This window comes from Pantoea sp. SM3, from assembly GCF_000963995.1.
Classification (GTDB): Bacteria; Pseudomonadota; Gammaproteobacteria; order Enterobacterales; family Enterobacteriaceae; genus Pantoea; species Pantoea rwandensis_B.
On record NZ_JZRD01000013.1, the window covers coordinates 57,672 to 173,014 of the forward strand.

Consider the following 115,343-nt stretch of genomic DNA (forward strand, 5'->3'; position numbering starts at 1 on the left):
GGCTTTGAGCTCATTGGGGAACGTAAGGGGATCGTCGTTGACCTCGGCTCTCAGGCGCGAGGCCGCTGCCAGTGCCGCACGATAACGCGCCGCACTTTCACCGACGCTGGATTGCGAGCGCGTGGGATCCAGACGCGCCACTACCTGCCCCGCCTTCACCCGATCACCTTCGTGCACATACAGCTCGGTGAGGATCCCACCTTCTAAGGATTGCAGCACCTGGTCACGCGAACTCGGGATCACTTTACCCGTGCCGGTTGAGACTTCATCCAGCGTGCCGAACCAGGCCCACACCAGCGATATCAGGATCAACGCGGCACTGATGGTGATCAGCCTGACCGCTCCGGTGTAGTGGGTCTCGGATTTCAGCTCCCCCAACAGGTCGTCAGAGGAATCGACTTCTGCCGCGGTGACCAGCCGCAGTTTGCCGGGAAGTTGCTTCATCATGGGCGAACCTCCGATGGATTACCGCCGGCACGCGGTGGCGGCAACGCATTCTCTTTCGGGCTGTCCATCACCAGTTGCCCATCTTTCAGCACCAGCACGCGATCCACCAGCGCAAGGATCGCCGCACGGTGCGTCGCCACGATCAGCGTGCGGCCATTCAGCCACGCGCCCAGACGTTCGATGAACTCCTTCTCGGTATGATCATCCAGCGCCGCCGTAGGTTCATCCAGCAGGATAATGTTGGGATCGCGCAACAGCATGCGAGCCAGTAGCACTGACTGGCGCTGACCGCCCGATAAGCCTATCCCGCCTTCCATCACCGGATGATCGAGACCGAGTGGCAAACGACGAATGAAATCCGCCCCACCGCTGACCGTTAATGCACCGAAGATGGCATCGTCAGTCGCGTGGGCCGCGCCCATGGTGAGGTTTTCACGCAGTGTGCCGTGGAACAGGCGTGCGTTTTGCGTCATCAAACCCACGTTGCGCCGCACATCCGAGACATCAATATGTGGCAAGCTGAGGTTATCCAGACGCAGCTCACCGCCCACCAGATCCATGCCGCCGATCATCGCCTGCAACAAGGTGGATTTGCCCGAACCGTTGCGACCCAGCACGGCAATACGTTCACCCGGTTTGATGGTCAGGCTTTTGATGCGCAGCGCGATGGTGAGGGAATCGGTGTAATAGCGGAACATCGCATCATTGAACTGATAATGGCCAAACAGCACCGGACAATGGATGCGCGTCTCGTCTTTACTGTTCTCCACCGGCAGATTCATCAATGCATCCAGACTGCCTTTGGCGGCTTTCACCTGCTGCCAGCGAGCCAGCACACCACACAACGTCGCCATGGGGGCAATCATGCGCGAAGAGAGCAGCGAAGCCGCAACAATCGCACCGGTGGTGATATCGCCGTTGATCACCATCGGCGCACCGACCACGATCACGCTGGCATACACCAACCCCTGCACCGTGACACCCCAGCTGATCAGCGAATGCATCACTTTGCGCATCTCCACACCGGATTGCGCCGTAATGCGAATGTAGCTGTTCCACTGTTGCAGGAAACGATCTTCCGCCTGCATCAACTTGATGTCCTCCAGCCCCTGCACACTCTCCACCAGCACGGCATTACGCAGCGTCGATTCCTTCAGGTTTTGCTGCGCCAGCTTTGACAACTTCTTCTGGCTGAGAATGCCGGGCAGCACCATCAGGATCACCGAAATCGGCGCAATCCACGCCAGCTGTGGCGCAATGATCGCCATCACCAGCATAAACAGCAGGAAGAACGGCATATCAACAATGGCGGAAACGGTGGTTGAGGTCACCATTTCGCGGATCGATTCCAGCTCGCGCAGCTGCGAAATAAAAGTACCGGTGGAACGCGGCACCGCACTATTACGCAGCCGCAGCGCATGACCAAACACGCGATCCGAAACACGCATATCGGCACGTTTACCTAGCAGGTCAGTGACATGATCGCGCCCGACACGCAGGACGTAGGTGAACACCACGGAGATAATCACCCCGATATAGAGGACATACAGCGTGGGATAAGATTGCGCCGGAATCACGCGGTCATACACCTGCATCGAGAAGATAATGCCAACCATCGCCAGCAGGTTGAGCAGGAAGGATCCCAGCATCACGTGGCCATAAGGCCGCAGGTCGTGCAGCACCAGACGCCGCAGCCAATCTGGCTTGACCGTTGCCAGATAGCGATCGACGCGGCTGTCTTTGGCGGCGGTGACCGGACGTAATGCGGCGGCAAAACGAATCTCCGGCAGCAGCGTTTCCAGCGCAACGGGTGCCGGTTGCTCATCTCCCGAAAAGTGCACACGCACTTCATCTTCACCATCGAAGTTGGTGATGACACCGACCTGCCCGTCGGCCAGTTCTACCGCCAGTGGCAAACGCCAGCTGGTGATTTCCCACTTGTTCTCTTCGTACAGTTGGAGCGATAACCCCGCCTGGCGCGCTAAATGGCGCAGCGCTTTGTCGCGCGTCTGTTTACCCTGCCATTCGGCGGCGGCCATGATCATGCCCGGAGAACAGGGCAAACGATAATGGGTGGCGATCTGGATGATCGCCGTCGCCCATCCATTTAACGGAACGTGCCCGTCGGCACCACTGCTGGTATCACCGTTCGGGGCATCGGGAATTTGTAACTGGGTCATGGCTGGATCTCCACATTCTGGATCCGCTGATTATTCAACGCGAACGCCGATCGGATATGCCCGGTGCTGTATAAGCAATCGAGTTGCAACGATCGTAATTGACTGATGGTTTGCTGCAGGGTGAAACGGGTCTGGAACACTTCCTGCTCGGCGTTAAGCACGTCCAGCAGCGGACGGGTGCCGAGTTGCAAATACTGATCCTGATAGAGCTGCTGGGTTTTCTCACCCAGCGTCTGTTGCCGCCCCATAATCGCCAGACTTTGCGACAAGCTAAGGGCTGCACTTTGCGATTCACTGAGTTGCTGCCGTGCTTTCAAGCGCGCGGAATTGACGGCCGCGTTGGCGGCTTGCAAGGCGTTGGCAGCGGCGTCACGCGCGGCAGTGATCCCGCCTCCCTGATAGATCGGCATCTCCACTTTGACGAAGGCCTGATACTGAGTGCGATCGAGCGTTTCGCTGCCGGAGTAATGATTGTTGAGGTAGTGCGTCACCTGGGGTTCCAGCGAAATCGTTGGCAGGTTCTGCGCGTTAGCATTATCCAGTTTTGCCTGTGCCTGATTGGCCTGTGCCCATGCCGACAGCACCGCCGGGTTGAGTTTGTCATCCGCTTTACCCACCGAGCAGGAGCGTGTCAGGTTCACCGGAAAATCTTCATTCACTTTCTTCACCAGCGGCCAACCGAGGTAGGTCGCCAGCGTGGCACGCCAACGATCGAGGTTGGCCTGATACTGAATCAGCGTGGTGCGTGCACCTTCAATACGTGCATCCGTTTGCGTGGCATCGGAGAGCGAAGCCGCGCCTTCATCATTTCGCTGACGGGCCAGATCGCCAATTTTGCTTAGTGCATCGAGCTGCTGCTGGGCAATCTTCACCAGTTGCTGATAGCCCTGCACTTCCACCAGCGCGGAAGCCGTGTCATGTGCCACCGTATCAATACTCACCAGCACGTTGGCTTGTTCCATCGCCACGCCGGCTTCAGCGGATCGCACCGAGCTGCTGACTTTGCCAAAGTCATATAACATCTGCGAAACCGATAACACAAACGATGGGCTGAACCCCTTCTCGGTATAGGCATTGCTATAGCCGTTGTTCATCCCGCCACTGATCTGCGGATAATATTTGGCTTTCGCCACATCCACCTGGTTGGCCTGTTCCAGCATTTTGCCCACCGCCTGCGCGATATCTGGATGCCACTGAATGGCACGCTGTACGGCCTGGTTGATGGTGAGCGAATCCGGGACGTGAGCCAATGCGGGTTCGGCCACTTCACCGGTTAATGACGGCAGATCCTGCTGCTGTTGCGCCAGGCCTGCGGAGGTGATTCGGCTGGCCGAGGTGAGCGCATCACTGGCAGCCATGATTTGTGAACAATGAAATAAAGCGATGCCCGCACAGAAGACGCTGAGCTTAGAGTAACGGCGAGTTGGAGCGCCTGATTGCATCAAATCCATCGATAATCCACCAGTCAGTAAAAGGAAAGGGGCTCATCCATGAGCCCTTACTGCATCCTTGCTAAGCGCGGCCCCTTATGCCGTGTGAGTCTGGTGCGGTTGCTGCAGTAATTCCTCCAGTGAAACGTTGACGCCTTCCAGCGTAATCAACTGGGTACTGCTGTAACCCGTACCGGTACCGTCACGGTCAATTGAGAGCACGGTATTGCCATCTGAAGTATGATCCACTTTCACGAAATCATTAATATTACTTGTGGAATCATTCCAGCCAATTAGCAAGTTACTGATGTCAACTTTGTCGCCTTGCGCAACATTGAAGTCGGTCCAGGTATCGTGACCGTTCCCTCCCGTTGAGTCGGCACTCGCCAACAGGTGATACACCAGGGTATCGGCACCCGCACCGGTGGTGATGGTGTCGTTATACGCACCGCCGGTAATAGTGTCAGCCCCCGCCGTTCCTGTGATGGTCGGATGCAGATCGATGGTGAAGGAGTGCGTGGTGATGGTGCCATCGCTTGCTGCCAGCGTGTAGCTGAACACCTCTTTATGCAGCAGGCTTTGTCCATCAACCCCTGCATTAAGCGTATAGGTGTAGCTACCGTTGGCTGCAATACTCAGCACACCATAGTCCCCGGCAATTGACGTGGTACCCACGCTGTGAACCGTTGTGACATCACCGTTTTCATTAGTGATACTCAAGGTTCCGGTATGCGTCGTCGAGTCACCGTAGATACTGCCGCTGGCATCGTGATCACCAGTTGAAGTGGTTTCCGCCAGCAGGCTGTTCACGGTGAGCGACGTCGCCGCACCGTTATGCAACGTGACCGTCAGGGAAGCAGAGGTAACTGCACCACTGGAATCCCTCACCGAATAAGTGAAGGTGTCGGTGGTTGGCAAGGTACTGACGTCCAGCCCCGCCTTCAGCACGTAGGTGTAGTTACCGTGCGAATCGATGGTCAGCGTACCGTAGGTGGTATTGATCACGGTGTTGCCACTCGCGGCGACGGCACTGCCCGACACCGTAGTCACCGCAGTACCGGTTGGTACCGTACCCGCGACTGAACTGGTGTCGTTTGTCAGCAGGTTACCTGTCACCGTTGAAGACACGGTGACCGCATCCAGCGTGGTATCCGTCACCGTGGTGATCGTCGTGGTTGGCAGCACGGCAATACCGCCACTCGAACCAATCACCACCGCATAGGTACCCGCGCCGAGTCCGCTATAGCTAACGTTGGCACCGGTCTGCGTTCCCAGCGACAGTAGCCCAGTCGACAGATAGTTCGACGTCACGCTCTTCAGCGTCCAGGAACCATCTGAGTTCTGCTGGTAGAGGTAGAGTGAGTAAGTCGATATCAGCGAAATGCCACCGACCGAACCGTGCAGCACCACCGAACGCGTATCACCCGTACCCACACTAAAGGTATAAGCGTTACCGCTAGACAGCACACCTACGCCCAGCAGCGTGCCAAGGTTCACCGTGGCCAGAGCCGTATGGGAGACGCTGGTGGTGCCGTTATTCACCGTTTGCGTGGTTGTGCTGTAGTCCACCTCATTGGTGTCGTTGGCGGCCACGATACGAATCACCCCGGTCAACGAGGCGGATGGTGAGACGTTGCCCGCACGGTCAGTCTGGATAACGGACAGTGAAGCACCGGTGGTTTGTGCGGTGCTGAGGGTCACCGACCAGGTGCCCGCCGCGCCGACTGTCGTGGTACCGAGCGAGTTACCGTTGGCATCACGCACCGTCACCGTATCGCCCACTTCACCACTACCGGTTACGGTGGTACCCGCCGAGTTAATCGCCAGGTTGGTCACCGCTACTGGTGCCACATTATCGATGTTCACCGTGGCTGTAGTGTTGCCGGCACTGACGTTACCCGCCGCATCCGTGACGGTGGTGCTCAACGGATGCGCACCGTTCGCCAGAACCGCAGTGGTGTAGGTCCATGCACCGGAACTGCCTACGGTGAGGGAGCCGAGAACGGTCGCGCCATCATAGATGGTGACAATCGCACCCACTTCCGCCGTGCCACTCAAGGTTGGCGTGCTGTCTTTGGTGTAGGCGCCATTGGCCAGCGTCACCGGCGTGGTGCCGGTATCGTCGGTAATGGTCAGCGTACTTGCCGTTGGAGCTACGGTGTCCACACGCAGCGTGGTCGAGGCCGTTGGACTGGTGTTACCTGCCGCATCGGTCTGCGATACGTTGATGGTGTGCGTACCGTTGCTCAAGGTGGTGGAGATAAAGCTCCAGGTGCCGTTACTGCCCACCGTAGTCGTGCCGAGCAGCGTAGTGCCATCATAAATATTGACGCGTGCACCGACTTCACCGTTACCGGTCAAGAGTGGCGTGCTGTCATTGGTGGCACCATTGTTCGGAATCGTCACCGCTGTACTGCCGTTGTTGTTCGCTGCAACCAGACTGGTTACTGCCGCTGGAGCCACGCTATCGACAATCACCGTGGCTGACGTGGTGCCGCTGACATTGCCTGCTGGATCCGTCACGGTGACATTGATCGGGTGGCTACCCTGCGTCAATACCGTCGTGGTGTAGGTCCATGCGCCACTGCTGCCCACCGTCAACGTGCCCAGCAGCGTCGTGCCGTCGTAGATCGACACTTTGCTGCCCACTTCCGCCGTACCGCTCAGGGTTGGCGTGGTGTCATTGGTGTAACCGCCGTTTGCCACCGTGGTGTTGGTGATGTCGTTGGTAATCACCAGGGTTGATGCCGCTGGAGCCACGGTATCCACGGTAATGGAGACCGTTGCGGAAGCTGCACTGGTGTTACCCGCTGCATCGGTCACCGTGACGCTCAACGGGTGGGTACCGTTACTCAACGTGGCCGTGGTGAAGGTCCATGCACCGTTGGTCCCGGCAGTCACAGAACCCAGCACCGTTGTGCCGTCATAGATGGTGACAATGGCATTCGCTTCTGCGGTACCGCTCAAGGTCGGCGTCGCATCGTCGGTAACGGCGCCATTGGCCAACGGTCCCTGGCTCGCACCAACATCATCGTTGATCACCAGGTTGGTGACCGCATTCGGTGCCACAGTGTCGATGGTCATCACGGTTGATGCATTCGGGCTAACGTTGCCCGCCGCATCTGTCTGGGTGACATTCAACGTATGGCTGCCGTTGCTCAACGTGGTGGAGATGAAGCTCCAGGTGCCGTTGCTGGCGACGGTGGTGGTGCCCAGCAAGATTGTACCGTCATAGATACTGACCTTAGCCCCGACCTCACCCGTACCGCTCAACAGCGGCGTGCTGTCATTGGTGACTCCGTTATTCGGAATCGTCACCGCCGTGCTGCCATTGTTATTGGCCGCCACCAGGGTAACCGCTGCCGGAGGCGTGGTGTCGATAACCACGGTGGCGTTGGTTCTGCCACTGACGTTACCGGCTGCATCCGTGACCGACACGCTGATGGTGTGCGAGCCTTGCGTCAAGGTCGAGGTTGTGAAGGTCCACGCTCCCGAACTGTTGGCGATAGCAGTACCCAGCGTCGTTGTACCGTCATAGATAGTCACACGACCACCGGCTTCCGCCGTACCACTCAGCGTTGGCGTAGTGTCGTTGGTGGAACCCCCGCTGGCGACCGTGGTGTTGGTGACATCGTTGGTGATCACCAGCGTTGCGGTATTTGGCGCCACGGTATCCACGGTGATGGTGACCGGTGTTGAGGATGGGCTGACGTTACCCGCCGCATCTTTCACCGTCACGCTCAGTGGGTGGCTACCATTACTCAATACCGGGCTGACAAAGCTCCACGCGCCGGTACCGCTGGCGGTAGTGGAACCCAGCACGGTCGTGCCGTCATACACCGTGACAATCGCGTTCGCCTCAGCCGTACCGGTAAGGGTTGGCGTGTTGTCGTTGGTAGAACCGCCGGTTGGCACCACTGTGCTGGTGTTATCGTTGGTGACCACCAGGTTGGTGACGGTGTTAGGCACCACCGTATCCACGATGAAGTTGGTGGAAGCGGCAGGACTGACGTTACCCGCAGCATCGGTCGCGGTCGCGGTGATGGTGTGCGCACCTTCAGTCAGGGTAGTTGAGGTCCAACTCCACGCGCCCGTACTGCTGGCCGTCACAGAACCGATCTGCACACCGCCGTCGAAGATTTTGACGACGCTGTTCGCTTCCGCGGTGCCGCTAAATGCAGGCGTGTTGTCGTTGGTGCTGGTCCCTGCGCCAATCGCTACTGCGGTACTGCCGTTGTTATTGGCCGCCACCAGAGTGATGGTCGGAATTACGGTATCGATATTCACCGTCGCACTGGTGGTCGCGCTGATGTTACCTGCCGCATCCGTCGACGTGACGCTGATCGGGTGTGAACCCTGGCTCAGAGCCGCAGTGGTATAGGTCCAGTTTCCAGAAGCACCGACAGTGATGGAGGTAAGCAGCGTGCTGCCATCGTAAATCCTGACGATGCTGCCCACTTCCGCCGTACCGCTCAGGGTTGGCGTGCTGTCGTTAGTCGATCCACCGTTTGGCACCGTAGTATTGGTGTTGTCGTTAGTGATGACCAGCGTCGAAGCATTCGGCGCCACGGTATCGACAATCACGGAAACCGGGGTCGATGCCGGACTGATGTTACCCGCTGCGTCTTTCACTGTGACACTCAGCGGATGTGTCCCGTTGCTCAATGCCGGGCTGACGAAGCTCCATGCGCCGGTGCCGCTGGCCGTTGTGGAGCCCAATACCGTCGTGCCGTCATACACCGTGACAATCGCATTCGCCTCAGCCGTACCGGTAAGGGTTGGCGTGTTGTCATTGGTTGAACCGCCGTTTGGCACCGTGGTGCTGGTGACATCGTTGGTAACCACCAGGTTAGTGACCGTGGCAGGCACGGCGGTATCCACCGTGAAGGTGATGGACGCATTCGGACTGATGTTGCCCGCCGCATCGGTCGCCGTCACGTTGATGGTGTGGCTACCGTCACCCAGCGTGGTGGATGTCAGACTCCAGGCACCGTTGCTGCCTGCGATAACAGAACCGAGCAGGGTTCCGCCATCGTAGACTCTCACCACACTACCCGCTTCCGCCGTACCGCTGATGGCTGGCGTGTTGTCGTTGGTGCTGCTGCCTGCGAGAATCGCCACCGGCGTACTGCCGTTGTTGTTCGCCGCTGCCAGGCTAGCTACCGCCGCCGGAGGTGTGGTATCGATCACCACCACAGAAGAGGTGGTACCACTGACGTTACCTGCCGCATCGGTCACCGTGACGTTCAGCGTATGAGAGCCCTGCGCCAGTGCCGTTGAGGTGAAGGTCCATGCGCCGGTGCCGCTGGCAATCGCCGTGCCCAGCAAGTTAGTGCCATCGTAAATCGAGACGCGACCGTTGGCTTCCGCCACACCGCTCAGTGTTGGCGTGGTGTCGTTGGTCGAGCCACCGTTGGGGACGACGGCCGTGGTGTTATCGTTGGTGACCACCAGTGACGTCGTTGCCGGCGCCACGGTATCCACCACCACAGTGAAGTTAGTGGGCGTACTGGTGTTGCCCGCCGCATCACGCACGGTGACACTCAGTGGATGCGATCCTTCACTCAGTGCTGCAGTGGTGAAGGTCCAGGTGCCACCGCTTCCGACGACGACCGAGCCGAGCACGGTGGTGCCCTCAGAAATCACCACAATGTTGCCCGCCGTCGCGGAACCGCTCAGGGTTGGCGTGTTGTCATCGGTAGATGCACCACTCGTCAACGGACCCTGTGAGGAGCCCACGTTGTCGTTCACCACCAGGCCTGTCACCGGATTCGGCGCGCCTGTCACCACGGTAAAGGTAATCGAGGCATTCGAGCTGGTGTTGCCCGCCGCATCGGTCGCCGTCACGTTGATGGTGTGTGCGCCATCAGCCAGCTGCGTTGAGGTGTAACTCCACGCACCGGTGGTGGCGTTCGCCGTCACCGAACCCAGCAGAATTGTGCCGTCATAAATTTTGACGACGCTGCCTGCTTCTGCTGTACCACTTAGCGCCGGGGTGTTGTCGTTGGTGCTGCTGCCTGCGGCAATCGCCACTGGCGTACTGCCGTTGTTGTTGGCGGCAGCCAGGCTGGAGACGGCTGCTGGTGCGACGTTATCGACAATCACAGTGGCGGATGTGGTGCCGCTGACGTTGCCCGCGGCGTCCGTGACAGTGACACTGAGCGAGTGATTACCCTGCGCCAATACCGCCGTGGTGTAGGTCCATGCACCATTGCTGCCCGCGATGACAGTGCCCAACAGATTCGCACCATCGTAGACGGACACACGGCTTCCCGCTTCCGCCACACCACTCAGCGTTGGTGTGGTGTCATTGGTATAACCGCCATTGGCCACCGTGGTGTTGCTGACGTCATTAGTGACCACCAGCGTACTCGCATTAGGCGCAATGCTATCAATGGTGAAGCTCACGGTAGAAGAACGCGGTCCAACGTTACCGGCAGCATCGGTGACTGTGACGCTTAAAGTGTGCGCGCCCTGGCTCAGGGTAGGCGAAATAAAGCTCCACGCACCCGTTGCACTGGCTGTCGTCGAACCCACTACGGTGTTGCCGTCATAGATGGTGACAATGCCGTTTGCTTCCGTGTTACCGGTGAGCAGCGGTGTGCTGTCATTGGTGATGCCGTTATTGGCAATGGCAACCGGTGCACCGCCATTGTTATTGGCAGCCGCCAGATCGGTCACGGCTACTGGTGCAACAGTGTCGATGGTGAAGGTGATGGTTGCAGAGGTGTCTCCCGGGTTACCCAACGAATCAACGGTAGTCACATATATCGCGTGAGCACCATCTACCAGCGTCGGATTGAAGCTCCACTGGCCACTTGCGCCAACTGTGAGGCTTCCCAGCACGGTATTGTTAATATCGTGGATGGTAATGACATCACCCGGATCCGCAGAACCTGTCAGCACCGGCGTACCGTCTTTGGTATTCGCACCATCAATCAGCGTCACAGGTGAACTGCCGCTGTCATCTGTGATCACCAACGTACTGGTGGTGGTCGGTAAGTCTGCTGCAATAGTCAGCGTAAATGCCGGGGTACTGGCAGCACTGACGTTGCCAGCCTGATCCGTCACCGTGAAAGTGAAACTATGGCTACCGTTTGACAACACTGCCGATGGCGTGAAGGTCCATGTGCCACCTGTTGCCGTCGCGGTTCCCAAGAGCGTCGTACCATCGTAGATAGATACCGTGCTTCCGGCTTCCGCTGAGCCACCGAAGGTTGGCGTATTATCATCGGTGGTTTGGCCAGACGTCAGGTTACCGGTGCTGCCACCTGCATCATCACTCACCACCAGGGCACTCACTGTAGTCGGAATACCCGTATCAATATTGACGCCAATCGCTGCAGTTTGAGCGCTAGTGGTGCCTGCAGCATTGGTGACTGACACCGCATAATTGTGGAGACCGTCAGTTTGCGTGCCCGTTTCATAGCGCCAGACACCGTTGCTCGCTACCGTAGTTGTGCCTACTTGCACGCCATCCACAAAGATGTTGATGGTGGTGCCTACGACACCAGTGCCGCGCAGCACTGGCGTGTTGTCATTGGAGTAGCCATTGTTAGCGACTTCGACAGGCGTGGTATTGGCGTTGTTATAAATCGCAAACGTCAATACTTGCGCTGGTGTCGAGGTATCCACAGTCAGCGTTGCAGAAGCATTGGAGCTGACGTTACCTGCCGGGTCAGTGACATTGATGGTTAGCGAATGCGTCGCATCGGTCAGTGTTGTGGTCGCCACACTCCAGTTGCCATTGGTATCTGCCACTGCAGTACCCAGCACGGTGGTACCCTCATAAACCGTTACGGTTGATCCCGCTTCCGCCTTACCGCTGAGCAGTGGTGTACTGTCATTGGTGGTGCCGCCATTGGCAATGGTAGTCGGGGTGCCACCGCTGTTGTTTTGCAGCAGCAGATCGCTAACCGGCTGCGGCGGTGTGGCATCAATGCGAACGACAGTCGGCGCCGAAGTACTCACGTTACCCACTTCATCGGTCACGGTGACAGTGAGCGTATGCGAACCGTCGGTCAGCGTCGGTGAAGTAAAGGTCCAGGTACCGCCACTGGTCGCCGTGGTTGAGCCGATGACCGTGGTGCCATCATAAATGGTCACCAGACTGTTCGCCTCGGCGCTACCACTCAGTGAAGGCGTGTTGTCATTGGCTAATCCGTTGTTGTCCACGACCGTAGAGGTGATGTCGTTGGTCACCAACAGCGTTGGGGTTGCTGGTGGAGTGGCGTCAACGGTGAAGTCAACGGTGTTCGCGGCCTGACTGGTGTTACCTGCGGCATCCGTTGCCGTCACGCGCAGCGTATAGGTGCCGTCATCCAGTGCTGGCACGCTGAAGCTCCATTGACCATTACTCCCCACCGCCGTACTGCCCAACACCGTGGTGCCATCATAGATGCGGATAATGCTACCCGCTTCACCACTACCGCTGAGAAACGGCGAACTGTCGTTGGTGGTGCTGCCATTTGCAATCGCCACCGGCATCGTTCCGTTGTCATTGCTGGCAGTAATCGCACTTGGTGCCGCAGGAGGTGTGGCATCAATCACCGCACTAATGGTGGTGGTACCGCTCACGTTACCAGCTGCATCAGATGCACTGACACTGAAGGTATGAGAACCGTCCGCCAGCGCAGTGGGTGGCGTAAAGCTCCATGTGCCACCGGCAATAACGGTTGTGGATCCCAATACCCCACTGGCATCAGAGATGGTGATGATGCTGCCCACCTCCCCGTTGCCGCTCAGCACTGGCGTGCTGTCGTTGGTCAAACCGCCGTTTGGAATGTTAATCGCACCATCAATGTTGTTGGTCAGCACCAGGTTGGTTACCGATGGCGGTGCCACGGTATCAATGGTGACGTTCACGACGTCGCTGATCGGGCTGGTATTGCCGGCCGCATCCTGCACCACCACGCTCAGATTATGGGTACCATCTGTCAATGTTGGTGAGTAACTCCAGTCACCACTGCCATCCGCGATAACCGTACCGAGAACGGTATTGCCATCAGAGATAATAATGGTGCTGTTGGCTTCCGCTGTACCGCGCAGAACCGGTGTACTGTCATTGGTCGTGCTGCCGCTCGTAACAGGCACTTCTGTGCCGCTGTTGTTATTGGCGAGCGTCAGACCTTGCGCTGCATCCGGTGCTTCACTGTCCACGGTAAAGGTCAGGGTTGGGGAATTAGCACTGGTATTACCTGCCGCATCCGTCACCGTCACACTCAGATTGTGTTCACCTTGGCCCAGGGTGTCGGTGGTGAAACTCCAGTTACCACTGCTGCCTACCAACACCGAGCCGATTTCGCCAGCACCGTCATAAATCCTGACGATACTGCCAGCCTCGGCACTGCCGGTTAGTTGTGGCGTGGTGTCGTTGGTAAAGCCGTCTGCTGCAATCGGCACCAACGTGCTGCCTTCGTTATTGTTGACGGTCACGCCTTGCGCCACATCCGGCGCTTCAGTGTCAATATTGATCGTGACCACAGCAGAAGCCGGGCTGACGTTGCCCGCTGAATCAGTCACCGTAATGGTCAGTGGATGCGCACCATCATTCAGCGTATCCGCTGTGAAGCTCCACACGCCCTGCGCATTGGTGGTGACGCTACCAATCGCCGTATTGCCATCATAAATGGTCACCAGGCTGTTAGCCGTAGCGGTACCACTCAACACTGGCGTGTTGTCGTTGGTATAGCCGTTGTTCGCTACTGTCTCCGTTGGCAAGACATCGTTATTGGTGACCACAAAATCTGGCGTAGACGGAACAGAAGTATCCACCGTTATCGTCACCGCATTACCCGCAGCACTGACGTTGCCCGCCGTATCGGTGGCGGTGGCAGTCAGCGTGTGAGCGCCGTCGGTCAGGGTCTGAGTCGTGAAGTTCCAGGTACCGCCGGTGCCAGCCTGAGTCGAACCGATCAGGGTGGTGCCATCGTAAACTTTGATGATACTGCCCGCTTCCGCCGTGCCGCTCAGGGATGGTGTATTGTCGTTGGTCACTCCGGTTAGCGTATTGCCACTGTCATCTTTCGCCACCAAATCACTGATAGCGTCAGGTGCGATGGTATCTACGCTGAAAGTGATGCCAGCAGAAGGTGCACTGCTGTTGCCTGCGGTGTCTGTTGCGGTAGCCGTCAGAGTATGGCTGCCCTGGCCCAGTGCTGTAGTCGGCTCGAAGCGCCAGATGCCGTTGGTACCGACAATCGCCGTCCCCAGAACCGTACTGCCATCACGAATGGTCACGGTAGCGCCAATTTCGCCCGTTCCGCGAATAACAGGTGTGGAGTCATTGGTGGTGCTGCCCGCAGTGATCACCACGGCAGTACCGGCGTTGTTATTGCTGAGGCTGGTCACCACCGGAGTCGCTGGTGGTGTGCTGTCCACGGTAAAGCCAATCGCCGCTGATGGTGCACTGACGTTGCCCGCAGCATCGGTAACGGTGGTGGTAATACTGTGCACCCCCTCGCCCAATGCCAATGTGGGTGTAAAGGTCCAGGTGCCGCCAGTGCCCACCACTACAGTGCCCAGCACATTACTGCCATCAAGGATGGTGACAGTCGTGCCTACTTCAGCGGTTCCGCTCAGTACTGGCGTATTGTCATTGGTGACACTTCCCGCGGTGATGGGTACAGCAGTGCCGCTGCTGTCATTACTTAACTGCACGGCACCGGCGGTGTTAGGTGCCTGGGTATCGACAGTAAAGGTGATCGCCGTAGAAGGTGCACTGCTGTTGCCTGCTGCATCTGTCACGGTTGCGGTGAGACTGTGCGAACCCTGACTGAGCACAGGTGAAGTGAAGCTCCAGGCGCCACCCACTGCGACCTGCACACTGCCGAGCACGGTATCGCCATCACGCACGGTGATGATGGTACCCGCCTCCGCTGTTCCGCTCAGTACCGGCGTGGTGTCATTGGTAGCGCCACCTGATGTGATCGGAATCGCACCACCGCCGTTGTCATTGTTCAGTACCACTGCATTGGCCGAATCAGGCGCAACGGTATCCACGCTGAATTCAAATGCAGGTGATTCAGGACCGGCGTTGCCGGTTGAATCGGTGACGATGGTAGTCAGACTGTGTGTGCCCTCAGCCAATGCGGCCGCTGGCGTAAAGCTCCAGTTACCATCGCTGCCAACAATCGCGGTACCAATCGTGGCGCCATTGTCTTTCACTGTGACGATACTGCCTGCTTCAGCGGTACCGCTGAGTACTGGTGTAGCGTCGTTAGTGGCACTGCCTGCGGTAATAGGCACCGCCACACCCGTTGAATCATTACTGAGTTGCAGATCGCCGACTTCCCCCGGAGAGGTGCTATCGACAATGACAATCACCTCAGAGGTTGGCGCACTGCTGTTTCCTGCCGGGTCAGTGACCACGGTGGTCAGACTGTGGCTGCCCTCCTCCAGCGGCGTTGTGGGTGTGAAGCTCCAGGTACCACCGCTGCCGACCACGACAGAGCCAAGCACGGTGGTCCCTTCGGAGATGGTAACCGTACTGCCGACTTCAGCAGTTCCGCTCAGGGTTGGCGTGGTATCGCTGGTGGATCCGCCTGTGGCAATTGGCGTGCCGTCGTCGGTGGTGAACTGCAGCCCTCCTGCCGCTGCAGGTGCTTGTGTATCCACGGTGAAGGTGATGGCTGGTGAAGCCTCGCTCACGTTACCTGCCGGGCTGGTCACCGTCGTGGTCAGACTGTGATCGCCCTGGCTCAGCGCTGGCGTAGTGAAGCTCCAGGTCCCGCCAGCGCCTACAACCACAGTGCCCAGAACCGTGGTGCCATCCAGCACGGTAACAGTGCTGCCAACATCGGCTGAACCGGTTAACACCGGTGTGGTGTCATTGGTCGCGCCATTGGTAATCGGTACCGCCGTACCGCTGGTGTCATTGTTCAGCACCAGCCCACTAGCAGGTTCAGGCTGCGTGGTGTCCACGTTAAAGGTAATCGGTGTGGTTTCCGGACCGGTGTTGCCGGCCGGATCCGTCACGGTGGTCGTCAGGCTATGCGAACCCGTCTCCAGCGGCGTCGTTGGGGTGAAACTCCAGCTACCATTGCTGCCAACGGTGGCCGAACCAATCACCGTGCCGTTGTCAGAAACATTCACCGTGCTGCCCGGTTCAGCGGTACCACTCAGGACTGGAGTGGTGTCATTGGTGGTGCCATCTGCGGCAATAGGTACTGGCGTGCCGCTACTGTCATTGTTGAGCTGCAGACCACTCGCTTCTGCAGGCGCTGTGGTATCGACCGTGATGACGATTGGCGAAGATGGCGCACTGGTATTGCCTGCCGGGCTGGTGGTGGTCGCAGTAATACTGTGACTGCCTTCACCTAACGGCGTCGTTGGCGTAAAGCTCCAGGTGCCACCACTGCCCACCACCACGCTACCCAGCACGGTGCCACCATCAGAGACAGTGATCGTGCTGCCTGCCGCTGCCGATCCACTCAGAACTGGCGTGACATCATTGGTCGCCGCACCAGAGGTAATCGGTACAGGGGTGCCGCTCTCATCATTGCTCAACGCCACATTACCCGGTGCAGCAGGGATAGTGGTATCCACGGTGACTGAGATGGGTGCGCTTGCCGCGCCGGTATTGCCCGCAGGGTCCGTCACGGTCGTGGTCAGACTATGGCTGCCATCGCTCAACGGGGACGATGGCGTAAAGCTCCAGTTGCCGTCATTACCCACCGTGGTCGAGCCAATCACGGTACCGTTATCAGACACGTTAACCGTGCTGCCAGGTTCGGCACGACCACTCAGCACCGGCGTGGTGTCATTGGTGGTGCCGCCAGTGATCGGTACGGCGGTGCCGCTGGAATCATTGCTCAGCAGCACACCGGATGCTGCAGCGGGCGCGGTGGTGTCTACTGTTACAATGACGGGCGTACTAGCCGGTCCGGTATTACCCGCTGGATCGGTGACGGTTGTGGTCAGGCTATGGTTGCCATCGCCCAGCGGCGTGGTGGGGGTATAGCTCCAGGTGCCATCGCCTCCGGTCGTGGCGGTGCCCAATACCGCGCCGCCATCAGAAACGGTTACCGTACTGCCCGGTTCTGCGGTGCCGTTCAGGGTTGGCGTGTTGTCATTAGTGCTGCCGCCAGAAGTAATTGGCGTGCCACCCTCGTTAGTGAGTTGGACATTGCCAGCCGCTGCCGGAGGCTGAGTATCCACGGTCACTGTCACTGGCGTTGAGGACGGACTGGTGTTGCCCGCTGGATCCGTCACCGTTGACGTCAGACTATGGTTGCCGTCGCTTAGAGGCGGAGTGGTGTATGTCCAGGTGCCATCGCCACCGACTGTGGTGGTACCAATTACCGTGGTGCCATCGGAAATGGTTACGGTACTGCCAGGCTCTCCACCACTGCCGGTGAGGGTTGGCGTATTGGTGTTAGTGCTGCTGCCTGAAGGGATCGGATCGCCATCCCCATTCGTCAGTCCAACATTGGTTGGTGCCGTCGGAACAGTGGTGTCGATAGTAACATTAATGGTAGGGGTATCTGCCACCGCGCCGGTTGTTGGATTTGTCGCTTGAGCGTGGAAGGCGTATGTGCCGTCAATTAAAGCAGATGGCGTAAAGCTCCACTGCCCATTGCTGCCTGCCGTCACCGAGCCCAACACGGTCGTGCCGTTGAAGATAGTGATCAGGTCGCCCGCGCCCGCCAAACCGCTTAACACCGGCGTGGTGTCATGAGTGCTGGAGTTATCCGTCAACTGAACAATGGTGCTGCCGCTATCATCCGACACGACGATCAGATCGTTGGTTGCAGGCACGCCCGCATCAATGTTGACCGTAAAGGCCGGTGAAGCTGGGCTGACGTTGCCTGCAGCATCGGTCACCGTGGTAGTGAAGTTATGCTGGCCGTTAGTCAGCGGTGATGCTGGCGTGAAGGTCCAGCTACCATTGCTGCCTACTGCAGCCGACCCCAGCAGAGTGGTGCCATCGTAAACTTTTACGATGCTGCCCGCTTCCGCAGTGCCACTCAAGGTTGGTGTGCTGTCATCGGTGGTTGCCCCCGATGTCAGTGGCCCCGTGCTACTACCCACATCATCGGTCACCACCAGGCCACTGACAGTTGCGGGTGCAGTGGTATCTACACTGAAGGAGATCGGCGTGGTTGCCGGGCTGACGTTACCTGCCGCATCCGTCACGGTGGTGGTCAGACTGTGATTGCCTTCACCCAGTGCCGGGGTAGTGAAAGTCCAGGTGCCGTTACTGCCGACCGTCACCGTACCCAGAACGGTGCTGCCGTCACGAACCGTGACAACGCTACCCGCCTCTGCGCTACCGCTCAGCACGGGAGTCGGATCATTGGTGACGCTACCTACGGTGATAGGGACGGCGGTGCTGCCTGCATCGTTAATCAGCTGCAATCCGCTGGCGGCATCCGGTGCAATGGTGTCGACCGTGATATTGAGTGTGGCAGTTGGCGTTACGTTACCTGCCGCATCGGTAATGGTGCCATGCAGCGCGTGCGCACCATTCGACAGCGTGCCAACTCTGAATAACCATTGGCCATTGCTACCCGCCGTTGTGCTACCGAGCAGCGTACCTCCATCATACAAAGTGATGATATTTCCCGGACTCGCCACACCAATCAGCACCGGTGTAGGGTCATTGGTACTGGCACCATTGGTCAACGGTTCGACGGTATTCCCATTGTCATCAATACCCTGCAGTGAAGTGGTCGCTGCTGGCAATCCGGCTTCGATATTCACCGTAAACGGCGGGCTGGTTGGCCCCACGTTACCGGCTGCGTCTGTGGCGGTGATGGTGAAAGTGTGGCTGCCATTACTCAGTGCTGGGGTGGTGAAGGTCCAGGTGCCGTCCGTATTCACGGTCACATTGCCCAGCAAAGTGGTGCCATCATAAATACTTAACAGCGCGTTTGGTTCGCCCGTGCCACTCAGCGTTGGCGTATTGTCATCAGTGACATCTCCTGATGCCAATGCACCCTGTGAGTCGCCAACATTATCGGTGACCACTAAACCGCTTACTGCGGCAGGCGGTGTGGTGTCTACGGTTAACGTAACGGGTGTCGATGCTGGACCAGTGTTACCCGCCGCATCGGTGACCGTCGTGGTCAGGCTATGGCTACCGTCACTCAGAGCTGGCGAGGTGAAGCTCCAGCTGCCATTAGCCCCCACTGTCGCCGTACCCAGCACATTGCTACCATCACTTACTGTGACGATGCTTCCCGGTTCTGCCGTGCCGCTGAGTACGGGGGTATTGTCGCTGGTCGTGCCGCCTGCAGCGATTGGCGTAACAACACTTCCGTTGTTGTTACTGAGTTGCAGATCGCCTGCCACTGCGGGCGCAACGGTATCGATGGTGATGTTGATGGTAACGGAATTGGTGGGGTTTCCGGTGCTATCGGTCGCCACGGCATGGAAGGCATAAGTTCCATCCGCCAGCGAAGCCGGGGTGAAGCTCCATTGTCCATCTGAACCCGCCGTGGTGCTGCCCAGCAGTGTAGTGCCGTTGTAAAGCGTGATGATGTCCCCGGCCGCCGCCAGGCCGCTCAGGACTGGTGTTTTATCATGCGTGCTGGAGCCATTTGGCAGAACTTTCAGCGTGCTACCGCTATCGTCGGTGACTTGCAGCGTACTGGTGGTTGGTGGCACTCCCGCAGCAACAGTGATGCCAAATCCGGTGGTTGCCTGGCTGACATTTCCCGCCGCATCAGTCACCGTGGTGCTTAACGTATGGCTGCCATTGCTCAGAACTGGCGTGGTGAAACTCCAGCTGCCACTGCTGCCGACTGCAACACTTCCCAACAGCGTCGTGCCATCGTAAATTTTTACGATACTGTTCGCTTCGGCGTTACCGCTAAGAGTCGGCGTATTGTCGTCAGTCGTTGCTCCGGTCGTGAGCGGCCCGGTGCTGGCGCCGACATCGTCAGTGACGACCAGATTACTGGCAGCCGCTGGCGCCTGGGTATCGACGGTGAAGGTGATAGGATCCGATGCTGCGCTGGTGTTACCTGCAGGATCGGTCACGGTGGTGGTAAGACTATGGCTACCCTCTGAGAGGGTTGGGGAGGTAAAGCTCCAGCTGCCGTTGCTGCCCACTGTGGTGGTGCCAAGTACGATCGTACCATCACGAACGGTAACGGTGCTGCCAGGTTCCGCTGTGCCGCTCAGCACTGGATGAGAGGTATTGGTTGCCCCCCCTGAAGCAATAGGCTGCACGGTACCACTGTCGTTATCACTCAACTGCAAGCCCGCTGCAGCACTCGGCACCACTGTATCGATGGTGATGACAATGATCGGCGTTTGCGTCACGCTGCCATCGCCATCGGTATCGGTGACAGAGGCATGGAAGCTGTAAGTGCCATCTGCAAGTGCAGCTGGCGTGAAGCTCCACTGTCCATCCGGGCCCGCCACCACACTGCCAATTTCTGTCGTGCCGTTGTAGAGGGTGATCAGTGCACCGGCAATGGCCAGCCCACTCAGCGTTGGCGTGCTGTCATGGGTGCTGGCGCCGTTAGCCAGCTGCACCAGAGTGTTGCCGGTGTCGTCGGTAATTTCCAGCGAGGTGGTGGCTGGAGGTAGCCCAGCCTGCACATTAAAATCAAACGCATCAGAAACCGAGCTGACATTGCCGGCAGCATCGATCTGCGTCACGGTCAGACTGTGTGGACCGTTGCTGAGAGCTGGCGTAGTGAAGCTCCAGGTGCTATCGCTACCGACCACCGCCGTGCCAATCAGAATGTTGTTGTCATAAACACTGATCACCGCGCCTACTTCACCATTTCCGCTCAGGGTTGGTGTGCTGTCATCCGTTGTTCCGCCGCTGGAAACCTGTGTTGCAGTACCGTCAGCATTTCCGCTTAAGGCCAGACCCGTGGCGCTGGCCGGTGCTTCGGTATCGACCTTGAAGGTAATAGTGGTCGCTGCGCTGGTGTTGCCCGCCGCGTCTGTTGAGGTGATGCTGAGGGTATGACTCCCCTGATCTAACGCGGGACTGGTGAAACTCCAGCTGCCGTTACTGCCTACGGTGACGCTGCCCAGAACGGTATCGCCATCGCGAATAGTGATAATACTCCCCACCTCGCCTCGGCCGCTCAGCACTGGTGTGGTGTCATTGGTTGCGCCGCCGTTCGTGATGGGAATCACCACCGAGCCGGCGTTATTCCCGACACTAAGATCACTCACCGCTTCTGGCGCAGTGGTATCCACGGTAAAGGTGATCGGATCGCTGGCGGCACTGGTATTGCCAGCCGCATCGGTCGCGGTGACGGTCAGGCTATGTGAACCGTCTGGCAACGTTGGGGAAGTGAAAGTCCAGGTGCCATTCGAGCCCACTACGGTGGAACCCAGCAGCGTTGTGCCATCATAAACGCGAATAATGGCCCCGACTTCGCCGTTGCCACTTAAGGTTGGAGTGTTGTCATCAGTGACTGATCCCGTGGTGATTGCGCCCTGATAGGGACCAACGTTATCACTGACCACCAGGTTGGTGACTACGGCTGGAGGAGTGGTATCGCCTCCACCATTGTTGCCGCCACCGTTATTACCGCCGCCGTTGTTACCACCGCCGTTATTACCACCACCGGTACTACCGTCACTGACTGCGGCATTACCGCTGCCACCGCCCGCCGAACCGGCAAACATCGCGCCCAAGCCTGCCAGAGCTGCACCACCGATACCGAAGGCCGCGATGGTGCCATCATTGGTGGTGTTCTCAGCCAACAGCCCTTCGGTGCTGTCGATGTTGACGTACTGGAACCCATCAGTGCCCGGATCTTCAACCCACCACAGCGCACCTTTGTCATCCTGCAGCACCAGGTCACTGTCGCCTGCTGCCGTATAAAAGTTATGAATAACAACTACTTCACCAGATTTTGTGGTGACGACTAAATCATTACCATTGCGTGTGAAAGACTTAATATCTGATTGATTAAGGTGAAGTTTAACTACGCTTGGCGCAGATAAATTGACCTGGCTGCCACTGACTTCAGAAGCAACTGTCCCACCTTTAGGAGTGATAGAGATATTATTCATGTTATCGAAATCCCGCGCAGTTATTAAATTCCATAAAAACGCCCGGTATCCGCAGAGACCGGCTTCAATGGCGAATAATCCAGATGACTATTCACTTCTTCTCTTGGTCGATTTCATAAAAACTCATGATGAAATCGCGCTGAGCCGAGTTAAGCCTCCATCCCGAGAGAGGGTTGGGTTTATTTTTCAGCGGAACAAAGGGGGAAATGTCTCTATTTTCTAGTGGGCGAGCACAAATCAAGTTGAATGCAACAAACCCATTGTGAGACATTTTATCTGCCCCCGACTGTCCTGGCCGAACCCATGCCAATTCAGGATTGCTTAATAAAATCATTCAGATAGACACTCTGCCAGTGATAGCCTTGCATACCGTAGACTGCTTTGTGCGCGAGCAGGTCGAGGTGTGATTGGCTTTCAACGCCCTCAACAATCACGCCTTTGCATAATTGGTTGAGGTGGCTAAGCAGCGTGTCAAAAATGAGACCGTCGCCAAATTGCCAAAAAAATTCTTTGTCAATCTTGACGATTTCAAATATTCCGCTATCAAGCATGGTCAGATTGGAATAACCCGGACCAAAGTCATCAAGCCATAAAGGGGCGTGTGTCACCTTCGCGACACCTTTTAATATCAGCAGGTCTGCGCTGTTAAAGCGCGCGGTAAAGAAGGCGGATATCTCTAAACGCAACAACGTCAGTTTCGCCAGTTTTTTTTGTATTTCAGCATCTTCGAAAATACCGGCGACGATATCTCTATCCACATTTACACTGACTATCTGATCAAACCCTTTCTGGTATAGCTGAATAATTTTTCCGATCTGGTGGAGGAATAACTGCCATTTCTCGTCAGCAGGAAGCCGACTGAAGAACCCTTCGTCCCTGCAAGGGTTACGCTTATTATTAATATCTGCATCATCTGAGAATCGTGTAAGCAACTCCCATGCAATCAACTCCCCGGTGATGTCGTGAACCGGTTCTAACAAAAAAATGTATTCGGGTTGATTGCTCATTTCACGGTCCCTTCTGCAACTAACTGATACTCCTGAATTGTCAGGATTACTCATGTGAGAGGTAAGGGAAACATCGATAAAACTTAACACCTTAACTGAAGCCTAACGCACACCTTACAGTTTGAAAAATAGATTTTAGTAAATGCCGACCTCAGCTTTAATCGTTTAAAACTATCAATTTCGTGAGTGAATTTCTTTTAATTTCAGATAACGATCAGATAATTCCTAGAAAAATTTAACTTACCGCTAACCTTGACAGATCTAAAAAAATATAAACAATTGATTTTAAATCATAAAAATTAAGTCAACAATTGTGGTAGTTTATTTTTGTCCTAAAATGCAGTTTTTTCTTCTGGAATTAATTAGCTCCAAAAGATTCCAATAAACTCAATTTCTAACCGGTACTATTCAACTCTTAATGTTTAAATTTTGATTATACATTGCAAGAAAAACATAACAGTCAGGCTACCTAATCCTTACGAAATCAGTAGTTAATGGAAGGGTATTAAGACGCGCGACACTGTGTGCTTTTGGCTTAATGAATGAAAATAAAGGAGATAGAAAAGACGTATTTAAAGCGCGAGTTTAAAACGCAAGGTTAAGATTCTTTGAAGATGATCTTCATCACATTTTAAATAAATAAAGAAGGAATAAGAAAATAGAATGGCAGGGGAATGAAACGGGCCCTGACCAGGGCCCGCTAAGCGCATTAACGATTACTCATCTTCGAGATAAGTGTATCCATACAGACCGCTTTCAAACTCTTCGAGGAACTGCGCGCGCAGGTCTTCGTCGATATCATGCTGCCGGGTAACCTGATCGCGGAACAGCGTCATCAAATCGTTCGGGTTCAGCTGCACGTATTGCAGCATGTCCGCCACGGTATCGCCTTCATCTGACAACTGCACTTCTACACTGCCATCCGGGAAGGCAAACACGTCAACCGCTTCGGTATCACCAAACAGGTTGTGCATATTGCCGAGGATTTCCTGATACGCGCCCACCATAAAGAAGCCCAGCATCGGCGGATTATCAATGTCGTACTCTGGCATCGGCATGGTAGTCGCAATACCGTCGCCATCCACGTAGTGATCGATGGTGCCGTCGGAGTCACAGGTGATGTCGAGCAACACCGCACGACGCTGAGGGATCTTGTTCAGCCCTTCCAGCGGCAGCACCGGGAACAGCTGATCGATACCCCATGCATCCGGCATTGACTGGAACAGCGAGAAGTTGACGTAAATCTTATCCGCCATGCGCTCCTGCAATTCATCAATGATTGGACGGTGCGCGCGGTTGCTTGGGTCCAGATGCTGCTGGATATAGTGACAAATGCTCAAATAGAGCTGCTCTGCCCAGGCGCGCTGACCGAGATCATAGGTGCCGGAAGAGTAGCCAGTATGGATATCGAACAAATCCATCTGGCTATCGTGCAGCCATTCACGCAGCGAACGACGGACGTTCGGCTCGTGCATCTCTTGCCAGGTATCCCACAGGCTCTGAATCGGACGCGGTGAATCCACATCCGGTGCCACTGGCGTACTGAATTCGTTGCGCTCAACCCCAATGATGTTGGAGACCAATACGGTGTGGTGCGCCGTCACCGCACGACCTGACTCCGTGATGACCGTTGGATGCTCCAGACCGTTCTCTTCACAGGCATCGCCAATCGCCCAAATCACGTTGTTGGCGTATTCGTTCAGGCCGTAGTTCACCGAACAATCAGACTGCGAACGCGTACCTTCATAATCGACGCCCAAACCGCCGCCGACATCGAAGCATTTGATGTTGACGCCGAGTTTCGCCAGCTCCACATAGAAGCGCGCCGATTCGCGCACGCCGGTGGCGATGTCGCGGATGTTCGACATCTGCGAACCGAGATGGAAATGCAGCAGTTGCAGGCTATCGAGACGACCGGCTTTGCGCATGATGTCCACCAGCTGCAATACCTGCGACGCCGCCAGACCAAATTTAGACTTCTCGCCACCGCTCGACTGCCATTTGCCGGAGCCTTGCGATGCCAGACGCGCACGAATCCCCAAACGCGGGATCACATTCAGGCGTTCCGCCTCTTCCAGCACCAGGCGAACCTCAGTCATCTTCTCGATGACCAGGTAAACTTTGTGACCGAGCTTCTCACCGATCAGCGCCAGGCGAATGTATTCACGGTCTTTGTAGCCGTTGCAGACGATCACGGAACGGGTTTTACCGGCGTGCGCCAGCACTGCCATCAGCTCCGCTTTCGAACCGGCTTCCAGACCCAGTGGTTCACCGGAGTTCACCAGCGACTCGATTACGCGCTTATGCTGGTTAACCTTGATTGGGTAAACCAGGAAGTAGTCACCTTTATAGCCGTAAGATTCGCGCGCACGTTTAAAGGCGGCGTTAATCGAACGCAGGCGATGCTGTAAAATCTGCGGGAAGCAGAACAGCGCAGGCAGACGCTGGCCATCGGCTTCACGCTCTTTGACCAGTTTCGCCAGGTCAACGCGCACTTCCGGCTGATCCGGATCCGGGCACACGCTGATGTGGCCCAGCTCGTTGACGTCATAATAGTTATTACCCCACCAGGCAATATTGTAGGTACGCAGCATTCTGCTTGCTTCCTGATCGTTCATCGCCACCTCCTGCATGGAGCGGAGTACACCCTGTTCGCCAGCTGACGAACCCTTGATATTCTTCATGTCGTCAGACATCGCGAACCTCAATTTTCCGTTGAAATATGAAACAGTTGCCGGGTCTTGCTGTTGTGAGTCCGGGTAAACATTTCCCCATCCTGCTGAGCTCCGATTATCGGGTTGCCGTGCACGTTGCTGACTCTAAGTGTAAAACACCACGCCGCAGTCAGTAAAAAACGGGCCAAAAGCCAACGCTTGTACCGCGTAAGACGAGTGAAACACAGTGACAGAAATGAGGGAATAGCTTAGCCGGCGCTCGTGTCGGGATAATTACCGCAACGCGCAAAACTTCGACGAGAGAAAAGAATAAAACTGGATTGGGATAGGATTGCCAGCGCGCACATAGAGCGCAGTGAACCGGGAAGAAGAGAAGTGTGGTTCATTACTTTTATCACCTCCAACGCCTGCAAACAGCAAACGAGAAACGGCCTGGGTGAAAATCAGAGAACAGCTCTGACGGCGCGACGCACGGTGGCGTCATCCTTTTGTACTGTGGTCGACAGCAGCGGCGTTTTATACAGTCTGCAGGGTGAAAAAGCAAAATCTTTGTCTGGATTCTGTGGAAGGTGTCAGGAATTTCTTCCATCTGCCCACTTGCGTAAACGTGCGGAATCCGAAAAAGCACTGGAAAAGTGCTCACTGTGTGACCTAGAATAGCCGTCCAGATGGTTTTCCATCTAAACTGGTTAACATCCAGGCGGTGTCGGCGAATGCGCCCATACTCCCTACTGCTCGCGGCTTTGCCTGAAGGGGCGTCGAGTTGGCCTGGTCCACTTACGCTATGCAGTCGAATTCAAACCATTTGTAAGGTAAAGAACAGAATGGCTAAACACCTATTTACATCTGAGTCCGTATCAGAAGGACATCCTGATAAAATCGCTGACCAAATTTCCGATGCCGTGTTAGATGCGATCCTCGAACAGGATCCTAAAGCACGCGTGGCCTGCGAAACTTACGTTAAAACCGGTATGGTGCTGGTTGGCGGTGAAATCACCACCAGCGCATGGGTTGATATCGAAGAGATCACCCGTAATACCGTACGTGAAATCGGCTATGTCCATTCCGATATGGGCTTCGATGCAAACTCTTGCGCCGTACTGAGCGCGATTGGCAAGCAGTCTCCTGATATCAACCAGGGCGTTGACCGTAGCGATCCGCTGGAACAGGGCGCAGGCGACCAGGGCCTGATGTTTGGCTATGCCACCAACGAAACAGACGTGCTGATGCCCGCTCCGGTGACCTATGCGCACCGTCTGGTGCAGCGTCAGGCTGAAGTGCGTAAAAGCGGTACACTGCCGTGGTTGCGTCCGGATGCGAAAAGCCAGATCACTTTCCAGTACGATGGCGGCAAAATTGTCGGTATCGATGCGGTTGTACTGTCAACTCAGCACGCTGAAGAAATTTCGACAGCCGATCTGCGTGAAGCGGTGATGGAAGAGATCATCAAGCCGGTACTGCCTGCTGAGTGGGTGAATGCCAGCACCAAATACCACATCAACCCAACCGGTCGCTTTGTGATCGGCGGCCCAATGGGCGACTGCGGTCTGACGGGTCGTAAAATCATCGTTGATACCTACGGCGGTATGGCGCGTCACGGTGGTGGTGCGTTCTCTGGTAAAGACCCGTCTAAAGTTGACCGTTCTGCTGCCTACGCAGCGCGCTATGTCGCGAAAAACATCGTCGCGGCAGGTCTGGCTGACCGTTGCGAAATTCAGGTTTCTTACGCGATTGGCGTGGCTGAGCCAACCTCCATCATGGTGGAAACTTTCGGTACTGAGAAGGTCCCTACCGAACAGCTGACCCTGCTGGTACGTGAGTTCTTCGACCTGCGTCCTTACGGCCTGATTCAGATGATGGACCTGCTGAAACCTATCTACAAAGAGACCGCGGCTTACGGTCACTTTGGTCGCGAACACTTCCCGTGGGAGCAGACGGATAAAGCTGCTCAACTGCGTGAGGCTGCGGGCCTGTAATTTAGCCCGCTTAAGCGAAAAACAAGCCGCTTAAATAGTAATGCCAGTCAGTTAAGTCTGACTGGCATTTTTTTGTTGCTGTCTTCCCAACAGACTCACCATCCAAACTTTCGAGCTAACGTCATTTGTCCGTTTAAAAATGTGACCCGGTGATGGTTCTTCGTACGGACAGGGCCACTCTTTCAGCTAATCCTTAACTGCCCGCAATTGTGCCCGTGGCGACCTTTTATGTTGTTTCTATTTATTACACAATCCCACACTAATAACATGGAAAATGCAAAGGGAGTTGGATATGGCATCACCACCTGGCATTGCCCCCAGCGGCGCAATTCAGATCTTACAAAACAATATGAGAGAAGCACGCAGTCGCGGCTATGGATGCAACATGGCATTGCCGCAAACGTATTACTGGTTCTACCAAAAAGTTCGCAGGCGTGGACCATGGGATTACAAACAATTTGATCCGTACTGGGCCGCATTTGGTAACTTTAACTTTGGTGCGACGGGTACTGCAGCGGGTATTCCAGCTGAGATTTTACTCATGGGAGCCGGATGGGCGCAGTCTCGTGCCGGAACTTCACGTCCTGAATGGGGAAACTGGCGAGGTGGCCCGCCTTATGGTGATGACCCCGAAGACCAACGTGCTATCCGGGAGGGCATCGATTATGCGCGCCAGAACGGTTATTAATGGTATCCACTGGCTACTCACGATCATGCTATTGGCTTTCGTTTGGTTTACTTATCAACCAGATCCCCGCGCGAATGATTCACTTCAGAGTGTGCGGCAGGTCAGTGCGGAACTATGGCTTTACACTACGCAAAACAATGATGGTGGGGCAACAGTGCCAACTGTTTTCCGTTATTACTTTCATAATACAGGCGGCGCCGATGTGAAGGCGCTAAACGCAGAATTCCCATTCCTGACAGGGGGTGGAACAATATCCTCTGTTGCGGTAGATGGCGACAGGATACATGTTGATTACAGCGGTAAGGTATACGGCATGGAAAACAAATCCGGCCCGTACTCCCTGAGTTATTCAATTAATTAACCCCGTCGTTCTCTGTATAGGGTCCGCTTATTGCGTCATGCCAGCCAGTTAAACCTGACTGGCATTTTTTTAACTGCCCGTGCTGTCGACTCATCAAAACTGCAATGGTTTGCCCAACACTCCCTCATGAGTGGGGCTCTTCATGTCTTCTGATACCTCGCCCGTTAACCAGCCAGCACATTTTTCCCCGCCGTCTACACTTCATTTTCTCTGTTTACAACAAAGTGTTAACGATTACATTTTGAAAACCTTTTGTAATCTGTCATTTAGAGAATTTTCAGCGTAGTTATTCGCATTAAAATGCGTTATTTTCAGCGTCGTCTGATAGCCGATATTTAGAGAGATGTCAGAAACTTAAAGGGTGCTATACCTTACTGGTTACGTAACTACTTCAGGCGGAAAATGCTGGATTGCAGGGTTTCAGTGTGTGTAACCGATTACACTGATGTGATCATCCTCACTTTTTTCCGTCGGCAGGTTTCATAACATTGATAAAAACAATGATAGATAAACTTCGGAGGCATTATGCCTGGTAATACTCATAAGAGCAGAACGTCGAACAAGATGATGACCTTGTTTGTCTGCTTCTTAGCGGCTCTGGCCGGCCTGCTATTTGGTCTGGATATCGGCGTTATCGCTGGTGCCCTGCCCTTCATCGCCAAAGATTTCAACGTGACTGCACATGAGCAAGAGTGGATTGTCAGCTCAATGATGTTCGGTGCGGCTGTCGGTGCGATTGGTAGCGGCTGGATGTCTTCACATCTCGGCCGTAAAAAGAGCCTGATGGCGGGTGCGATTCTGTTCGTGATCGGTTCACTGTGGTCAGCCATGGCGGTTAGCCCGGACATGCTGATTGCTGCACGTGTGGTGCTCGGCCTGGCCGTGGGTGTCGCGTCTTACACTGCTCCTCTGTATCTTTCTGAAATCGCACCGGAAAAGATTCGTGGCAGCATGATTTCTCTGTATCAGTTGATGATCACCATCGGTATCCTTGGCGCGTATCTGTCTGATACCGCTTTCAGTGACGCTGGCGCATGGCGCTGGATGCTGGGCATCATCACCATTCCGGCAGTGCTGCTGCTGGTGGGCGTATTCTTCCTGCCAAACAGCCCACGCTGGCTGGCGGCGAAAGGCGATTTCCGCAGTGCAGAACGCGTGCTGGCTCGTCTGCGTGATACCAGCGAACAAGCTAAACGTGAACTGGATGAGATTCGTGAAAGCCTGAAGATCAAACAGTCTGGCTGGCAGCTGTTCCAGAGCAACAGTAACTTCCGCCGTGCGGTGTTCCTGGGTGTGCTGTTGCAGGTGATGCAGCAGTTCACTGGTATGAACGTCATCATGTATTACGCGCCAAAAATCTTTGAGATTGCGGGCTTCGCTAATACCACTCAGCAGATGTGGGGCACCGTCATTGTCGGTCTGGTCAACGTACTGGCGACCTTTATTGCGATTGGCCTGGTGGATCGCTGGGGCCGTAAACCGACGCTGGTGCTGGGCTTCATCGTGATGGCTGCCGGTATGGGTATCCTCGGTACCATGCTGCACATCGGCATCAACTCTGCATCCGCACAGTACTTTGCTGTCGCCATGCTGCTGATGTTCATCGTTGGTTTTGCGATGTCTGCGGGTCCGTTGATCTGGGTACTGTGCTCAGAAATTCAGCCGCTGAAAGGCCGCGATTTTGGTATCACCGTGTCGACCGCAACCAACTGGATTGCCAACATGATCGTCGGTGCCACCTTCCTGACCATGCTCAACACACTGGGCAACGCGCCGACCTTCTGGGTGTACGCAGGTCTGAACGTGTTCTTTATCCTGCTGACCGTGGCGCTGATTCCCGAGACCAAAAACGTCTCGCTGGAACACATTGAGCGCAACCTGATGAAAGGCAAAAAACTGCGCGATATCGGCCAGCAATAAGGTCGATAAGCGATACGAAGGGCTGCCGATTGGCGGCCCTTTTTTTGTGCGTTTCGTCAGGTGCGCATTTGTGCGTACCAGGTTATCCTGCCCGGCATGAAAACACCTCGCCTTCCCATTGCCCTGCAACAAGCCGTGATGCGCTCGTTGCGTCACCATTTGCAGCTCGCCAATGAAAAGCTGGAGCGTCACTATGACGAGCCGAAGCTGGTGTATCAGCAGCGCGGTACCGCTGCCGGTACGGCCTGCCTGGAGAAATGGGAGATTCGCATTAACCCGGTGCTATTGCTGGAGAATCAGCAGGCCTTTGTGGATGAGGTGGTGCCGCACGAGCTGGCGCACCTGCTGGTATGGAAAACCTTTGGTCGCGTGCCGCCGCACGGCAAAGAGTGGAAGTGGATGATGGAGAGCGTGCTCGGCGTTCCCGCGCGTCGTACCCATCAGTTCGAAATCGCCTCGGTGCGCAGCAACACCTTCCCCTATCGCTGCCGCTGTCAGCAGCACCAGCTCACCGTGCGCCGTCACAACCGCGTGTTACGGGGTGAAAGTGAATACCGCTGCGTGCAATGCGGTACTCTGCTTCAACCTGGTGAATTTTCAGCAGGTTAATCCGTTTATCTGATATCCCATCCTGCGCCATTCTGCTACCCTGCCGCCTTTTTACGCATCAGGTAATTTTTGGAATATGTCTCGCAAAACGCTGTTGTTACTCTCCTTATTAGTTGCCCCCATTAGCGCCTTCAGCCTCAGCATTACCCACTACAATCAAAATAACTTCCAGCAGGCCAAAGTGGTCGCCGCGCAGATCAATGCCGATGCCCCGGCAGAATTTTACTGCGGCTGCAAAATCAGCTGGCACGGCAAGAAAGGCGTGCCCGATCTCAGTAGCTGCGGCTACAGCGTCCGTAAAAATACCAATCGCGCTGAACGTATTGAGTGGGAACATGTGATGCCGGCATGGGAGTTCGGCCATCAGCGCCAGTGCTGGCAAAACGGCGGTCGTAAAAACTGCAGTAAAGATGCCGATTATCGCCGCATTGAAAGCGACCTGCATAATCTGCAGCCAGCGATTGGTGAAGTGAATGGCGATCGCAATAATTTCCAGTACAGTCAGTGGAATGGCGGCGACGCGCAATATGGTCAGTGCGCAATGAAAGTCGATTTCAAGCAGAAGCTGGCGCAGCCACCCGAGCGTGCACGCGGCGCCATCGCCCGCACCTACTTCTACATGCGTGACCAGTATCAGCTGCGTCTGTCACGCCAGCAGACTCAGTTGTTTACCGCCTGGAACAAGCAATATCCGGTAAGCCAATGGGAGTGCGAACGCGACAACCGCATCGCGCAGGTGCAGGGAAATCACAATCCCTATGTACAACAGGCTTGCCAGCGCTAAAAGCGCTACCCTACACTAGCTTTTTTCCGATTGGGCCGTGTCCGATGACACGGCATAACGCTGGCAGGAACCGCATGCGCATACCTCGCATTTATCATCCCGAACCTCTTGAAGTTAACAGTGAAGTCTTCCTCGATGAAGATGCCGCTAACCACGTCGGGCGCGTGCTGCGCATGACCGCCGGTCAACAAATTGAGCTGTTTGATGGCAGTAATCTGACTTTTAACGCCGAAATCACCCAGGCTGATAAAAAGCGTGTAAAAGTAAGGGTCCTTGCCAGTCAGCCTGATGACCGTGAATCTCCGCTCCATCTCCATCTTGGGCAGGTGATGTCGCGCGGCGAAAAAATGGAATTCACCATCCAGAAATCGATCGAACTCGGCGTGAACGTGATTACACCCTTGTTTTCGGAGCGCTGCGGCGTAAAGCTGGATGCTGAAAGACTGGCGAAAAAGATTCAGCAATGGCAAAAAATTGCGATTGCCGCCTGCGAACAGTGCGGCCGTAATCGTGTGCCGGAAATCCGTGAAGCGATGACGCTGGAAGCCTGGTGTGCTGAGCAGGAGAGTGGTTTAAAGCTCAATCTGCATCCACGTGCCAGCCACAGTATTAACACCCTGCCACAGCCGGTTGAACGTGTTCGCCTGCTGATTGGTCCGGAAGGTGGTCTCTCAGCAGACGAAATTGCCATGACGGCGCAGCAGGGTTTCACCGATATTTTGTTAGGCCCACGCGTGCTGCGCACAGAAACCACTGCGCTCACGGCCATTACGGCACTTCAGGTGAGGTTTGGTGACCTCGGTTAAGGGATACTTTCGGGTTGTAAAACTACGCACGTGAAAAGCCGCAGCGCTGTCACGGAACGGGGCAAGAAAATCCCCCTTTGAGGAGAGAATAATGATTAAGCTTGGCATCGTTATGGACCCAATTTCGTCCATCAACATTAAAAAAGACACCAGCTTCGCCATGTTGCTGGAAGCACAGCGCCGTGGTTACGAAATTCATTACATGGAGATGGGCGATCTCTCCCTGCGCGGTGGCGTGACCTACGCCCGCACGCGCCTGCTGAGCGTGGAGCAAAACTACGACAAATGGTACGAGTTCGGCAGTGAGCAGGTCATCCCGCTGGCCGATCTCAACGTAGTGCTGATGCGTAAAGATCCGCCGTTCGATACCGAATTCATCTATGCCACCTACCTGCTGGAACGTGCAGAAGAGCAAGGCACATTGATCGTCAACAAACCGCAGAGCCTGCGTGACTGTAACGAGAAGCTTTACACCGCGTGGTTCGCCGACCTGACGCCAGATACGCTGGTGACCCGCAACAAAGAGCAGTTGCGTGCCTTCTGGCAGGAGCACGGTGATGTGATCCTGAAGCCGCTGGACGGTATGGGCGGTGCCTCGATCTTCCGCGTGAAGCAGGACGACCCGAACTTTGGCGTCATCACCGAAACCCTGACCAACCACGGCCAGAACTTCTGCATGGCGCAAAACTATCTGCCAGCGATTAAAGATGGCGATAAACGCGTGCTGGTGGTGGATGGTGAGCCGGTGCCTTACTGCCTGGCGCGTATCCCACAGGGTGGCGAAACCCGTGGTAACCTTGCAGCGGGTGGCCGCGGTGAAGCACGCCCGTTGAGTGATAGCGACTGGGAAATCGCCCGTCGCGTGGGTCCAACGCTGAAAGCTAAAGGGCTGATTTTTGTCGGTCTGGACATCATTGGTGATAAACTCACCGAAGTTAACGTAACCAGCCCAACCTGCGTGCGTGAAATCGAGGCTGCATTCCCGATCTCGATCACCGGCATGCTGATGGATGCCATTGAGAAACGCCTGGGCTGATGTCAACGGCGTGTAAGCGCCGTGAGAACCCAAAACCGACGTGGCTGCGGCCGCGCCGGTTATTTTTGGTATACGAGTGAGAATGAATTTACAGCACCATTTTTTGATTGCGATGCCGTCGCTGCAGGACCCGCTGTTCAAACGCTCGGTGGTGTATATCTGCGAGCACAATGAAGATGGCGCCATGGGCTTGATCGTGAATAAGCCGATGGAAAACCTGACGGTCGAAGGCATTCTGAAGAAACTTAAAATCAGCCCAACAGAACGTGACCCTGCCATTAAGCTGGACAAGCCGGTGTTCGCTGGCGGCCCGCTGGCGGAAGATCGCGGCTTTATCCTGCACTCGGCCCAGAAAATTTACTCTTCCAGTATCCGTATCTCTGATAACACCGTGATCACCACTTCACGGGATGTGCTGGAAGCGATCGGCACCGCAGAACAGCCTGATAACGTGCTGGTAGCGTTAGGTTACTGCGCATGGGAGAAAGATCAGCTGGAGAACGAGCTGTTGGAAAATGCCTGGCTGACCACCCCGGCGAACAGCAATATTCTGTTCCAGACGCCAATCGCCGAACGCTGGCGCGAAGCCGCGCGCAGCATGGGCATTGATATTCATAATATGACCAGCGACGCAGGGCACGCCTGATGGCCAGTGAAACTTTACTGGGCTTCGATTTCGGCACCAAAAGCATCGGCGTGGCTGTTGGCCAGCAGCTGACCGGCACCGCACGCGCTCTGACCGCGCTTAAAGCGCAAGACGGCACACCAGACTGGAAGCTGATTGAGAAGCTACTGAAAGAGTGGCAGCCTGATTACGTGGTGGTGGGCTTGCCGTTGAACATGGACGGCACCGAGCAGCCGTTAACCGATCGCGCCCGCAAGTTCGCCAATCGCATTCATGGCCGATTTGGCGTGCGCGTTGAGCTGCAGGACGAGCGGTTAAGCACCGTGGAAGCGCGCGCCGACCTGTTTGAACGCGGTGGCTTCCGTGCATTGCAGAAAGGTCAGGTCGATTCACAATCGGCGGTGATCATTCTGGAAGACTGGTTCGACACGCATTGAATAAAATCCAGGTGCGCATGAATGCGCACCTGGCAAATCAATCCCGCCCTTTTAATCGACTCACACACACTCAAATCAATCCCGCCTGTTGACGTGCCTGTTCGCTCTGCGCGAACGTCTGCATCCCTGCCTGCGCACCGGTTTGCAGCACGCCAGGCAATTGATGCATCTTGCCCTCGCGGATTAAATTGACCACCGCAGGCGTGGCCACCAGCACCTCGAACAAGCCAATCCGACCGCCATTTTTTGCCGGCACCAAACGCTGTGCCAGCACCGCTTTCAAACTGCCCGCCAGCTGGGTGCGCACCAGGTTTTTTTCCTCGGCAGGAAACACATCCACCAGCCGATCCACCGCTTGCGTGGCACCGCGCGTGTGCAACGTTGCCAGTACCAGATGCCCGGTCTCTGCCGCCGTCAGCGCCAGCCGAATGGTCTCGCTGTCCCGTAGCTCACCCAGCAGAATCACATCCGGGTCTTCGCGCAGCGCCGCTTTCAATCCTTGCTGGAATGACGCCGTGTGTGCGCCCACTTCCCGCTGCTGTATCAACGAGCGCTGGCTGTGATGCACAAACTCAATCGGATCTTCCAGCGTAATAATGTGGCGTGCCTGTTCGCGATTGAGGCTGTCCACCATCGCCGCCAGCGTGGTGGATTTACCGCTGCCGGTGGCACCCGTGATTAAGATCAGCCCCTCTTCCAGCTGCAACAATTGCTGTGCCACATCGGGCAGTTGCAACTGGTTGATGTTGGGTGCCTGGCTGGCAATCAAGCGCAGCGCCAGCGATAAACCGTGGCGCTGCATAAACAGGTTGGCACGCAAACGCACGCCGCTTTCCAGGGTGATGGCAAAATCAACGTGCCCGCTCGCTTCCAGCTCATCCTGCTGCACGCCGCTGAGCCACTGTTGCAAGAAGGTTTCCAGCCAGTCACCATCCAATGCGGTTTGATGTGGGATCGGCTCCAGCACGCCTTGCCGTCGCCAGTGCGGTAAATGTCCGCTGCAAAGGTGCAGATCGGCGGCGTTATGCTTTACACTAAGGGCCACAACTTCATCCAAATCCATTTAACTTCTCCTGACTATGACTTCCATTGAGCACAACCTACAGCAAGTGCGTGAGCGTATCGCCACTGCCGCTGCACGCTGCGGCCGCGCGCCAGAAGAAATTACTCTGCTTGCAGTGAGCAAAACCAAACCTGCGAGCGCAGTCGCAGAAGCGATTGCTGCGGGTCAGCAGGCATTCGGTGAAAATTACGTACAGGAAGGGGTTGAAAAAGTGGCTGAGCTGGCCGCACATCCTGATCTGCAGTGGCACTTTATCGGGCCGCTGCAATCCAATAAAAGCCGCCTGGTGGCGGAGAATTTTGCCTGGTGTCACACCGTGGATCGTGAACGCATCGCACAACGTCTGAACGATCAGCGTCCGGCAGCGTTACCACCGCTTAACGTGTTAATTCAGGTAAATATCAGTGACGAGAACAGCAAATCTGGCATCATGCTGGAGGCGATTCCGGCGCTGGCGGCGCAGATAGCCGCATTGCCACGTCTGCGCTTGCGCGGATTGATGGCGATCCCGGCGCCGGAGCCTGATTACGATCGACAGTTCGCGGTATGTCAGCAGATGGCTGACGCGTTTCGCGCCCTGCAACAGAATTACCCTGACGTCGATACGCTTTCTCTGGGAATGAGCGACGACATGGATGCGGCAATCGCCGCAGGCAGCACCATGGTGCGTATTGGCACCGCCGTATTTGGCGCGCGGGATTATGCGCGACCTTCACAACAATAATTGAGGAACCTCATGTTAACAATGACGTTTTTAGTCAAAACGCTGATCGACCTGTACGTGATGGTATTGCTGCTGCGCATCTGGATGCAGTGGTCACGCTGTGATTTCTATAACCCGCTGTCACAGTTTGTGGTGAAGATTACACAGCCGATTATCAAGCCGCTGCGTCGCGTGCTGCCAGCAATAGGCCCGATTGACACGGCCTCGCTGGTGTTGGCCTTTGTACTGACCACCCTAAAATACCCGGTGCTACTGTTAATTCAGGTTGGCGTGTTCTCCGTGGATCCCACCAATCTATTAGTCGGCCTGCTGTCACTGGTGAAATCCGCCGGTTATCTGGTGTTCTGGGTGATTATCATTCGTTCATTAATGAGCTGGATCAGCCAGGGACGTGGCCCGATTGATTACGTGTTGATTCAGCTGACTGAACCGCTGATGGCACCGATTCGCCGTATTCTGCCTGCCATGGGCGGCATCGATTTCTCTGCCATGATTGTGATTCTGGTGCTGTACGCGCTGAATTTCCTCGGCATGGACCTGTTCCCAGGTCTCTGGTATTTGCTGTAATTCGTTAATCTGGAACTGTTATGCAAAAAGTTGTACTCGCCACCGGTAATCCGGGCAAAGTTCGTGAACTGGCCGATTTGTTAGCGGCCTTCGGCCTCGATATCGTGGCACAAACCGAGCTGGGCGTTGAGTCAGCGGAAGAAACCGGCCTGACCTTTATTGAAAATGCCATTCTTAAGGCGCGCCATGCGGCGCAGATCACTGGCTTGCCAGCGATTGCCGATGACTCTGGTCTGGCGGTGGATGCGCTCGGCGGCGCGCCAGGTATCTACTCTGCGCGCTATGCCGGTGAAGACGCCAGCGATCAGCAAAATCTCGATAAGCTGCTGGTCGCGTTAGAAAATGTGCCGGAGGGGCAACGTCAGGCGCAGTTCCACTGTGTGCTGGTTTATGTGCGTCATGCTGAAGATCCGACACCGTTGGTGTTCCACGGCAGCTGGGCGGGTGAAATTACCCGTGCAGCCGCAGGTGAAGGCGGCTTTGGTTACGACCCGATTTTCTATGTTCCTGAACTGGGCAAAACCGCAGCAGAGCTGAGTAAAGATGAAAAGCGTGCTGTTTCTCACCGTGGCAAAGCATTGACGCTGTTACTGGATGCGATGCGCGATGCCTGAGTTACCTCCGTTAAGCCTGTACATCCACATTCCGTGGTGTGTACAGAAGTGCCCGTACTGTGATTTCAACTCTCACGCGTTAAAAGGCGAGGTGCCGCACATCGAGTATGTGCAGCACCTGCTCAGCGATCTTGAACAGGACCTGCCGCTTACCGCTGGCCGTGAAGTGCGCACCATCTTCATCGGCGGCGGCACACCGAGCCTGCTCAGCAGCAACGCCATGCAAATGTTGATGGATGGCGTGCGTGCGCGCCTGCCGCTGGCGGCCGATGCAGAGGTCACCATGGAAGCCAATCCGGGCACCGTGGAAGCGGCTCGCTTCAGCGGCTACCAGAAAGCCGGTATTAACCGTATTTCGATTGGCGTGCAGAGTTTTAGCCCGCAGAAGCTGGAGCGCTTAGGGCGCATTCACGGCCCTGATGAAGCGATACGTGCCGCCCATCTCGCCGCCGGTCTTGGCCTGCGCAGCTTTAACCTCGATCTGATGCACGGTTTGCCCGATCAGTCACTGGAAGAGGCACTGGACGATTTGCGTCAGGCGATTGCGCTGAATCCGCCGCACCTGTCGTGGTATCAGCTAACCATCGAACCGAATACGATGTTCAGCTCGCGTCCGCCGGTATTGCCGGATGACGATTCGCTGTGGGATATCTATGAGCAAGGCCATGAATTGCTAAGTGCCGCTGGTTATCAGCAGTACGAGACTTCAGCCTATGCCAAGCCGGGTTATCGCTGCGAACACAACCTCAACTACTGGCGCTTTGGTGATTACCTTGGCATCGGCTGTGGTGCCCACGGCAAACTGACGCAACCGGATGGCAGAATTGTGCGTACGGTGAAAACCCGTCATCCGCGCGGCTTTATGCAAGGTAAGTATCTCGACAAGCAGCACAACGTGGAGAACGATGACAAGCCGTTTGAGTTCTTTATGAACCGCTTCCGTCTGCTGGAAGCCGCACCGCGTGCAGATTTCAGCCGCTATACCGGGTTGGATGAGCAAGTGATCCGTGCGCAGATGGATGAAGCGATCAAAGCGGGTTACGTGGTGGAAACCACAGAGCAGTGGCAGATAACCGAGAAAGGGAAGTTGTTCCTGAATTCGCTGCTTGAACTGTTTATGTAGGCCAGAGCCAACACGCTCAAACCTAAGCACGAAGCTGCACTGAGCCGCCCCTATGTTGAGCCCCCCTTAGTGTTCAAAAAGGCTTAGCCGTCCCCCCTGACATTCAAGGCGGCGGCTAATTCAAAACGGCTTCGCAACCAGGCAATCAAAGCGGCTAAGCCGCCCGTGCACAGCGGCGCACCTGCTGAAGTGACCCCGTTCACGAAGACATTCGCTGTCCTCACGACGAGGCCATTTCGAAGGCCGCGACACAACTTACTTAACGTTCTGCACCAAACCTTTACGCTGTGCTTCCAGATCCGTCACGCGATTACACACCTCATGACCGAAATTCTGGAAGTCCTGTTCCTGCTTATTCCATTCCGCCTGAACCGCCTGCTGCAAACCGCCAAGGTTGCCCATAATCGCCTGCAGGGGATTGCTACCGCTCGCGGCCTGGCTGCTGCCCATCTCGTTCAGGCTGTCCTGCATAATGCCGCCCAGCGTGCTCTGCACCAGCTTTTCGCCATCGGCGCGCACCTGATCAATCGCCTGATGGTGGAAGGTCAAACCATCCGGGCGATGCTCAATGATACGGTTCATCTGCTGCTTTAGCTGTCCATCCAGTTTGGTCAGACGATTGCGCACGTTGCTGTTGGCACCGAGCTTTTCCACAATCACTTTATCCAGCGCTACGCGGCTGCGCTCCAGACGCGTTGATGCACCGTTATCAACCCACGGCAAATCACGGCGTAACGCATTCTGATAGTCGATGGCCTTCTGACGCGTGGCGTTATCCACGTTGGCTTTCTGCCCGTTAAAGGTCACATCGCCCTGCGGTGAGATTTCAAGATTACCGTTAGTGCCCACCACCTGCACACTCTGCGGTTTGATGATCACATCATCCTGAGGATTAACACTGCACTGATAATCAGCCTGGGCCTGTGATGCAGCAGCCAGCAGCAGTGCGGTAAGAAGCGCCTTACGAACCATGAAATCTCCCTAAAATGAAAAGCCGCCCACGCCTTGCTGTAAGAACAGGTCAGGCACAGGCGGCGCAGCGAATTGGAAAACGGTCAGCGCACAGCAACTGGCGCGCATCGGAGTACATAAGAATGACTCGCGATGCTCACCCCTTTCGGAGCCGCCCTGTGGGCGTTCAGATTGCTATCGCAATTTGTGCATGCACTGCCCGGCGCCCAAAGCGAAAGTAAGCTAGCCTGAAGCGATCTCTCAGGCTGGTAAAATAGTTAGTCCCACCAGACGTCAAAGAGTTCAGTCACCTGAACATCTGACAGCTCGCGTTTCTCCAGCCATTTACGCACCAGCTCACGGTGCTCATCAGTGCACTTACCGGTTTCCTGCAGGCAAACCAGGCCTTCCCACACCAGATAACCGCTGCCGTCATACGCCAGGCCATTCGGATCAATCACTTCAGTAATAAACTGATCCAGCGTGGCATCAATTTGCTCCTCGGTGGTGCCTTCGGCAAAACGCCAGGCAACAGAGAAACCTAACTCCTGAAACTCATCGATATGCAGTTTTTTACGTAAACGACGGCTACGCTGTACGGCCATTATTTAATCCTCTCAAACATCAGATCCCAAACGCCGTGGCCCAGTCGCTGCCCGCGCTGCTCAAATTTCGTTAACGGGCGCGTTTCCGGACGCGGCACGTAATCGTTAGCTTCTGACAGGTTTTTATACCCATCCACGCTGCTCATGATTTCCAGCATGTGCGTCGCGTAATCTTCCCAGTCGGTGGCCATATGGAACACGCCGCCCAGTTTCAGCTTACGCATCACCAGCTCAGCAAAGGGTACCTGCACAATGCGACGTTTATTGTGGCGCGCCTTATGCCATGGATCCGGGAAGAACAGTTGAACCATGCGCAGTGAATTATCCGGAATCATCTGCTGCAGCACTTCCACTGCGTCGTGACACATCACGCGCAGGTTTTCCACGCCAGCTTCTTTTGCCGAAGCCAGGCAAGCGCCCACGCCCGGCGCATGGACTTCAAGTCCAAGGAAGTTCTGATGGGGATTGTTTTGCGCCATAGTCACCAGTGAGGCGCCCATACCAAAACCGATTTCCAGCACCACTGGCGCTTCGCGACCAAACAGTGCAGCTAAATCCAGCGGCTCCTGCTGGAACTCGACGCCCATCTCCGGCCAGTAATTATCGAGCGCGAGCTGCTGTCCTTTCGTTAAGCGCCCCTGGCGGCGCACAAAACTGCGGATACGGCGTAATGGCCGCCCGTTCTCATCAAATTCCGGGGTGATGACGTCATTAATCATGTTGAAGCCTGCTGGTTAGCCTTTTCTGGGAAACGGGCATTATGCAAAGTTAGATAGCAGAAGCAAGCCTTTGCAATCTTCCGGTTTACACCCCGATGTCTCTGTGCTGGAATTCCTGCCTGATTGTAGAGCAAACACGGAATATTTCCTCAAATGATGCAAGCGCCGCAGTTCGCGCAACAGGTGCTGGAGTGGTATCAGCGCTTCGGCCGCAAAACCCTGCCGTGGCAGCAGGAGAAGACACCTTATAAAGTGTGGCTCTCTGAAGTGATGCTGCAGCAGACGCAAGTTGCCACCGTTATCCCTTACTTTGAACGCTTTATGGCGCGCTTCCCGACGATTGCCGATCTGGCCGCTGCACCGCTGGACGAAGTTTTGCATCTGTGGACCGGCCTCGGCTATTACGCCCGCGCGCGCAATTTGCATAAAGCGGCAAAGCAGGTAGTCGATAAACACGGTGGCGAGTTCCCGCGCAATTTCGATGACGTGGCCGCGCTGCCCGGCGTTGGGCGCTCCACGGCGGGTGCCGTGCTGTCCCTGTCGCTGGGCCTGCACTTCCCGATTCTGGATGGCAACGTCAAGCGCGTGCTGGCACGTTGTTATGCCGTCGGCGGTTGGCCGGGCAAAAAAGACGTTGAGAAACGTCTATGGCAGATCAGCGAAGAAGTGACGCCTGCCGAAGGCGTCAGCCAGTTTAATCAGGCGATGATGGATCTCGGTGCGTTAGTGTGCACTCGCTCACGTCCCAAGTGTGAGATTTGCCCGGTCAGCAACGGCTGCGTAGCGTATGCCAACAGCAGTTGGGCGGAGTATCCAGGTAAGAAGCCCAAAGTAACGATTCCCGAGCGCACCGGCTGGTTCCTGATGATACAGCACGGCGACGACGTGTTTCTGGAGCAACGTCCGCCAGTGGGATTATGGGGCGGCCTGTTCTGTTTCCCGCAGTTCACTAGTGAGCAAGCGCTAACTGACTGGCTGGCCGAACGCGGCATTCACGCTAAACCGCAGCAGCTAACGGCGTTTCGTCATACCTTCAGCCATTTCCACTTAGACATTGTGCCTATGTGGCTGGCGTGGCCTTCTGCCGGGTCGCTGATGGATGAAGCGAGCGGTCTCTGGTATAACTTAGCGCAACCACCGTCAGTGGGTTTGGCAGCGCCCGTTGAGCGTTTGCTGCACGAATTGCGCCATCCCCAGCAACTGACACTGCACACGCGCGTGATCCAAGAGGAAGAGTAATGAGCCGCACCATTTTTTGTACGTTTCTGCAACGCGACGCTGAAGGGCAGGATTTCCAGCTCTATCCAGGTGAGATCGGTAAACGCATCTACAATGATATTTCCAAAGAAGCCTGGCAGCAGTGGATGTCCAAGCAGACCATGTTGATCAACGAGAAAAAGCTCAACATGATGAATCCGGAAGATCGCAAAGTGCTGGAAAAGGAGATGATCAATTTCCTGTTCGAAGGCAAAGATGTGCACATCGAAGGTTTCACCCCGCCAGAAAAATAATCGTTCAGGGCCTTCCTTTGAGGCCCTCTTTTTCGAATCAGGCACGCATTTACAATGAATAAAAAACTGATAGCGCTGTTAGTGATTGCCCCACTTTTGGTTTCCTGCTCCGGACAAAAAAAATCGCAGTATCACGAAGAGTGGGTCAAGGACACCAACGGTTTCGACATCCTGATGGGGCAGTTCGCCGCCAACATTGAAAATATTTGGGGAATCAACGAGGTCCTGATCGCCGGACCGAAAGATTACGTCAAATATAGCGACAGCTATTACACCCGCAGTCACATCAACTTCGACAGCGGTAGCATCACCATTGAGACCATTGCCGGCACCGATCCGATGGCCAGCCTGCGTCAGGCGATCATCACCACGCTGCTGATTGGTGACGATCCCGGTAATGTCGATCTCTACTCCGATGCCAATGATATTCAGATCAGTAAAGAGCCGCTGCTTTACGGCCAGGTACTGGATAACACCGGACAGCCGATTCGCTGGCAGGGTCGCGCAGCCAGCTTTGCCGATTACCTGATCCAGAACAAACTGCAAAAACGCACTTCTGGCCTGCATGTCATCTGGTCGGTGACCATTCCGATGGTACCGAACCACCTCGACAAACGTGCGCATAAATATCTGCCGCTGGTGCGTAAATCGGCGGAACAGTACGGCGTAGATGCGTCGCTGATTCTGGCAATTATGCAGACCGAATCGAGCTTCAACCCCTATGCGGTCAGTAACTCCGATGCGCTGGGCTTGATGCAGGTGGTTCAGCATACCGCTGGCGTGGATGTGTTCCGTATGAAAGGCAAATGGGGCAAACCAAGCCGCAGCTATCTGCTCGACCCGGAGAATAATATTGATGCGGGTACGGCCTATCTGTCGCTGCTGCAGAAGAGTTATTTAGGCGGGATTCAGGATCCGGTGTCACGCCGTTACGCGGTGATCACCGCCTACAACGGCGGCGCGGGCAGCGTACTGCGCGTGTTCTCCAGCGATAAAGATCGTGCCTTCGCGAAGATTAACGGCATGTCGCCGAATGAAGTTTATCAAACGCTGACCACCAGCCATCCATCGGGCGAGTCACGCCGTTATCTGTATAAGGTGAATCAGGCACAGCGTAGTTATCATCGGTATTAATCGTCTCCGAATGAGATGACGTATCCGTTATTGCAGAGGCAGACAGAGAGATATTGATTGAATCTGACTGCCTCTTTTTTATTGCCATGGGCGATATAAAAGAGGCATCACTGCACATGAATGGTGTCTATTCGCGCACCATCATGTTCGCCACTAAGTGTTTCCGACCGCTGTCATCTTCCTCGGTGTAAACTCCTTGCAGCTCCGGCGAGAAGCCCGGCAGCAAGTTGATGCCCTCCTCCAGCGCGAGGAAGTAACGCTTCACCGCGCCACCCCACACTTCTCCCGGCACCACGCACAGTACGCCCGGTGGATAGGGCAGCGCACCTTCGGCAGCAATGCGCCCTTCAGCTTGCGCAATCGCTACCAGCTCCACCTCACCACGGATGTAAGCCTGATGCGCGTCCTGTGGATTCACTTCCACTTTCGGGAAACAGGCTTCGCGGAACATCGCTTTCTGCAGATCTTTCACATCATAGCTGACGTAGAGATCGTGCATTTCCTGGCACAGGCGGCGCAAGGTGTAGCCTTTGTAGCGTTCCATGTTTTTGCGATAAACGCTCGGCAGCACTTCAGCCAGCAGCGCATCCTCTTTCACATGGTGTTCAAACTGCTCGAGCATCGCCACCAGATGCGCCATCTTCTCCGGATTCTCCGCTGGCGTCAGCAGGAACAGGATGGAGTTGAGATCGCACTTCTCAGGCACAATGCCGTTCTCGCGCAGGTAGTTCGCCAGAATGGTCGCCGGAATACCGAAGCTGGTGTATTCGCCGCTGGCGGCATCAATGCCGGGCGTGGTCAGCAGCAGCTTGCAGGGATCAACCAGATATTGCTCGCTGGCATACCCCTCAAAGCCGTGCCATTTCTCGCCTGGCTCCAGGCTGAAGTAAGCCGGATCGGCGGCGATAACGTCAGTTTCCGCCGACTGCCATAGCTTGCCGTGCACCTTCTCCGGCAGGAACGGCTGAATCATCTCGCAGCGTTCCAGAATCGCTTTGCGCGCATCAATGCCGATGGTGACGCATTCGTGCCACATGCTGCGCCCGGCTTCACCTTTGTGCATACGTGCGTTGATATCCAGCGCGGCAAACAGCGGATAGAACGGGCTGGTTGAAGCATGCAGCATGAAAGCGTTGTTGAGACGCTTGTGCGGACAGAAGCGTTTCTGACCGCGGATGTGGTTGTCTTTTTTGTGAATCTGCGAGGTCTGCGAGAAGCCCGCCAGCTGTTTGTGCACCGACTGGGTGACAAAAATGCCGGGATCGTTCTCGTTCAGCTCCAGCGTCAGCGGCGAGCAGCCTTCCATCAGCGGGATAAATTGCTCGTAGCCCAGCCACGCAGAGTCAAACAGGATGTAATCACACAGATGGCCGATGCGATCCACCACCTGGCGCGCGTTGTAGACGGTGCCATCGTAGGTGCCGAGCTGGATGATTGCCAGGCGGAACGGGCGCTGATCTTTGGCACGATGCGGCGCGACTTTCTGCACCTGTTCGCGCAGGTAAGCTTCATCAAAGCAGTGCGCATCAATCCCGCCGATAAAGCCGAACGGGTTACGTGCCGCTTCCAGATACACCGGCGTCGCGCCCGCCTGAATCAGCGCGCCGTGATGGTTGGATTTATGGTTGTTGCGATCAAACAGCACCAGATCGCCGCGCGTTAACATGGCGTTAGTCACCACTTTGTTGGCGCTGGAGGTGCCGTTCAGCACGAAATAGGTTTTGTCGGCGTTGAAGACTTTCGCTGCGTACTTCTGCGCATCTTTCGCTGAACCTTCGTGGATCAGCAGGTCGCCCAACTTGACGTCGGCGTTGCACATGTCGGAACGAAACACGTTCTCGCCATAGAATTCATAGAACTGACGCCCGGCAGGATGCTTACGGAAGAACGCCCCGCCCTGGTGGCCCGGACAGGCGAAGGTGCTGTTCTGCATATCAACATAGCGCGTCAGGGTATCGAAGAACGGCGGCAGCAGGTCAGACTCATACGCCTGCGCGGCCTCCTCCAGCGCTTCCCACTCTTCCGGTGCACCGTTGATTTCACCGGTCACGCCCGGCAGCTTCAGCACTTCTTCATCGAACGCGTTGGCGACAAACACCGGCAGATTAAAGCCGGTCTGACGCAACAGCGTTAACACGCCACTGCGTGTATCCGCCAGTGAGACGACCACAGCCGCCACATCGGTAAAATCAGTATTGTCGAGTGTCACCACATCGCGCGCGGTGTTCAGGCTCAGGCTTGGCGCTACCGCAACGCTGGCAGCGATTTTCAATGGATTCATAACACAAATCCCCGTAATGAAGGATGAGTGGGTGCCAGTGGCACAGCAATGAGGAAAATTCCCCGGCGAATAACGTCTTCGGGCGGATCAACCGCCGCAACCGATAGACATCAGTAAAGTCAGATCGCGTCTGTCTTTAGTCATGTCCAACAGCATAGCGCGTTAAGCTGGCCTCACCGCATGGTGAGCGAGAAATGCGAACAACAGATGACGGAGGGACGCTTATCGTAAAGCGAACGGAGACAAGTGCAAAAGCGCATTGTACCGAGCATGGCGGCGTCCTCAGTGTGAATGGAATCGGTGGAAAACTGCGGCGCAATGATGGCATCTTTTTTTTGCTGGAACAACCCGTTGCAACGTGATTGATACGCATAAGCAACATTCAACAACCATTTGATTAATAAGTGAATATTAAATCAACGCTTGATAAAAACGCTTAAATATCCTTGTGTTATGCGAATTTATGCAAGGTGTGTCCGCCTTCGTGTTGCTCCCTGTTTCCAGAGGAGTAATATGACCCGCACTTTCCTCAATCAGCCGGAGGCTGCATGTTCAAGGCATTGGTCATTGAAAATGATGAACAGGGTTACCGCACATCTCTGCAGGATTTGACAGAGCAACAACTGCCCGATCAGGATGTCACCCTCGAAGTCAGTTACTCCACGCTCAACTATAAAGACGCGCTGGCCATCTGCAACAAAGGGCCGATTGTGCGCCAATTCCCGATGGTACCGGGCATCGATTTTGTCGGTCGGGTGATTAACAGCCGCCATCCGGATTGGCAGCAGGACGATGTTGCACTGCTCACCGGTTGGGGCGTAGGTGAGAAACATTGGGGCGGATTGGCACAAAAGGCCAGCGTTTCCGGTGACTGGCTGGTGAAAGTGCCTGCTGCGCTCAGCCCGTTGCAAACCATGGCCATCGGTACCGCCGGGTTCACCGCCATGCTGTGCGTATTGGCGCTGGAAAAACAGGGCATCACGCCACAGCAGGGGCCGGTGCTGGTAACGGGTGCCAGCGGCGGCGTGGGCAGTTTCAGCGTCAGTTTGCTGGCTCGTTTAGGTTATGACGTGGTGGCTTCCAGCGGCCGCGCCAGCGACAGCGACTACCTGATCAATACCCTCGGCGCCTCCTCGATTATCGATCGTGCTGAGTTGAGCGCGCCCGGCAAACCTCTGGCGAAAGAGCGCTGGGCTGCGGCGATTGATAGCGTCGGCAGCCATACCCTGGCCAATGTGCTGGCGGGCATCAAGCGCGATGGCGTGGTGGCTGCCTGCGGCATGGCGCAAGGTCTGGATCTGCCCACCAGCGTGGCACCGTTTATATTGCGCGGCGTGGTGTTAGCCGGTGTGGATAGCGTGATGTGCGCTAAGCCGTTGCGTGAGCAAGCGTGGCAGCGTCTGGCTGAACTGGTGGATGGCGCACTGCTGGAGCAGTTGACCAAAGTGATCCCACTGAGTGAAGCACGTGAAGGTGCTGAAGCCTTGCTGGCGGGCGAAGTCCGTGGCCGTCTGATTGTGGATTGCCGTTAAGAATGTATAGCGGTGCAATTTATTGCGCGTTTGTCAGCAGCATCATCGCTTCAGACATGCGCGATAGATCGCGCCGCTACGGATTTGAATCGGCTTTAAGCCCGCAGCTGAATTTGCGGCCTGCCCTGCTTTTGCGGCATCACCACGTGCAGCTCAGCCTGATACCAGTGCGTCAGCGTATTTTCCGTCATCACCTCTTGCGGTGAACCCTGCGCCACCAGCTTGCCCTGATGCAACAGCAGAATGCGATCGGACCACAGCGACGCCAGATTGAGATCGTGCAGTACGGTACAGACGCTAAAGCGGCCGTTACGCGTCAGCTTATGCAACAATCGTAAACTGTACTGCTGCCAATAGAGATCGAGTGCCGACGTCGGTTCATCAAGAAACAGCCAGCCGCGTGGACCGTCATCGTGCCATAACTGTGCCAGTACTCGCGCCAGCTGCACGCGCTGCTGTTCCCCGCCAGAAAGCGAACGATAATCGCGCTTTGCCAGTTCCAGACTGCCAGTAATCTGCATCACTTCCTCAATCACCGCTTTGGATTTGCTGGCAGGCCAGGGCGCACGGCCCATCGCCACCACTTCTTCAGCAGGCAGCGGGAAAGTCACGCTATTTTGCTGGCGCATCACCGCACGTCGTTGCGCCAGCGGTTCACGCGGCCAATCGCTTAACGGGCGATCGCCGAGCCAGCACTCACCCGCTTCGGGCGCCAGAAATCCAGTCAGCAGGCGCAACAGCGTGGATTTACCCGCGCCGTTGGGGCCGATCAAAGCGATCATTTCGCCTGGCTGTAAGGTGATAGAGACATCATCAATCAGCGCACGCGTGCCATGACTAAAGCGCAGGCCGCGAGCCTGCATTGAATCACTCATTCATCCCCCTTTTCTGGCGCAGAATCAGCCAGAGAAACCATGGACCACCGATCAGGCTGGTGATCAATCCCACCGGCATTTCCGCCGGGATGACCACCGTGCGCGCCAGTGTATCCGCCAGCAATAGCAAGATGGCTCCCGCCAGCGCCGAACCCGGCAACATCCAGCGATGATCGCTCCCGACACAGAAACGCATCACGTGCGGCACCACCAATCCGACAAACCCGATAATCCCGCTCACCGACACCGCCGTGCCCACCAGCAGCGCACTCAGTATCAGTAACTCACGCTGGGTGCGCTTCACATCAATCCCCATGTAATGCGCGTCTTCCTCACCGAGTTGCAGCAGATTAAGACGGCGCGCACGGGTCTGGATGGCAATCAGCGCAGGAAGAATCAGTACAGCACACACCACCAGACTCGGCCATTGTGCCGCGCTCAAACTGCCCATTCCCCACAGCGCCAGCTGGCGTAACTGCTGATCATTACTGAGCCAGGAGAGCACGCCCACCGCCGCACCGCACAAGGCGTTGATGGCGATACCGATCAGTAGCAAACGTGACAAATTCCCTAGCGCCAGCCGACTAAAACTAAAAATCAGCAGTGTAACGATCAGGCTGCCGATAAACGCTGCAATCGAAGGCAGCCACAGCGCCAGCAAAGGCGGCAAGCTGAGCGGAACGATAATAGAAAACGCGACGGCCAGCCCGGCCCCGCTGCTGATGCCGAGCAACCCCGGATCGGCCAGCGGATTGCGGAACAGGCCCTGCATCACCGCACCGGAAACCGCCAATGCCATACCGAGCAACACCGCCAGCAACACGCGCGGCAGGCGGATGTTCAGCCAGATTTGCCACGCCATATCGCTGAGAGGCGCATGGAACAGCGTGCGCATCGACAGCGGCATGGCGCCAAAATTGGCGGCCATCAGCATGCAAATCACCATGCTGATGCCCATCAATAGCAGCCAGCGCATCACGGCACTGTTAGTCATGTTTTACCGCTTCGGCGGCTTTACGCAGCTTCACGATGGTCTCCGGCGTATCAAGACCAAAGCCCAACATGGCCATCTCATCGACCACGAGCAAGGCGTGATGCTGGCCTGCAGGTGTTAACGCCAGACCCGGCAGCGACCAGATTTTCTCTTCGCCGCCCAGCGTGCGCAGGCCATCTTCACCTACCACCACCAGATCCGGCGCGGCAGCAACCACACCTTCCTGTGATAGCTGCTGATAATGCGGGATCGCCGCCATGGCGTTGACCAGACCGGCACTGCGGATTGCGGCATCAGCGCCCGTTTGGTTGCCTGCTGCCTGAGTGCGCATGCCACCGTGCGCCATTACAAACAGCACCTTCACCGGCAGCGGCTGCTGGGGAATCTGCGCGCGCTGCTTGTTCACTTTCTCAATCAGCGCCTTCGCTTCGGCATCACGATGCAGCGCTTTGCCGATAGTGGCGATCTTTTCCGGGATGGCGTCGAGGCTGGTTTTGCCGGTGACATCCACCACCTTCACCCCAGCGCTCTCAACCTGCTGCAACACCAGCGATGGTTTCGCCAGCTCGCTGGTCAATACCAGCGTGGGCTTCATGGCCAAAATGCCTTCGGCATTGAGCTGGCGCATATAGCCGATATCCGGCAGCTTGTTAGCCTGCGCCGGATGCTGGCTGGTGCTGTCGCGCGCCACCAGATCGGCCTGCGCATCCAGCGCATAAATGATTTGTGTCACATCACCGCCGATGGAGATCACCCGTTCAGCAGCAAATGCCGGCAGCGCCAGCGCGCCCAGCAGTAATAGGGTCAGACGTTTCATGCTGTCGCTCCCAGCGCGGTGACCTGCTCACGCCAGCGCGCCTGCTCTGGCGTCCCTTCGCTACGCTGACCATACAGTTGCGCGATCTGCGTGCCGTCGGCGGCAAACAGTTCGAGGCTGGTGACAAAGCCATCGCCACTCGGTTTCCGCGTTACCCAGCTCTCGGCGATGTGATCGACCATCAGGTGCAGCGTAAAGGTTGGGTTGAAGATGTTGACCCAGTTGTCCATCGGCATCAGTTTCTCCACCGCTCCGGTGAAGATCTGCGTGCAACCACGGTTGCCGATAAAGATCATGATTTCGTTGCCATCCTGCTGCGCCTGCTCCAGCAGTTGAGCCAGTGAATCGTTGCTGACCTGGCGTGCCAGATCGTCCGACACCGCGTGAAACGCTTGCTGGCGTGAAATATTGTGGCGCTTCAGTAGGCCAAAGAACTGATGCACATCGGTCATGGCGCGCCATTCGGCTTCCACTTTATCGGCATCAATGGCGCGGCTATGTTCTGGTGCGGCGGCAGGTTGTGGATCAAGTGCCGCAGCGGCTTCGACGGTGAATTCTGCGATCAGCGCATCCCAGGCCGCCATGTCGGTATTGTCGGTGGTGTAGATTTTCAGCACCGCATCCGCGTGGCGATCAAAAATCTGGATGCTTTGACGCTCACCGCGCGCGGTCTGCTCACGCAGGAAGAAGGCGCTGTGCCACTGTGCCGGGAACAGACGCTGATCGAGCGCGCGTGGGTTAAGGATCAGTCCGGCATGTTCGCCGAGGTGCAGGTTTTCATATTTGCCCACCTGCTCATGCACCGCATATTCGTTGCGGGTGATGCTTTTGGTTTCGCCGACGGCTGCCAGTGCCTTCAGCAACGCCGGGAAATCCGCTTTTAACGCTTGCGCATCCTGGTCGACGCGCGCTTCACACAGCTGCGCTTCGCCAATGCCCATCAGGGCCGCCAGATCGCGGGCATACTTCTTCGGATGTTCGCCTTTCAGCGCCAGGTAGTGATCGTAACGTGGGTTCATTGCACTTGCTCCATGAAAAGGCCCTGCGCGAACGCAGGGCGAAAATGTGATTAGAAGTCGACGTTCACACCGAGCTGGAAGGTGCGGCCTGGCTGAGTTGCCAGTGCGATATCGTTGCGATCCTGTGCGGTATCGCTGGTCATTTCGCGGCTGCTCAGGTAATCCCAATATTTACGATCTGTCAGGTTATACACGCCACCGCTCAGCTTGACGTTCTTCGCCACCTGCCAGTACGCCGTCAGATCGACCATCCCATAACCCGGCACGCGCGCGTAATCGGTGGTGGAATCGGTCAGTGCAGAACCGGTATTGGTATAGCTCTGGCGGTTGGTCGCCGTGGCCTTCTTGCCCTTCACGAAGGTTGCCGTCACCGCTGCACCATACTCGTTCTGTGGCGCATCCCAACCCAGCCCCAGCACCGCTTTCATTGGCGGTACGCTTTCCAGATCGACGTAACGGTCGCCGAGGTAGCTCGACTTCGATTTACCTTCGTTATAGCTAAAGGCAAAGCGTGCGCTCAGGCCCTGCACATCTTCATACCAGGTGCCGAAATTCACTTTTCCACTCAACTCTGCACCATAGATATAGGCTTTATCGCGGTTCTCTGCCTGATAAGTGGTGTAAATGTTGCTCGGAACGTTAGTGAATTTATCCGGGTTGCCGGAACGGGTGTAACGGTTATAGGCGATGAAGTTTTTGTAGGCGTTGTAGTAAACCGCCGTGTTCATCACCACGCCTTCGGTCGGCTGTCCTTTCAGACCCCATTCGAAGTTATTGCTGGTTTCAGTGTTCAGATCCGCGTTACCAATCAGCGCATATTGCGCTCTACCCGCATAGCTGGAACCCAGGTTCCATGAACCATACAACTGGCTGGCGTTCGGGAACTGCGCGCCGCGTTTGTATTGCAGATAAGTCATCAGGGTTGGCGTGAGCTCATACTGGAATGCCAGCGATGGCAGAACTTGCGTATCGCTGTTGCCAGAGCCGTACAGCGTGTCGACTCCTGATTCGGTCAGCACGGAGCTGCCGCTGGTCAGGCTGCTGAGGTTCTCGGGCTTGGTATTTTGGTACGCCACACGCACGCCCGGCACCACCGCAAAGTTGTGGCTATCCAGGTCGAAGTTGATCTTATCCTGCACAAAACCGCCAAGCGTATAGCTGCGGCTATCTGCTTCAGGCTGCATGATCACACTGAATGTGCTTGGTGTCGGTGACTGGCGGAATGGGCGTTCGGTTTTTTCCAGACGTCCATTCAAACCGGCAGTCAGCTCATGACGACCCAGCGTTTTAGCCAGACTGGTTTCAAAGCCGTAGCTGTCCGTGTTGTAGTCAGAGTAGACCGTCTCATAGGCTGTCGCGCTTGAAGGCATATAAGTATTGTCATGCGCTTCGGTGTGCTGCCAGTAGACACGTGAGGTCAGGCTGTCGATGAAATCGTTGTACGGCGTGTATTCGTCCGCCAGGCTCAGGCCGAAGCGACGAGTATCGCTCTGCTGTTGTGCCGTGCCGTAAACGGTATTGCCTGAAGTATCCCAGCTGTCGTAATGGGTGTGATTGGTTTTGTGATAGAAGTCGGCGGTACCGGTGATTTTGTGCGCATCATTCGGCTCCCACACCACGCTGCCCAGCAGTGCGTCAGAGTGCCAGTTGGCTGGATATGCCCCACGGCTCGCATCGTTGTTTTGCGTTTCCTGACCATCGCGGCGGCTATAGACAAAGATACCGCGCAGTTCCTCATCACCTGCTGCCGCAGTGATGCCGTTGTGCCAGCTGCGATTGGAAGAATCGAAGTCGCTCTGGTAGCCAAAATAGGTGGTTTTACCCGGATGTAAGTAGTCGTCTGGCGTCTTATTACGGAACGAGACCGCACCACCAATCGCGGTGTTGGGCTGAGAGACAGACGTCGCGCCTTTATCGATATCCACGCGACCAAACATATAAGGGTCGATGTAATCGCGGCCAATACCAAAGGTATCTAAACCGGCGCGGCTGACGTAGCTGCGTCCGGTGGCATCCGGCAGAGAAACGCCGTCAACGTTGATATCGACGCGGTTACTTTCCAGACCACGGATGTTGTAGCCAGTGTAACCCGCACGATCGAAGCCACTTTTACCCGCAGAAGAACCACCGCTGGCACCGGTTGCTGTTACGCCGGGTTCGTAGCGCATGATGGTACCGAAATCATTGCCGCCATCACGCTGCATATCGGCTGCGGTAATGGTGCTTTTACTACCGGCTTGTTTCTCCAGCTTCGGTGCAGTGACCGTCATGACCGATTCTGCAGTGGTGGATTTGTCAGAAGATAAAGCAAGTGTCGTGTTGTCGCTGGCCGCGTAGCTGCAAGCGGCGTGAATAGCGGAAGACAAAATGGCAACTCTAAACAGACGTTGCTGGGTCATTCCCTGAAAGAGTGAAGACATGCGCGAAATACCTGGTTAATTGTTAGTATTCGCTCACTGGATTGCCGCCAAAAAAACGCGATATGCGTTAATAAACCGTAAAATGTGTGGACTTATTTTATGTAATAAATAATTTCGTCAGGAATGTAATGCAATTGGTAATCATTATCAATAAACTTTACACTAAGATGTATCTTAGACCGCACATTTTGTTAACTTGTTTATAATCAATAATTAAGGAGAGGCTCCTGATGGCGCAAAAACCGGCTGTGACCATTTACTACTGCACTCAATGCAACTGGCTGCTGCGTTCGGCGTGGATGGCACAAGAACTGTTGCACACTTTTGCCGAAGATTTGAGCGCAGTAACGCTAAAACCCGGCACCGGCGGTGTGTTCGAAATCAGCATTGATGGCACGGTGATTTGGGAGCGTAAACAGGAAGGCGGATTCCCGGATGCAGCGGCGCTGAAACAGCGCGTGCGTGATTTCTGCTGGCCGGATCGCGAGTTAGGACATGTGGATAAGAAGAAGCCGGGCTAATCCCCGAGCGGATAGATGCGCACATTCGAATGGCAATGAACATTCCAGAACGGCGATTTATTGCGATCAATGGCTTAATTATCGGCCTGCTGTTTCAGCGGCTATGACGGGCGATTTTTCGCGATGACTAACGTAGCCATGTCAGAAAGTGAGATGGCTAATCGGCGCGGGAGGCATTTATTCTGCTGGCCAGGTACGATTAGCTATTCGCGATTTTCTCTGTCGCTTCGTTCAGTGCATTTATCACAATTTCCAGCGAATCAGGCGAAATATCTTCCTGCGATAAACGATGATTCAGCGTGTGGCGAATATGATGAATGGCCTGCTCGACTTCTGGAATACTGCGATTATTGACCAATATCGCCAGCGAAGTCAGACGCTCAATAATATTGGCAATATTCTCGCCGTTCTCAGCTAATAACGCGCGACCGCCATCATTGAGCGCATAAGCTTTACGCGACGCATGCGCATCCACCACGCGGATCGCATCCATCTCTTCGAGCAACGTGAGGTTAGGATAGATGATGCCAGGGCTGGGAGAGTATTCCCCTTTGGACAGCTCTTCCACTGACTTGATCAGCTCATAGCCATGCGCAGAACCGTTGGCGAGGAAGTGCATCATTAACAGGCGAATATCACTGGCATCCAGCATCCTTTCGCGGCGCTTTTTACGCGCACCTGCACAGATTGCACGTTGTGGATTATCGGACTGCCATGGAAAATCCCGCTGCTGTTTCATTGCCTTCCCTGAGGTCAATTAAGGGAGGTTGATAGTAGTCTGCCGCCTGGCAAAATTCAACACAGGCGGCAGCGGGCGCGGCGAAGTCAGTTATTTCTGATGCCAGTACGCCACCGCGCGCACGAAGTCGGTGTGGGCACCACGGCGTTGCGTGAAGTAGTCGCTCAGCAGTTTTACCGCCTCACCTTCACCCGTCAGCCAGATGAAATACTCTTCTGTTGGCAGTGAGATCTGATCCAGCTGCGCAATCAGCGGGCCGAGGTTATCCACCTGCATGCTGCCACTGCCGAGCCACGTCACCTGCACATTCGGCAGATCACCGAGGTAATCGCGCCCGGTGGTTTCATCGGCGTAGGCCAGCAGATGGATCTGCTGCGCCTGCATCTCAGCGTAACGACGCTTAAAGGCTGGCAGCCCAGTCTCATCGCACACGTAAATCTGGCAGGCATAATCCACGGGCACTACGCAGGAGCCACGCGGGCCGCCCATGGCGATCTGATCGCCTGGCTTCGCCTCATTCGCCCAGTTGCTGGCGACGCCGCCATCATGGATATAGAAATCGAGCGTCAGTGAATCGGTGCCGTTGAACGCCAGCGGGGTGTAATCGCGAGCTGCCGGGCGTACGCCGCCGGGCCAGACGATCCCCTCTTCGGTCATTTGCGGCAAAGCCAACGCGCTGCCCGCATTGTCCGGGAAGAAAACTTTAATGTGATCGTCGAATGACGGTGAATTAAAGCCCGCCAGATCGCTGCCGGTAAACTCAATGCGCCAGAATTCACCGGCAATTAAAGTTTTGCTCGCCACGGTGATATGACGGAAGCGTAATTCGTTGCGTACGCGCTTTGGTGCGCGATCGTTAATGTTTTTTTGCAAGTGTTCTCTCCAGGCAAAGGCGTGAATGAGTGTGCCCCTGCGATGACTTATCCTGAGTGGCAAGATGCCTCCCCTAAACTGAGATTACCGCAGCTTGAGAGTCGTTCACGCCAAACGTTATCGAAAATCATTCTCATCTGACGTTGGCTAGCATAGTTATGATATATCTTCGATGCAATGCCGAAAAATGCTATTGGGAAAAGTTGCAGAATTTTCGGCGTGGCTTGCACCGGTTGGAGCAGGGACTAACGCCAACTGAATTTCAGGAGAGAACCGCAGTTAAAGAGGATTGCGTTCGATGAGCGGGCAATGGCAGGCAACGATCGCGCCGCAACAAACGTGCGGCGTGTCATCGATAGTCATGGGGTAAAGCGCGGTAAAACGAGAGGGAAATCAGGCCTGATGATTGCCGCAGTTAACAAAGCTATTGTCATCCTGGCTGTGCTGCGGCAGCGGGTTATCGCCCAAAATTTCATGCTGCTGGCAGTGAGTCTGATGAGGATGCAGGCCGCCCGGCGGAGAGAAAGGCTCAGCCATCTGTGCACTTGCCAGCGAGGAAAACGCCACAAGCGCTGTCATGAGGAACAACGGTAAAAGTCGCATAATTTTTTCTTTTTCACTTTGACGGTCCAGAGCGGACCAGGAATGCAGGTGATTATCCAGCCTGATGTATGACGGCTGGTGTTTTACGCGGCCAATCAGGTTTCGATGAAGGATTTTACGCCAGTTACGGCGAATATTTTATAAAATCGTGCGGTTAGTCACAGTTAACCGCACGATTTATGCATTAGCAGGTGGAGACCGGGATATAGAACGTGCCCTGCAACAAATCAGGCGTACTGTATTTCAGATCCAGTTTAAGCAGATCTTTACCTGCCCGACGCGCCACGCCCAGTGCCGGCAAGTGGTTGTAGTAAATTTCTGCGGTAAATGCATTGATCTCTTCCGGTGCGCCATGCCAGTCAATCTCGGCATACAAGCCGCTTTCTCCGGTCCAGTTCTGCACATTGCGCGGCAGCACATCGGCATACTGGCTTTCCAGCGCCTGGAATAAGCTAATGTGCTGCTGGTCGGCAGAATTCACGCCTGGGCTGAACTGGAATCCCAGCCAGCCACGGCTGACATGCTTACCGGCAAAGCGGACAAAATCGCGGGTATGCTGCGCGACCACCTGATTATGATGATCGATGTACTCGCCAAAGCGGCATTCCCACTCAATCACTTCACCACACAGTTGCAACTCCGGCTTCTCGGCCAGACGCGCGTTGACCCACGAACGCTGCGTGGAAATACGACTGTGGAAATCCTTCATCAGCATGTCCGGGATGCGACGATAGGCGCCGGGCGTCATGGAGAAGTGGCTTTTGAATACCCTCGTGAAATTCTGCTGGTTATCGAAGCCAAAGCGCACGGCAATATCGATGAGCGGCATGCTGGTCAAACGCAGCGCCATCGCTGACATCGTCAGGCGACGCTTACGCGTATATGAGGCCAGCGTTTGGCCGGTCATCTCTTTGAACATGCGCTGCATGTGCCACTTGGAGTAACCAGATTTCAGGGTAATCAGATCGATATTGAGCTCATCGGTCAGATTCGCCTCTATCCAGTCCACCAGATCGTTGATGTACTGTTTTTTAAGATTCAGGCTGAGCATGATTTTTTCAATCGAGTGATAAGTGTGAAGGTAATGAATTTGCGCGATTAGTCACATAAATATAACAAAAACGTATTACTTACGTAAGGAAGAGTAAAGGCAGCGAGGCGGGAAAAGCATTAATTGCTTAGGTTACTAACGTTTTCAGGTCAATTTTACGCTGCGATAATGTGAATAAGGTCGCCATTACCGGCGACCTTCACGCGATTTTTGTAATGGAGTGCACACTGTTGTAAATCTTGTTACTCCGTAAACCTAGTGCGTATGCATGCCTGCTGCGTTCATCATCATACGAAACAGTGATGCCACTACAGCGAGTGCCAGCACACTGGCTCCATAGATGATGACCAGCCACATCACCCGCTTCCACCATGGAGACGGCGTTACTCCGTCTTTCATTTTGCTGACTTCGATTGGCATATTAATGGTACCCCTCGTCGGCTTTGATTTTTCCGCGGAACACGTAATAACTCCAGAAGGTGTAACCCAGAATCACCGGGATAATCAGTAAACCGCCCACCAACATAAACGCCTGGCTGCTGGCCGGAGACGCGGCCTGCCAGATGGTGATCGACGGTGGCACGATGTTTGGCCAGATGCTAATGCCCAGTCCGGAGAAGCCGAGGAAAATCAGCGCCAGCGTTAAAAGAAACGGTGAGTAATGCGCCTCACGTTTGATGGCACGCACAATCCCCCACGAGCACAGCACCACCAGCAGCGGAACAGGCAGGAACCAGAACAGGTTCGGTCTTGAGAACCAGCGTTGCGCGATATCCGCGTGGGTGAGCGGCGTCCAGATACTGATAATGCCGACTACCAGTAATAACGTCAGGGTGAGTGGCGTCGCCAGCGCTGACATTTTGCGGTGCAGGTCGTGCTCGGTTTTCATAATCAGCCAGGTGCAGCCCAGCAGTGCATAAGCGATCACTAAACCAACACCGCAGAACAGTGGGAACGGTGCCAGCCAGACCATTGCTGAACCGACATATTCACGGCCTGATACCGGGAAGCCATTAAGGATGGCGCCCACTGCAACGCCCTGACTAAAGGTCGCCAGCAGCGAACCGGCGATGAAAGACTTATCCCAGAACGGACGATGCTCTTCGGTGGCCTTGAATCGGAACTCAAATGCCACACCGCGGAAAATCAAGCCGATTAGCATCGTGGTTAATGGGATCGATAACGCATCCAGCAGCACCGAATAGGCAAGAGGGAATGCACCAAATAGCGCAGCACCACCCAGTACCAGCCAGGTTTCGTTACCGTCCCAAACGGGAGCCACAGTATTGACCATCATGTCGCGCTCAATCGGATCTTTATTGAACGGCAGTAGCAGACCAATGCCCAAATCGAAGCCATCCATCACGATGTACATCAGGGTGCCAAACACGATGATGGCGAACCAGATAATAGAAAAGTCGATCATGGTTACTGCTCCCCGCGCTTATGAGTATTGGCAGCAGATAACGGGCGAGCTGGAGTGTGCTGCTCTCCGGGACCACCGTGCGCTACTTCTCTGCCTTCTCCGGTCACTGGACCTTCTTTAATCAGCCGCATCATGTAGTGATAGCCGACCCCAAACACCGAGCAGTAGACCAAAATGAAGGCCATCAGGCTGATGCTCATGTGCAGATTGCCATGAGCAGAGACCGCATCAATAGTGCGCTGCACGCCATACACTACCCACGGCTGGCGGCCCATTTCGGTGGTAATCCAGCCAGCCAGAATGGCGATCAGTCCCGATGGCCCCATCAACAAACAGAACCACAGGAATGGTCGCGACTGATACAAACGCTTCTTCACCCGCAGCCACAGGCTGATCACGCCCATGCCGATCATTAACAGGCCTAGCGCCACCATCACGCGGAACGACCAGAAAATCACGGTAGAGTTTGGGCGATCCTCTTTCGGGAAGGTTTTCAGTGCCGGAATTTGCTTCTCCAGACTGTGGGTCAGAATCAGACTGCCAAGGTAGGGAATCTCCAACGCATATTTGGTGCGCTCCTGCTCCATATCCGGCACGCCGAACAAAATCAATGGCGTGGGCTCATCCGGCTTGTTTTCCCAGTGCCCTTCAATCGCCGCAATTTTCGCAGGCTGATATTCCAAAGTATTCAGACCGTGCGCATCGCCGAGAAATGCCTGAACTGGCGAGACGATTAATGCCATCCACAATGCCATGGAGAACATCTTGCGCACCGCGGGATTGTCATTGCCGCGCAGCAGATGCCAGGCCGCAGAGGCGCCGACAAAGAAGGCACTGGCCAGAAAAGCCGCGGTGGACATGTGCAGTAAACGGAACGGGAATGACGGATTGAAGATGATTTTCAACCAGTCCTGCGGCACCACGACCCCATTCTCAATAATGTAACCCTGAGGGGTGTGCATCCAGCTGTTAGAGGCCAGAATCCAGAACGTTGAGAAGATAGTGCCCAACGCCACCATGCAGGTAGCAAAGAAGTGCAGCCCCGGCCCCACGCGGTTCCAACCGAATAGCATCACGCCAAGGAAACCGGCTTCAAGGAAGAAGGCGGTTAACACTTCATAAGTGAGCAGTGGCCCGGTGATACTGCCGGCAAACTGAGAGAAACCACTCCAGTTAGTCCCGAATTGGTAAGCCATTACCAGCCCGGAGACCACGCCCATACCGAAGTTCACGGCAAAGGCTTTAGACCAGAAATGATAGAGATCGCGATAGGTCTCATTACGGGTTTTCAGCCACATCCCTTCGAGCACCGCCAGGAAACTGGCGAGGCCGATGGTGATAGCCGGAAAAATAATATGGAAGGAGACAGTAAAGGCGAACTGTATCCTTGCCAGGTGAAAGGCATCTAATCCAAACATTGCTTACCTCATTGCCACAAAGTGCACTGGAATTTTTACTTATAATGAACAACAGCGTGCGGGAATCTATTTCGTCTTATCGGATGAAAGGTCGCACTAATGTAAAAGGAAGCAGTCAGAACGAAAATAAACAGAGGAAGTCTTTAAAACTATAACAGTGTTTGTTGATAACGATCATTGTCTTCTTCAAAGACTAATTGATTGATATCACAGACCTAAGGTTAACAACGCTCGGTTATTGTAGCGATATTGTTATTAACCTTCGCGCTAAGAGCTCATCGTTACCCGTTAACTCTCTCATTTGATTATTTTTTAGTGTGGATAACAGGAGGGTTAATTCAATCTTTCGCCAGATAGCGTGTCAATAATTCAAGACAATATGATGTTATCTCGATTGTTAATTAAAATAGCCCTCTTTTAAAACCAAAGGATATATTTTCACAGGCCTGGGCCAGACACATTGCGCTCCTTTATCTCTTAACGCTTTGCGGCATAGCGTTTGCAAGCGTTAACCCACTGTGCTTTTTTAGAGCAGCAAAGCCATCGGTTAATCAGCGAAGGAGAGGTTATGACCCGTCTTACCGCACAAGATTTTCCCCAGGAACTGCTTGAGTTATATGACTATTACGCGCACGGCAGGATCAGCAAACGTGAGTTCATCACCCTTGCTGCTAAGTTCACCATCGCCGGCATGACCGGCGCCACCTTGCTCAGCGCCATGAGCCCCAACTACGCGCTGGCGAAGCAGGTTGAATTCACCGATCCCGAGATTAAACCCGAATACATTCACTATCCCTCACCACAAGGCCACGGTGAGGTGCGAGGCTATCTGGTGCGCCCGGCCAAAGCCAGCAGCAAAGTGGGTGCTGTGGTGGTAGTGCATGAGAATCGCGGATTGAATCCTTATATAGAGGATGTCGCACGCCGCGTGGCGAAAGCCGGATATATCGCGCTGGCACCGGACGGCCTGAGTTCAATGGGCGGTTATCCCGGCAATGACGAAGAGGGCCGTGCGATGCAGGCTAAAGTCGATCCGACTAAGCTCATGAACGACTTTTTTGCCGCCGTCGATTTCCTGATGCACCACGAAGAGGGCACCGGCAAAGTTGGCATCATCGGTTTCTGTTACGGCGGCGGCGTGGCGAATGCTGCTGCCGTGGCCTTCCCGGAACTGGCTTGTGCAGTGCCGTTTTATGGCCGCCAGCCTAAAGCGGAAGACGTGCCGCGCATTAACGCCCCACTGCTGCTGCACTATGCCGCGTTAGATAAAGGCATCAACGAAGGCTGGCCAGCCTATGAAGAGGCGCTGAAGGCCAACCACAAAACCTATGAAGCCTATATCTATCCTGGCGTGAATCATGGGTTCCACAACGATTCGACTCCGCGTTATGACAAAGCTGCTGCCGAACTGGCGTGGAGCCGGACATTGGGGTGGTTTGAGAAGTATCTGCACGGCTGAGCAGGGATACGCGCTGTCGACTGATGTTCATCGAGGGCGGCCTTCATGACCGCCCTTCTTGCCACCTCTACAGTGCGAAATGCCGCAAGGCATCGCGATTGATTTCAATGCCTAATCCCGGCCCGTTCGGGATTTGCACCCATCCATTTTGCTGCACAATAGGTTCGGCGATAATGGCCTGTCGAATCGGATGCTCGGTTTGATCGAATTCAAGCAGAGGCTGAACCGGCTGTAGCGATGTGGGCGTATGCGTCGGCACTGTCGCCATCCACTGTAACGAAGCGGCAATACCAATGCCGCTGCCCCAGACGTGCGGATTAACGCGCACACCAAACGCCTGTGCCATATCGGCAATCTTCTTGCACTCCGATAAGCCCCCGGCCGCACAGATATCGGGTTGGATAATGTCCATCGCCTGTTGTGTCAGCACTCCGCGGAAACCATAGCGGGTGAATTCGCATTCGCCACCGGCAACCGGAATATCAATCGCCGCTTTCACCGCTCGGTAGCCGGCTAAATCTTCTGGCGGCACCGGCTCTTCAAACCAGCCAATATCCAGCTCTTCCACTTCCCGACCAAGCCGAATGGCAGCAACCGCGTCATAAGCATGATTGGCGTCGATCATCAGCGCGGCGTCTTCGCCAATGGTGTCACGAATCGCCCGGGTCACCGCTGCATCCTCACGCACGCCAAATCCCACTTTAAGCTTCATGGCCTTGAAACCCTGCTCAATGTAACCCGCTGCTTCTTCGCACAAATAATGCAGCGGGTCGCCACTGTCACGCCGATACAATCCAGTGGCATAAGCCTGCACTTCGGTTCGCGTGGCGCCACCCAGCAGTTGATAAGTCGGGACGCCAAAATATTTGCCACGCAGATCCCACAGCGCGATATCAATGCCGCTCAATCCCTGAATCACCACGCCTTTCTGGCCGTGATCGCGCAGCCTGGCGTAAAGTTCCTGCCAGAGAAACTCGCTACGCAGTGCATCTTCGCCCATCAACATCTGCCCGAGTTCATCCACCACCGCTTTGGTGATGCGCGCCGGACCGTAGCACTCTCCCCAGCCAACCAACCCCTGATCGGTCACTATCTCCACCAGCATCGCGGTGCGGGTATCATAACGGGCACGTGAATAGGCGAACGGTTGGCTAAGTTTGGCACTCAGCAGGTGCGTGTTAACAGCGGTGATTTTCATGATTGGGGCTCCTGCGGGGTGTCAAAAATTTCACTCATGATGCGTCCATCGAGATCGCGTGTGTTAAGGCCGAGCCAGTGCGCCAGGGTCGCCGCAGGATCGGTCATGCGGTAAGGTCCACGTTGCTGGCGCGGATGGTAGTAACCTTGGCGTATGCCTTTGCCCCATGCCAGCATTACGCCATAGTTGGAGCCGAGAGCGGTTTCTGCGGTGGGTTTCTGCGGACCATGATTTGCGCCGGGTTCTTCCACAGCACAAATATCTTCACCCGTCTGGCTAACGCCCCAGACGAAACCGGTGTTGTAGGCAAAGACAATGTCGCCTGCGCAGTCGCCCCAGAATCCCAGAGCCACTGCATCGTCACGTCGCAGCGCGATACTCACCGCGTTACGCACACCCTCGCCCTCCTGCACCTGCCAGCCGCTCAGTGCCTGCAGGGTGCGCGCGCAGAGATCGTCAACCTGCTGTGGCGCAACGACGTCATGATTCACGAAGATTTCCAAACCGCCGCGCTCTGCTTTGAGATAAAGCGGCGAACGGGCCATATCCGGCAGGCCTTGCGCATCCAGCACAGCCAGCGACTGCCTTTGCAGATAACGATAGATGTCGCACATATAGCTGTTGGGCACAGCGCCGTGATCGGATGCGAGCACCACCAGCGTTTCCTCGTCCGTTTCGTCCAGCAAACGGCCAATGCTGTCATCAAGAATTTGATAACTGCGGCGCATCACCGCGTCATATTGCTCTGCCTGCTGTGCATCAAAGAACGGGGAATCCGGATCGGTCTGCCCAAGGCAGTTGTGGTGCGATTCGTCCACCAGCCGATGCACTGTCGCCCACAATGCAAACCCCTGGCGCTGCGTTAGTTCCAGTGCGCTATCCACCAGCCACTGCGACTGTTCATCGCCCTCTTGCCAGGTTGCGGCCAGATAAGGCGTTTGCGGCGCCGCTTTTGCCACCCATTTGCTGAAGAAAGGTGTTTGCTGCTGTAAATAACGCGCATCGCTGCTCAGGGCATCGGTTCGCGTCACCTGGCTTTGCAAAATTTCGATATTGCCCCGCACATCACATTCGCCGCAGTAAAATCGCACGCTGCCGGGAATGTCATAAGCAGCCAGAGACAGCCAGGCAGACCACTGCCCGATCGGCAGAACAACGCGCTGTTCACCGAATTGCAGGGATGGCTGTCCCTGCTCAACCCGCAGCGTTAACGCCAGCTCATCGCCATGTCCGCCGCGTAACCACAGGACATAACCCTCTTCGCTCGCCTCAAGTGCCTGCCAGGCGCCTTTGTTGTGATACGCCAGCGCACTTTTGGGTGGCCAGCCCAGCGTTTGTTGCTTCGCACCGCCCTGCCCTAAACGTTCGGTGAGACGCGTGGTGTGTCCCATTGGCCGGAATATCTCGCCCGGCCACGGCTGTGCACGTCCCCAATAGGGCGCAAAGCTGAAGTGATCGCCATCGGCTTTGACGCTTTCCGGAAAATGCACCAGTGCCGCGCGCTGCCCAGCCTCCTGCATCGTGGCCAGTAAGTTGCGGCTTTGCTGGTTGTCGGGCGGCAATCCCTGGCCAATCCAGCTGGTGCCAGGGCTCTGCCCGGCGAGAAAGGTCACCCAGTTCACATCGCCCCATGCCGAGATAAAGGGCAGCAACTCCGCTGCGGAGCCCTGCTGTAGCATACGGGCAATATGGGGCAGCGCGCCCTGTGCCACATAGCGTTGCAGCAGCGGCATCGTCAGGCCGTCAACGCCAAAAATTATCGCCTTGCGCATCGTGACTCCTATCAAAGAGAGGGCGTGAGTCGCACGCCGGGAGAGGGAAAGCCGGGCTGCTGCATCAGCCCTTCCAGAATACTTTGCAGACTACTGCGGATGTGTTGTCGCATCGCCTGTTCGGCCGCATCGGCATCGCGCGACTGCATGGCTGCTAAAATCTGACAATGCTCCAGCAAGGATTGCCATTTACGGCCCGGTAGATTCATTGCGATAACGTGGAATAGCTGAAGACGATCCAGATAAAGCGTCATGATGCTGCTGATGTAAGGGTTGTCGGCGTGTGCAAAGATCAGCGTATGGATCTCATCACCAGCATCAGTGGCATTCAGTTCATCGTCACGCAGGCCCTGTTCCAGCGCGGCCAGCTTATCCGCCATCACCGCCAGCGCATGATCGGGCGTTCGCTGCGTCGCCTGCCGCGTGGCAATCCCTTCCAGTGCCTCACGAATGACAAACAGCTGCTGAATATCCTGCAATTTGATTTCACTGACGAACCAGCCTTTGCGCGGCGTCAACTCCACAAAACGCTCCTGCTGCAGGCGATACAGCGCTTCACGAATCGGCGTGCGACTCATGCCCAGCTGGTCAATCAATCCCATTTCTGTCAATGAGCTACCCGGTGCCAGCGTCAGTGACAAAATCATCTCTTTGATACGCCGATAGGCTATTTCGCTGAGCGAAGGCTTGTAGCCAGGACTCTCCATTACGCTTCCTCCCCAACATCGCGCAGTTCAAAACGTTTGATCTTGCCGACCATGAACAGATAGAAAAGGATCACCGCCACCGCATGCGCGATCACGAACCACAACACGCCGTTGAAAGATCCGGTGAGTTGCAGGATGAAACCGATGATGATCGGCGTGGTGATGCTCGACGCATTGCTGAAGGTGTTAAGCACGCTGCCGGATAAGCCCGCGATCTCTTTTGGCGCGGTGTCAGCGTTGACCGTCCAGCCCATGCCGCCAATGCCTTTGCCGAGGAAAGAGGCCGCCATAATCGCGATGACTGCGGTTTCTGAGTCGGTGTAATTACACAACACCATTACGCAACACAGCAGCATGCCGCAGACAATCGGCAGTTTGCGCGCCAGTGACAACGACATCCCGCGACGAATCAGCACATCTGACAGGAAACCGCCCATAATGCCGCCAAGGAATCCGCATACTGCCGGAATGGCAGCGACAAACCCCGCTTTCATGATGGTCATGTGCTTTTCCTGCACCAGGTAAACCGGAAACCAGGTGATGAAGAAGAAGCCAATCGCGTTTAAGCAATACTGCGCAAGGTAGATGCCCAGCATCATGCGGCTGCTGAGTAGTTGCTTCAGCCAGCTGAGACGCGGCTTGTGCTTATCACCATCCATATTCACCAGCGCCCCGCCCTGCTGCATATGATCCAGCTCAGCCTGGTTCGTCATCGGATGCGATAGCGGGTCATGCACCAGTTTGCGGAACAACGGCAGAAAGGCGATGCCGATCAGGCCCAGCACGGTAAACACCGAGTGCCAGCCGTAGGTATGTGCCAGCCAGCCCATCAGCGGCGCAAAGAACACGGTGGCACCGTATTGCGCGGAGGCAAAGATCGCCGCCGCCGTGCCGCGCTCAGAAGCCGGGAACCAGGCTGCCACCAGGCGACTGTTCGCCGGAAATGACGGTGATTCCGCCGCACCGACTAAAAATCGCAGACAAAACACCACCACGACCGCCGCCGCGCCAGTGACAAAGCCCGCGAGGCCGGTCATCAGGGTGAACAGCGACCAGAAAAAGATACTCAGGCTGTAGATCAGTTTCGAGCCGTAGCGATCCAGCAACCAACCGCCCGGCAGCTGAAACAGTACATAGGCCCAGCCAAATGCCGAAAAGATCACGCCCATGTCTACGGCGTTGAGCCCAAGATCTTTTGCCATCCCCGGCCCCGCCAGCGAGATCGAGGCGCGGTCGGCATAGTTAATCAGCGTGACAAAAAACAGCACGGCGACCACCAGCCAGCGCACGTTGGTTCTGCGTGCACTGATCGCCTTATCCAGCATTATCGATTTAGATTGTCCCTGTGGCATGACGTACCTCATGACGACAGCATGAACCCTTAGGCCGTGGTGTTTTCGGCCGCGTAACGCATCACATTCAAATTGGATGCGGTTTGTATACAACGTAGATACAGGCTGGAGAGCGCGCCACCGGGGTTACGGGTAACCGCTGTTTTTTGCTCATAAAGTGTGAGAAGGATCGAGGGATTCAGGGTGAGATCAGGAAAAAATGTGAGGATGATCGAAGTGAAAAAATGATCGGGTCAGCGCCGCACGCCGACCCTGCGAATCAGGCGGATGGCGTTTCCTTCACAATACGGTGCACATTGCTTTCCAGCCAGTCGGCCAGGCCAATCACATGCCCTTCAACTTCACGCCCGAGTGGCGTCAGGTGGTATTCCACATGCGGTGGCACCACTTCATAGGCGATGCGTTCGATAAACCCATCTTCTTCCATATAGCGCAGCGTTTGCGCCAGCATGCGTTCACTAACGCCACCGATCTTGCGGCGCAGTTCACTAAAACGCAGCGTTTCTTCGCGCAGCGCTAATAATACCAATACGCTCCAGCGGCTGGTGATGCGCTTGAGCACGTCGCGTGAAGGGCAATTTACATTGAGCAGCTCGCCACGGATAAATTTATTACTCAATTTTTCAGACATTTATGCTGCCTCCCCCAAACTAACAAATCTGTAAGTACTTACTAAAAGTTAGTTTATCCCTTAGGCTGATTTCATTCCAGCTCAAACTGAAGGAGAACATCATGATTGCGATTACCGGTGCCACAGGCCAATTGGGCCGTTTGGTGATTAACGAGTTACTGAAAAAAGTGCCTGCCAGCGAAGTGATTGCGGCAGTGCGTTCACCTGAGAAAGCAGACGATCTCAAAGCGCTGGGCGTAACGTTGCGCGCGGCGGATTACAGTAAACCAGACACGCTGAAAAGCGCGTTCAGCGGCGTCGATAAACTGCTGCTGATCTCTTCCAGCGAAGTGGGTCAGCGTGAAGCGCAGCACCAGGCGGTGATTGATGCGGCAAAAGCGGCGGGCGTGAAGTTTATCGCCTACACCAGCCTGCTGCATGCAGATACCACCACGCTGGGTCTGGGCGTCGAGCACCGCGCCACGGAAGCGATGCTCAAGGCCTCAGGCGTGCCCTATGCCCTGCTGCGTAATGGCTGGTACACCGAGAACTATGCCGCCAGCATTGCCCCAGCGCTGGCGCATCACGCCTTTATTGGTGCAGTGGGTGAAGGCCGCATCTCATCGGCCGCCCGCGTGGATTATGCCGCTGCTGCCGCTGAAGTGATCAGCCGTGACGATCAGGCAGGTAAAGTGTATGAATTCGCTGGCGATGAGAGCTATACGCTGGCCGAGTTCAGCGCCGAGATTGCTAAACAGTCTGGTGAGCAAGTGGATTACATCAACCTGCCGCCTGCTGAGTTCGAGGCAGCATTGAAAGGGGCTGGTTTGCCGGATGCATTAGCAGAACTGCTGGCGGATTCTGATGCCGGTGCTGCACAAGGCGGATTGTTCGATGACAGTCATGCACTGAGCAAACTGATTGGCCGCCCGACCACGCCCTATGCTGAAGTGATTAAAGCCACACTGGCGAAGTAATGCCTCATCAGGCCAGCGCACGCTGGCCTGATTCCCGTCTCGTATGCCACCAAATGATCAAAGCAAAGCGCGCTATTTAAGCCAAATAATGGCGATTTTCTTATTTACAGATAATTCTGTGCGCTGATTTGAACCACCATTTAAAACACTGCTTTCACTTCCTGAAATATAGCTTGTTGTAATCGCTGTAAATTCACTTAAAAGCCGGATCAATCGACAAGATTTATTACGTTCATAGATATTTCGCATTGTTGTCTCAGCTATTCAAAGCTCTATAATTTGTGCTTTGAGCAACCAGGCAATTTCAGGAGGCCGCTATTAATACTAACCACCAGCAACGTCAAGCTTTCGGGGAACACGAAGCCCATGCTGATTTGGGGTATCAATACGATCCTCACGAATTTATCCGCGAAGGCATGGAGGATTCCGAGCCGGAACCGGAGCTGATCCAGGGTCTGCCCGCGCCAGATGCGCTCACCCCTGCCGATCGCTATCTTGAACTGTTCGAGCACGTGCAGATGTCGCGCATATTTCCGGATGGAAAAACATTCCCGGACTGCGCGCCAAAATATGATCCGCTGGATATATTAATCCGCTATCGTCGCACGCGTCGCTCGGCCGAATTCGATCTCGAAAAATTCGTGCACGACCATTTTTATTTGCCACAGGTGAATGAAAGTTTTTATGTTTCCAATCCGGATAAATCGCTGACCGAACATATTGACGAGCTGTGGCCGGTGTTAACCAAAATGCCGCAACAGCATTTACCGCACTCATCGCTGCTGCCGCTGCCAAAACCCTATGTGGTGCCCGGCGGACGCTTTGGTGAGACCTATTACTGGGACTCCTATTTCAGCATGCTCGGCCTTGCCGATGCCGGGCGTGACGATTTGCTGCGCGACATGGCAGATAACTTCGCATGGCTGATCGATAACTACGGCCACGTGCCAAACGGCAACCGGACTTATTATCTCAGCCGCTCACAGCCTCCGGTGTTTGCCCTGATGGTTGAGCTGTTTGAAGAGGATGGGATTCGCGGTGCCAAGCGTTATCTCGACCAGCTGATGAAAGAGTATCAGTTCTGGATGGATGGCGCGGGCGAGCTGATGCCACATCAGGCGTATCGCCACGTGGTGCGTATGCCGGATGGCTCACTGCTCAACCGTTACTGGGATGACCGCGACACGCCGCGTGATGAGTCGTGGATGGAAGACGTAGAAACCGCCAGCAAATCCAGCCGTCCGGCGAATGAGGTGTACCGCGATTTGCGTGCCGGTGCCGCATCGGGTTGGGATTACTCCTCACGCTGGTTGCGCGATCCACAGCGTCTGGCCAGCATTCGCACTACCCAGTTTATTCCGGTGGATTTGAATGCGTTTCTCTACAAGCTGGAGCTGATGATCTCTACGCTGTCACACGCCAAAGGTGAAGAGCTAACGGCGCTGGCGTGGCAGAAAAAAGCCGATACGCGTAAGCAGGCGATTCATCGTTACCTGTGGGATGACACCGCAGGCGTGTACCGTGATTACAACTGGCGCGACGAACGCTTTGGTGCCTTCACGGCAGCGGCTGTGGTGCCGCTGTTCCTTGGCCTGGCCTCGCCGGAGCAAGCGCATCTGCAGGCGGTGGCGCTGCGTCAGCTTCTGCTGACTCAGGGCGGTCTGGTGACATCGATGGTAGAGAGCGGTGAACAGTGGGATAAACCCAACGGCTGGGCGCCGCTGCAGTGGATGGCGATAGTCGGCCTGAACCATTATGGTGAAGAGACGCTGGCGACAGAGATTGCCGTTAACTGGCTGACCACGGTGAAGAACTTCTATTCACTGCATCACAAGCTGGTGGAGAAGTATGACATCAGCGGCGATCGTGCCCGTCCAGGTGGCGGTGGTGAGTATCCGCTGCAGGATGGCTTCGGCTGGACCAACGGCGTGACGCGTCGGTTGATGACCATGTACGGGCATCTGCTGGCGGATTAAAAAACACAAAGGGCGCCTCAGCGCCCTTTTTTATGACCAGCCGCGCAATGTATGGCGCATTTGATAGCAGCAACACCGCTGCCAGTTAGCGCAATCAACCGCGGCGCATCGAAACCTGCGATTATTTATTTCCCTGCAGGAACGCCAGCAAGTCGTCGTTCAGTTGGTCCTGATGCGTCACCGCAAAACCGTGCGGGCCGTTCTCGTACACTTTCAGCTCTGACCCTTCGATCATCTCGTGTACCAGCTTACCGGTGGCTTCAAACGGCACGATCTGGTCATTGCTGCCGTGGATCACCAGCGTTGGCACATCCACTTTGGCAATATCAGCGCGGAAATCAGTTTCCGCAAACGCCGTGACACAATCGATCGTGCCTTTCAGTGAGGCCAGCAGCGCGATATTCAGCGTCTGTGTCATCACGCCCTCAGAAATGGTCTGTCCGGCATTGGCGCCATAAAACGGTGTGGCGAAGTCTTTAATAAACTGCGCCCGGTCTTTACGCAGGCCCGCTTTGATGCCATCAAATACCGCTTTTTCAACGCCTTCCGGATGATCATCGGTTTTGCCGAAGATTGGCGTCACCGCGCCCAGCAGCACCAGCCCTTTCACCTTCGCCGTGCCGTAACGACCGATATAACGTGAAACGTCACCGCCGCCCATTGAGAAGCCCACCAGCGTGATGTCATCCAGTTGCAGATGCTCAATCAGCGCATGGATATCATCGGCGAAGGTATCGTAATCGTAGCCTTCCCACGGCTGCTCAGAGCGACCAAAGCCGCGACGGTCAAACGCAATGGCACGATAGCCACGTTCAGCAAGAAAATTGAGCTGGCTCTCCCACATATCTGCGTCCAGCGGCCAGCCGTGGCTGAACAGGACTGGCTGACCTTTGCCCCAATCTTTGTAGTAGAGGTTAACGCCGTCTTTCGCTTTGAATGTGCTCATGTTTTTAACTCCGTTAGTGAGTGATGTTGTGTCTGCCAATCAAACTACATCGGTCTAACTGAAAAACCTAAAGCAGAGATTTTGACAACTTGTTCAAAGATTTTTGCCCTGCGAGGCTGTCAAAAAAGCCTGAACAAGTTGGCCGATTTTTTCCGCTATCAAGCGTCTCACGGGCTTCGTAAGGTGCATACATCGCACATTTACAGGAACACGATGATGAGCCAGCAAAACCCCACGACGCCACGCGGCGGCGCTTTTTCTCCCTTCGCCTACGGGCTGTTCGCCCTGATCTGGACGGCCTCAGTACTCGGCAACACCGGTAGCTTTATCCGCGACGTTGCCAGCGCCTGGCTGGTGACCGGATTATCCGATAACCCGACCGCCGTGGCGTTGATGCAAACGGCGGCCACCCTGCCGGTGTTTTTACTGGCACTACCAGCGGGCGTGCTCTCTGATATCGTCGATCGCCGCCGATTACTCATCGTGGTGCAAATCCTGATGGCCAGCGTCAGCGGCACTCTGCTGGTGCTGTCGCACAATCACTGGCTCACCGTAGAGTGGCTGATCGGCCTGACCTTTGTCGGTGGCATTGGTGCCGCGCTGTTTGGCCCGGCCTGGCAGGCGATTGTCCCCGAACTAGTGCCGCGCCATGAGCTAAAAAACGCCGTTGCGCTCAACTCTCTGGGGATAAATATTGCCCGCGCTATTGGCCCCGCTACCGGCGGTTTACTGTTGGCAAGTTTAGGCGCCATGGCGGCATATGGTGCCGATGTGGCGAGTTATTTTTTCGTTATTGCTGCCCTGATGTACTGGAAACGCCCGGCGAAAGCCAAGACCGAGCTGAATGAGCACTTCTTTGGCGCCTTCCGTGCTGGCCTGCGCTATGTCAAAGCCAGCCGCGAGCTGCACCGTGTGCTGTTGCGTGCAGCAATGTATTTCGCCTTTGCCAGTGCCATCTGGGCGCTGTTGCCATTGGTGGCGCGCACCATGCTGCACGGTACCGCAGGCTTTTACGGCTTGCTGTTGGGTGCGGTGGGCGCCGGTGCGATTGCCGGTGCGCTGTTGCTGCCGCGTCTGCGCAGCAAACTGAGCAACGATGGTTTGCTGCTGCTCTCTGCGGTGCTGAGCGCACTGGTCATGCTGGCATTAGCGATGAGCCCGCCGCAGTGGCTGGCGCTGCTGTTGATGCTGGTGCTGGGCGTCGGCTGGATTATTGCGCTGACCACACTGAACGGCGTAGCGCAGGCGGTATTGCCGGATTGGGTGCGCGGTCGTGGTCTGGCGGTGTATCTGATGGTGTTTAACGGCACATTGGCCGGTGGCAGTCTGGCCTGGGGCCTGATCGCACAGCAGCTCGGTCTGGCCACCACGCTGATGATTGCCGGGGCCGGTCTGGTGATCACTGGCGTACTGCTGAAGCGTCTGGCGCTGCCTGCGGGTGAAGCAGATCTGCAACCCGCTGAGCACTGGGTCATGCCGGTAGTGCACGACGATGTCGATGTGCGTCATGGGCCGGTGTTGATTCAGATTCGCTACCGCGTATCGCAGGAAGATCGCGCCGCCTTCAAAAAAGCGATTCACAAACTGGCACGGTCACGCCGTCGTGATGGCGCCTATTCATGGGGCTTAATGGAACAAACCGACGATCCGACGGCATTGCTGGAGTGGTTTATGGTGGAGTCCTGGCAGGAGCATATGCGTCAGCACCAGCGTGTGTCGCACGCCGATGCTGAGTTGCAGCAAGCGGTTTTGCAATATCATCAAGGCGAGGAAGCCCCGCAGGTCAGTCACCACATTGCGATATAACGACGCTTTACGCGGGAGAATAAATCTCCTGTAAACCCGGCAGCGTGAGCAGGTGCTCACGCCACCAGGTGGCAGCATTGCCGGTAGCACTCTCATTCCACGCCAGATACGCCATATCGCGACGGCATTCGCTATCCAGCTGGCGTGCCACCAGCGCGCCGCTCTCCAGGTGCGGTCTCGCCAGGTACAGCGGCAGATAGCCACATCCTAAACCATCCAGCTGCGCCTGCAGTTTCGCCGGGAAGTCATGCACGCTCAGGGTTTTCTGCTCATCCAGCACGCGCAAATCGATACCTGCACCGTGACGAGACGAGTCGTGAACCGTCACCGCGCGGTACTGGCGGATCTGCTCACGCAGCAGTGGTTCCGGTGCTGAAGCGAGGGGATGATCCGGCGCGACAGCAAACACATAATCCAGCCAGCCGAGCGGTTGGCAGACAATCTCTTTGCGCGTGGCGGGTTCCTGCACCGCGCCAAAGACAATGTCCGCTTCGCCATAGTTGAGCGCTTCCCAGCAGCCAGCCAACACGTCCTGACGGAATTGCAGCTGAGTATGCGGATGCTCCTGATAAAACCGATCAATCAGCGGCGTGAGAATACGAAACGGCAGTGAGGCATCCACGCTGATCACCAGCTGGCTTTCCCAGCCACTCTCAACATAGCGCGCCTGTTGTTCTAACTCATTGACCGCGCGAAGCAAAGTGCGGCCTTTTTCCAGCATCAAACGCCCGGTTGGGGTGAAAGTGGCGCGATGGCCGGAACGATCGAGCAGTGTGATCTTCATATCGCTCTCCATCTTCTGCACGGTATAGCTCAACGCCGATGCGGTTTTAAACAGTCGCGCAGCCGCAGCGGCAAAGGTGCCGTGGCGATCCAACGCATCCAAAATCAGCAGCGCCTCAAGGTTTAAACGCATTCCCCATGCCTCCCCAAAAATTGTTGAACAACAACCCAAAATCTATCCGTTATCAATAAACGCTCTCATTTCGTATTTTTTTACTCAACGACGCAAGCACTTTCACCAGCGGAAACTCAGGAACTTACGATGAATTACTCACAGCAAGCCAACCACGTGACGCTGGTGATTACCCACAGCATCCTGCCAGAAGAGCAGGCCCGTTATGAGCTGTGGCTCGACACCATTATGCCGCAGGCCGCGAGCTTTCCCGGCCATCTCGGCGTCAACGTGCTGCGCCCGGTGCACGGCGACAACGCTTACACCGTGCTGATTCGCTTTACCGGGCTGGATGAGCTGTACGCCTGGCTGAAATCGGACCAACGCAACGCGTTAATCAAAGACCTGCCGACGATGCTGGCACAGCCGGAACATATTGAAGTGCGTCCTGGCGCCGCGTTCTGGTTCACCCCCACGCAAAAAGGCCAGGTCAAACCGGCGAAATGGAAACAATACTTACTGACACTGGGAGTCATTTTTCCTTCTACCAACCTGGTGCCGTGGTTATGGAATCAGGTATTGCCCGCCGCGCACGGCACGCTGTGGGGCCACTTACTGAATGATGCCAGCGTGGTGGCACTGGTGGTGTTCTTGTGGATGCCGATGGTAACTCGTTTTTTAAAACAGTGGCTTATTGGCCGCAACGCGTAATCTAACTGGAGAAGAGATAATGACAACGGCCTCACTGATTTTTACCAACGGCAAATTCCACACCGTGGATCGCGCCAACCCTTTAGCCACCGCTGTGGCGATCAAAGACGGCAAGTTTCTCGCGGTGGGCAGCGAAGCGGAAGTGATGCGCTTTGCCGGCAGCGATACACAAATTATTGATGCCAAGGGTCACACCGGTATTCCCGGCCTCAACGACTCGCACCTGCACCTGATTCGTGGCGGCCTCAACTACAATCTTGAGCTGCGCTGGGAGGGCGTGCCGTCGCTGGCCGATGCACTTCGCATGCTGCGTGAGCAGGCCCTGCGCACCCCTTCACCGCAGTGGGTCCGTGTCGTCGGCGGCTGGAGCGAATTCCAGTTTGCTGAACGCCGCATGCCAACGCTGGATGAGATCAACGCCGCCGCGCCCGATACTCCGGTGTTTATTCTGCACCTGTATGACCGCGCCCTGCTGAACCGCGCCGCACTGCGAGTGGTGGGTTACACCAAAGACACGCCGAACCCGCCAGGCGGTGAAATCCAGCGCGACAGCAATGGTAATCCCACCGGTATGCTGATTGCGCGTCCGAATGCCATGCTGCTGTACGCCACGCTGGCGAAAGGACCGAAGCTGCCGCTGGAGCAGCAGGTCAACTCCACACGTCAGTTTATGCGTGAGCTGAACCGCCTCGGCCTGACCAGCGCAATTGATGCGGGCGGCGGCTTCCAGAACTATCCCGATGATTACGATGTAATTTCGGAACTGCACGCCAAAAAGCAGCTGACGGTGCGCATTGCCTACAATCTGTTTACCCAGCGTCCCGGCCATGAGCTGGAAGATTTCGAGAAGTGGACCGACATGCTGAAGCCGGGCCAGGGCACCAATTTCCTGCGTCACAACGGTGCGGGCGAGATGCTGGTGTTCTCGGCGGCAGATTTCGAAGACTTCCTCGAACCGCGCCCCGATCTGGCCCCCGGCATGGAAGATGAACTGGAGCGCGTGGTGCGCCATCTGGTTGAGCATCGCTGGCCGTTCCGTCTGCATGCCACCTACAACGAATCGATCAGCCGCATGCTGGACGTGTTCGAAAAAGTAAACCGCGATATTCCGTTTAACGGCCTGCACTGGTTCTTTGACCACGCAGAGACCATCACCGAAGCCAATATTGAGCGCGTCAAAGCGCTGGGTGGCGGGCTGGCCGTGCAGCATCGTATGGCGTTCCAGGGTGAATACTTTGTCGATCGCTACGGTAAAGAAGCCGCCAAACAGACACCGCCAGTGGCGCGCATGCTGGATGCGGAAGTGCCCGTCGGTTTGGGCACGGATGCCACCCGTGTCGCCAGCTACAACCCGTGGACCGCGCTCTACTGGCTGGTTTCTGGCCGCACCGTCGGCGGCATGCAGTTATACGATGACAATTCGCGTATTGACCGTGAAACCGCGCTGATGCTGTGGACCAAAGGCAGCGCCTGGTTCTCCAGCGAGCAAAACGCCAAAGGTGAAATCAAAGTGGGTCAGTTAGCGGATCTGGTGCTGCTGTCGAAAGATTTCTTCAGCGTGCCGGAAGAGGAGATTAAAGGGATTGAATCGGTGTTGACGCTGGTCGATGGTGAAGTGGTGTATGCCGCAGGCGGCTTCACGCCGCTGTCGCCGCCACCGGTGCCAGTGTTGCCAGAGTGGTCTCCGGTGGTCACCGTGCCGGGCCACTACCGTAGCGCGCCACCGCAAGCCAATGGTCGTGCGGCAATGATGCCGAAAGTGCACCAGTGCAGCGGCCCTTGTGGTGTACACAGCCACTCGCACGATGTGGCACGCCAGTCTTCGGTGCCGGTGTCGGATAACCATGCCTTCTGGGGTGCGCTGGGCTGTTCGTGCTTCGCGTTTTGAGTTAAAGGCGGTTTATGGCCCTCTCCTGGTGAGAGGCTTTGCTGCAAATTGGGACACAGACTTTGGCGCTGGCGCGGGTCTGTTTCCCCAACCGCAAAAGATTACCCCGCCAGGCCAAACCCTTGCTTGCCGTTCTTCTTAATCTGGTACATCGCTTCATCGGCACGTGTCAGCGCCTCATCAAAGCTAAAGTGCGGCTGCACCGTCGCCACGCCAATAGAAGCACCAATCTGTGCATGACCGTTATCGACATCGAACGGTGTCAGTGCGGCATCCAGCACCGCCTGCATCATGATGCGCACTTTGGGGAAATCGATCAGGAACGGCATCAGCAGCACAAACTCATCCCCGCCCAGGCGACCCACCACCACGTTTGGCGGCACCTGGTCAAGAATGCGCTGGCTGAGCTGAATCAGCACTTCATCGCCACTGCGATGGCCCAGCGTATCGTTAACATGCTTAAAATTATCGAGATCGATAAATGCCACGCACAGCGGCCCCTGCGTTTTCATTTTGCTGAAATGCGTTTGCAGCGCATGGCGGTTGGTCAGACCGGTAAGCGGATCGTGATGAGCCAATGAAGAGAGCTGCGCTTCATACTGCTTCTCTTTGGTCATATCGATATGCGTGCCGGTAACTTTGAGCGGATTCCCCGCTTCATCCCACTCGGTCACGCGCCCGCGATCCAACACCCAGGTAATTTTGTCGTTCTTACCCAGCATGCGATGCAGCGCTTCATAGTAAGGCGCACGCCCTTCGATGTGATCGTAAAACGCCCTGAGCACTTCATCGGCGTCCTCGGGGTGCAGGCGCTCGCGCCAGACCTCAAACTGCGCTTTTGTCTCTTTCGGCTGAAAACCCAGCATCGAACCCCAGCGTCGATTGAAAATCACCAGCTTGCCGCTGGGAATATCCAGCTGCCACAAACATAAACCGGTTCCGTCCAGTGCCGCACTCAGCTTGTTTCGCGCGTCATGCGCTATGCGCTTTAAGCGCGCATTATGCTTTTTCAGGTTCTGAATCTGCTGACGCAGCGCTTCTTCGGACATGATGGCTGACGGAGAGGAAATAAGGGTTATTCTGCCTGCCAGGAAGTTTCTGATAAATAAAACAAATGAAAAGCCGATCAGTAGCGGAAAATTGCATCAAGCTCAGAGGGAACGGCGAAGCATTGAGGTTATTTCAGCTAACAAAACTTTCTTTATTCCTGCAAAGCAGTGGAAAACGCGCCAGAAAAATGGCGCATCTCTCTTTATCGTTCTCTTTGCGTTAGCGTCCGCATTAAAGTCAGGCGGCATAAATCCTCCACCCCCTGCCTCGACTAAGAAATTGTGTTCTGTGACGCGGATCAACAGATATTCGCGAGTCGATGCTGGGATCATGTTTACTAGAATGGTAGTTTAACAGTTATCGCAGCAACACGATGACGGTGGATGAGATTATGCAACTGACAATGCGTTGGTTTGGTCCCAAAGAAGATAAAGTTTCGCTGGAATATATTCGCCAGGTGCCGGGTGTCCGTGGCGTGGTGGGCGCGTTGTATGACGTGCCGGTCGGGGAAACCTGGCCGAAAGATAAGATTCAAGCGCTGGTTGATCAGGTGCATGCCGCCGGTCTGACGGTGGAAGTGATCGAGAGCGTCAACATTCACGACGACATCAAAATCGGCCTGCCGAGCCGCGATCAATATATCGAGAACTACAAGCAGAGCATCCGCAACCTCGCCGAAGTGGGCGTGAAAGTGATCTGCTACAACTTCATGCCGGTATTTGACTGGATGAAGACCGACATGAACTACGTGCTGCCAGACGGCTCACTCACCATGGCGTTCGAGAAGAAAGGCATTGATAAGAGCCTCGACGAAGTGGTGCAGGAGGTGTTGGGCAACTCAAACGGTTTCGCCCTGCCGGGTTGGGAGCCAGAGCGTCTGGCGAAGGTGCAGGATCTGTTTGCGCAATACAAAGACGTTGATGACAACAAGCTGCGTGAAAACCTCGCATACTTCCTGAAAGCGGTGATCCCGGTGTGTGAAGAAGTGGGCGTGAAGATGGCGATCCATCCTGACGATCCACCGTACTCGATCTTCGGTCTGCCACGCATTGTGAAGAATCGCGAAGACCTCGACTGGATCTGTAATCTTGTGGATTCGGAGGCTAACGGCATCACGCTGTGTACCGGATCGATTGCAGAAGATCCGCAGAATGATGTGTACGGTATTCTGGCCGAGTTCTCGCGCCGCAAACGCATCCCGTTTGCGCACGTGCGTAACATCAAGATTATTCAGGACAAAGATTTCTACGAGTGTGCACACCCGACCGAATACGGCTCGCTGGATATGTACAAAGTGCTGCAATCGATGCACGACAACGGCTTCGATGGCTACATCCGTTCCGATCATGGCCGCTTTATCTGGGGCGAAACCGGACGTCCGGGCTACGGTCTGTATGACCGCGCACTCGGCACCACTTACCTGATGGGTCTGTGGGAAGCGCTGGAAAAGCGCTAATTCACCCTGCCCTCCAGGCCGCTGTTAACAGCGGCCTTTTTAATTGCCGTTAGTCTTCCCAACACGTTAACGGAAAACCTCATCCCAACCCTTAAACAGCAGGCTGGCATTCACGCCACCAAAACCGAAGCCGTTTGACAGCACATACTGCATCGCCATCGGCTGTGGTTTCAGCGCCACCAGGTTCAGTCCGGCGGCGGCTTCATCGGGGTGCAGCAAATTGAGCGTCGGCGGGGCGATTTGATCGCGCAGCGCAAGGATTGAGAAGATCGCCTCCACGCCACCCGCTGCCCCCAGCAAATGCCCGGTGGCAGATTTCGTCGAGGTGATCGCCACATTGCTGTCCGCAAACAGCGTGCGAATGGCCGCCAGCTCGCCCTTGTCACCCACCGGCGTGGAGGTGGCATGCGCGTTGATATGCTGCACCTCTGCTGGGGTGATGCCCGCCTGCGCCAGTGCAGTCTCCATTGCACGACGAGCGCCTTCACCGGTTTCCGGTCCGGCGGTGAGATGATAGGCATCAGCGCTGGTGCCATAGCCGACTAACTCAGCCAGCGGTGTCGCACCGCGTGCCAGCGCATGCTCCAGTGATTCAATCACCAGCAGGCCAGCGCCTTCTCCCATGACAAAGCCATCACGATCGCGATCAAACGGACGAGATGCCTGTTCGGGATGATCGTTAAATCCACCCGACATCGCTTTCGCGGCGGCAAAGCCCGCCAGACTTACGCGATGGATCGCCGCTTCTGTACCGCCGCACAGCGCGATATCCGCTTCGCCGCTGCGAATCAACCGTGCCGCATCGCCAATCGCCTGCGCGCCTGCCGCACAGGCCGTGACGGGTGCGCCAATCGGGCCACGAAAGCCGTGGGCAATCGATACATGCCCCGCCGCCAGATTGGCGAGGAAGGAAGGTATGGTAAACGGCGATAAGCGGCGCGGCCCGCGATTGGCGGTGGTTTCCACCGCATTGGCAATTTCGTTGAAGCCGCCGATTCCAGTGGCGATCACCGTGGCGGTACGCTGGCGCAGCGTCTCATCCTGAGGGAACCAGTTAGCTTGCGTCAGGGCTTCGTGCGCCGCCACCAGCGCGAACTCAATAAAGCGATCCATTTTCTTGCGATCTTTCGGTGCGATCACGCGTTCGGGATCGAAGCCATACTGAGGATCTTGCTCCAGCGTGGGCACCTGTCCTGCGACTTTGCAGCTGATGTCTTGCACCATCTCATCCGGCAAGGCGCTGATGCCCGATTTTCCTGCCAGCAGTGACTGCCACACGGCTTCTGTGCCGCAGCCAAGCGGGGACACCATGCCCATACCTGTAATCACAATACGTTTCATTGATAACTCCTTAAGCTGCGGGCTTTTTCATAAAAGGAACCAGCAGCGCAGCGATACAAAATCCGACCATAATCAGCCAGAATGCGTCCGAAAAGGCCTGGGTGCGCGCCTCACGCAACGTGAGTGAAGCCAGCGATTGCAGCGCCGCCGTGTGCGCCGCATCCGGGCTGAGTCCGTTGAAAATCAGGGCTGCGGTGCGCGATTGCAGATAGTCGCCCAAGGACAAACTGGCGCTGTTGAGGTGATCGGCCAGGCGGCTGAAGTGCAGATTGGTGCGGTCATTTAACACGGTGCCGCACAGCGCAATGCCGATAGCCCCCCCGAGATTACGCATCAGATTAAACAGTCCTGACGCTAATTTTAGTCGTGCGGGCGGTAAGCTGCCGAGCGTCAACGTCACCGTAGGCGCGACGGCAAATTGCTGTGCCATGCCGCGAAACGCCTGCGGGAACAGCAGCTCTTTCGCCCCCCAGTCATGGGTGATCGGCACAAAGAAAAACATCGATACGCCAAAACTTATCAGGCCAAACGCCAGCAAAATGCGCAGATCGACGCGATTCGCCAGCCAGGCATAAAACGGGATCGACAGGATCTGAAAGATGCCGGTAGAGAAGATCGCTAAACCGATCTCCAGCGCACTAAAGCCGCGCACCTGGCTGAGAAACAGCGGCGTGAGATAGATGGTGGCGAAGATCCCCACGCCAGCCATAAACGAGAAATAACAGCCGAGGGTAAAGCCCGGATCTTTCAGTGCGCGGAGATCCATGATCGGCTTCGCGTGATTCAGGGTACGGATCACGAACAGCACGCCACACACTAAGGCGATCCAGCCCGTGGTGCTGATGGTGCTATCGTCAAACCAGCCCCAGCGCGGCCCCTCTTCCAGCGTGTACTCCAGACAGCCCAGCGACAATGCCAGTAACAGAATGCTGAAGTAATCCGCTCCACGTAGCAGGTCAGGGTTGGGGCTGTCGATCTTCACCAGGATCGGCACCGCAATAGCGATATAAATGCCGGGAATGATGTTGATATAAAACAGCCAGTGCCAACTGAAGTTATCGGTGATCCAACCACCGACCGTGGGACCCAGCGTCGGTGCTAATGAGGCCAACGCCCCCACGGTGGCGGCCGCAATCACCCGTTGCTTGCCCTGGAAGAAAGCAAAGGCGGTGGTGAACACTAGCGGGATCATCGAGCCGCCCGCCAATCCCTGTAACGCCCGGAAGGCGATCATGCTCTGGATGTTCCACGCCCAGCCGCACAGTAAACTCATGACCGTAAATCCGCAGGCGGAGACGGCAAACAACCAGCGCGTAGACATCACGCTCGCCAGCCAGCCGGAAAGCGGAATAATGATGATTTCCGCAATCAAATAGCTGGTTTGCACCCACACGGTTTCATCATCGCCTGCCGACAGCCCCCCGCCGATATCCCGTAACGAGGCGGAGACAATCTGGATATCCAGTAAGGCGATAAACATGCCGATGCACATCGTGGCGAAAGCAAAGACCTTTTTGCTGATCGGCATCTCCGCCGGCGCCAGCAGCGCGGTGACGCTGCTCATCGCGCGCTTCTCTCATCCACCGTCACCGTGACGGAAAGACCCGGCCGTAACAGGCCGAGCACTGCCGCATCACCGTCCAGCACAATGCGCACCGGCACACGTTGGACGATCTTGGTGAAGTTGCCGGTGGCATTTTCCGCCGGGAGAATGCTAAAACGCGAGCCGGTGGCCGGTGATAAGCTGCCAACATGGCCGTCGAAGGTACGGCCGGGTAAAACGTCCGCCACGATATGCGCCGTTTGTCCGGGCCGCATATTGGCCAGTTGGCTCTCTTTGAAGTTGGCATCGATCCACAGCCCCTGCGCCGGCACCAGCGACAGCAATTGTGCACCGCTGCTGACAAAGGAACCTGACCACGCACGACGATTGCCGACTACGCCATCAAAAGGGGCGCGGATCTCGGTGTATTCGAGATTGAGCTTCGCCATCGCCAATCCCGCTTGTGCCTGGGTCAAAGCTGCTTTGGCCTGCTGCTCACGCGCATCCAGCACCTGCAACTGACGCTCGGCGACGGTTTTGTCCGCACGGGTTTTGCTCTCTTCCGCCATCGCCTGATGGTAATCCGCTTGTGCATGATCGCGGATTTGCTGTGAGACCGCTGAACTGCTGGCCAGCGCACTGTAGCGGCGCTGATCTGAGGTGGTTTTCAGCGTCAATGCCTTCGCCGCCAGCAGAGAAGCGTGCGTGCCGGCGATGGTCGCGAGCTGTAGCTGGCGCGTAGCAGCAATGTCGCTTAACGCGGCTTGCTGTGCCGCCACTTCCCCTGCGGCCTGATCCACCGCGGCCAGATAATCCCGGTTATCCAGTTGTACCAGCAGATCACCCTTTTTCACCCATGCGTTATCCTGCACCGCCAGCGTGTGGATATAGCCGGAGACTTTCGCCGAGATGGCACTGATATCGGCGCCGACATAGGCATCATCGGTGGAAGGCATAAAGCGCGCGGTGTGCCACCAGTAATAGCCATAACCTGCCGCCGCTAAACCACCGATCGTCAGTGCCAGCAACAGCGCCGATTTTTTGCGTGTCAGCGTCATGATTGCTTCTCTGACAGCGCGGGCGGCGCGAATTTCTGTGTGGTATCGCCGGCGCGCTTTTTCTGCAGGTAATCATGGCGATAGTGCATCATCGGCACCGCCGCTGGACCCGGCACCATTTGGTATTTGTCGAGCGTCAGCGGCTGGCCATTTTCACTGTCGACCAGTTGCAGCTTCACCGGGCGTTGCGTGGCGGTTTCCACCAACTGCATCTGACGTCCTTCCGGCGAGAAGTGATTGCTGCCCCACTCGGCCAGCGCCAGAATCACACCGCGAAAATCTCGTCCGGCCGGGGTGAGATGGTATTCGTAACGAGCGGGCGTGGTGCTGTAGCACACCTTTTCCAGCAAACCGTCTTCCACCAGCTCTTTCAGGCGACGTGACAGGATGTTGGGTGCCACGCCGCTGCTTTTTTGGAACTCATCAAAGCGGGTGAAGCCAGCCAGTGCATCGCGCATGATCAGCATGCTCCAGCCATCGCCGACGCGGCCCAGGCTGCGGGCGATAGGACAAGGCATGTGGTAAAGCGGTTCGTTTTTCATGGGAAGTATTCCGCAAAGGTCTGATGCGGAGTACTGTTGCAGAGTGACTTTCATTTTGCAAGTAACTTGCAAAATGAAAGCAAGGAGTGTTCATTGTGAAACGCAAAACATTGCGCCGCTATCAGAGAGCAGCAAGCCCGGTCGCGCGCGCAAATTTGCCAAAAAAAACGGCAGCCACACTGGGCTGCCGTTTCATCACAACTGAGCAATCTCTAGGTGCGCACGCGCAGCGCCGCCTCTATCTTGTCGGCGATCTTAGTGACCACATAGGCAATCACCATATAGAACACCACTGCAATCAGGAAGGCTTCGAGGTAGTAGAAGTTCAGTGCCGCCGTCAGCTGCGCCTGGGCAAAGATATCCACCACTTCAATCGCAAACGCCAGCGACAGGGCTTTCATGATCACCATAAAGGCATTCGCCAGATCGGGGATCGCCGCCACAATAATCTGTGGGAACATCACCCGACGGAACAGCTGTCCGCCGCTGTAGCCCAGCGATAAAGCCGCATCGGATTGTCCGCTGTCGAACGAGTTCAGTGCGCCTTTCCACACTTCGGCCTGGAATGCCGCGACACAGGCACTCAGCGCCACAATGATGATCACCCAGTTCGGCAATGAGTGGGCATTCACCTCGACGCCAAACAGCGTGGCAACAAAGTGCAGCGCCGGTGGCAAGCCGTAATAGGCGAGGAAAATCACCACCACCATTGGCACGCCTTTGAAAGCGATTTTGTAGGTGATAACCAACTGGCGCAGCAGCGGAATGCGGCGATGCTCAATAAAGGCAAACAGCCCGCCCAATAGCGTCGAACAAATAAACACCGTGACCGCCATTAGCAGCGTCACCGGTACCGCATCGAGAATGCTCCAGAAGTCCGGCAGCAAAACCTCAGCATCAAACATGGTTTGTCTCCCCTTCTCAGACGCTGGTAGTGAACTTCACGCGTGGCGCAGACTTCGAGCTGTACTTCGCATGGCGTTGTTCAAAGAAGCGGATTACCAGCCACGCCACACCGCACAGCAGTGAATAGAGCACGGCCAACACCAGATAGGTGCCGAACTGATACTGGTTGTAATCGCGTTCCATGATCAGGTGCGCGGTTGCCATCACATCCGCCGCCCCGATGTACATCACCAGCGCCACGTTATGAATCAGATAGATAATCGCATTGCCGTAGCCCGGAAGTGCAAAATGCACCGCCTGCGGCCCAATCACGCGCAGCATTTTCTGGCGGAAGCTGTAGCCGAGGCTGTCAGTGGCATCATGCTGACCGCGCTCCACCGCCAGATACGCCGGGCGCATCACTTCAGAGAGATAGCCGCCGTGGTAAAGGCTCAAGCCAATCATCGCCGCCACGTTGGCCGTGAAGAAATCGCTAAAGCCAAAATTATCGGTAATCAGCGGCATGCCGTAAAACGCGACAAACAGCTGTAAAACCACCGGCACGCTGCGCGCGTAGGAAACATAGAGATCGGCCAACTGGCTGATCACGGGAATACGGCGCACGCGAAAAACGGTGGCGATCAGCGCCAGAAAGAACCCGGCAATCATCGCGACAAACATGATGCCGAGCGTCAGTGGCAGCGCCGACAGCAGTTCTGGAATCATGGAGGATAGATTCACGGTGAAACACTCCTGCTAAAAAGGACAGCATGCGCCCGGCTTAACACCGGGCGCAGTGAATCTATTACTTCATGTACTTAGTGACTTCTTCGCCGAACCACTTCTGCGCCAGCTTATCCAGCGTGCCGTCATCTTTCAGTTCTTTCAGCGCTTTGTTCACGTCATCGTTCAGGGCCTGGTTTTCAGCAGAACGGTGGATCAGCACATAGGTGTTGTTAATCACCACAGGCTCACTGGCTTTGATCGCCAGTTTCTGGTTGTCGATCACCGTCTGCTCACCGAGGTTTGAAGGCAGGATCAGCGCATCGTACTTCCCGTTCTGCACTTCTTTCAGGCGATCCGGATAAGGCACGCCCGCGCTGGACGCTTTGATGGTGATTTTGTCGTTCGGGTTATCCTGCTGCCACTGAGTAACGAATTTATACACGCCGCCGCCTGCGGTCACCGGCACGATATTCTTACCGACCAGATCCTTCATGCCGTTGATATTGCTGTCGCTGCGGCTGTAGATCTTCATCAGGCTGGCACCGATCGGTGCATCCGGGATCAGGAACTGTTTGCTGCGTGCTGGCGCTTTGTAGTAACCGCCGGTCGCCATGTCGTACTTGCCGGTCACCAGGCCGGTTTCCTGCGCGATATCCGCCGCGCCTTCCATCACAAATTTGTATTGTGGCAATTTAGCGTTGATGGCTTTGAGCACGTCCGGCTCGTAACCCTCAGGTTCGTGACCGATCGCGCCCCATGACAGCGGTTTGGATTCCGCTGCGGTGGCGATTTTGATGGTGCGAACCGCGTCAGCAAAGCTGTTACCGCTGATCAGGGCTAAAGCGATGATGCAAGGCGCGGCCAGGCGACGTAATGTGGTTTTGATTGCAGGCATGTCTTTGATTCCTTTAATTATTAGAATGCTCGTTCTGAACTGAGGAACTGTGCAAGGCGCGGCAGGGTTGGGTTATCAAACATCTCTGCCGGACTGCCCTGCGCGGCCACGACACCCTGATCCATAAACACGATGCGATTCGAAATGCTTTTCGCGAACTGCATCTCATGCGTCACCAGCAGCGAGGTAATGCCGGATGACGCCACGTCTTTAATCACTTTCAGCACTTCACCCACCAGCTCAGGATCGAGCGATGAGGTCGGTTCATCAAACAGCATCACATCCGGACGCACCGCCAAAGCACGGGCGATACCGGTACGCTGTAACTGGCCGCCAGAGAGTTGCGACGGATAGTGATCGAGCCTGGCACCCAGACCCACGCGTTCCAGTTCCTGCACGGCGATGTCGCGCGCTTGCTGTTTGGTTTTACGCTGGATGACGATCAGCGGATCCATCACGTTTTCCAGCACCGTCATATTTTTGAACACGTTAAACTGCTGGAACACCATGGCGGTGCGCAAGCGGATCGCCTGGATCGCCGCTTTATCCGGTGACTGATAATCCATGCGGATCTGATCCAGCTGAATCGTCCCGGCTGATGGCTTCGCCAGATAGTTGATGCAGCGCAGCAGCGTGGTTTTACCGGTGCCGCTTGGCCCGATGATCGATACCACATCGCCGCGTTTTACCGACAGATCAACCCCTTTCAGGATCGGATTGCTGCCGTAAGAGAGCGTAATATTGTTGAGTTCTAACATCCGGTGCAGCCCTTATTTGTTCAGGTCAGCATGGCCGAGCACATGCATCAAACGGTTGGCCCAGCCGAAAATGGCGATGGCGTGGATCAGATCGATAATCTCCTGATCGTTCATGCCGACGGCACGCAGTGCCGCCACATCTTCCGGTGTGGCCTCAGAAGGCGTAACCGATAAACGGCGAGCAAAGCGATAGATCGCCGCATCGCGTTCACCTAATACATCCGCTCTATCAAAATAGATGGCACTGACCACGGCGTCACTGTCGGCCAGCTGTGCATGACGGCGCGCATGCACCACCGCGCAATAACGGCAGCCGTTGACGATCGAAGCCCCCAGCGCGCCCAGCTCACGATCGGCGCGATCGAGGCCACCTTCTACATACATAATGGCGTTGAACAGCCCGGTACGTGCGGTGTAACTCTCGGGATCGTGCACCAGCGTGCGCACGTACTCGGAGATTTTCTTATTGGACGGCGTGACTTTCATCGCATCCAGCTGCGCCGGTGTCGCCTGTTCTACATCGACTGGTGTGATGTACGGATGCCAGTGCAGCGGCTTGAGATTTACCGATGGAATCATGCGGACCTCATCAAACGTAAGCCAGCCGCCACGCGCGTCTGGAAGTTAACAAAGGCGATCAGCTCAGAGAGCGCAACAATTTGCGGGTTGCTCAAACCGGCCTGCTCCAGCAAACGAATATGCTGTTCGGTAGCCTGAATGGGTTGTTGCGTGACCATGTCGGCATGGCGCGCAATCGTGGCCAGCGGCTCTTCCGCTACGGCGCAACCCGAGGCCAGCGCCAGCAGGGCTTCAGACGGATTTAACGCCGCCAGTTGCGCCTGGTAATCACGTTGCAGCGGCGCATCGTAGTTCAACACCGCCATACGCTGCGCCAGTGCCAGACGCAGATCCGCAGGTAAACCCTGATCGTCTTCCGGCGTCAGTACAGACACACGGCACGCTTCCGCACCCTCAACAAATTCGGGACGCAGGCGGCGCGTCTGATACAACGCCTCTTCTGGTGTTAATCCGGCTGCTTGATCAATAGCGTCGCTCACAACGCGTTCTCCTGTTTTAGTAACGGGGTTGAATCCACCCATTCATCGCCCTGTAATTCAGGGGTGTCAAAAGCTTGTAAGTTGGCGTAGTGCTGCTCGACGTCCTCGGCAAACAGTGAGGCAGTAATACCGCGCACCAGGCGATCGGCCCCGGCGCTCACCGCAGGAATATCGCCGGAGACTTTGCCGTGCGTCAGCATCGCGGCATCGTTGAAGCAGTGGATGTGTGCCAGCATCGGGCAGGCATCAGGCGTCAATTCGCGGAACTCGAACGAAGGGCCGAGATCCGGCGCTTCCAGCAGGCTGTGGCGCGGATTGCCCATCTCAGGTTGGTAGCGACCGTCAGACCAGCTGCGAATATGCGGCGCAATGGCGGCAAACTCCGGTCGGCCGTGGAAATCGTTGGTGAAGCCCGTCGCGGCGATCAAAAAATCGTAGTGCAGTGCGCCCTGGGTGGTTTCAATCACCAGACCGTTTTCTTCCTGTTTGACGGCGTTAATTCCGCAGTCGAGGAAGAAGCGCGCATTTTCATGGCGTGATACCCGCAGGGTTGAAGAGCGCGGCGGTGGCGTTTGGGTGGCGGCGGTGTAATCGACGAATTTCCATTTCCACGCGTCTGGCAACTGATGCATGCCGTGCACCACACCCTGGCTACCAATGCCGGTCATTTTATTGATGCGTGGCATTTCTTTGCGGCGAATCAGCAGATCCACTGCGCCCGCGCCCTGCTCCAGCGCGGTAGCCGCGTTGTCCATCGACGATGCGCCTGCGCCAATCACGGCAATGCGCTTGCCTTTTAAGGCCGTGAAATCGATGTCATCAGCGGAGTGTGCCCAGAACTGACGATCAATGCCCTGCAGGAAATCCGGTACGGCGAAACCACCGAGACCAGAACGTCCAGTGGCGAGCACCAGGCGACGCGTGTAAACCCGATCGGTTTCGGCACCGTCCAGATCCAGCGCAATCAAATCCCCGGCCTGCTGGATATGGGTGACGCGCACATTGTTCTGTACCGGCAGATTCAATACCTTGCGATACCAAATCAGGTAATCCATCCACTGCGCTTTAGGGATCTTGTCCAGCTCCTGCCACGCCTCTTTGCCCCACTGCGCCGTGAACCAGGCGCGGAAGGTCAGCTGTGCGAGGCCGAGTGCCGGGCCGTGCAACGTTTTCGGTGAGCGCAGGGTTTCCATACGCGCAAAAGTGATCCACGGACCCTCCAGCCCAGCGGGTGCGGCGTCATAAGCCACCACATTGCTGATGCCGGTGAACTGTAATTTGGCGAGTGCCGCCAGACCGCACATGCCTGCGCCAATCACCACCACATCGCGGACCGGCGCACTCTGAAAGGTGCGTTCCGGTACCCAGGATTTAGCGGGCAGTTCCAGAAATTCCAGATCCTGCTGAAGCTGAGCTTCTAATGCGGCAAGACCGTTGGCGGCATATGTCATAGAGAGATTTCCTGGTGTCAGCGATCGCGTTGAGAGCGAGCGAAAACGATGAAAACACGCCGATGACCCTACCTTTTTTATTATCTATAAAACGCATAATAGGTAGCTAACAATCATCAATACGCATAGTAAGAGCTAAGTTTTCGCATAATCCTCTTGCCCTAAATGTGAGTCAAGATTTTCGCTCAGGATTTGACCAATGGATTTCTTATATCTTATGCCGAAAAAGTTATAAGCGTTGAAAATGAAGGGATTCATCACGCCTGGTGAGTCAGGAAGACGCTGTGTTATATCTTGCCGCTGTAGCGAAATTGGGCTAATGCGTGACGTGATGCATTCGGTTCTGATGCGTAGCGGTGCGCTTCATCTCTTGTTGAAGCGCTATTGCTGTTGGATGAACTCAATCGCCCCGCTATGACTCCTGGTTGATCACTCGCATGATGCGCGGATGCTCGCTGGCGGGCAGGCGTTCAAATCCTGGCAGCAACTCGGCCGCAACGTCTGCCAGCGCTTCCACCAGCGCCTGGGCCGCGCTGGAAATCTGCCGACCTTGCGGCGTGATCACGCCAAAGAAGTAAGGGATGTCTTCCTGAATCGGACGGATTGCCACCCCGGCCAGTGGCATGCCCCAGCCCGTCACCGGTTCGAGGATCGCCACGCCCAATCCGGCACGCACGCAGCCCAGAATATTCGCCGAGGAGTTGGTTTCGATGGTTTCCAGCAGAGGGGCTTTGACTTTCTTCAGCGCTTTTTCGTAACGACCACGCAGGCGTTGCGGACTCCATGGCGCAATCAAACGGCGTCCAGCAAGCTGGCTCAGCGAGAGCGAACTGTGTGCCGCCAGTTCATCCTCTTCCGGCAGCGCAATCACGCACTGTGATTGCCCAATCCAGTGCAACTCCACCGCATGATGCTCCAGCGGCAAGCTACATAATCCAATATCGGCTTCAGCGGTGATTACCGCATGCGCGGTCTGCTCCGCCGATTCGCTGATAATCTGCACTTTGTTTTGCAGGTTCAATGCCGCCAGCGCCTGGGGCAGCAATCCGGCGGCCAGTGCCGGCGTGGCGGCAATACTGAGCGGACGATGCTGCTGATGGGCAATCTCTTGTGCGCGCAAACGGATCTGCTGCAATGACAGCAGCGCTTTCTGTACATACTGATGCAGCTGCAGTGCTTCTTCCGAGGGGTGAATACGCGGGCCGTTGCGGATAAACAGCGGATAACCCAGCGACTGCTCCAGCTCCTGAATCAGGCGGGAGACGGCGGGCTGCGAACGATTGAGCGCTTTGGCGGCCGCCGTCACGCTGCCCGCTGAAATCACCGCCGAGAAGGCTTCCAGCTGACGCAGATCGAGGTCATTTAACAGAGTCATCGCGTGGTTACTTCCCTAAGTCATTGATCGTTCCCGACAATCACGCGGGAAAAAATCCATCATAGAGAGAGTTATGCGAATTAGCCACTGCGGGAAAAACTGCATGGTGGTCGTCATGCTCGTCAGTTAAGCGACGGGTGATAACGCAGTCTGGTGTCGTACAGGGTGCGCATTACTGCGCACCGGAAGCAGCACCTTAATATTTAGCGCACCTTATTCTGCGCAAACTCACTGTAATTTTCCCGGGTAATCAGTTGATAAGGAATAAAGGTATCCTTCGCCACCTTCTCGCCTTTCACCAGCGCAACCGCCGATTGCACCGCACCATCGCCCTGGCCTTTGGCATCCTGAAACACCGTCAGACTCATCTCACCACTCTTGATGAACTGCAGCGCATCCGGTGTGCCGTCAATGCCCGCCACCTGCACGTTCTTCGCACCCGCTTGCTTCAGTGCCAGAATGGCACCGATCGCCATCTCATCATTGTTGGCGACGATGGCGTTGATATCCTGGCCGGTAAGCAGCCAGTTGGTGGTTACATCATTGGCTTCTTTGCGGAAGAACAGCGCGGATTGCTTATCCAGCACCTTCATACCCGGATGCTGCGCAATCACCTCTTCTACCCCTTTGGTGCGTTCGCGGGTATCTTCGCCCGACAGATTCCCCATCAGGATCATCACATTGCCTTTATCCCCCATCTTCTTCGCCAGTGCTTCCATCTGCATTTTTCCGGCCAGACGTGGATCCGATCCAACATAGGCCATGCGATCACTCAACGGGGTTTCTGGCCGACGGTTAACGAATACCAGCGGCACGTTAGATCGCTGCGCCAGTGCGATAATCGGTTTCATTGCCTGGGTATCGGTAGGCGTGACGATGATGGCGTCAACGCCTTGACCGATAAAGGATTCCACCTGCTGCAACTGCTGTGCGGAATCCCCTTTCGCATCCTCAAACTGTCCCTGAACATCACCGAGCTGTTTCATTTTGCTCGCCATCGCCTGGCGCAGGATGGTTTGAAAGTTATCGTCGAAGTGATCCATGCTGACCCCAATGCTGAGATCTTTCGCCATCACGCTCACGGGTAACGCGCACAGCAGTGCCAGCGCGGTAAGGTGTTTTTTTAATTGCATAATCTGACCTTATTGTATTGATTTGTAGGGGGCAGAATCGGCGCATCCTTACTCGGGATAAGCACCGGCAACATTCTGGTCGTAATCGATTAATGCACCGGTCATCACACCGGCTTCCTGACTGAGCAGATAGCTGGCGAGGCTTGCCAACTGCTGCGGCTTACAAAGCTGTCCCATCGGCTGCGAGGCCTCGGCACGTTCCAGCCAGCCATCTGTCGCACCGTGATATTTTCGTTGGGTGAGATCCTCGCCTGGCGTGTCCATCCAGCCGGGCAAAATGGCATTGCAGCGAATACGGTTGCCGCGATAGGCATTGGCTACGTTTTTAGTCAGCGTGGCGAGCGCGCCTTTGGAGGCAGAATAGGGTGCCAGATAGGATTGCCCACAGTGCGCGCACTGCGACAGGATATTGACGATCGCCCCACTGCCGCCCTGAGCCAGCCGATGGCGCACAAAGCCTTGCATCAGAAAGAAAGGTGCGCGCGCGTTGGTATTGAACATCTGATCCCAGAGTGCCACTGGGGTATCCACCAGTGTGCCGCGTGCGCCCAGTGCGGCGGCATTCACCAGCACGTTCACGTCGCCAAAGGCAGCGACCGCCCGCTCGGTTAATGCCAGGCACTCATCCACATCCTGCAAATCCAGCGCGACGAAGTGCGCCGTGGCGCCCCGTTCAGCCAGTTCGGCACTGGCACGCACGCCCTTCTCTGCATCACGCCCGGCAAGGATCAATCGTGTGCAACCCTCCCGTACCAGTTGACGTGCGATGGCAAAACCCACGCCCTGTGCGCCACCGGTCACGATGGCAATGGTATTCGTATGTCGGCCAGCGGTGTTATGCATGATGGAACTCCTGATCTAATCCAGTGAGGTGCAGGGTTTTGCCGAGTCTGAGTGATTCGGTGGCAGCTTCTGCGAGCAGTGCGGCTTTCAGTCCGTCCAATGCATTGACCGGCATCGGTTTGCCGCTCTGTGCACACTCCAGGAACAGCCGCATCTCTTCCACATAGCTGGGGCCGTAGCGCTCCATAAAGAATTCAAGAATCGGTGCGGCACAGCCCGGCGCATCTGGTGCATAGCGGGTAAAGCCAGACTGGCGCGGGTTATCGGACATCACCATGCCGCTGGCACCAAAGGCTTCAATGCGTTGGTCGAAGCCATAGCTGCAGCGGCGGGAGTTGAGGATAGTGACGAGTGTGCCGTCCTCCGCCAGTAACGTCACGCTGGCAGTATCCACATCCCCCAGGCGACCGATTTCGGGATCGATAATCGACGATCCGTGCGCGGTGATACTGACAAACTCTTTGCCGACAATGCCGCGTGCCATATCGAAATCGTGGATCATCATGTCGCGGAACAGGCCGCCGGAGCGTGGAATGTATTCCAGCGGTGGCGGGAAGGGATCGCGACTGGTGATGGTCAGTTGCTCAAGACGACCAATCTCACCGGCTTGTACCGCATGGCGCACCGAGGCATGCCCGCGATCAAAGCGGCGATTGAAGCCGAGAAACACCCGCTGAGCGGCCTCGCTGCCGATGATCTCAATGCAATGCCGCGCATCCGCCAGGCTGCTGGCGATCGGCTTTTCACACAGTACCGGTTTACCGGCATTGACGGCCGCAATGATCAGTTCCACATGGGTATCTGACGAGGTGGCAATCACCACGGCGCTGACCTGAGGATGACTGATGGCCGCTGCCGCGCTTGATGCCACTGCCGCCCCGGTTTCTGCTGCCATCGCATCAGCTGCGGCGCTAACCGGATCGTACACCGCCACAATCTGCCCACCCGCCTGGCGAATCGCTGCTGCATGTACTTTCGCCATCCGGCCCGCACCGAGCAGCGCAATACCTGTTAATTGCGTCATGTTTAACTCCTGAAATAAAAAGTGTGGCATTGGCTGAATAATTCACGCGCTTTTATTTTTATCTTTTAAATAAAGACAGGTTTCTGCGCTGATTATTGGCCTGCGAAATTCATCGAATCGTTAAATAAACTCTACGCACATCACCCTTTGAAATTAATTGATGCATAAATGTTGATCAAATGCTGAATTGGCGGTAAACATTCACGCAATGATGGTTTCCCTTCAAAACGGATAATTAATGTGAGCGACATCAAAAAAACCACGTTGGATCAGATAGCTGCCGCCGCAGGCGTCAGTTTAAGTACCGTTGATCGGGTGATGAACCGACGTGGCGGTGTCTCACCCGCGCGGGAAGCCAAAGTGCTGGAGTGGGCCAATAAGCTCAATGTGGATCGCGTGCTGTTTCGCGGCTATTTGCCGATGCTGCGCGTGGCGGTACTGATGCAGTCGCCGAAGAATCCCTTTTATCGCGGCCTGCGTAATGCCTTCGCCGATATCGGCGCCACGCTGTCGGAAATGCGTCTTAACTGTTTTATTCACTATCTCGACCTGACTAAACCGCAGGGCACCATCAAGCAGATTCACCAGATTGCCTCGGTGAATGACGCGATGATTGTGGTCTGTCCCAACGATCCTGACGTTGCAGAGGCGCTAAGACAGATATCCGCCAAAACCCCGGTGGTGACCTTGGTTACGGACATTCCCACCAGCGGGCGAATCGCTTATGTGGGGCCGGACAACCGTCAAATGGGCCGCGCCGCCGGGGAACTCATGGGCCGCTTTTGCGGCAGTCAGGGTGGAGAAGTGTTGGTGGTGTTGGGGATGCAGCACATGATTGGGCACGAGGAGCGCGAAATGGGGTTTCGCTCAGTGCTGCGTGAGCGCTTCCCGTTATTTGCGATCAGCGAAACCCTAGAGAGTGGTGAAGATCAAACCCGTGCCGGTGAGGTGGTGCGAAGAGCATTACAAAACAATCCAAATATTCGCGGCATTTATAATGTTTCAGCAGGTAATACCAATATCACTCAAGCGATTAAGTCCCTTGGGCTGGAACAGAAAATGGTATTAATTACCCATGAATTAACTACCGAGCGTCGTCGTATGCTGCGTGAAGGAGTCATTGATGTGATTATCGACCAGAATCCGCATGAAGAAGCACGCCGTGCGCTGGAAATTATTGCCGTGCATTTCAATCGGGTGGAAAGTGATAAAAGTCCGGGCAGCTATACGCCGTTTAATATATATATTCGCGAGAACTGCCCGCCGGAATCGGAATTTAGTTAAGCATTCATCACAGTTTTTCAGTCAGCTCGCGCTTGTTGTCATTTAACAGGCGCAGCATCTCACGCAGATAATCATCTTCATTCCCTTTTTGCCAGGCAATACTCAGCGGCAGACCTTTTATTTGCTCTGGCAAGGCCAATGCAATATAGCTGACGCTTTCGCTGTTCATGGTGCGATAGGATGCGGGTACCACTGCCAGCCCTAATCCCGCCCCAACCAAACTTAAAATGGTCTGTTTCTCTTCAGCGAACTGCGCGATGTGGGGCGTTAATCCCGCCTGTTTAAACAAACTCATGGTGAGATCGTGACTGTGTGGTCGGGTACGGCGGTCAGGGATAATCATCGCTTCATGCTGAAAATCTTCCACGGCGACTTGCGTTCTCCCCGCCAGCGGATGATTGCGTGGCACCGCCAGCACGCAGCTTTCGCGGGTAATAAAGCGCATGGCCAGTGAGGCATCAATCACCTGCGGCGCACGAATAATAATCATATCCAACCAGCCCGATTTTAATTTCGGGATCAGATTGATGGTTTTATCTTCGATAATATGAATATCGCTGGTGGGATGCAGTGGGATAAATAAGTTTAACAAGGCGGGCACTAATCCTCGCGCCGCGCTGTCTATCGCGCCAATACGTAATGTTCGGCGCTCATCTTTTAATCCCACTTTAAAACGCAGGGCCAGCGCATCAAATTGATCGATCAATTTGCTGGCTTCGTCAAAAAATATCGCGCCCTCTGCCGTTAAAGAAACGTTGCGTGTTGAACGGTTCAACAAACGTACGCCGAGGTCCTCTTCGAGTAATCGAATGAAGCGAGAAAGTGACGCAGGCATCATTTCCATTCTTTGGGCTGCCCGACCAAAATGGAGTTCTTTACCCACTGCCACAAAACAACGCAGTTGATTTATATCCACATTTCCCTCGCCATTCGATTATTCAAATACTTTATATAATCCACTCTTGATGATCCGCCAAGTCAAAACTGCATACTGAACTCGATTACAAAAAAATAACACCACCCTACACAATCTGGAGCACTTTAATATGAACTCTCACCTCGAAAAAAGGGTGATGCGTAAAGTGACATTACGCATTGTGCCCTTCATCATGCTGCTCTACTTCATCGCCTTTCTCGATCGTGTCAACATTGGTTTTGCCGCGTTAACCATGAATCAGGATTTAGGTTTCTCACCCACGGTATTTGGTTTGGGTGCGGGTATCTTTTTCCTCGGTTATTTCCTGTTCGAAGTCCCGTCGAATTTAATTCTGCATAAAGTCGGTGCGCGGATCTGGATTGCCCGCGTGATGATCACCTGGGGCTTAGTCTCTGGCTGCATGGCCTTTGTGCAAGGCACCACCAGCTTCTACACCCTGCGTTTCCTGCTCGGCGTGGCGGAAGCCGGTTTCTTCCCCGGCATCATCCTCTATCTCAGCTACTGGTTCCCGGCGGCTAAACGGGCGCAGGTCACGGCCATTTTTATGGCTGCGGCGCCACTCTCGACCGCGCTGGGTTCGCCGATTTCCGCTGCCTTGCTGGAGATGCATGGCTTCCTGGGCTACGCGGGCTGGCAGTGGATGTTTGTGCTGGAAGCCATTCCCGCATTGCTGCTCGGCGTGGTGGTGCTGTTCTTCCTCACCGACCGTCCGGCCAAAGCCAAATGGCTGACTGACGAAGAACGCGCGTGGCTGGAAAACACCATGCAGGCTGAGGAGCTGGCGCGTGCGGCAAAACAGAGCCACAGCAGTGCCTGGCGCGGGCTGGCGGATAAGCGCGTCTTAGCACTGGCGCTGGTCTACTTCGGCACGTCCGCAGGCTTGTACACCCTCGGCATCTGGTCGCCGCAAATTATCCGCAGCTTTGGTGCTTCCTCGCTGGAGATAGGTTTCCTTAACGCCTTCCCGGCAGTGATCGGCGTCATCGCGATGATCCTGTGGGCACGTCATTCCGACCGCACCAAAGAGCGCAGCTGGCACGTGATTGGTGCCTGTTTACTGGCCGCTGCCGGGCTGATTTACGCCGGTAACGTAAGCACGCTGTTTGCCGTGATTATCGCCCTGACGCTAGTCACCGTGGGGATCAGCGCTTCGAAACCGCCACTGTGGAGCATGCCAACCCTGTTCCTCAGCGGCCCGGCCGCCGCAGCGGGTATCGCCACCATTAACTCCATCGGCAACCTCGGCGGTTTTGTCGGCCCGATGATGATTGGCATCATCCGTCAGCAAACTGGTAGCTACACCTGGGGTCTGTATTTCGTCGCCGGACTGCTGGCGCTCTCTGCCCTCGTCGTTCTGATTCTGTCTGCCAAAGCGAAAAAACCGCAAACGGCAGAGATTCCTCATCCTCATACTCATTGATTGGAGAAGTAACTATGCGTAACTACAAAATTGCCGCGATTCCTGCCGACGGTATCGGCCCGGAAGTGATTTCAGCGGGCGTGGAAGTGCTGCATGCGCTGACGCGTCAAAATCCACAGTTGAAGTTCGATGTGCAAACGTTTGACTGGGGTTCGGACTACTACAAAAAACATGGCGTGATGATGCCGGAAGATGGCCTGAACACGCTGAAAAAATTCGATGCGATTTACTTCGGCGCGGTAGGTGCACCGGATGTGCCTGACCACATTACGCTGTGGGGCCTGCGTCTGCCGATTTGCCAGGGCTTCGACCAGTACGCCAACGTGCGTCCAACCAAAATTCTGCCGGGCGTCACCTCGCCGCTGCGCAACCGTGGTCCAGGCGATCTGGATTGGGTCATCGTGCGTGAGAACTCAGAAGGTGAATATTCCGGTAACGGCGGTCGTGCGCACCGTGGCTTGCCGGAAGAAGTGGGCACCGAAGTGGCGATCTTCACCCGCGTTGGAGTCACCCGCATCATGCGTTATGCCTTTAAACTGGCACAGTCACGTCCACGCAAACTGCTGACCGTAGTGACCAAATCTAACGCCCAGCGTCACGGCATGGTGATGTGGGATGAGATTGCCGCTGAAGTGGCGCTGGAGTTCCCGGATGTGCAGTGGGACAAAATGCTGGTCGATGCGATGACGCACCGCATGACGCTGCACCCGCAGACGCTGGACACCATTGTCGCCACTAACCTACACGCCGACATCCTCTCCGATCTGGCCGGTGCGTTGGCGGGCAGTCTGGGCGTGGCACCGACCGCCAATGTCGATCCACAACGCCGTTTCCCTTCCATGTTTGAACCGATTCATGGCTCGGCGTTTGATATCACCGGCAAAGGCATCGCCAACCCGATTGCCACCTTCTGGACTGCGGTGCAGATGCTGGAGCACCTCGGCGAACCTGATGCGGCTGCGCTGATCATGGAAGGCATTGAGTATGTGTGCGAACAGGGCATTCTGACGCCGGATGTCGGCGGTACCGCCAATACCGCTGACGTGACGCGTGCCGTCGTGCAATTCATCGAAGCCAAAGCCAACGTCGCCGAGACCGCATAATCATGAGAAATGAACAGGCCGCAGAGATCCTGCGCGATATCTTTCAGCACGCTGTCGACAGCGCCCGCGCCGGACCGGTGATCCCCCCCAACCTGCCGGAAAAGCCACGCGGACGTTGCGTGGTGATCGGTGCCGGTAAAGCCTCCGCTGCGATGGCGGCAGCGGTGGATGCGGCCTGGCCAGATGTGGATGTCTCGGGCGTGGTGGTGACGCGTTACGGCCATGCCGTGCCCGCGGGCCGCATCCGTATTCTTGAGGCAGCACATCCGGTGTCTGATGCCATGAGCGAAACCGCCGCGATGCTGATTGTGGAGACGCTGCGCGGGTTAACCCCGGATGATTTGGTGCTGGCGCTGATTTCTGGTGGAGGATCGGCGCTGATGGCGCTGCCCGCACCGGGATTAACGCTGGCCGATAAGCAGACGATTACCCGCGCCCTGCTGCACAGCGGCGCCAACATCAAAGAGATGAATCTGGTTCGCCGTCATCTCTCGGCGGTGAAAGGCGGCAAGCTGGCGGCGCTGGCCCAACCGGCGCGCATCGTGTCACTGATTATCAGCGATGTGCCGGGTGATAACCCGACGGATGTGGCTTCTGGCCCTACCGTTGCCGACCAGAGTACGCCACGCGATGCGCTCAGGGTGTTGGAGCGCTATGGCATTGCGGTATCGGAAACGGTGCGTAAGGTGCTGAACCAGCCGACCCGTCCTGTGGAAAATGCCGCAAACAGTGAGGTCAGGCTGATTGCGGCACCTGCGCTCGCGTTGCAGGCAGCAGCGTTGACCGCCCGCGCGCATGGACTGACCCCCTTGATTCTCGGCGATGCCATTGAAGGGGAAAGCCGTGAAGTGGCGGTAGTGATGGCCGGTATTGCCCGATCGGTAAAACAGTACGGTCATCCCGTTGTCGGGCCCGCTGTGCTGCTTTCCGGCGGCGAAACCACGGTCACTGTGGCAAACGGGCGGGCGGGCAAAGGCGGACGCAATACCGAGTTTCTGCTCAGTCTGGCCTGCGCATTGCAGGGTGAAAGTGGCATCTGGGCGGTGGCGGGTGATACCGATGGTATCGATGGCACCGAAGATGCGGCGGGTGCAATGGTGTATCCCGATACGCTGGCGCGCGGCAAGATCAATGGCCTGAGTGCCTCGGCCTACCTGGATGCCCATGACAGCTACAGCTATTTTCACTCCACCGGGGATTTAGTGATCACGGGCCCGACGCTCACCAATGTGAATGATATTCGCGCCATATTGATAGCCTGATATCGCCGCTACCGTCGTGAAAACCAGGCGGTGGCGGCGCAACAAGCCAGATCATTCGAGTCACCTAAGCACTTTTCGGTCGCCATGAATGGCAACCTTACGATGACGTGCACGCTTTCCGGTCGCCATAAATGGCAACCCTACGATGACGTGCACGCTTTCCGGTCACCATGAATGACACTCGTTCAAGGAACGTGCGCGCTTTTCGTAAGGTGCGCATTCATGCGCAGCGGCTCACTGACAGCCCGCCACAAAATAATGCATTAATTAACCAGTTGTTAATTCGCCCAGCCTATTTTATTGATCATTTACTCAGCATAAATATGTCTCAAAGATCTCAAAACATAACAATCTGTAACCGAATTATTTGATAACAGGCTTAACTACATGAATAACAATAAATTTATTTAAATTGGATTATTCAAATAGTTTATATAAACCAGCGCTAATGATAAGCGTAACGGGAAGTGCATACTATGCGCCGTTACAAGCCAATAACATTATTCACCAGGTTAAATGCAGCACTCATTTCACCCGAAATAACACACCAGGCTGCTTCACCATTATCAACACCATAATGAGAAACACATATCCATGGCAGATGAAACATGTCGCATTGGACGACGGCCTTTTATCATAGGTTCGTTAATTGGTATTGCCACACTGGGCATGAAAGGCGGCGTCAGTTCGGTATTTGCCGCCGTGCCCAGCCCCGCTGATGAATTAGATCGCTACCAGCCCGAATTCTTTTCTGCCGATGAGTGGAAATTCATCATGGCCGCCTGCGATCGCCTGATCCCCTCAGACCACGAAGGTCCTGGCGCACTGGATACACACGTGCCGGTCTTTATTGATAAGCAGATGCTCACGCCTTACGGCAAAGGCGATGACTGGTACATGGACGGCCCGTTTGACAGCCACGCCAGCAAGCTATTTGGCTACCAGATGCCGTTCCCGTTACAGGTGCTGTATCGCAAGGGCATTGCGCTGACCAACCAGTACACCCGCATGAAGTACAACCAAAACTTCAGCGATTTACCGGCAAAAGTCAGAGACAACGTGCTCACCGACCTGCAAAAAAACACGGTGGATTTTTCACAGTTTGGCGAGGCCGACCTCAACGCTGGCTATTTCTTTACCCGCCTGCTGGAAAATACCAAAGAAGGCTATCTGGCCGATCCGCAATATGGCGGAAATAAAAACATGGCGGCGTGGAAAATGATTAATTTCCCCGGTGCGCGTGCCAGTTATCCGCAGTGGATCAAAATCCACAATATTAAATATCCCCTTGGCCCGGTGTCACTGAGCGGCGAACAAGCCTGATTCTTGCTGGAAAAATAAATGAAAAAAACCAACGACCACGTTGATGTCATCATCGTGGGCCTCGGCTGGGCGGGCTCAATTATGGGAATTGAGCTGGCGCAGGCCGGATTAAAAGTGCGCGCGCTGGAGCGCGGAGAAGATCGTCTTAACAGCGACTATGCCTATCCAAAACCCGCAGATGAACTGGCCTTCACCAAACGCCATAAAATCATGCAGAGCCCACATGATGCCGCTTTCACCATCCGCCATAACGCAGCGGAAACCGCACTGCCGATGCGCGAGCTGGGTGCTTTCCGTCTTGGTGATGGCGTGGGCGGTGCCGGACTGCACTGGACGGGGATGATTACCCGCCCGACGCCGGTCGATTTGAAAATGAAAACCTACGCCGATGCCCATTTCGAACGCGGCGAACTGGATGAAGAACTGCGTATCGAAGATTTTCCGGTGAGCTGGGAAGAGATTGAACCGCACATGGATTTCTTCGATAAAGTTTGTGGCTCTTCTGGCGAAACCGGCAACCTGCGTGGTGAGATCCAGCAAGGCGGCGATCCCTTTGAGGGTGCGCGTTCCAGCGCCTTCCCTAACCGACCGCTGGAAGACAGCCTTAACGCCACGATGTTCCGCAAGGCCACGCAGGAGATGGGCTATCACCCCTACTCTATGCCCTCCGCGGCGGTGTCGGTGCCCTATACCAACCCCTATGGCCAGCAGATTGCGCCTTGTAACTATTGCGGCTTCTGCCAGTTTTACTCGTGCCTCAACTACTCCAAAGCCTCACCACAAACGGCGATCCTTGACCGTCTGAAGCAGTTCAAAAACTTCGATTATAAAACCCGTGCCAACGTGATTCGCGTGGAGAAACATGCGGATGGCAAAACCGCGACGGGCGTAACCTATATCGACGAAAACGGCGACGAAATCTTCCAGCCGGCCAGTATCGTGATCCTCTCGACTTTCGGCCTGAATAACGTGCGTCTGCTGCTCAACTCCTCAATCGGCAAGCCCTACAACCCGATTACGGAGGAGGGCGTGATTGGCCGTAACTACACCCACCAGTACGGCGGTGGCTTTACGCTGTTCTTTGACGATCTCGAATTCAACCCGTTCGCCACCGCCGGACCGACCGGTACGGTGATCAGCGATTTTGGCACCGGCAATATTGATACCGCCGCGCTGGGCTTTATCGGCGGCGCCAAAATTTACAGCTCGCAGCCCACCGGTACGCCAATGGCCGCCCCGGTGCGCAAAGACGCGCCCGCCTGGGGCAGTGGCTGGAAGAAAGGACTGAAGCGCAGTTACGGCCACTCTATGGGTATCAAGCTTGAAGGCAGCAATATGGCGACGCGCGGCAACTACCTCGATCTCGACCCGGTTTATAAAGACCGTTTCGGTATGCCGCTGCTGCGCGTGACCTACGACTACGTGCAGAACGACCTGCGCATGCTGCAGTTCATGAAAGAGAAGATGGAAGCGATCACTAAGCATCTCAATCCGAGTGAGTATTCGCACAACATCCTGAAAATGGACAGCCACTTCGCCAGTTCACCCAACTACGTCAACACCCACAACGCGGGTGGCGCCATCATGGGTGACAACCCGCGCACCTCGGCGCTCAACCGCTATCTGCAAAGCTGGGATGTTCACAACGTCTTCGTGATGGGTGCCAACGCCTTCCCGCAAAACTTCTACGCCAACCCTTCTGCGATGGTGGCAGGCCTGGCTTACTGGTCCGCGAAAGCGATTCGCGAACAGTATCTGAATAACCCCGGTCCGCTGGTGCAGGCATAAGGAGATAACCATGAAACTAAAACTGCGTTATCTGCTGATTGCCGGGTTGTTGAGCAGCGCCGCGCAGGCGGCAGATCAATCCGACGCGGCACTCATTGCCCAGGGTGAATATCTGGCGCGCGCCGGTGACTGTACCGCCTGCCACACCGTGGCCGGAGGGAAAGACTTCGGCGGCGGTTTGGCGATTGCCAGCCCAATGGGCGTGATTTATTCCACCAATATCTCCCCGGATCCTAAGGCGGGTATTGGTGAATACACCGAGCAGGAGTTTGCCGATGCCGTGCGCAAAGGCGTGCGCCGCGATGGTAAAAATCTCTATCCGGCCATGCCCTATCCCGACTACCGTGGCGTCACCGATGCAGATATCCATGCGCTGTATTTCTACTTTATGAAGGGAGTGCAGCCGGTAGCGGAAAAAGCACCGGAAACCTCGCTGATGTTCCCGTTCAGCCAGCGCTGGGGTATGTGGTTCTGGAATAAAGCGTTTACCGAAGATAAGCCTTTTACTCCTCTGTCAACGGCACCTGAAGAACTGAATCGCGGCAAGTATCTGGTGGAGACCCTGGGTCACTGCGGCAGTTGCCACACGCCGCGCGGTATCGGCATGCAGGAAAAAGCGCTCAACGAATCCAACTCGCATTATCTGGCAGGTGGCGAACTCAACGGCTGGCCGGTGCCTGCTCTGCGCGGCATGCCGACCTGGAGCGTGAAGGATATCACCGACTATCTGGCAACCGGGCGTAACGACTTTGCTTCCGTCGGCGGCGAAATGACGGGTGTGGTGGAGCACAGTATGCAGCATATGAACGATGCGGATTTGCAGGCAATTGCCCGCTACCTTAAATCATTGCCTGCGGATGTGCCGGTGAAAAACCGTCGTGCTGCTGTCGATCTGGAAACGCAGAAAACCGCTGACTTCCTGACGCAGGGACATAATCTGAACGCGGGCCAGATGTTGTACATGAACAACTGCGAAGCTTGTCACTGGACCGATGGCAACGGGGCGAAAGGTATCTTTCCGCGCCTGAATGGCGGCGACATTGTGACAGCAGATAATCCTACCGGCCTCATCAACATTATCCTGCAGGGCGCGCAGACCCCGTCTACGCCGAAAGCGCCTTCTGTGATGGCGATGCCGGGCTTCTCAGAACGTCTGAGTGATGAGCAAGTCGCGCAACTGGCTACGTTTGTCCGCAGCGGCTGGAGCAATGATGCGCCGGCGGTTTCGGCAAAAGAGGTGAAGAAGGTACGCGAGTCGCTGTCTGCGGATAAGCAGTAAGATGTGATGCGTTTACGCCTGAGTTGAAGGCGTAAACGCTCATTTCATATCCAATAGAATAAAAAATAATCCGCACATAACACTATCCGATGTCAACTAAAAATCGACCCTCATTCATTAATATAAAAATCAGCCCTGATGAGTATATGTAATTTATTCGTAGGGGATTTATTACATGGTTAGCAGCAGAACATTACTACAAACCTATCCCAAACTGACTTATATAAATCAAGTTAACAATTAAAATAGATAATAATAATTTGAGATTATCACAGTAAGAAAACTCAACATCACCCATTCACATCCTTCCTTCAAATAAATCCTTTCACCAGGAATAACATGAAATTACTATATTTACTTACCACCTTTATTTTTTTACTCCTGTCAAACACCGCAAATGCAGTCATCACCATCACGCGAGCGAATGTTCCAGCGGGAACAAATATCATAGAAATTAGTTACACTTCGTCGGGCAGCAACTCTACAGCATCCATAGGATGTGCAACGCGTTATTGTCAATTCGGTATTTGGGTATTAGATGCGACAGGTGCAGTAGAAAGACCGGCTCGAATAGTGCTTAGTGGTGGAAGTGGCGGTACCCCCCCGACCGACACATGGTCAAATGCGAATATTGTCTTTCAAAATAACTATCCTGCTAACGGTTCATTTAATTCTTCGTTTTCCGGATTTGGGCCAGGACCTTATTCTGTATGTGTTGGCGGGGCAACAAACAACATGGGTGCGCAATATAGAAATCAGCCTGGTACTTCATGCCGGACTATCTCTGTTCCCCCCGTCCCAACCAGTTGCTCCTTCTCAGGTTCTCCCAACATAGACCACGGCACACTGCAGGCTGGACAGGTCAATGGGAAACAGGACGGCGTCAATATCAACGTGTACTGCAACCGCGCGACTTCAGCCACGATCAGCAGTTTGGGGGGCACTATCAACTTAGGTGGTGGCGTGACATCAACCCTTACATTTGATGGCCGAAGCTCTGGAGGGATTTCACTCCCCAGCGGCACTTCAAGCCATAGAGTGGCTTCCACGCTTAAAGCGACCAATCCTACTGCGGGAGACAAAAGCGGCAGCGGTACCATTGTGATAAATCTTCCCTAACGTTAAAGATGTGCTAATTCGCACTTACATAGTCACCTCCCACAACCCGGCTATCGCCGGGTTTTTCTATACGTGTACCTTGCATGTGAAATAGTTGTGCTCAAAACTAACACTCCAGCATCCTCACGAATCAAGGAAGACCAGGGTATGACGTTATGACACAAAGTGGCATTAAATCGAATCACACAATGCTGCTGGCACTGCTGGTCGCAGTGACCTTCTTTATGGAAAACCTCGACGCCACGGTGATTACCACCGCGATCCCACAAATGGCGCGGGATTTTACGGCAAGCCCGGTGGCGCTGAATGTGGGAGTCAGTGCCTATTTACTGGCTGTCGCCGTGGGTATTCCCATGAGCGGCTGGTTGGCGGAGCGCTTCGGCGCACGTACCGTGTTTGCCTGCGCCATTTTGATCTTTACCCTCGCCTCCGTGCTGTGCGGCCTCAGCGACACCTTAACGATGTTCACCCTGAGCCGTATTTTGCAGGGCATCGGCGGCGCGATGATGGTGCCAGTGGGGCGCATGGTGGTGCTGCGCGTCACCGAAAAGAAAGACATGGTGAAAACCATCGCCTTTATTACCTGGCCAGGATTGATCGCCCCCGTACTCGGTCCGCCGCTGGGTGGGTTGATTGTCACCTACGGACATTGGCCATGGATCTTCTGGCTGAATATTCCTCTTGGCATCCTCGCCATTATCGCTACCAGCTATCTGGTGCCGCAGTTCAAAGCAGAGCAGTTACGCCCCTTTGATGTGCGGGGTTTCGTCCTCACGGCCACCGCCTGTACGGCGTTGATCATCGCGCTGGAAGCACTCGGTCAAATGCATCTCAGCCTCGGAATTCCGCTGCTGTTGGTCGGGATGCTGAGTAGCGTTATGGCCTATCGTCACAGCTTTAGCTGTCCGCAACCATTGCTGCCTTTTAACGCGCTCACCATTAACACCTTCCGCAACGCGGTGTTAGGGGGTTCGTTTTTCCGCGCGTCAATCAACGCTGTGCCCTTTCTTCTGCCGCTTTTGTTCCAATTAGGATTCGGCTGGAGCGCGGCACAAGCGGGTGCCATGGTGCTGTGGGTGTTTGCCGGGAATCTGGCAATGAAACCGGCCACCACCTGGCTGATGAAACGCTTTGGTTTCCGCCAGGTATTGATGGTTAATGGCGTCATCAGTCTGGCAGCGATGCTGGGCTGCTTGCTGCTCAGTCCTTCCCTTGGCTATTTCGCGATTGCTGCCATTCTTTTTATTGGCGGGTTATCGCGCTCGCTTCAGTTCAGCTGCTACAACAGTTTAGGCTTTGCCGATGTACCGCAAACCAAAATGAGTGATGCCTCCGTGGTGTTCAGCATCTTCTTCCAGTTCAGCATGAGCGCCGGCATTGCATTAGCCGCTCTGTTCTTGCGAGGTTCGATGCTGTGGCAGGAGCATGCCACCATTCAACAGAGCGATATTCGTATCGCTTTCGCGGGTGTGGCTTTGTTGGTGTTGATGTCTCTGTTCGATGTCTGGCGGCTGGAGAAAAACGCCGGTGCGCAGGTGTTGAGCCGATAACAGCAATTCTGCCCGCACTGGGTATTGGTGCGGGCATTCCTGTTAAGATTCAGCAGATGAAGATGTTTTAATTTTATTAGCAATAATAATTAATTGCTCTCGTAATAATTATGACACTGCTCACACTCACACTCATTTCGCAATGTTATAGTTTTTAGCAATGGGTTCCATCGTTCACTTTTATTCTAAATCCTAAGAACCCCCCTTATTGCTTCACTTGTAATACATCCCTGACAAATAGCCCATTCACTCACTACATCAACACAAAACAAATCTTATTTTCATCAAGCAACCCTCCCTCCATAATGCTCCCCAACGACGCCACTAAAAATAAATAAAAGGCTGAGCAGAATGAAACATGCAGATCTGTATTTGCATGTTCCAGGAGCACCTGATAGCAGTGTGCAAATACTAATATTTCATCAAATCAAAAGCGTAAATCATCGCGCATGCGCCTGATGCAATATTAGTGAACACCATATTTATCAATAATAAGAAATATGGGTACTAAACCAAATGGAAGACATTAAATGAAAAAGAGTATTATTGCCTTATCTATGTTAAGCCTGTTTACCGCTTCCTCTGTCTACGCTGCAGGTGGCACAGGTAAAGTCACCTTTACCGGTTCAATTATTGATGCACCTTGCTCTATTGCACCGGGTTCATTGGATCAAACGGTTTCGCTGGGAGCCATTTCAAATGTGGCACTGGCAGCCAACAGCAATACCGGTTCCTCCAGCTCTAAGCCTTTCCACATTGAACTTGAAGATTGCGTCATCACGACTCCGGGCACTAAAGACAAAGTTTCCGTGACCTTTACAGGTACGGCCTCCCCGCATGATGCAGAAAGCCTGGCCTTAGTGGGCGGCGATGCAAGTGGCGCATCGATTGTTCTTACCGCCGGTGATGGCTCTAAAGTTAAACTCAATACCGCCACTACGGGCCAGACAGTCATTAATGGTAAAAACACTCTGACCTTTGCAGCCAGTGTCAAGGGCGGTGGTGCACTTGCCACAATCGTACCTGGCACTTTCCAGGTTCCAACTAATTTTGTACTGAGTTACAACTAATAATACGCATTATTTATTTACCTGCGGCATGACTGTCGCAGGTTTTTTAATCTGTACCGTATTCTGGAGCTTATTGATGTATTGGAAGCCCTTGTTATTACGCTATGCGGCCCCATTCCTGGTATTGTGCAGCATACTTTTCACCCATCATCGCGCCCTTGCAAATAACGAAGGATTTGGTCGTTTAAATATGTCAGGTTCAATTGTGGAAACACCTTGTGCAATTGAAGTTGGCGATCGCGATCAAACCCTGTATATGGGAAACCATCCAATTAGTAAAATCGTAAGGGATGGGCAAGGACCGAAAAAAGAGTTCTCCATTCGTTTATTTGGTTGCGTCCTGACACGCCTGGATCCCAGTAAGCCAGACTGGAAAAACTTTAAAGTCATGTTTGATGGTGAAAATGACAAAGGCCACTTTAAAACCGCAGGAACAGCTAGCGGAGTTTCCGTCAAAATAAGCGATCTTAATGGGAACATTGCAACGCCAGGTGTACATCTTCCTGATGGCGATCTGATCGTTGAGAATATGCACCTTAAGTACACGCTTAACTTAGTCGGTAACCAGGAAATATTACAAGCTGGCGATCATCAATTAACTATCCGTTTCAGAATAGATTATAACTAACGGGGCACGCCATCATGCTGTTACATTTTCCGCGCAATGCGGCTTCTCTTTTTTTCATCACCGCAGTTGGGACAACATTATTCATCGGGAAATTATCGACCTCTAATGCTGCCAGCGATGTGCAGTTCAACACAGATGTCCTTGATCTCAAAGATCGAAGTAATATCGATTTAAGCCAGTTTTCGCGTAAGGGCTTTATTTTACCGGGAGCCTATACCCTCGCGATTGATCTTAATGCGAACACATTGCCTGAGCGTCAGATTCACTTTTATCCCGCAGAGAATGACGTTAATGAGACCGTAGCCTGCATTTCACCGGAGATGGTGGAACAGTTTGGCCTGAAAGAGACCGCATTGGTGGGCCTCACGTGGTGGCATAACCAGCAGTGTCTCAACCTGGACAGCATAAAGGGTATGGAAGCTCGTGGTGATTTAGGCAAGTCAGCGCTGTTCGTCAGTATTCCACAAGCTTATTTGGAGTACAGCAGCCCCTATTGGGATCCGCCTGCTCGCTGGGAAGAAGGCATTACCGGAGCGTTATTTGACTACAACCTCAGCCTGCAATCTCTGCAGCAAAACGGGGCTGGAGGCGGAAGCGGCACTCATTTATCGGGTAACGGCACGACGGGTGCCAACTTTGATGCCTGGCGTGTACGCGCAGATTGGCAGGCTCGCTACGATCGCCGCAGCGGCAATAATCATGAATCAGGAACGCAAAGCTGGGACTGGAGCCGATTCTACGCTTATCGTGCCCTGAGCAAACTCGGCGCCAGGTTTATCATGGGTGAGGATTACCTAAGCTCGGCCATCTTTGACAGCTTCCGTTTCACCGGATTCAGTCTGGTATCCGATGACAACATGTTGCCCCCTAACTTGCGGGGCTATGCGCCGGAAGTCAGCGGTGTCGCAAACAGTAATGCCCGGATTACGATCAGCCAGCAAGGCCGCATTATCAAAGAGGTTCAGGTCGCTGCGGGTCCGTACCGTATTCAGGATCTTGATAGTGCGGTGTCCGGTAATCTCGATGTGCGCGTTGAAGAGCAGGATGGCAGCGTAAAGCAATATCAGGTCAGTACTGCCACCATTCCCTATCTCACCCGACCAGGACAAGTGCGTTTTAAAACCGCCGTGGGTAAACCATCAGACTGGAAGCATCGTGTCGATGGCCCGATGTTTGCCACCGGTGAGCTTTCATGGGGGGTGAGTAATGGCTGGTCACTGTATGGCGGCGGCATTGGCGGAGAAGATTACAATGCCCTTTCCGTTGGTGTGGGCCGTGATCTGCTGGCATTTGGCGCCATTTCATCAGACGTCACGATGTCGCAAGCTAAGGTACCGGCTCAGGATACGCAGCGCGGAGGGTCTTATCGCCTGAGTTACGCCAAACGTTTTGATCAAACCGGAAGTCAGGTGACGTTCGCTGGCTATCGCTTTTCTGATAGCGGCTTTCGCTCCATGGCCGAATACCTGGATTCACTGGATGGTGATATCACCGCTGGGCGCAGCAAAGAGATGTACACCATCTCGCTGAATCAACAATTTGAATCGCTGAATTTGACCGCGTATTTGAATTACAACCATCAGACGTACTGGAACCAGCCAGCTAACGATCGTTATGACTTATCACTTTCTCGATATTTCGATCTTGGCCGCTTCAGAAACCTGAGTCTTTCGCTGACGGCTTATCGCAACAAATTCAATAACACCAATGATGACGGCATGTATATGTCGCTGTCATTGCCCTGGGGCGCCTCCGGAACGGTGAGTTACAACGGCTCATATGCCAAAGGGGATAACCGTCAAAGTGCGAGTTACTACAGCCGCGTGGGCGAGTCGGATTCATATCAGGTGAGTGCTGGAGTGGCTCGCCAGGGCGCGGATCTGAGTGGCTACTACACCCATAACGGCACGCTGGCGCAGGTAAACACCTCGGCCAGCTATCGCGAAGGTCAATATAGCGCCTTAGGTGTTTCCATGCAGGGTGGTGCAACCCTGACCCCTAAAGGCGGTGCATTACATCGCAGCAATATTATGGGCGGGACAAGGATGTTAGTGGATACCGATGGTGTTGCCGGTGTGCCTGTCGGCGGTTATGGCAATCCGGTTTACACCAACCGTTACGGTAACGCTGTGGTGAGCGATGTCAGTAGCTACTACCGCAACAGCGTGCGAATCAACCTCGATAAGTTGGCAGATAACGTCGAAGCCAGCCAATCCGTGGTGCAAGGTACGTTGACGGAAGGCGCGATTGGCTATCGTAACTTCAAAGTCATCTCCGGTGAAAAAGCCATGGCGGTGATACGCCTGGCTGATGGCAGTGCACCGCCGTTTGGTGCCACCGTGCTGAATATAAAAAACCAGGAAACGGGCATCGTTAATGATGATGGCAGTGTGTATCTGAGCGGAATCAATGCAGGCGATAGCATGACGGTGCGTTGGAATAATACAGAGCAATGCAAAATTTCTCTGCCAAAGAGTCTGCCTGAAAACATGATGAACAATCTATTACTTCCTTGCGAAGAAATCGCAAGCTTATAAATAAACTTAAACCAGTCATTTTATTTTGTAGGTTAATAATGAAAAGAAAAATATTACTTAATGTCTTCACTGCAACAGCATTGAGCTTTATTGCTCACTCGGTTTCCGCTGCCATTTCATTGGACAGAACGCGCGTTGTTTTTCCCGGCTCAGAGAAATCGGTGAGTTTGACCGTCAGCAACCAAAACACCGAATTACCTTATCTCGCTCAGGGCTGGCTGGAAGATGAGCAAGGTGAAAAACTGGATAACAGCAGCCCATTAACAGTGGTACCGCCAGTACAACGCATCGAGCCTAAAGCAGAAAGCCAGGTTAAAATTCAGGCTCTCTCCTCTTCTGAAGCCTTTAAAAAACTGCCACAAGATCGGGAATCACTGTTTTATTTCAACCTGCGAGAGATACCACCAAAAAGTGATAAGCCCAATGTATTACAAATCGCCCTGCAAACACGCATCAAAATGTTTTATCGCCCTGCTGCATTAGCAGAAGCGGCGGCGGCACAACATGCGTCGCCATTCCAGGAAAATATTACGCTAAGTAAAAGTGGTGATAAATATACCGTTATCAATCCGACGCCTTATTACGTCACGTTGATTGGTGCCAGCGCGAAAAAGGAAGGCGATGTTATTAAAGGATTTGATGCATTGATGGTTTCACCAAAGAGTCAGTCGGAATTAGGCGGGAGCGCCGCGGCGTTAGGCCCAACGCCGGTATTGGTTTACGTCAATGATTACGGCGGACAAACCGCATTGACTTTTAAATGCAGCGGTAATGTTTGCACTGTTGATACCAGCAAACGCGCAACGCCAAAATAATCAGGGAAGTGATCAGATGCGAAAAATAATCATCGCTGCACATTCAGTAACGGAATGTAGAAAGATTCAGGGATCCGCATTGCTGTCCTGCGCATTGCTATTTTCTTCAATGGCGCAGGCAGGTTTTGATGATGGCCTGGTGGATGGCAACTACGGTGTCATCCGTGCTCACGGCACTTTAACCGAAAGCGCCTGCCGGCTGGATATGCGTTCAGCCGATCAGTCTGTTGACTTAGGTAATATTGCCACGGGCAAGCTAAAGCTTCCGGGTGATAATGGCAACTTAGTCCCCGTTGCACTCTATTTGCATGACTGCCTGCGCACGTCATCGGCAAACCGTGATGTGAGAGGAAACTTAGTCTGGAGTGCCTCTCAGCCTGCAGTATCCTTCACTTTTACCGGAATAGAAGATGATGCGAACCCGCAGCTGATAAAAGCACAGGGCGTAGACGGCATGGGATTGCGCTTGAAAGATGCGTTTCGCCAAAACGTCGTACTTGGGCAAAAGGGTAAACCGCTGATATTGAAACCGGCCAGCAACGTAGTGATCTATTACATTGCTCCAGAGCGCACACGCGATAATCTGCGCGCCGGAAGTTATTCCGCCAATGTGAATTTTAGGTTGAATTATGATTAATTCACGTTCAAACAAAAGAACAAATGCGCTGCTATTGAGCAGCGCGTTGGCGATATCACTCGCCTCTATTCCTTTGACCGGTTCTGTGCAAGCATTTTCAACCACCGCCACGGTGAAGGTCAAAGTATTAGCGCCGCCCTGTATCGTTAATGGTAATCGGGATATACCGATTGATTTTGGCAATGACATTATTATTTCGCGAATTGATAGCCGGATTTATGAACGCTCAATACCTTATGTACTTGATTGCTCAGCAGCCACTTCAAAAGCGCTAAAAATGCAATTACGCGGAGGCGGTGCCTCATTCGACACCACCGTCCTGGGTACCAGTAAAGCCAATCTTGCGATTGAATTAAAAAGCAACGGTACCAAGATGGCGGTTAACAGTTGGCATAACTTCACCGACCCCGCAAGACCGTTACTTAGCGCGGTATTAGTCAAAAATCGCAGCGGCGCTGTCACAGGTGGGACATTTACCGCGACGTCAACGCTGCTGGTTGAGTATCAATAGGGAAGAACAATGAGATACGTCAAATGCCTTAAGGGACAGCAGGCAATGTTATTGGCTTGTTTATATATGGCGCTTCCATCAGCACAAGCAACAGATGTCACCTTTAAGGGCACACTTGTGGAATCTATTCCCTGCGAAATAAATAGTGGCGGAACGATTACCATCGATTTCGACACCTTAATTATTCGTGGTATCGATGGCGATAAATACCGTCGTCCCGTGCCTTATTCAGTGGCCTGCACGGGTACCGGAAGCGTACGTTTAAGCGTGCAAGGAACGCCAGCAAGCTTTGATAATACCGCTGTTGTGACTAACAAAAGTGGTTTGGGAATAAGGGTTGAGCAGAATGGTTCTCCGCTGCGTATAAACCAATATATTGCCATTAACCTTTTGCGCCCCCCCACCTTAACGGTTGTTCCTGTTGCTAATCCAGCAGCGTTGCCCGATGCCGGTGACTTTACGTCGCGAGCCACAATCATTGCAGATTACCAATAGGATTAACCATGAAGCGAATCATCACATTGTTAAGCATCCTATTCACGTTAAGCTGTGGAATGCTCACATCCTCTGCGGTCAAGGCCGCGGAAAACCTCATTATGCGTGGCAGCCTTGTCGATGCACCTTGTTTTATACGGCCGGGTGACGACTTAATTAAACTTGATTTTGAAGAGGTCATTGATAAGTTTCTTTATCGCTACACACGCACACCCAGTCGTCCGTTGCTTATTCATTTAGAGGACTGCGATGTCAGCGTATTTAAAGAAGTCGAAGTAACATTTCAAGGCACAGAGAATTCCTCGTTGCCTGGATTATTGCGCCTTGATGCAGGAAGCTCAGCACGCGGTGTTGCCATCGGCATTGAGGGTTTAGATGGATCTGCCGTGAAAATTAATAAACCTGCCCCGGCAAAAGCATTACAAGCAGGCAATATGGTGCTGGCATTCCAGGCCTATGTGCAGGGAGAGCCCGATGCCATTCTTAACCGACGAATTGGACATGGACAATTCACGGCGACCGCCACCTTCATACTGAATTACCTGTAAATCAAGTGACTGTAACGTCTGCTTTACTCAACAAGAAACGGGCAGACGTTACACGCCATTGGCTTACCTCGCCTCCCGCGATAGATTCAAGTCGTTTCCCTTATTACTGAGGTAGTTAATGCATAGTCTCTTCGTTTACGGCACGCTCGGTCCCGGCCGTCCTAATGCACATATTATGGAAAATATAGGTGGAAGCTGGCAGCAAGGTTATGTGCTGGGCAACCTGCGTGAAGCGGGCTGGGGCGCAGCAATGGGTTTTCCAGGTATTGAACTCTCTGCTGAAGGCACGCAGGTCAACGGCTTTGTCTTCAGTTCGGAAAATCTTCCGGCAAACTGGTCAATGCTTGATGAGTTTGAAGGCGAAGGCTATCAGCGTGTACCCGTTGAAGTGGTGCTGCAAGATGGCAGCACGCTTATGTCAGAAATCTACGCGCTAAAATAACGTAAGCGCCATTTCCAGCCGATCCAGCGCGCAGAGAATTCCATAGCTGCGCGCCTGCTGTTCATCGGGCAGCGGTAACCAAATATCAGCCTGACTCGCCAGATCCAGCTTCGATGGGCACATTTCCGGCACCGTGTTACAGGTGGTCAACCTGGCGATCTCGATGGTTATCTACTATCCGTTCTTCCGTGTATGGGATCGTTTGAAACAGCGCGAAGAACAGCAAAGCGAACAGCAGGCTCAGGCTGTGACAGGGAGTGCGGTGGTTTCCTAGTTCCCGGCCAACCCCTCTCGGCAATAGCGATACGCATGACTGCGCGCCCTGCAAATAGGTTTAACGATTTTGCAGGGCCGCCGTGTATCAGCACTGCCCGCCATTCTTCCAATTTCCGCAATAATGACTTCGCAAACCCGGCTATTCTGCTGCGTCACAGGCTATGACAACCTTTAGACAGCGTTTGGGATCACCCCATCCACCACTAAAGGACATTAATGATGAAACTCTACCACTTCCCGCTTTCTGGTCATGCGCACCGTGCACGTCTGTTCCTGTCCCTGCTAGACCTGCCGCACGAGGTGATTGATGTAGACCTCGCTAACGGTGAACA

General features: G+C 55.0%; 93 protein-coding genes and 1 pseudogene (2 of these 94 cut by a window edge). 46 read left to right on the forward strand and 48 right to left on the reverse strand.

Features of this window, described 5'->3' with window-relative positions:
* The 6 genes from VI01_RS07805 to speA form a co-directional block, all read right to left on the reverse strand.
* Positions 1–444, reverse strand: the start of a protein-coding gene (locus tag VI01_RS07805) for an HlyD family type I secretion periplasmic adaptor subunit (RefSeq protein ID WP_369801870.1). Its footprint begins 780 nt before the window's first position; the window shows 444 of its 1,224 coding nt (coding positions 1–444); it begins with the start codon at positions 442–444; its stop codon lies off the left edge, out of view.
* On the reverse strand, positions 444–2,627 hold the full coding sequence (locus tag VI01_RS07810) for a type I secretion system permease/ATPase (protein ID WP_045814690.1): 2,184 nt from the start codon (positions 2,625–2,627) through the stop codon (positions 444–446). The genes VI01_RS07805 and VI01_RS07810 overlap by 1 nt, the downstream gene beginning before the upstream one ends.
* The gene (locus VI01_RS07815) at positions 2,624–4,078 is read right to left on the reverse strand and encodes a TolC family outer membrane protein (RefSeq protein WP_045814691.1); all 1,455 of its coding nucleotides are present in this window, start codon (positions 4,076–4,078) and stop codon (positions 2,624–2,626) included. The genes VI01_RS07810 and VI01_RS07815 overlap by 4 nt, the downstream gene beginning before the upstream one ends.
* Before the next feature lie 75 nt (positions 4,079–4,153).
* Complete coding sequence (locus VI01_RS07820; RefSeq protein ID WP_052696984.1) at positions 4,154–22,048, reverse strand: Ig-like domain-containing protein; 17,895 nt, start codon at positions 22,046–22,048, stop codon at positions 4,154–4,156.
* A 311-nt stretch (positions 22,049–22,359) separates the two neighbouring features.
* Entirely contained in the window at positions 22,360–23,055 is a 696-nt protein-coding gene (locus VI01_RS07825; protein WP_045814692.1) for an EAL domain-containing protein, read from the reverse strand.
* Positions 23,056–23,771: 716 nt separating this feature from the next.
* The gene (gene speA, locus VI01_RS07830; RefSeq protein ID WP_045814693.1) at positions 23,772–25,751 is read right to left on the reverse strand and encodes a biosynthetic arginine decarboxylase; all 1,980 of its coding nucleotides are present in this window, start codon (positions 25,749–25,751) and stop codon (positions 23,772–23,774) included.
* 803 nt (positions 25,752–26,554) lie between these two features.
* Here speA and metK point away from each other — a divergent pair.
* The 10 genes from metK to ruvX all read left to right on the forward strand — a co-directional run bounded on the left by metK (position 26,555) and on the right by ruvX (position 34,972).
* On the forward strand, positions 26,555–27,706 hold the full coding sequence (gene metK, locus VI01_RS07835; RefSeq protein WP_045814694.1) for a methionine adenosyltransferase: 1,152 nt from the start codon (positions 26,555–26,557) through the stop codon (positions 27,704–27,706).
* Positions 27,707–27,998: 292 nt separating this feature from the next.
* Positions 27,999–28,394 carry a polymorphic toxin type 44 domain-containing protein gene (locus tag VI01_RS07840; RefSeq protein ID WP_045814695.1) on the forward strand — a complete coding sequence of 132 codons (396 nt, stop codon included), beginning with the start codon at positions 27,999–28,001 and terminating at the stop codon, positions 28,392–28,394.
* Positions 28,372–28,755, forward strand: coding sequence for a hypothetical protein (locus VI01_RS07845; RefSeq protein WP_045814696.1), 384 nt, complete (start codon positions 28,372–28,374; stop codon positions 28,753–28,755). Before VI01_RS07840 ends, VI01_RS07845 begins: the two co-directional genes overlap by 23 nt.
* A gap of 525 nt (positions 28,756–29,280) precedes the next feature.
* Positions 29,281–30,675, forward strand: coding sequence for a sugar porter family MFS transporter (locus tag VI01_RS07850; protein WP_045814697.1), 1,395 nt, complete (start codon positions 29,281–29,283; stop codon positions 30,673–30,675).
* 96 nt (positions 30,676–30,771) lie between these two features.
* Positions 30,772–31,284 (forward strand): SprT family zinc-dependent metalloprotease, encoded by a 513-nt coding sequence (locus tag VI01_RS07855; RefSeq protein ID WP_045814698.1) that lies wholly within the window; start codon positions 30,772–30,774, stop codon positions 31,282–31,284.
* A gap of 76 nt (positions 31,285–31,360) precedes the next feature.
* Positions 31,361–32,068 (forward strand): deoxyribonuclease I, encoded by a 708-nt coding sequence (endA, locus tag VI01_RS07860; protein WP_045814699.1) that lies wholly within the window; start codon positions 31,361–31,363, stop codon positions 32,066–32,068.
* Between the two features lie 74 nt (positions 32,069–32,142).
* Positions 32,143–32,874 carry a 16S rRNA (uracil(1498)-N(3))-methyltransferase gene (rsmE, locus tag VI01_RS07865; RefSeq protein WP_038644914.1) on the forward strand — a complete coding sequence of 244 codons (732 nt, stop codon included), beginning with the start codon at positions 32,143–32,145 and terminating at the stop codon, positions 32,872–32,874.
* 91 nt (positions 32,875–32,965) lie between these two features.
* Positions 32,966–33,910, forward strand: a complete 945-nt coding sequence (gene gshB / locus VI01_RS07870; RefSeq protein WP_045814700.1) for a glutathione synthase — start codon at positions 32,966–32,968, stop codon at positions 33,908–33,910.
* Positions 33,911–33,992: 82 nt separating this feature from the next.
* Positions 33,993–34,556, forward strand: coding sequence for a YqgE/AlgH family protein (locus tag VI01_RS07875; protein ID WP_038644910.1), 564 nt, complete (start codon positions 33,993–33,995; stop codon positions 34,554–34,556).
* A complete protein-coding gene (gene ruvX, locus VI01_RS07880) occupies positions 34,556–34,972 on the forward strand; it encodes a Holliday junction resolvase RuvX (RefSeq protein ID WP_034823268.1) in 417 nt (138 codons plus the stop codon). Before VI01_RS07875 ends, ruvX begins: the two co-directional genes overlap by 1 nt.
* Before the next feature lie 70 nt (positions 34,973–35,042).
* On the opposite strand, the gene VI01_RS07885 is transcribed toward ruvX, so the two are convergent.
* Entirely contained in the window at positions 35,043–36,035 is a 993-nt protein-coding gene (locus VI01_RS07885; protein WP_045814701.1) for a type IV pilus twitching motility protein PilT, read from the reverse strand.
* A 16-nt stretch (positions 36,036–36,051) separates the two neighbouring features.
* Here VI01_RS07885 and VI01_RS07890 point away from each other — a divergent pair, with 16 nt between their 5' ends.
* Genes VI01_RS07890 through hemW form a run of 4 tightly spaced genes read left to right on the forward strand, consistent with a single transcriptional unit; the run spans position 36,052 to position 39,063 of the window.
* Positions 36,052–36,759: a YggS family pyridoxal phosphate-dependent enzyme gene (locus VI01_RS07890; protein ID WP_045814702.1), complete on the forward strand. Its 708-nt coding sequence runs from the start codon at positions 36,052–36,054 to the stop codon at positions 36,757–36,759.
* A 12-nt stretch (positions 36,760–36,771) separates the two neighbouring features.
* Positions 36,772–37,326: a YggT family protein gene (locus VI01_RS07895; RefSeq protein ID WP_034823271.1), complete on the forward strand. Its 555-nt coding sequence runs from the start codon at positions 36,772–36,774 to the stop codon at positions 37,324–37,326.
* A gap of 20 nt (positions 37,327–37,346) precedes the next feature.
* Positions 37,347–37,940, forward strand: coding sequence for an XTP/dITP diphosphatase (locus tag VI01_RS07900; protein WP_045814703.1), 594 nt, complete (start codon positions 37,347–37,349; stop codon positions 37,938–37,940).
* Positions 37,933–39,063 carry a radical SAM family heme chaperone HemW gene (gene hemW, locus VI01_RS07905; protein WP_045814704.1) on the forward strand — a complete coding sequence of 377 codons (1,131 nt, stop codon included), beginning with the start codon at positions 37,933–37,935 and terminating at the stop codon, positions 39,061–39,063. The genes VI01_RS07900 and hemW overlap by 8 nt, the downstream gene beginning before the upstream one ends.
* Before the next feature lie 255 nt (positions 39,064–39,318).
* Here the strand turns inward: hemW and VI01_RS07910 are convergent, their stop codons facing one another.
* The 3 genes from VI01_RS07910 to trmB all read right to left on the reverse strand — a co-directional run bounded on the left by VI01_RS07910 (position 39,319) and on the right by trmB (position 41,338).
* On the reverse strand, positions 39,319–40,035 hold the full coding sequence (locus VI01_RS07910; RefSeq protein ID WP_045814705.1) for a DUF2884 domain-containing protein: 717 nt from the start codon (positions 40,033–40,035) through the stop codon (positions 39,319–39,321).
* Between the two features lie 257 nt (positions 40,036–40,292).
* Positions 40,293–40,619: a YggL family protein gene (locus VI01_RS07915; protein ID WP_034823275.1), complete on the reverse strand. Its 327-nt coding sequence runs from the start codon at positions 40,617–40,619 to the stop codon at positions 40,293–40,295.
* Entirely contained in the window at positions 40,619–41,338 is a 720-nt protein-coding gene (gene trmB / locus VI01_RS07920; RefSeq protein ID WP_038644896.1) for a tRNA (guanosine(46)-N7)-methyltransferase TrmB, read from the reverse strand. Before trmB ends, VI01_RS07915 begins: the two co-directional genes overlap by 1 nt.
* A 153-nt stretch (positions 41,339–41,491) precedes the next feature.
* Here trmB and mutY point away from each other — a divergent pair, with 153 nt between their 5' ends.
* From mutY to mltC, 3 genes are read left to right on the forward strand one after another with little or no spacing between them, the layout of a single operon-like run.
* Positions 41,492–42,577, forward strand: coding sequence for an A/G-specific adenine glycosylase (mutY, locus tag VI01_RS07925; RefSeq protein ID WP_045814706.1), 1,086 nt, complete (start codon positions 41,492–41,494; stop codon positions 42,575–42,577).
* Positions 42,577–42,849 (forward strand): oxidative damage protection protein, encoded by a 273-nt coding sequence (locus tag VI01_RS07930; RefSeq protein ID WP_038644892.1) that lies wholly within the window; start codon positions 42,577–42,579, stop codon positions 42,847–42,849. Before mutY ends, VI01_RS07930 begins: the two co-directional genes overlap by 1 nt.
* A 54-nt stretch (positions 42,850–42,903) precedes the next feature.
* Positions 42,904–43,983: a membrane-bound lytic murein transglycosylase MltC gene (gene mltC / locus VI01_RS07935; RefSeq protein WP_045814707.1), complete on the forward strand. Its 1,080-nt coding sequence runs from the start codon at positions 42,904–42,906 to the stop codon at positions 43,981–43,983.
* Positions 43,984–44,110: 127 nt separating this feature from the next.
* On the opposite strand, the gene VI01_RS07940 is transcribed toward mltC, so the two are convergent.
* Entirely contained in the window at positions 44,111–46,264 is a 2,154-nt protein-coding gene (locus VI01_RS07940; protein ID WP_045814708.1) for an ornithine decarboxylase, read from the reverse strand.
* Between the two features lie 548 nt (positions 46,265–46,812).
* Between VI01_RS07940 and VI01_RS07945 the strand changes: the two genes are divergently transcribed.
* Positions 46,813–47,796, forward strand: coding sequence for an MDR family oxidoreductase (locus tag VI01_RS07945; protein WP_045814709.1), 984 nt, complete (start codon positions 46,813–46,815; stop codon positions 47,794–47,796).
* A 95-nt stretch (positions 47,797–47,891) separates the two neighbouring features.
* On the opposite strand, the gene VI01_RS07950 is transcribed toward VI01_RS07945, so the two are convergent.
* From VI01_RS07950 to VI01_RS07970, 5 genes are read right to left on the reverse strand one after another with little or no spacing between them, the layout of a single operon-like run.
* Positions 47,892–48,671: a heme ABC transporter ATP-binding protein gene (locus VI01_RS07950; RefSeq protein WP_045814710.1), complete on the reverse strand. Its 780-nt coding sequence runs from the start codon at positions 48,669–48,671 to the stop codon at positions 47,892–47,894.
* Positions 48,664–49,665: an iron ABC transporter permease gene (locus tag VI01_RS07955; RefSeq protein WP_045814711.1), complete on the reverse strand. Its 1,002-nt coding sequence runs from the start codon at positions 49,663–49,665 to the stop codon at positions 48,664–48,666. The genes VI01_RS07950 and VI01_RS07955 overlap by 8 nt, the downstream gene beginning before the upstream one ends.
* Positions 49,658–50,482 (reverse strand): hemin ABC transporter substrate-binding protein, encoded by an 825-nt coding sequence (locus VI01_RS07960; protein WP_034823284.1) that lies wholly within the window; start codon positions 50,480–50,482, stop codon positions 49,658–49,660. The genes VI01_RS07955 and VI01_RS07960 overlap by 8 nt, the downstream gene beginning before the upstream one ends.
* Positions 50,479–51,501: a hemin-degrading factor gene (locus VI01_RS07965; protein ID WP_045814712.1), complete on the reverse strand. Its 1,023-nt coding sequence runs from the start codon at positions 51,499–51,501 to the stop codon at positions 50,479–50,481. Before VI01_RS07965 ends, VI01_RS07960 begins: the two co-directional genes overlap by 4 nt.
* A 50-nt stretch (positions 51,502–51,551) precedes the next feature.
* Complete coding sequence (locus VI01_RS07970; protein ID WP_045814713.1) at positions 51,552–53,921, reverse strand: TonB-dependent receptor domain-containing protein; 2,370 nt, start codon at positions 53,919–53,921, stop codon at positions 51,552–51,554.
* Positions 53,922–54,151: 230 nt separating this feature from the next.
* On the opposite strand from VI01_RS07970, the gene VI01_RS07975 reads away from it, so the two are divergent.
* Positions 54,152–54,442, forward strand: a complete 291-nt coding sequence (locus VI01_RS07975; RefSeq protein ID WP_045814714.1) for a SelT/SelW/SelH family protein — start codon at positions 54,152–54,154, stop codon at positions 54,440–54,442.
* Between the two features lie 199 nt (positions 54,443–54,641).
* Here the strand turns inward: VI01_RS07975 and VI01_RS07980 are convergent, their stop codons facing one another.
* The 7 genes from VI01_RS07980 to VI01_RS08005 form a co-directional block, all read right to left on the reverse strand.
* Positions 54,642–55,181, reverse strand: a complete 540-nt coding sequence (locus VI01_RS07980) for a PadR family transcriptional regulator (protein ID WP_082082045.1) — start codon at positions 55,179–55,181, stop codon at positions 54,642–54,644.
* Positions 55,182–55,271: 90 nt separating this feature from the next.
* Entirely contained in the window at positions 55,272–56,054 is a 783-nt protein-coding gene (locus tag VI01_RS07985; protein ID WP_045814715.1) for a siderophore-interacting protein, read from the reverse strand.
* 393 nt (positions 56,055–56,447) lie between these two features.
* Positions 56,448–56,657 (reverse strand): hypothetical protein, encoded by a 210-nt coding sequence (locus tag VI01_RS07990; RefSeq protein WP_038644869.1) that lies wholly within the window; start codon positions 56,655–56,657, stop codon positions 56,448–56,450.
* 184 nt (positions 56,658–56,841) lie between these two features.
* On the reverse strand, positions 56,842–57,708 hold the full coding sequence (locus VI01_RS07995) for a helix-turn-helix domain-containing protein (RefSeq protein ID WP_045814716.1): 867 nt from the start codon (positions 57,706–57,708) through the stop codon (positions 56,842–56,844).
* Positions 57,709–57,963: 255 nt separating this feature from the next.
* Positions 57,964–58,128, reverse strand: a complete 165-nt coding sequence (locus tag VI01_RS24805) for a DUF2474 domain-containing protein (protein WP_071845593.1) — start codon at positions 58,126–58,128, stop codon at positions 57,964–57,966.
* A gap of 1 nt (position 58,129) precedes the next feature.
* Complete coding sequence (cydB, locus tag VI01_RS08000) at positions 58,130–59,134, reverse strand: cytochrome d ubiquinol oxidase subunit II (RefSeq protein ID WP_045814717.1); 1,005 nt, start codon at positions 59,132–59,134, stop codon at positions 58,130–58,132.
* Between the two features lie 2 nt (positions 59,135–59,136).
* On the reverse strand, positions 59,137–60,552 hold the full coding sequence (locus VI01_RS08005; RefSeq protein ID WP_045814718.1) for a cytochrome ubiquinol oxidase subunit I: 1,416 nt from the start codon (positions 60,550–60,552) through the stop codon (positions 59,137–59,139).
* 568 nt (positions 60,553–61,120) lie between these two features.
* Here VI01_RS08005 and yghX point away from each other — a divergent pair.
* A complete protein-coding gene (gene yghX, locus VI01_RS08010) occupies positions 61,121–62,011 on the forward strand; it encodes a YghX family hydrolase (protein ID WP_045814719.1) in 891 nt (296 codons plus the stop codon).
* 67 nt (positions 62,012–62,078) lie between these two features.
* Here yghX and VI01_RS08015 read toward each other — a convergent pair whose 3' ends face one another.
* The 5 genes from VI01_RS08015 to VI01_RS08035 form a co-directional block, all read right to left on the reverse strand.
* A complete protein-coding gene (locus VI01_RS08015; protein WP_045814720.1) occupies positions 62,079–63,209 on the reverse strand; it encodes a mandelate racemase/muconate lactonizing enzyme family protein in 1,131 nt (376 codons plus the stop codon).
* Positions 63,206–64,981 carry an alkaline phosphatase family protein gene (locus VI01_RS08020; protein ID WP_045814721.1) on the reverse strand — a complete coding sequence of 592 codons (1,776 nt, stop codon included), beginning with the start codon at positions 64,979–64,981 and terminating at the stop codon, positions 63,206–63,208. Before VI01_RS08020 ends, VI01_RS08015 begins: the two co-directional genes overlap by 4 nt.
* A gap of 11 nt (positions 64,982–64,992) precedes the next feature.
* A complete protein-coding gene (locus tag VI01_RS08025) occupies positions 64,993–65,688 on the reverse strand; it encodes a GntR family transcriptional regulator (RefSeq protein WP_045814722.1) in 696 nt (231 codons plus the stop codon).
* Positions 65,688–67,040 (reverse strand): MFS transporter, encoded by a 1,353-nt coding sequence (locus VI01_RS08030; protein WP_286191942.1) that lies wholly within the window; start codon positions 67,038–67,040, stop codon positions 65,688–65,690. The genes VI01_RS08025 and VI01_RS08030 overlap by 1 nt, the downstream gene beginning before the upstream one ends.
* Positions 67,041–67,299: 259 nt before the next feature.
* Positions 67,300–67,671, reverse strand: coding sequence for a helix-turn-helix domain-containing protein (locus VI01_RS08035; protein ID WP_038644852.1), 372 nt, complete (start codon positions 67,669–67,671; stop codon positions 67,300–67,302).
* 101 nt (positions 67,672–67,772) lie between these two features.
* Between VI01_RS08035 and VI01_RS08040 the strand changes: the two genes are divergently transcribed.
* Both VI01_RS08040 and treF read left to right on the forward strand, forming a co-directional pair.
* The gene (locus tag VI01_RS08040; RefSeq protein ID WP_045814724.1) at positions 67,773–68,627 is read left to right on the forward strand and encodes an SDR family oxidoreductase; all 855 of its coding nucleotides are present in this window, start codon (positions 67,773–67,775) and stop codon (positions 68,625–68,627) included.
* Between the two features lie 317 nt (positions 68,628–68,944).
* The gene (gene treF / locus VI01_RS08045) at positions 68,945–70,603 is read left to right on the forward strand and encodes an alpha,alpha-trehalase TreF (RefSeq protein ID WP_045814725.1); all 1,659 of its coding nucleotides are present in this window, start codon (positions 68,945–68,947) and stop codon (positions 70,601–70,603) included.
* Positions 70,604–70,724: 121 nt separating this feature from the next.
* On the opposite strand, the gene VI01_RS08050 is transcribed toward treF, so the two are convergent.
* The gene (locus VI01_RS08050) at positions 70,725–71,549 is read right to left on the reverse strand and encodes an alpha/beta fold hydrolase (RefSeq protein ID WP_045814726.1); all 825 of its coding nucleotides are present in this window, start codon (positions 71,547–71,549) and stop codon (positions 70,725–70,727) included.
* Positions 71,550–71,765: 216 nt separating this feature from the next.
* Between VI01_RS08050 and VI01_RS08055 the strand changes: the two genes are divergently transcribed.
* Entirely contained in the window at positions 71,766–73,355 is a 1,590-nt protein-coding gene (locus VI01_RS08055) for an MFS transporter (protein ID WP_045814727.1), read from the forward strand.
* Between the two features lie 7 nt (positions 73,356–73,362).
* Here the strand turns inward: VI01_RS08055 and VI01_RS08060 are convergent, their stop codons facing one another.
* Positions 73,363–74,271: a LysR family transcriptional regulator gene (locus VI01_RS08060; RefSeq protein ID WP_045814728.1), complete on the reverse strand. Its 909-nt coding sequence runs from the start codon at positions 74,269–74,271 to the stop codon at positions 73,363–73,365.
* Positions 74,272–74,400: 129 nt separating this feature from the next.
* Between VI01_RS08060 and VI01_RS08065 the strand changes: the two genes are divergently transcribed.
* Together VI01_RS08065 and VI01_RS08070 are read left to right on the forward strand one after the other, a co-directional pair.
* Positions 74,401–74,961, forward strand: a complete 561-nt coding sequence (locus VI01_RS08065; protein ID WP_045814729.1) for an antibiotic biosynthesis monooxygenase — start codon at positions 74,401–74,403, stop codon at positions 74,959–74,961.
* 19 nt (positions 74,962–74,980) lie between these two features.
* Positions 74,981–76,849 (forward strand): amidohydrolase, encoded by a 1,869-nt coding sequence (locus VI01_RS08070; protein WP_045814730.1) that lies wholly within the window; start codon positions 74,981–74,983, stop codon positions 76,847–76,849.
* Between the two features lie 101 nt (positions 76,850–76,950).
* Here VI01_RS08070 and VI01_RS08075 read toward each other — a convergent pair whose 3' ends face one another.
* The gene (locus VI01_RS08075; RefSeq protein ID WP_045814731.1) at positions 76,951–77,898 is read right to left on the reverse strand and encodes a sensor domain-containing diguanylate cyclase; all 948 of its coding nucleotides are present in this window, start codon (positions 77,896–77,898) and stop codon (positions 76,951–76,953) included.
* A gap of 392 nt (positions 77,899–78,290) precedes the next feature.
* On the opposite strand from VI01_RS08075, the gene uxuA reads away from it, so the two are divergent.
* Positions 78,291–79,355: a mannonate dehydratase gene (gene uxuA, locus VI01_RS08085; RefSeq protein ID WP_045814849.1), complete on the forward strand. Its 1,065-nt coding sequence runs from the start codon at positions 78,291–78,293 to the stop codon at positions 79,353–79,355.
* A gap of 66 nt (positions 79,356–79,421) precedes the next feature.
* On the opposite strand, the gene fabF is transcribed toward uxuA, so the two are convergent.
* From fabF to iolG, 15 genes are all read right to left on the reverse strand, one after another.
* On the reverse strand, positions 79,422–80,696 hold the full coding sequence (fabF, locus tag VI01_RS08090; protein ID WP_045814733.1) for a beta-ketoacyl-ACP synthase II: 1,275 nt from the start codon (positions 80,694–80,696) through the stop codon (positions 79,422–79,424).
* Positions 80,697–80,706: 10 nt separating this feature from the next.
* The gene (locus VI01_RS08095; RefSeq protein WP_045814734.1) at positions 80,707–82,260 is read right to left on the reverse strand and encodes a DHA2 family efflux MFS transporter permease subunit; all 1,554 of its coding nucleotides are present in this window, start codon (positions 82,258–82,260) and stop codon (positions 80,707–80,709) included.
* Positions 82,257–83,297: an HlyD family secretion protein gene (locus tag VI01_RS08100; protein WP_045814735.1), complete on the reverse strand. Its 1,041-nt coding sequence runs from the start codon at positions 83,295–83,297 to the stop codon at positions 82,257–82,259. The genes VI01_RS08095 and VI01_RS08100 overlap by 4 nt, the downstream gene beginning before the upstream one ends.
* A complete protein-coding gene (locus tag VI01_RS08105; protein WP_038644826.1) occupies positions 83,294–83,839 on the reverse strand; it encodes a helix-turn-helix domain-containing protein in 546 nt (181 codons plus the stop codon). The genes VI01_RS08100 and VI01_RS08105 overlap by 4 nt, the downstream gene beginning before the upstream one ends.
* Before the next feature lie 212 nt (positions 83,840–84,051).
* Positions 84,052–84,744: an amino acid ABC transporter permease gene (locus tag VI01_RS08110; protein WP_038644824.1), complete on the reverse strand. Its 693-nt coding sequence runs from the start codon at positions 84,742–84,744 to the stop codon at positions 84,052–84,054.
* 16 nt (positions 84,745–84,760) lie between these two features.
* On the reverse strand, positions 84,761–85,450 hold the full coding sequence (locus tag VI01_RS08115; RefSeq protein ID WP_197079577.1) for an amino acid ABC transporter permease: 690 nt from the start codon (positions 85,448–85,450) through the stop codon (positions 84,761–84,763).
* A 79-nt stretch (positions 85,451–85,529) separates the two neighbouring features.
* Positions 85,530–86,345, reverse strand: coding sequence for a transporter substrate-binding domain-containing protein (locus VI01_RS08120; RefSeq protein WP_045814736.1), 816 nt, complete (start codon positions 86,343–86,345; stop codon positions 85,530–85,532).
* Between the two features lie 20 nt (positions 86,346–86,365).
* Positions 86,366–87,103, reverse strand: a complete 738-nt coding sequence (locus VI01_RS08125) for an amino acid ABC transporter ATP-binding protein (RefSeq protein ID WP_045814737.1) — start codon at positions 87,101–87,103, stop codon at positions 86,366–86,368.
* Positions 87,104–87,115: 12 nt separating this feature from the next.
* On the reverse strand, positions 87,116–87,682 hold the full coding sequence (locus tag VI01_RS08130) for a peroxidase-related enzyme (protein ID WP_045814738.1): 567 nt from the start codon (positions 87,680–87,682) through the stop codon (positions 87,116–87,118).
* Positions 87,679–88,161, reverse strand: a complete 483-nt coding sequence (locus VI01_RS08135) for a CMD domain-containing protein (RefSeq protein WP_045814739.1) — start codon at positions 88,159–88,161, stop codon at positions 87,679–87,681. The genes VI01_RS08130 and VI01_RS08135 overlap by 4 nt, the downstream gene beginning before the upstream one ends.
* Positions 88,158–89,612 carry an NAD(P)-binding domain-containing protein gene (locus tag VI01_RS08140; protein ID WP_045814740.1) on the reverse strand — a complete coding sequence of 485 codons (1,455 nt, stop codon included), beginning with the start codon at positions 89,610–89,612 and terminating at the stop codon, positions 88,158–88,160. The genes VI01_RS08135 and VI01_RS08140 overlap by 4 nt, the downstream gene beginning before the upstream one ends.
* A 412-nt stretch (positions 89,613–90,024) precedes the next feature.
* A complete protein-coding gene (locus VI01_RS08145; RefSeq protein ID WP_038644813.1) occupies positions 90,025–90,987 on the reverse strand; it encodes a LysR family transcriptional regulator in 963 nt (320 codons plus the stop codon).
* Between the two features lie 203 nt (positions 90,988–91,190).
* Entirely contained in the window at positions 91,191–92,120 is a 930-nt protein-coding gene (locus VI01_RS08150) for a sugar ABC transporter substrate-binding protein (RefSeq protein ID WP_045814741.1), read from the reverse strand.
* Positions 92,121–92,168: 48 nt separating this feature from the next.
* Entirely contained in the window at positions 92,169–92,963 is a 795-nt protein-coding gene (locus VI01_RS08155; RefSeq protein WP_045814742.1) for an SDR family oxidoreductase, read from the reverse strand.
* On the reverse strand, positions 92,956–93,987 hold the full coding sequence (gene iolG / locus VI01_RS08160; protein WP_045814743.1) for an inositol 2-dehydrogenase: 1,032 nt from the start codon (positions 93,985–93,987) through the stop codon (positions 92,956–92,958). Before iolG ends, VI01_RS08155 begins: the two co-directional genes overlap by 8 nt.
* 240 nt (positions 93,988–94,227) lie before the next feature.
* Between iolG and VI01_RS08165 the strand changes: the two genes are divergently transcribed.
* Complete coding sequence (locus VI01_RS08165; protein ID WP_045814744.1) at positions 94,228–95,271, forward strand: LacI family DNA-binding transcriptional regulator; 1,044 nt, start codon at positions 94,228–94,230, stop codon at positions 95,269–95,271.
* Between the two features lie 7 nt (positions 95,272–95,278).
* Here the strand turns inward: VI01_RS08165 and VI01_RS08170 are convergent, their stop codons facing one another.
* Positions 95,279–96,187: a LysR family transcriptional regulator gene (locus tag VI01_RS08170; RefSeq protein ID WP_045814745.1), complete on the reverse strand. Its 909-nt coding sequence runs from the start codon at positions 96,185–96,187 to the stop codon at positions 95,279–95,281.
* A gap of 130 nt (positions 96,188–96,317) precedes the next feature.
* Between VI01_RS08170 and VI01_RS08175 the strand changes: the two genes are divergently transcribed.
* The 17 genes from VI01_RS08175 to VI01_RS08250 all read left to right on the forward strand — a co-directional run bounded on the left by VI01_RS08175 (position 96,318) and on the right by VI01_RS08250 (position 114,735).
* On the forward strand, positions 96,318–97,628 hold the full coding sequence (locus tag VI01_RS08175; RefSeq protein WP_045814746.1) for an MFS transporter: 1,311 nt from the start codon (positions 96,318–96,320) through the stop codon (positions 97,626–97,628).
* Between the two features lie 14 nt (positions 97,629–97,642).
* Positions 97,643–98,731 carry a tartrate dehydrogenase gene (locus VI01_RS08180; protein ID WP_045814747.1) on the forward strand — a complete coding sequence of 363 codons (1,089 nt, stop codon included), beginning with the start codon at positions 97,643–97,645 and terminating at the stop codon, positions 98,729–98,731.
* A 2-nt stretch (positions 98,732–98,733) separates the two neighbouring features.
* Positions 98,734–99,993: a glycerate kinase gene (locus VI01_RS08185; protein ID WP_045814748.1), complete on the forward strand. Its 1,260-nt coding sequence runs from the start codon at positions 98,734–98,736 to the stop codon at positions 99,991–99,993.
* Positions 99,994–100,587: 594 nt separating this feature from the next.
* Complete coding sequence (locus tag VI01_RS08190) at positions 100,588–101,316, forward strand: gluconate 2-dehydrogenase subunit 3 family protein (protein ID WP_045814749.1); 729 nt, start codon at positions 100,588–100,590, stop codon at positions 101,314–101,316.
* A gap of 18 nt (positions 101,317–101,334) precedes the next feature.
* A complete protein-coding gene (locus VI01_RS08195) occupies positions 101,335–103,104 on the forward strand; it encodes a GMC family oxidoreductase (RefSeq protein ID WP_045814750.1) in 1,770 nt (589 codons plus the stop codon).
* Between the two features lie 10 nt (positions 103,105–103,114).
* The gene (locus VI01_RS08200; protein ID WP_045814751.1) at positions 103,115–104,383 is read left to right on the forward strand and encodes a cytochrome c; all 1,269 of its coding nucleotides are present in this window, start codon (positions 103,115–103,117) and stop codon (positions 104,381–104,383) included.
* Between the two features lie 339 nt (positions 104,384–104,722).
* Entirely contained in the window at positions 104,723–105,502 is a 780-nt protein-coding gene (locus VI01_RS25350; RefSeq protein ID WP_156149344.1) for a hypothetical protein, read from the forward strand.
* Positions 105,503–105,657: 155 nt separating this feature from the next.
* Positions 105,658–107,052 (forward strand): MFS transporter, encoded by a 1,395-nt coding sequence (locus tag VI01_RS08205; RefSeq protein WP_045814752.1) that lies wholly within the window; start codon positions 105,658–105,660, stop codon positions 107,050–107,052.
* Positions 107,053–107,582: 530 nt separating this feature from the next.
* A complete protein-coding gene (locus tag VI01_RS08210; RefSeq protein ID WP_045814753.1) occupies positions 107,583–108,122 on the forward strand; it encodes a fimbrial protein in 540 nt (179 codons plus the stop codon).
* 76 nt (positions 108,123–108,198) lie between these two features.
* Entirely contained in the window at positions 108,199–108,750 is a 552-nt protein-coding gene (locus VI01_RS08215) for a fimbrial protein (RefSeq protein WP_045814754.1), read from the forward strand.
* A gap of 14 nt (positions 108,751–108,764) precedes the next feature.
* Positions 108,765–111,287: an outer membrane usher protein gene (locus VI01_RS08220; protein WP_052696985.1), complete on the forward strand. Its 2,523-nt coding sequence runs from the start codon at positions 108,765–108,767 to the stop codon at positions 111,285–111,287.
* Positions 111,288–111,325: 38 nt separating this feature from the next.
* Complete coding sequence (locus VI01_RS08225; RefSeq protein WP_045814755.1) at positions 111,326–112,102, forward strand: fimbria/pilus periplasmic chaperone; 777 nt, start codon at positions 111,326–111,328, stop codon at positions 112,100–112,102.
* On the forward strand, positions 112,059–112,739 hold the full coding sequence (locus VI01_RS08230) for a fimbrial protein (protein ID WP_231638480.1): 681 nt from the start codon (positions 112,059–112,061) through the stop codon (positions 112,737–112,739). The genes VI01_RS08225 and VI01_RS08230 overlap by 44 nt, the downstream gene beginning before the upstream one ends.
* Complete coding sequence (locus tag VI01_RS08235) at positions 112,732–113,250, forward strand: fimbrial protein (RefSeq protein ID WP_052696987.1); 519 nt, start codon at positions 112,732–112,734, stop codon at positions 113,248–113,250. The genes VI01_RS08230 and VI01_RS08235 overlap by 8 nt, the downstream gene beginning before the upstream one ends.
* 9 nt (positions 113,251–113,259) lie before the next feature.
* A complete protein-coding gene (locus VI01_RS08240; RefSeq protein WP_045814757.1) occupies positions 113,260–113,745 on the forward strand; it encodes a fimbrial protein in 486 nt (161 codons plus the stop codon).
* An 8-nt stretch (positions 113,746–113,753) separates the two neighbouring features.
* The gene (locus VI01_RS08245; protein WP_045814758.1) at positions 113,754–114,293 is read left to right on the forward strand and encodes a fimbrial protein; all 540 of its coding nucleotides are present in this window, start codon (positions 113,754–113,756) and stop codon (positions 114,291–114,293) included.
* 118 nt (positions 114,294–114,411) lie between these two features.
* Complete coding sequence (locus VI01_RS08250; RefSeq protein ID WP_045814759.1) at positions 114,412–114,735, forward strand: gamma-glutamylcyclotransferase family protein; 324 nt, start codon at positions 114,412–114,414, stop codon at positions 114,733–114,735.
* Here VI01_RS08250 and VI01_RS25825 read toward each other — a convergent pair.
* Positions 114,727–114,858 (reverse strand): hypothetical protein, encoded by a 132-nt coding sequence (locus VI01_RS25825; RefSeq protein WP_255353404.1) that lies wholly within the window; start codon positions 114,856–114,858, stop codon positions 114,727–114,729. The genes VI01_RS08250 and VI01_RS25825 overlap by 9 nt on opposite strands.
* Between VI01_RS25825 and VI01_RS25355 the strand changes: the two are divergent.
* Positions 114,851–115,009, forward strand: a pseudogene (locus VI01_RS25355) (oligo-beta-mannoside permease IIC protein); the annotation flags it as partial. The gene VI01_RS25825 and the pseudogene VI01_RS25355 sit on opposite strands and share 8 nt — an antisense overlap.
* Before the next feature lie 218 nt (positions 115,010–115,227).
* Positions 115,228–115,343 carry the 5' portion of a glutathione S-transferase family protein gene (locus VI01_RS08255; protein WP_369801869.1) on the forward strand. It continues 505 nt past the right edge of the window, so 116 of the gene's 621 nt are visible here — the first part of the coding sequence; its start codon is at positions 115,228–115,230; its stop codon lies beyond the right edge, outside the window.

Coding starts and splice junctions, on each gene's coding strand:
- VI01_RS07825 (WP_045814692.1), bottom strand. CDS start 23,055: ATGAGCAATCAACCCGAATACATTTTTTTGTTAGAACCGGTTCACGAC.
- VI01_RS08075 (WP_045814731.1), bottom strand. CDS start 77,898: ATGTCCGAAGAAGCGCTGCGTCAGCAGATTCAGAACCTGAAAAAGCAT.
- VI01_RS08240 (WP_045814757.1), top strand. CDS start 113,260: ATGAGATACGTCAAATGCCTTAAGGGACAGCAGGCAATGTTATTGGCT.
- VI01_RS07980 (WP_082082045.1), bottom strand. CDS start 55,181: ATGAAACAGCAGCGGGATTTTCCATGGCAGTCCGATAATCCACAACGT.
- endA (WP_045814699.1), top strand. CDS start 31,361: ATGTCTCGCAAAACGCTGTTGTTACTCTCCTTATTAGTTGCCCCCATT.
- VI01_RS08125 (WP_045814737.1), bottom strand. CDS start 87,103: ATGTTAGAACTCAACAATATTACGCTCTCTTACGGCAGCAATCCGATC.
- VI01_RS08025 (WP_045814722.1), bottom strand. CDS start 65,688: ATGGAGAGTCCTGGCTACAAGCCTTCGCTCAGCGAAATAGCCTATCGG.
- VI01_RS08100 (WP_045814735.1), bottom strand. CDS start 83,297: ATGACGCTGACACGCAAAAAATCGGCGCTGTTGCTGGCACTGACGATC.
- VI01_RS08205 (WP_045814752.1), top strand. CDS start 105,658: ATGACACAAAGTGGCATTAAATCGAATCACACAATGCTGCTGGCACTG.
- VI01_RS08060 (WP_045814728.1), bottom strand. CDS start 74,271: ATGCGTTTAAACCTTGAGGCGCTGCTGATTTTGGATGCGTTGGATCGC.
- VI01_RS08105 (WP_038644826.1), bottom strand. CDS start 83,839: ATGAAAAACGAACCGCTTTACCACATGCCTTGTCCTATCGCCCGCAGC.
- VI01_RS07855 (WP_045814698.1), top strand. CDS start 30,772: ATGAAAACACCTCGCCTTCCCATTGCCCTGCAACAAGCCGTGATGCGC.
- uxuA (WP_045814849.1), top strand. CDS start 78,291: ATGCAACTGACAATGCGTTGGTTTGGTCCCAAAGAAGATAAAGTTTCG.
- cydB (WP_045814717.1), bottom strand. CDS start 59,134: ATGATCGACTTTTCTATTATCTGGTTCGCCATCATCGTGTTTGGCACC.
- VI01_RS07895 (WP_034823271.1), top strand. CDS start 36,772: ATGTTAACAATGACGTTTTTAGTCAAAACGCTGATCGACCTGTACGTG.
- VI01_RS08235 (WP_052696987.1), top strand. CDS start 112,732: ATGATTAATTCACGTTCAAACAAAAGAACAAATGCGCTGCTATTGAGC.
- VI01_RS07945 (WP_045814709.1), top strand. CDS start 46,813: ATGTTCAAGGCATTGGTCATTGAAAATGATGAACAGGGTTACCGCACA.
- VI01_RS08065 (WP_045814729.1), top strand. CDS start 74,401: ATGAATTACTCACAGCAAGCCAACCACGTGACGCTGGTGATTACCCAC.
- VI01_RS08175 (WP_045814746.1), top strand. CDS start 96,318: ATGAACTCTCACCTCGAAAAAAGGGTGATGCGTAAAGTGACATTACGC.
- VI01_RS07900 (WP_045814703.1), top strand. CDS start 37,347: ATGCAAAAAGTTGTACTCGCCACCGGTAATCCGGGCAAAGTTCGTGAA.
- VI01_RS08035 (WP_038644852.1), bottom strand. CDS start 67,671: ATGTCTGAAAAATTGAGTAATAAATTTATCCGTGGCGAGCTGCTCAAT.
- mltC (WP_045814707.1), top strand. CDS start 42,904: ATGAATAAAAAACTGATAGCGCTGTTAGTGATTGCCCCACTTTTGGTT.
- VI01_RS07960 (WP_034823284.1), bottom strand. CDS start 50,482: ATGAAACGTCTGACCCTATTACTGCTGGGCGCGCTGGCGCTGCCGGCA.
- VI01_RS07820 (WP_052696984.1), bottom strand. CDS start 22,048: ATGAATAATATCTCTATCACTCCTAAAGGTGGGACAGTTGCTTCTGAA.
- VI01_RS07950 (WP_045814710.1), bottom strand. CDS start 48,671: ATGAGTGATTCAATGCAGGCTCGCGGCCTGCGCTTTAGTCATGGCACG.
- trmB (WP_038644896.1), bottom strand. CDS start 41,338: ATGATTAATGACGTCATCACCCCGGAATTTGATGAGAACGGGCGGCCA.
- VI01_RS08095 (WP_045814734.1), bottom strand. CDS start 82,260: ATGAGCAGCGTCACCGCGCTGCTGGCGCCGGCGGAGATGCCGATCAGC.
- VI01_RS08070 (WP_045814730.1), top strand. CDS start 74,981: ATGACAACGGCCTCACTGATTTTTACCAACGGCAAATTCCACACCGTG.
- VI01_RS08220 (WP_052696985.1), top strand. CDS start 108,765: ATGCTGTTACATTTTCCGCGCAATGCGGCTTCTCTTTTTTTCATCACC.
- VI01_RS07910 (WP_045814705.1), bottom strand. CDS start 40,035: ATGGTTCGTAAGGCGCTTCTTACCGCACTGCTGCTGGCTGCTGCATCA.
- VI01_RS08020 (WP_045814721.1), bottom strand. CDS start 64,981: ATGCGCAAGGCGATAATTTTTGGCGTTGACGGCCTGACGATGCCGCTG.
- VI01_RS07850 (WP_045814697.1), top strand. CDS start 29,281: ATGCCTGGTAATACTCATAAGAGCAGAACGTCGAACAAGATGATGACC.
- VI01_RS08245 (WP_045814758.1), top strand. CDS start 113,754: ATGAAGCGAATCATCACATTGTTAAGCATCCTATTCACGTTAAGCTGT.
- VI01_RS08180 (WP_045814747.1), top strand. CDS start 97,643: ATGCGTAACTACAAAATTGCCGCGATTCCTGCCGACGGTATCGGCCCG.
- VI01_RS07975 (WP_045814714.1), top strand. CDS start 54,152: ATGGCGCAAAAACCGGCTGTGACCATTTACTACTGCACTCAATGCAAC.
- VI01_RS08230 (WP_231638480.1), top strand. CDS start 112,059: ATGTTTGCACTGTTGATACCAGCAAACGCGCAACGCCAAAATAATCAG.
- VI01_RS07915 (WP_034823275.1), bottom strand. CDS start 40,619: ATGGCCGTACAGCGTAGCCGTCGTTTACGTAAAAAACTGCATATCGAT.
- VI01_RS08225 (WP_045814755.1), top strand. CDS start 111,326: ATGAAAAGAAAAATATTACTTAATGTCTTCACTGCAACAGCATTGAGC.
- VI01_RS08120 (WP_045814736.1), bottom strand. CDS start 86,345: ATGCCTGCAATCAAAACCACATTACGTCGCCTGGCCGCGCCTTGCATC.
- VI01_RS07815 (WP_045814691.1), bottom strand. CDS start 4,078: ATGGATTTGATGCAATCAGGCGCTCCAACTCGCCGTTACTCTAAGCTC.
- VI01_RS07990 (WP_038644869.1), bottom strand. CDS start 56,657: ATGCGACTTTTACCGTTGTTCCTCATGACAGCGCTTGTGGCGTTTTCC.
- VI01_RS08030 (WP_286191942.1), bottom strand. CDS start 67,040: ATGCCACAGGGACAATCTAAATCGATAATGCTGGATAAGGCGATCAGT.
- yghX (WP_045814719.1), top strand. CDS start 61,121: ATGACCCGTCTTACCGCACAAGATTTTCCCCAGGAACTGCTTGAGTTA.
- VI01_RS07965 (WP_045814712.1), bottom strand. CDS start 51,501: ATGAACCCACGTTACGATCACTACCTGGCGCTGAAAGGCGAACATCCG.
- VI01_RS07840 (WP_045814695.1), top strand. CDS start 27,999: ATGGCATCACCACCTGGCATTGCCCCCAGCGGCGCAATTCAGATCTTA.
- VI01_RS07940 (WP_045814708.1), bottom strand. CDS start 46,264: ATGAATCCATTGAAAATCGCTGCCAGCGTTGCGGTAGCGCCAAGCCTG.
- VI01_RS08150 (WP_045814741.1), bottom strand. CDS start 92,120: ATGCAATTAAAAAAACACCTTACCGCGCTGGCACTGCTGTGCGCGTTA.
- VI01_RS08210 (WP_045814753.1), top strand. CDS start 107,583: ATGAAAAAGAGTATTATTGCCTTATCTATGTTAAGCCTGTTTACCGCT.
- VI01_RS08130 (WP_045814738.1), bottom strand. CDS start 87,682: ATGATTCCATCGGTAAATCTCAAGCCGCTGCACTGGCATCCGTACATC.
- VI01_RS07810 (WP_045814690.1), bottom strand. CDS start 2,627: ATGACCCAGTTACAAATTCCCGATGCCCCGAACGGTGATACCAGCAGT.
- rsmE (WP_038644914.1), top strand. CDS start 32,143: ATGCGCATACCTCGCATTTATCATCCCGAACCTCTTGAAGTTAACAGT.
- VI01_RS07890 (WP_045814702.1), top strand. CDS start 36,052: ATGACTTCCATTGAGCACAACCTACAGCAAGTGCGTGAGCGTATCGCC.
- VI01_RS07885 (WP_045814701.1), bottom strand. CDS start 36,035: ATGGATTTGGATGAAGTTGTGGCCCTTAGTGTAAAGCATAACGCCGCC.
- VI01_RS08215 (WP_045814754.1), top strand. CDS start 108,199: ATGTATTGGAAGCCCTTGTTATTACGCTATGCGGCCCCATTCCTGGTA.
- VI01_RS08110 (WP_038644824.1), bottom strand. CDS start 84,744: ATGTTTGATGCTGAGGTTTTGCTGCCGGACTTCTGGAGCATTCTCGAT.
- VI01_RS25350 (WP_156149344.1), top strand. CDS start 104,723: ATGAAATTACTATATTTACTTACCACCTTTATTTTTTTACTCCTGTCA.
- VI01_RS07970 (WP_045814713.1), bottom strand. CDS start 53,921: ATGTCTTCACTCTTTCAGGGAATGACCCAGCAACGTCTGTTTAGAGTT.
- VI01_RS25825 (WP_255353404.1), bottom strand. CDS start 114,858: ATGTGCCCATCGAAGCTGGATCTGGCGAGTCAGGCTGATATTTGGTTA.
- VI01_RS08190 (WP_045814749.1), top strand. CDS start 100,588: ATGGCAGATGAAACATGTCGCATTGGACGACGGCCTTTTATCATAGGT.
- speA (WP_045814693.1), bottom strand. CDS start 25,751: ATGTCTGACGACATGAAGAATATCAAGGGTTCGTCAGCTGGCGAACAG.
- metK (WP_045814694.1), top strand. CDS start 26,555: ATGGCTAAACACCTATTTACATCTGAGTCCGTATCAGAAGGACATCCT.
- VI01_RS08200 (WP_045814751.1), top strand. CDS start 103,115: ATGAAACTAAAACTGCGTTATCTGCTGATTGCCGGGTTGTTGAGCAGC.
- ruvX (WP_034823268.1), top strand. CDS start 34,556: ATGGCCAGTGAAACTTTACTGGGCTTCGATTTCGGCACCAAAAGCATC.
- VI01_RS24805 (WP_071845593.1), bottom strand. CDS start 58,128: ATGCCAATCGAAGTCAGCAAAATGAAAGACGGAGTAACGCCGTCTCCA.
- VI01_RS07875 (WP_038644910.1), top strand. CDS start 33,993: ATGAATTTACAGCACCATTTTTTGATTGCGATGCCGTCGCTGCAGGAC.
- VI01_RS07955 (WP_045814711.1), bottom strand. CDS start 49,665: ATGACTAACAGTGCCGTGATGCGCTGGCTGCTATTGATGGGCATCAGC.
- gshB (WP_045814700.1), top strand. CDS start 32,966: ATGATTAAGCTTGGCATCGTTATGGACCCAATTTCGTCCATCAACATT.
- VI01_RS08140 (WP_045814740.1), bottom strand. CDS start 89,612: ATGACATATGCCGCCAACGGTCTTGCCGCATTAGAAGCTCAGCTTCAG.
- VI01_RS08155 (WP_045814742.1), bottom strand. CDS start 92,963: ATGCATAACACCGCTGGCCGACATACGAATACCATTGCCATCGTGACC.
- VI01_RS08015 (WP_045814720.1), bottom strand. CDS start 63,209: ATGAAAATCACCGCTGTTAACACGCACCTGCTGAGTGCCAAACTTAGC.
- VI01_RS08185 (WP_045814748.1), top strand. CDS start 98,734: ATGAGAAATGAACAGGCCGCAGAGATCCTGCGCGATATCTTTCAGCAC.
- VI01_RS08250 (WP_045814759.1), top strand. CDS start 114,412: ATGCATAGTCTCTTCGTTTACGGCACGCTCGGTCCCGGCCGTCCTAAT.
- VI01_RS08055 (WP_045814727.1), top strand. CDS start 71,766: ATGAGCCAGCAAAACCCCACGACGCCACGCGGCGGCGCTTTTTCTCCC.
- VI01_RS07930 (WP_038644892.1), top strand. CDS start 42,577: ATGAGCCGCACCATTTTTTGTACGTTTCTGCAACGCGACGCTGAAGGG.
- VI01_RS07995 (WP_045814716.1), bottom strand. CDS start 57,708: ATGCTCAGCCTGAATCTTAAAAAACAGTACATCAACGATCTGGTGGAC.
- VI01_RS08040 (WP_045814724.1), top strand. CDS start 67,773: ATGATTGCGATTACCGGTGCCACAGGCCAATTGGGCCGTTTGGTGATT.
- VI01_RS07845 (WP_045814696.1), top strand. CDS start 28,372: ATGCGCGCCAGAACGGTTATTAATGGTATCCACTGGCTACTCACGATC.
- fabF (WP_045814733.1), bottom strand. CDS start 80,696: ATGAAACGTATTGTGATTACAGGTATGGGCATGGTGTCCCCGCTTGGC.
- mutY (WP_045814706.1), top strand. CDS start 41,492: ATGATGCAAGCGCCGCAGTTCGCGCAACAGGTGCTGGAGTGGTATCAG.
- iolG (WP_045814743.1), bottom strand. CDS start 93,987: ATGACGCAATTAACAGGTATTGCGCTGCTCGGTGCGGGCCGGATGGCG.
- hemW (WP_045814704.1), top strand. CDS start 37,933: ATGCCTGAGTTACCTCCGTTAAGCCTGTACATCCACATTCCGTGGTGT.
- VI01_RS08195 (WP_045814750.1), top strand. CDS start 101,335: ATGAAAAAAACCAACGACCACGTTGATGTCATCATCGTGGGCCTCGGC.
- VI01_RS08145 (WP_038644813.1), bottom strand. CDS start 90,987: ATGACTCTGTTAAATGACCTCGATCTGCGTCAGCTGGAAGCCTTCTCG.
- VI01_RS08005 (WP_045814718.1), bottom strand. CDS start 60,552: ATGTTTGGATTAGATGCCTTTCACCTGGCAAGGATACAGTTCGCCTTT.
- VI01_RS08115 (WP_197079577.1), bottom strand. CDS start 85,450: ATGATTCCAGAACTGCTGTCGGCGCTGCCACTGACGCTCGGCATCATG.
- VI01_RS08050 (WP_045814726.1), bottom strand. CDS start 71,549: ATGAGCACATTCAAAGCGAAAGACGGCGTTAACCTCTACTACAAAGAT.